This is a genomic window from Tsukamurella sp. 1534, from assembly GCF_000312385.1.
Classification (GTDB): domain Bacteria; phylum Actinomycetota; class Actinomycetes; order Mycobacteriales; family Mycobacteriaceae; genus Tsukamurella.
The window spans coordinates 947282-1060891 of sequence record NZ_HE997627.1 but is presented as its reverse complement, the minus strand read 5'-3'; the positions used below and the strand labels follow the sequence as shown (position 1 = coordinate 1060891).

Sequence of the window (113610 nt, the reverse complement as noted above, 5' to 3'; positions counted from 1 at the left end):
ACAGGCCCGCGTCCGAGAGGAACTCGACCTCCGCGTGCGGCAGCCGGCGGTCGCGGTCCCGGTCGGCGGCGGAGGCGGCGAAACGCTCCGCGAGGTCCCGCGCCGCCGCGAATGCCGATTCGGCGGTGTCGATTCCGGCGGCCAGGGTCACACCAGTGCCCCCGCCTTCGACGCCTCGATCTCGCGGACCAGCGGCAGCACCTTCTCGCCGAAGTACTCGATCTCCTCCTGGAAGTGCAGGAAGCCGCCGAGGATCAGGTCCACGCCCAGCTGCTTGTAGGCGACGATCCGCTCCGCCACCTGTTCGGGCGTGCCGATCAGCTGGGTGCGGAAGCCGTCGTTGTACTGCACCAGGTCCTCGAAGCCGGAGTCCGCCCACATGCCGCGTCCATCCGAGGTGGACTTGCCGGCCTGCTGCACGGCGTCGCGGAAGCCCTCCACAGCGGGCTTGTTGGCCTTCTCGACGATCTCGCGCAGGGTGTCCTGCGCCTCCTTCTCGGTGTCGCGGGCGATGATGAAGCCGTTGAGCCCGAACTTCACCTCCCGCTGCGCCTCCCTGGCCACGCGGCGCAGATCGTCGAGCTGGTCGGTGACGCCGTCGAAGTCCTTGCCGTTGGAGAAGTACCAGTCGGCGTACTTGCCGCCGTTGATCCGGGCGGCCGACGAGTTGCCGCCCTGGAACAGCTCGGGGTTCGGGCGTTCGGGGGTGTTGAGCGGCTTGGGCTTGAGCGTGAAATCGCGGATGCGGTAGAAGTCGCCGCCGAAGTCCACGTTGTCCTCGGTCCAGATCTTGCGGATCACTTCGAGGAACTCCGCACTGCGGCGGTACCGCTCGTCGTGCTCGAGCCACGGCTCGCCGAGCGCCTTGAACTCGCCGGCGAACCAGCCGGAGACCACGTTGATGGCGAACCGTCCGTTCGAGAGGTGGTCCGCGGTGGCGCCGAACTTGGCCAGCACGGCCGGGTGCCACAGGCCGGGATGGACCGCGGCGATCACCTTGAGCTTCTCCGTGGCGCCGAGCAGCGCGAGGCTGAACGACGTGGACTCGTGCTGGTATTCGGCGCCGTAGCTCGCCATGTACCGCACCTGGGACAGCGCGTACTCGAAGCCCGCGCGCTCGGCGGTCTGCGCCAGCTTCTTGTTGTACTCGAAGTCCCAGCTGGTGCGCTGTTCGATGTCGCTGGTCACCAGGCCACCCGACACGTTGGGCACCCAGTAGGCGAACTTGATCTCGTCGGCGATCTTCTCAGTGGTCATCGCTGTGTCCTTCGGGTCGGAGAACCGGGGCTAGGAGGTGGGGCTGGGGGAGAGGTCGGGCAGGAAGGCGCCGCGGACGGGCTCCGACGGTGCCGCACCGTCGTTCAGCAGGCCGCGGGCGGCGAGGCGGGGCCGGACGCCCTCTCCGAAGTGGTACGCCTCCTCCAGGTGCGGGTACCCGGAGAGGATGAAGTGGTCCAGGCCGAGGTCGGCGTACTCGGCGATGAGGTCCGCCACCTCGTCGTGGGAGCCGACGAGCGCCGTGCCGGCACCGCCGCGGACGAGGCCGACCCCCGTCCACAAGCCGGGGTACACCTGCAGGCTGCGGGCGTCCGCGGCCTCGTCGAACGCCGCGCCGCCGCCGTGCAGGTCGCGCATGAGGCGCTGCCCCTCGGATTCGCTGCGCGCGAGGCTGGCCTGCGCGTTCCGGACGGTCTGCGGGTCCAGGTTGTTCAGGAGGCGGTTCGCCTCGGCCCACGCCTCCTCGGAGGTGTCGCGGGAGATCACGTGCAGCCGGATGCCGTAGCTGAGCTCGCGGCCGCGGTCGGCTGCCAGGCCGCGGATCCAGTCCAGCTTCTTCTTCACCTGCGCGGGCGGTTCGCCCCAGGTGAGGTACGTGTCGGCGTGCGCGGCCGCCACGTCGCCTGCGGCGGGGGAGCTGCCGCCGAAGAAGATCGGCGGCGCCGGATCCGGTCGGCGGGCCAGCACGGCGCCCTCGGCCGTGAGGTGCTTGCCGGCCACCGTGACCGGCTGGTCGGAGGTCCACAGCCGCCGGGTGATGTCGAGGAACTCACCGCAGCGCTCGTACCGCTCCTCCTTGGAGAGGGTGTCGCCGAACGCGCGCTGCTCCGAGGACTCGCCGCCGGTCACCACGTTGAGTAGGACGCGCCCGCCCGACTGCCACTGCAGGGTGCTCGCCATCTGCGCGGACAACAGCGGGCTCACCAGTCCGGGGCGCAGCGCCACCAGGAACTTCAGGGAGTCGGTGGCGTCGGCGAGCAGCGCCGCGGTGAGCCACGCGTCCTCGCACCACAGGCCCGCCGGAATCAGGACCGCTTCGAACCGGTTCGCCTCGGCGGCGAGCGCCAGCTGCTTGAGGTAGTGCAGGCTCGCCGGGCGATCGCCGCTCATGGAGCTTCCGTGGCCGCCCGCCATCAGGTTCCGGGAATCGCCGTACGTGGGCAGGAACCAGTGCAGATGCAGGGGGTTGCGCGAGGTCACGGCAGCCTTTCGGTCGTGTCGACGGGTGACGGGGAGCCAGTCCATCACCGCCGGCCGGGGTGGGAAAGGTTTGCGATCGGTCTGCGCCGAACGTGCGCGGTTACCGATCGGTAGCTACGCTATGCATTATTAGGTTACTTAGAGTCCCGTAGTGAAATGAGGTGTTCAGTTTGTCTATCGAGGCCGTCCAGAACTCTCCCCAGGTGGTCCGCGTCGATGCCGAGGGGGCCGACGGCCCGCCCGAGCGCCTCCCCGAGGTGATCTCGCGGGTCTTCGCCGAGTTCGCGGACCGTCCGGCGTTCGCCACTCGCCGCGGCGGCCCGCACGGCCCGTACGAGACGCTGACGTACGCGCAGGTGTGGGAGCGGGTCACCGCGCTCCGCGCCGCGTGGGCACGGGAGGTCCGGCCGGGCGACTTCGTGGCGATCCTCGGCTTCACGAGCCCCGACTTCGCCGCCGTCGACCTGGCGTCCACTCTCCTCGGCGCGCCCACCGTGCCGCTGCAGGCGGGCGCGCCGGCCTCCCGCATCGCCGCGATCCTCGACGAGACCGCGCCGGTGCTGCTCGCCGTCAGCGCCGCCCAGCTCGACTTCGCGCGGGAGGCGGTCGGCCTGTCGGGCGCCGACCCGCGGATCGTCGTGTTCGACAGTGCCGTGCCCGGCGGCACGGCACCGTCGAGGGGCGTCGCCGACCTCGACGAGGAGGTCGAGCGCGGGCGGGCGCTCCCCGTGCCCGCGCCGTTCGCGCCCGGGCCCGGCACCGATCCGCTCGTCACCCTGATCTACACCTCCGGCAGCACCGGAACCCCCAAGGGGGCCATGTACACCGAGCGCATCGTCCGCGACGCGTGGCTCAAGGTGGACAGCATCGTCGACGACGACCTGCCGACCGGCGCGTTGCTGCACTTCCTGCCGATGAGCCACATGTACGGACGGAACTGGCTCATCGCGGGACTGGCGTCCGGCGGCACCGGCTACTTCGCCGCCGCCGCCGACATGTCGAGCCTGTTCGACGACCTCGCGGACGCGCGTCCCACCGCCGTCGCGCTGGTGCCCCGTGTGTGCGAGCTCGTGCACCAGCGGTTCCTGGCGCTGGAGGCCGAGTCCGACGCGGAGTCCGCTCGGGTGTACCTCCGGGACGAGGTGCTCGGCGGCCGCATCGAGGCGGCCATGTGCGGCAGCGCCGCCCTCTCCGCCGACCTCCAAGCCTTTATGGAGTGGATGCTGGGAGTGAGCATCCGGATCGGCTACGGCTCCACCGAGGCCGGCGGCGTGATCGTCGACGGCGTGGTCGCGCGGCCGCCGGTGACCGAGTACAAGCTGATCGACGTTCCGGAACTCGGCTACCTCACCACCGATCTCCCGCACCCCCGCGGCGAGCTGTTGGTGAAGTCCACCCAGTTGATCCCCGGCTACTACCGGGCGCCGCAGCCGCTGCTCGACGACGACGGCTTCTACCGCACCGGCGATGTCATGGCGGAGCTCGGACCGGATCGCCTCGAGTACGTCGACCGGCGAAGCAACGTCATCAAACTGGCGCAGGGCGAGTTCGTTCCGGTCGCGCAGCTCGAGGCCGCGTACGCGGCGAGCCCCGCTGTGCACCAGGCGTTCCTGTACGGCACCAGCGAGCGCTCCTACCTGCTCGCCGTCGTCGTACCCGCACCCGGCCCCGACGGGGAGACCGACATCGAGGCCCGCGCGCGGGTGCTCGACGCGCTGGCGCAGGTGGCCCGGGAGAACGGGCTCGCCTCGTACGAGGTGCCCCGGGACGTGATCATCGAGCACGAGCCCTTCTCCCAGGAGAACGGGTTGCGTTCGGGTATCGGGAAACTCGTGCGCCCGGCGCTCACCGCCCAGTACGGCGACCGGTTGGCGGCGTTGTACGACGCGGCGGAGGAGCGGCGCCGCGACGGCCTGCGCGGGCTCGACACCGACGGCCCCACCGTCGACGTGGTGATCCGCGCGGCCGCGCTCACGTTGGGCGTCGGAACGGAGAGCCTCGGCGCCGAGACGCGGTTCGCCGACTTCGGCGGCGACTCGCTCTCCGCGCTGTCGCTCGCCACCACCCTCGAGGGCCTGTACGACGTGCCGGTCCCGGTGCAGACCATCGTGGGCCCCACCGCCACGCTGGGCGGCCTGGCCGCACACATCGACGGCGCGTTGTCCGGCGTCGGCGCCGCCCCCACCGCCGCGTCCGTGCACGGCGAGGGCGCGCTGATCGCCCGCGCCGCGGATCTCACCCTGGAGAAGTTCATCGATCCGGAGCTGCTCGCCGCGGCTCCGGCGCTTCCCGCGGCGACCGGCGAGCCGCACGTCGTACTGCTCACCGGCGCCACGGGGTACCTCGGCCGGTTCCTGCTGCTCGAATGGCTGCGGCGCGTCTCCCGGTACGGCGGCACCGTGGTCGCCCTCGTGCGCGGTGAGGACGCCTCGGACGCGCGCCGCCGCGTGGGGGCGGCCATCGGCGACGCCGATCCGGCGCTCGCCCAAGAGTTCTCGCGGCTCGCCGCGGACCACCTCGACGTGGTGGCCGGCGATTTCGGCAGCCCGTCGCTGGGACTGGACGAGGCCACCTGGGACCGGCTGGCCCGCCACGTGGACCACGTGGTGCACTGCGGTGCCCTGGTGAACCACGTGCTGCCGTACGACCAGCTGTTCGGCCCGAACGTGGCGGCCACCGCGGAGGTCGTGCGACTCGCCGTGACCGCGAAGCGCAAGTCGATCGACTACGTCTCGACGGTGGCGGTGGTGCCGCAGGACGACGGCCGTCTCCTGGTGGAGGACGACGACGTCCGAGTCGAGGGCGCCGAACGGCGCATCGGGGCGGACGCCTACGCCAACGGCTACGCCGTGAGCAAGTGGGCGGGAGAGGTGCTGCTACGCGAGGCGTCCGACCTCGCGGCGCTGCCCGTGCGGGTGTTCCGCTCGGACATGATCCTGGCGCACAGCAGGTTCCGCGGCCAGTTCAACGACGCCGACCAGTTCACTCGGATCCTGTTCAGCGTGGCCGAGACCGGTCTCGCGCCGCGGTCCTTCTACCTGCCGGACGATGCCGGGCGCCGCCCGCACTACGACGGACTGCCGGTCGACTTCACCGCGGAGGCCATCGCCACTCTCGGCTCCGCGGGGCGTGAGGGCTTCCGGACGTTCCACGTGCTCAACGTGAACGACGACGGCGTGAGCCTCGACAGCTTCGTCGACTGGATCGGGGAGCGGCGGGAGATCGAGCGGGTCGCGGACTACGACGAGTGGTTCTCCCGGTTCGAGGCCGCGCTGCGGGCTCTGCCCGACGGTGCGCGCAGGCGGTCCGTTCTGCCCCTGCTGCATTCGCTGGAGCACCCCGCTCCGGCGGGCGGCACGCAGGCCCTCACCGCCGACCGGTTCCGGGCCGCCGTGCGGGACGCGGGCGTCGGCCCGGGCGACATCCCGCACCTCGACCGCGCGCTCATCGAGAAGTACCTGCACGATTTCGAGGCCGCCGGGTGGCTCGCACGGTGAGCGAGTCCGCCCGTCAGCGACCGCCGCTGGCGAAGTAGTCCCGGACCTCCTTGACGGACGCGAGTACCGGGTACGGCACGCCCAGCCGCTCGGCGAGCACTCCGATCGGGTTGACGAACCGTGTAGATCGCGCGGCGGCGTGCGCCCACTCGAGGGCGTCGACGAGGTCGCGGAACCCGGCTTGTTGGGACGCCCGGTCCCACCTCGGCGACGTCCGGGCGAGAAAGCGTTCGTCGAGGACGTCGCTGGGGCGGATCCCCTGTTGGCGTGGTCGCCCGCGGACGGCGCTGCGAGGGGCGGTGGGTGTGTGCACGTTGATCACGTCGGCCTCATCAAAATGGGATTCACGGGCAATGGCGCTCGTTCGCCGGGGCCGCGGTACGCATCGGACGCGGCTTCGGGTGGGCATCATCAGTGTCGTTCACCTGGAACTTCCACGGAAGTGCATAGTTTCGATCTAGTCTATGCATGTGGTGAATGTCGCGACCATGGACCTGAACCTCCTCCGCGTACTGGGGGAGCTCCTCCGCGAACGCAATGTCACCAGGGCGGCCGCCCAGCTCGGACTCAGTCAAGCCGCGACGAGTCACGCCCTCGCCAGGTTGCGCAAGAGCTTCGGGGATCCGCTCCTGGTGCGCTCGGGGCAATCCCTGCAGCTCACACCGGAGGCGGAACGGCTGGTGCCGATCGTGGAGGACATCCTGCGGCTGGTCAACACGAGTCTTTCGGCGCCGGAATTCGATCCGAGTACGGCCACGACGACGTTCACCGTGGCGATGCCGGACTTCCTCAACTCGATGATCGCTCCCGAATTGGCGGTCGTCGTGCGAGAACAGGCTCCCAAGGTCGTCCTGCACGTCTTGGGCACCCCGGTGCGTTCCGACGCGAGGCGCGACGGAACCCTCGACGCGATCGCGATGCCGGCACAGCGGGTGGCGCCCGGCCATCCGTCGCTACGACTCGGTTCTGTCAGTTGGACCGGTATCGCCGCGGTCGGTAGGCCGGGACTCGACGAGGGGATCACGCCGGCCGACTACGCCGCCATGCCGCACATCTCGTTCCCCAGAGCCCTCGTCGAAGTTCTCATCGATGAGAAGTTGGCGGACGCCGGACTGCGGCGGACCATTGCGGTCACCGTCAACAACAGTGATCTGGTCCCGTCCATGATCCCCGGCTCCGAGCTGGTGTCGGTCGGGTGGGACGGCTTCGACAAACCCGGCGTCAGAACCTTCGATCTCCCGGTGGACATCCCGGACTTCGACTACCACATCGCGTGGTCAAGGCGGCTCGCCAACGACCCCGCGAGTGTGTGGCTCCGGCGGCAGATCGTCGACATCGCCTCTCGCCGCCTGGCCCAATAGTCGACGCCACACTGCAGACCGTGGGCGGAACCGCCTCAGTCGATCCGCTGCATCGACGGCGGCATCCACGTACCGGCCACCGCTTCGGGTGCGGGGAGGTACAGCCGCACGTTCATGCTGAACGGACCCTCCGGAGCTGGAAGCCAGTTCGTCGTGTCACGATTCCCGGGATCATCGTGCTGGACGAGGATTTCGAGTGAACCGTCGTCGCCGAAGGCCAGATCGTCGCGATCGCCGATCGCGAACCTGTCGATGGGGTTGGTCACGAGGAACTGGTGCTCGCCGTACATCGTCAGGGACCAGAATGCCCGCGCAGGCGGGAGCGCGTCCGCGGCGAAGTGCAAGCGGTACCGGTGCGCGCCCGACAGCGCACGGCCCTCGCTGTCGACGTTCACGCGCGGGTACACCGCCTCCTGCGGCGGCAACGCGCCGAGGCCCGCGAACGCGACCGTCGCACGCGTGCCGTAGTCGATCCCGTAGTTCCCGGTGCCGGGGCGCATGGTCCAGCCGTTGAGATTCCACGAGTGGCGCGAGTCGACGTTGCGAATCCGGGAGACGGCCTCCGACACCGCCTCCTCCAGCGCGTGACGCACGCGCGGTTCGGTCTCCGCGAAGGAGAAGGGCGTGTCCGACCCGAGACCGAGCGGCGCCAGCCTCGCGAGCTGGGCCTGGTCCGTGAGATGCGGCTGCGCGACGGCGAGTAGTGCGGAGAACCTGTCGAAGAACTCCTGCGCATTCATGGCATCGACGGCGACCACCGGCGGCATGTCCGTCCAGGGGCCGGCGGCCACCGCCGGTACCGGCGGTGTCGTGCCGACATTCGCCTGCTCCGCGGAGAAGCCGTGCTGGAAGGCGTGCACTGCGGGATAGTCGGCGGCCCCGTTCGTCTGGGTGCGTCCGATGATCCAGCCCCACGTCGTGGGGCTGGCGATCACGGTTGCGCCCTCCGGGGGAGAGCCCGTCCACCCCGGTCCCACCAGCAGGAAGTCACCGGAATCCGCACCGGTCGTCCGTGGTCCCACGGAGGCGAAGACGTCCGTCCACATGTCCATGAACGGGAGGACGTAGTAGCGATCGCCGGCGTCGGGGACGCGGATCAACAAGGGGCCGTCGGAGAGGTCGAACCAGATCTGGGAGTACAGCGTGTCCACGTTGGCACGCACCACCTCGGTGAACGTGTCGTCCGGAAAGGTGGCTCGGTGATGGAAGGCGTTGTGGAACGGATAGCCCTCCCGTTCCGCGCGACGCCGGGCCGCGTCACGCGTGGCATCCATCAGGACCACGGGGTAGGCGTAGATGTAGGCCTCAACGGCACGCTCGTACAGTTCACGGTCGTCGATCATGAGTCGTCCTTCTTCTCGGGTCGGTTGTTCGGTTCGTCGGGGGAGATCCGGAGGGTCCGCACCCATACCTCCGTCGAGATCTTCACCAGGTCGTCCACTCCGGTCGTCGCGGAGCGCAGACCGAAGTGGAAGTGCGCGAGTCGGCTGACCATCGCGCTGAGGGCCCGGGAGGTCAAGGTCGGATCGAGGTCGGGGTCCGCGACCCCGTCGCCTTGCAGTCGGGCGATCCACTGGGCGTTCCGCTCCACGAACGCCTCGGCCCGCCGCAACCGTAGTTCGCGGAACGCCGGATACACGAGTGCCGCCTGTTCGAGGAGCACCATCAGCCGGGCGTTCCGCGCGTACGAGTCGAGGTAGGCGCGGTGACGGGAGGCGATCTGCTCGCGGACCCCGGGCGGGCGGTGGTCGTTGCGCGGGTGCAGCATCTCCTCGCGGGTCGCGTCGAGGACCGCGGTGAAGGCCTCGGACGTATCCGCGAAGTGGTCGTGAAAGGTCCGCAGCGGCAGTCCCGCCCGCCTCGCGATGTCCTCCGCACGGGCGTCGGCGAATCCCGTCCGCAGGAAGACCGAGCGCGCCTCGTCGATGAGGCGCGCGCGAACGGGATCCGGCGGCGGATGCAGGGTCACCCCCGCCGGCTCGAGCGAGTCCCGCACGACCGCGTGGAGGATCTCCTCGAGGTCGGCGAAGTACGTGTAGAACGTGGCACGCGACACCCCGGCGGCGAGGGCGATACTCGCCGGGCTCACGTCGACCAGGCCGTCCCGCTCGAAGATCTCGCGTGCCGCCCGGACGAGCGCCGCCCGGCTCCGCGCTCCGCGGACGGTCAGTACCTCGCCGCGCCCCGGCGCACCGTCGTCCGCCCGCCCGGGAGCGGGCGGACGACGTGGTCCGGGGGCCGTCATTGCCGGACGCGCGCCGTGTCGACCGTCGGCGCAGGATCCGCCGGCTCGAGGACGATGGTGACGGACCGCAGCCCCCCGGCGAATCGGAACGGGGAGCGGTAGTCGGCGGAGACGGGAGAGACGCTGTCGCCACCGACCTGCAGCCCGGACCCGATCGACCAGATGATCGGATTGGTCCGCACCACGGGCAGTCGGGCGACCACCGTGGAGCCGTCCAGTACGGTGACCGATCCCGTGGCGGGGCCCGTGCGACTCATGCGCAGGGTGACGTGGTGCGCCCCGCCCGCCATCGGGGCCTCCGCCGTGGCGTGGAAGTGCTCCCGCCCGAGGTACGCGAAGTCCACGGCGATCCGTCCGTCGAGCACGTACAGGCTGAATCCGCCGGCAGCCGTCCCGTAACTCACCAGCACGCCGTCCGCGCCGTCGGTGTACTCGAGGTCCACGTCCACGGCGAACGCCCGATCGAGCAGATCGGGAGAGGTGCTGGTGCTGAGCATGATCGGAGCACTGTAGTGGAACTCCGAGCGATCGCGCCGAGCGGACGGGCGCGGGTCCTGCGCGCGCACTCCGCCCCGGTCGTCGAGCGGCAGCACCTGGTACCGGCCTGCCTCCGCCCACCACAGGTCGATCAGCTCCGCGAGCAACTCCGGGTGATCGGCGCTCCTGTCGTGCACCTCGGAGAAGTCGGCAGCGAGGTCGTAGAGCTCCCACACATCGCCGGCGTAGTCGCCGTCCCGCGCGAGATCGAGCGGCATGCGCACCCGGTGGGCGTGCATCGTCGAGGGATGGATCGCGACGGCCTTCCACCCGTCCTTCCACATCGCGCGGTGTCCGAAGCACTCGAAGTGCTGGGCGGTGCGTGATGCGCGCCCGTTCGGATCGGTGAGCACGTCCCGAATCGTCGCACCGTCGAGCGGCCGCTGCGCGGTCCGCCGGATGGTCTCGGGAGGTTCGATGCCGATCAGGTCGAGGATCGTCGGAGCGAGATCGATCACGTGGGTGTACTCGGAGCGGACGGCGCCGGGATCGGGGATGCCGGCGGGCCAGTGCGCGATCAGCGGAACCCGGGTGCCACCCTCGTGGCACGTGGTCTTATACCACCGGGTCGGAGTGTTCCCGGCCTCCGCCCACCCGGAGGCGTAATGGGGATGACTCGTGGGAGTGCCCCACTCGTCCAGGCGTTCCGACATCTGCTCGAAGGTCTCGGGACTGCGGTTGAAGTAGCTGAGCTCGTGGAACAGCCCGTGTTCGCCGCCCTCGGCACTCGCGCCGTTGTCGCTGAGGAACAGGATGACGGTGTCGTCGAGGCGGCCGGAATCATCGAGATGGTCCAGCAGCCGGCCGATCTGGTGGTCCGTGTGCGAGAGGAACCCCGCGAAGACCTCCATCTGGCGGCACAGTACGCGCCGGTGGTCGTCGGGAAGGTCCGCCCAGGCCGCGACATCGGGATTGTGGGGCGGCACGTCGGCGTTGTCCGGCACGACGCCGAGTTCACGTTGCCGAGCGAGGGTCTCCTCCCGGATCACGTCCCATCCCGCGTCGAAGACCCCGTGGTAGCGCTCGATCCATTCCTCGGGGGCGTGGTGCGGGGCGTGCATCGCGCCGAACGCCAAATACAGGTAGAAGGGCCGGTCGGGAGTGACCGCCGCGAGTTCGCCCGTCCAGGCGATCGCCCGGTCGACCAGATCGACCGAGAGGTGGTAGTCGTCGGGGCGATCGGATCCGTCGATCCGGTGATTGTCCTGCCACAGGTCCGGCGCCCACTGGGAGGTCTCGCCCGGCATGAAGCCGTAGAACCGGTCGAACCCCTTGGCCAGCGGCCAGCGGTCGAACGGGCCCCACGGGCCGTTCTCCCAGTCCGGGGTCAGGTGCCACTTGCCGAGTGCCATCGTCGAGTAGCCGGCCTCCCGGAGGACCGCGGGGGTCATCGCCGCATCGTCGGGGATCACGGTGTCGTACCCGGGGTAGCCGGTCGCGTACTCCATGATCGTGCCGACGCCCACGGAGTGCGCGTTGCGCCCGGTGAGCAGGGCCGCGCGCGTGGGCGAGCACAGGGGTGTCACGTGGAAGTCCCGGAACCGCAGGCCGTTCGAGGCCAAGCGGTCGATGTTCGGGGTCGAGATCCGCCCGCCCAGGCCGCCGAAGCATCCCAACTGGGCGAAGCCCATGTCGTCGAGGACGATGGTGAGGGCGTTCGGCGCGCCGGGAGGGGAACTGGGAGTGGCCGGCCAGGCCGGCGTCGAATCGGGTGCGGTGGCCCGGAGGACCCCGGTGAAGCCCTCCGTCGGCGAGTACGTCCGTAGGTCGTTCGGCACGTGGCCTCCTTCGTGTCGGGCGGGATCAGTTCTGGCCGCAGGTGTTGACCACCTTGTCGAAGGACACCGGCTTGCCTCCCGCGAACTTCACGTTGGCGTCCCACCGCGCCTGGTCGAGCGTGGTGAACCACGACTTGTGCTCGGACTCCCAGACGACCTCGGCGTTCTTCTTCGGCAGCCCGACCCATGTCGCGATGTATCCGACGACCTTCTCCTTGTTCGCGGGGTCCGCGATGAACGTAGCGGCCTTGATCATGGCCTTGCACAAGGAGTTCACCGTCTTCGGATGGCTCTCGAAGTACGCCGCTGTGGTCGTGTTGAACCCGGAGAGACCCGCCCTGCCGCGTTCTCCCGCGGTGTTGTCCTGCGGAGCGGCGATCACCTTGACGTCCGCCCCCTTGGACCGCATGAGTTCGGCGCTGGAGACCGTGCCGATCGCCCCGTCGACCTCGCCGTTCATCACGGCGGCGGCGATCGCCGGTGGCCCGCCGGCGGCGACGTACGTGATCGTGCTGGGATCGGCGCCGCCCTCGCGGATCACCTCGTTCGCATAGGTCTCGGCGTCGCCGCCGCGGACCGGAATCGCGAGACGTTTGCCCGCCAGTCCGGCCAGCGAGGTCACGCCGGACTTCCCGGTGACCATGATGACCTTGGTCTCGCCCTGGAAGACGGGGAGGACTCGGAGGTCCTGCCCCTGCCCGAGGGCGGGGATGACGGTGCCGGTCGACCCTCCGGCGATCTGGGTGGTACCGCCGATGAGGGCGGCGACGATCTCCGGGCCGGTCTTGGCGTCGACGCGGGTGACCTTGAGTCCCTCGGCCTCGAAGAGCTTCTCGCCCTCGGCGACGGCGGTGGGGAGCGAAAGGATGCTGTTCGGGTACGTGCCCAGGGAGAAGGTGCCGTCGTCGGCACCGGTGTCCGAGCCGCCGCAGGCGGTGAGGCCCGACGCCGCGAGCACGCCGGCCGCGGCGCACGTGACGATCCGCTTGCTGAGATTCATGGGGTTCTCCTTGCAGTGATGTCCGGTCGGGATTCGACTCGGGCGGTGAGTGAGTCGGTTCAGATCGCCGAGCGAAGCCGGTGATGGATCTCCTGGTAGCGGGGGTCGGCGGCGATGTCCTGGAGATTCCGCGGGCGTTCGATCCCGACCTCGACGTCGTACTGCACCTCGCCCCCGTTGAGCAGGACGATGCGGTCTGCGAGCGCGATCGCCTCGCCGAGATCGTGGGTCACGAACACGACGGTCTTGCGGCGCTCGCTCTGCCACAATCGCAGGAACTCCTCTTGTACCGCCACGCGCGTGGTCACGTCGAGTGCGGCGAAGGGCTCATCCATGAGGAGCACATCGGGATCGAGGGCCCAGGTCCGTGCCAGCGCGACGCGCTGCCGCATGCCCTGGGAGAGTTGCCACGGCCAGAGGGATTCGGAGCCCTTGAGGTGCACCGCGTTCAGCCATCGCGCCGCGGTCTCGCGTCGCTCCTTCTTCCCGACGCCGCGCAGTTCGAGGCCGTACTCGACGTTGCCGAGCGCGGATCGCCAGGGCAGCAGGGCATCCCGGGCGGGCATGAAGCCGAGGTGTGCACGCGCCTCCCGTGGCTGCTGGCCGTGCACGGTGAGGGAACCCGATGTGGGCTGGACGAGCGCTGCGATCGTGTTGAGCAGCGTCGTCTTACCGCAACCGCTCTTGCCCACGAGAGCGATGAACTGGCCGGTCGGAACGGAGAGGGAGATGTCGTGCAGTACTCGCTTCGTGTCCCCGTCGGGGCTGGTGAACTCGACGACGAGGTCCTTGAGTTCGATATCGGCGTCGGTGCGGTTCTCGACCGGCGTGGATGAGGTCATGTCGGGTCTCCTGGTCGTGGCAGTGGTGAGGGGTCGGACTAGACGTCCGACGGCGCCTGCCAGCGGAGGAGCCAACGCTCCGCGGCGAGCATGATCTGGTTGAGCAGCACGGCGACGACGGCGAGGAGGATCAGCATCGCGTAGACGGCTTCCATCTGAAACAGCGAGGAGTACTTCGAGATGAGCTGACCGAGTCCGTCTTTCGCCGAGATGAGCTCGGAGCCGATGACCGCGAGCAGGGAGAAGATCAGGCCCAGGCGCAGCGCTGCGAAGATCGCGGGCGTTGCGACCGGGAACAGGATCTTGATGAAGACCTGGATCTTGCTCGCGCCCATCACCGCGGACATGCGCAACCACTCCTGATCGACGGTGCGCACGCCGGCGCGGGCGCCGGAGAGGACGATGAAGAAGACGACGGTCACACCGAGCGCGACCTTGGCCGTCATGCCGATGCCGAAGGCGACGATGAACAGCGGTGCGAGGGCGATGCGCGGCATGGCGTTCAGCGCGTCGAGGAACGGAGCGACGATCCGTTCGAGAGTGGGCAGAAGGCCGAGTCCGAGGCCGCAGATCGTACCGACGACACTGGCGAGGACCCACGAGATGATGACCGCGGTCATCGTGGCTACCGTATTCGACCACAGCTCACCGGATTCCGACGCCGTGACCAGGTAGTCCCAGGCCTGTAGGGGCGACCTGTTCAGCACCGGGTCGAGCAGTTTCAGGTCGGCCGTCAGTTGCCAGAGGGCGAGCCACGCGATGAGGATCATGACCTGGATGATGCGGACCTTGAGGGTGAGTCGGCTTTCCGCGCGGCTCTTCTTGCCTTTCGGTGCTCGCGCTGTGGCCGTCCGGTCCTCGGTGGCGGCCGTGGCGACCATTCCATCGTCGGTCATGGTGAACTCTCCCTGCGAAAGATACTTGGGGGGCGTGTGATTGGTTTCACACGCTATATCCGGCTCGACAGGTCGCCAAGGAGAATTGACAGGTGGTCAGAAAGTAGGATGCGCCGTACTGAAACGCTTGTTGTTGATCACGCCCGAGAGTGGTTCTGCGAATCCTGAAGTCCCTCGGTTGATCACGACTCTCGGGCGTCGTTCGCGCACCGGAAGCCGATGTTCGCCGACGCGGAGTCCGCGGTGTTGCCGGACCGTGCGGCGACCCGGTATCTGTTGCAGTAGGAGTCGTGGCAGAGGTATGAGCCACCACGCATGACTCGGCGCTCGCCCTCGGAGGGTTCGCTGGGCCCGGAAGGATCGGCGACCGGGGAGTGGGCGTAGTAGTCCGCGCCGAAGCGGTCCGCGCACCACTCCCAGACGTTCCCCGCCATCTGCCAGAATCCGTAGCCGTTCGGGGCGTACGACTTCACGGGTGCTGTGGTGAGATGCCCGTCGTCGAGGGTGTTGCGCGTGGGGAACTCGCCCTGCCAGATGTTGCACCGCCACCGTCCGCGCGGCAGCAATTCGTTCCCCCACGGATACCGCGCGCCGACCAGCCCGCCCCGCGCTGCGTACTCCCACTCGGCCTCGGTGGGCAGGCGTTTGCCGGCCCATGCGCAGTAGGCCAGGGCGTCGTGCCACGAGACGTGCACGACGGGGTGGTTCTGCCGATCCGTCACGGTCGATCCGGGACCCTCGGGGTGACGCCAGTCGGCTCCGTCGACCACCAGCCACCACGGGGCCTCCTCGACCCTCCCGGCGGCGGCACGCACAGCCGGTTCGGCGGCGAGGTGGAAGACGGCGGACAGTCCCAAGTCCTCCGCGCTGGTCACGTGACCGGTCTCCTTGACGAACGTGGCGAACTGCGCGTTGGTCACGGAGGTGGCATCGAGGTGGAATGGGCTGAGTTCCACGTGGTGGACGGGAGTCTCGCCGTCCGCGGGATGGCCCTCGTCGAACGGGTCGCCCATGCGGAAGCGTCCGCCGGTCACCAGGATCTGCCCGCGAGTGTTGCGCCGGTCCGGTCGAGGGGTGCTCCCTGCTCGGGACACCGCCGCCGGGCCGGCCGGCGCGCAGCACGAGGTGTTGGGGGCGGTGATTCGTGGCTCGCTCATGCGCGTCCTCCTGGTGCGGGGTGCGAATCATGTTGTCGTCCGATGGGTTCGGCTCGGTCGCGGTGTCATCCTAGAGGTCGTTCTCCGTGATCGGTCCGCCTCGGCTATTCGCGGCATGCATGACTGGCATGAAGACTATGCACTTCCCATGTGGTGAGATGCGGCTCACACTGAACGGAAGAGAGTCGCCGGCAGTAACGGAGAAGCAGAATAATGGTCGCTATCGAACCCGTAGGTGCAGAACGGGTGTCGGCTTCGCCTCGGCGTGCGTGGGCGGTCACGCTCATGATCGTCGTGCTGATGATGATCAACTTCGGCGACAAGGCCGTCCTCGGGCTCGCGGCGAAGCCGATCATGGCCGAGCTCGGTCTCAGTGCGACGCAGTTCGGCGGCATCTCGTCCAGCTTCTACCTGTTGTTCAGCCTTGCCGCGGTGATCGTCGGATTCGTCTCGAACCGCGTCTCGACGACCACGATCCTCGGCGTCATCGCGGTCCTGTGGTCGCTCGCGACACTGCCGGTACTCCTCGCCGCGTCCGTCCCCATGCTCTACGCCAGCCGCATCGCGCTCGGCGGTGCCGAGGGGCCGACCGCGCCGATGGCGGCCCACGCCGTGCAGAAGTGGTTCCCCGAGAACGCCCGGGCGATTCCCACCGCCTTGACGACGATGGGCGGAGCGCTCGGACTCGCGGTCACGGCGCCGACTCTCGCCTACTTCATCGCCAATCACGGCTGGCGGTCGGGATTCGCGGCGCTCGCGATCGTCGGAATCGTGTGGGCTGCAGCATGGTACGTCATCGGCAAGGAGGGTCCGTACCGCGAGTACTCGTCGACCGCCGAGGCGAGGGCGACGAGCACGTCCGAGGAGCGCACCGTCGGGTACGCGAGGTTGTTCACCTCCCGGACCTGGCTGGGCACGATCGTTGCGGGTGCCGGCGCGTACTGGGCCCTCGCCGTGTCGACGGCCTGGCTGCCGACCTTGCTCGAGCGCGGTCGCGGGTACTCCGCGCAGACCACGGCGGTGTTGGTGTCCAGCCCGCACATCGTGAGCGCGGTCGCGATCCTGGTCATCCCCCTGGTCTCCGAGCGGCTCGTCCGTGCGGGTGTGAGCGCACGTTGGTCGCTCGGGGTGCTCGCCGGAGCGATGGTCGTCCTCGCCGGCGTGTGCGCGGTGTTCGTCGGGCACACCTCCGGCACGGTGCTGCTCGTCCTGGTCGCCGTCGCCTTCGGCATCCCCAGTGCCTTCTACCCCCTGTCCTTCCTCATGGCCGGCAGGATCAGTCCGGTCAAGCAACGCGGCGCCGTGATGGCCACGGCCACGGCGATCGTGACCATGACCGGCGTGATCGCGCCGACCGTGACCGGCCGGATCATCGACGCCGCAGGCGGACCAGCGGCCGCGTTCGACGAGGTCTTCCTCGTGTCCGGGGCGATTCTGCTGGTCTGCCGAATCGTGGGTGCATTCGCGATGCATCCCGACGCCGACGCGCGCCGCTTCGGCCTCCGCTCCTGACCAGCGGTCCGCGACGGACCGCGCCATGACTCCCATCCCTACGACCGATCCCTCGAGGTGACCTGTGACTCCAATCGACCGTTCCCACCTACCGATTCGCGACGTGGAACCGCCCACCAGCGACCGTCTCGACGCACGCGGCACCTCGTACGAGAAGTTGACGCCGTTGCGTCCGCCGGAGGGCGCCCCGAATGTGGTCGTCGTCCTCCTCGACGACATGGGGTTCGGAACATCGTCGGCGTACGGCGGCTCGTGCTCGATGCCGACCGCCGAACGCCTCGGGGACACCGGCGTCAAGTTCAGCCGGTTCCACACCACCGCGCTCTGTTCGCCCACGCGCGCAGCGCTGCTGACCGGACGTAATCACCACGCCGTGAACATGGGGACGATCACGAACCTCGCGACCTCTGTTCCGGGGTACACCTCGGTGCGGCCCAACACCGCTGCGACCCTCGCCGAGGTGCTGCGGATGAACGGCTACAACACGGCGGCCTTCGGCAAGATGCACCAGACCCCGGAGTGGGAGGTCAGCGCCGCGGGCCCGTTCGACCGGTGGCCCACGGGCGAGGGCTTCGAGAAGTTCTACGGCCTCATGGGCGGCGAGACCGACCAGTGGTCCCCGTCGCTGCACGAGGGCACCACTCCGGTCGACGTGCCGGACGACCCCGACTACCACTTCAGTGTGGACATCACCGATCGCGCGATCGAGTGGACCCGGAACCAGCGGGTGCTGGCGCCGGACAAGCCCTTCTTCGTCTACCTCTCCTTCGGAGCGACCCACGCTCCGCACCACGTGCCGCAGGAGTGGATCGAGAAGTACCGCGGGCACTTCGACCACGGTTGGGACGTCGAGCGCGAGCGGATGCTCGAGCGGCAGAAGGCGCTCGGCGTGGTTCCGCAGGACTGTGAGCTGACCCGCCGCCACGACGAACTCCCGGCCTGGGACAGCCTGTCCGATGACGAGCGGACGGTCGCGTGTCGGCTGATGGAGGCCTTCGCGGGCTTCGCGGAGCACACCGACCACCAGGTGGGGCGTCTGGTCGATGCGATCGAGACGGCCGGCGAACTCGACAACACGGTCATCCTGTACATCCTCGGCGACAACGGCGCGTCCGGGGAGGGTGGGCTGGCCGGGAACTTCAACGAGATCGCCGCTCTCAACGGCGTTCACGACACCACGGAGAACATCCTCGCGAGGCTGGACGAGATCGGCGGGCCGACCGCGTACAACCACTACCCGGCCGCGTGGGCACACGCGATGGATGCCCCGTACCAGTGGACCAAGCAGGTCGCCTCGCACTGGGGCGGAACCCGCGTGGGCATGGTCGCGCACTGGCCGGAGGGGATCGACGGAGCCGGCACCGTCCGGGACCACTGGCAGCATGTCATCGACGTCTATCCGACGATCCTCGAGCTCGCAGGTCTGCCCGTCCCCGAATCCGTCAACGGCGTACCGCAGCAGCGGATCGACGGGCACAGCTTCGCGGAGGCGTTGCGCACGCCGGACGCCCCCGAGCGGGTGGTGACCCAGTATTTCGAGATGTTCGGCAATCGCGGTGTGTACCACGACGGCTGGTCGGCCTGCACCAAGCACGGGACTCCGTGGGACCTGACCAACGTCCCGCCCCTCGAGGACGACGACTGGGAGCTGTACGCGCCGGACGACTGGAGTCAGGCGCGGAATCTGGCGGCGGAGATGCCCGAGAAGCTCGCCGAGCTACAGCAGCTCTTCCTCGACGAGGCGGAGCGCAATCACGTTCTCCCGCTGGACGACCGCCGCTCGGAACGGTTCAATTCCGATGTGGCCGGGCGACCCGACCTGCTGCGCGGCCGCACCTCGATGCGGCTCTACCCCGGGATGGTCCGTCTCGCGCGCGAGGCGGTGCCGAACGTGAAGAACAAGTCGCACCGCGTCACGGCGTCGATCACGGTTCCCGACGGCGCCGCGGGCGTGATTTTCGCCCAGGGCAGCAGGTTCTCGGGATGGTGCCTGCGGATGGAGGCAGGGCGCCTGGTCTACACGCACAACTACCTCGCGATGGAGTCCACGGACGTCGTGAGCGTCGACGCGGTCGAGCCGGGCGCGCACGAGGTCGCCTTCGCCTTCGAGGTGGACGAGCAGCCCGGCTTCGGCCGGGGAGGGGGTGTCACACTCACGGTCGACGGGGCTGTGGCCGGCTCCGGCCGGATCGCGCGGACGGTCCCGTTCCTGTACTCCGGAAGCACCGACGTCGGCTGCGACATCGGTAGCGGCGTCGTACCGTCCGGATACGACACGCTCCGAGGCGAATTCACCGGGTCGATCGAATGGGTCGATATCGATATCGACGAGCAGGCGGGCGTACCCGAGACTCCTGCAAAGGTGCTGCACGACATCGAGGTCACGATTCAGTGAATCGTTCCGCCGGTGGCGCGCAGGAGGATCGACGGTGGCCGCGCCGGCTATACGGCGAGGGATGCGAGCCCGACCCGAGATTCAGTCTGGCCAATGAACGGACCTTCTTGGCGTGGATCCGCACGGCGCTGGCCCTCATCGCGCTCGGAGCTGCACTGCACACGATCGGTCCGGCTCTCGACAGCGGGGGACTGGGGCGGGTCTACGCCGTGGGCGCGGCCGCCTTGGGCCTGGCGTGTGCGGCCGAATCCTTCCGGCGCTGGTACGTCAACGAGCGGTCGCTGCGGGAGCAGCGGCCGCTCGGCGGCGCCCGTGCGTACCTCGTGCTCACGGTGATCCTCATGGTGGTCGGGGTGACCGTGGTGGGAGCGGTCGCGCTGTGGTGAGCAGGTGACGTACTCGGGCGGTCGGCGCGACGCGTCGCGAGTTCCGGACAAGGGCGTTCAGGCGGAGCGGACGGCGCTCGCCTGGCAGCGGACAGCGCTGGTCCTCGCCGCCACGTCCGCAGCCGTCCTTCGGCTCGTGGCCTATCGCGCCGGTGCGGGGGCGATGCTCGCGTGCGGCCTGGTGGTGATCGTGGCGATCGTGATCATGAGACTCATCCACCGGCGGTATCGCCGGAGCACCAGTGCGGTCCGCCGGGATGTCGAGCGGCGGGGGAGTGTGGGATCCGCGATGCCCGGCGCTCGGCTGCCCGCAGTCGTGGCGGCGAGCACGATCGTGTTGGGTTCGGTGGAGATCCTCGCCGTTCTTCTCGGAAACCCGGCGTGAACCCCCTTCTGTCATCTGCATTTCGCCTGTTCGACCGTGAACGCGAACCTCATGGGAATCGCACGCACGGGTCCGTCCATATGGGTAGCTTCGGGCATGAGGCGGACGGGAATCTCGACGAAAGACACCGAGTGCGTTGTGTACCACGCACGTGCGTGATATAGTTTGCATGCGCGGGTTCGACGGTTGAATCGGCGGATGCGCCTGGCGCGGAGAGGGTTTGATGAACAATCCGTTCAGTGACGACGCGATCGACGACCTCGGTCGCTACATCAAGGCGCAACGGGAGATCGCTCAGCTCTCCGTTCGCCACCTCGCACGGGTGGCGGAGGTCTCCGATTCCTATCTCAGTCAGATCGAACGAGGGCGGCATCAGCCGTCCGCGCAGGTCCTCACCAGCATCGCCAAGGGGCTGAGCCTGTCGCCGGATGTCCTCTTCCGGCTGGCGGGGTGGCTGCCACCCGAGGGGAGCCCGGACAAGAACGCCGTGATCACGGCGATCGAGGCGGACCCCCGACTCAACGGGCGGCAGCGATCCGCGCTCGTGCAGACCTACAAATCCATGGTGGGCGACGAATGACGTCCACCGTGTCCATCCCAGCAAGGAGAAACGAATGTCCACGTACACCGAGATCACCGAGAAGCTGACCGACCAGTGGGTCGCCGCCGTCGAGAAGGCCACCGACTCGCTTCCCGCCGGCATCGACCGCGCCGCGAAGGCGCCGTCGTTCGATCTGCCGGACCTGTCCTCGCTGCTGCCCGGCTCCGTCGTGGCCGGCCTGCCGGATGCGAAGGAGGTCATCGAGACCAATTACCGTGTGGCCGAGCGCCTTCTGGCGGCCCACCGCGACTTCACACTCGCGGTGATCGAGAAGTCCGTCCCGAAGGCCGCGGACGCCTGACGATCGGGGTCCGCAAGGGCCGCATCATCTTGTGAGGGGGCTGCCACCCCCTCTGTGATGCCCCCGCCGCCGCTGCCACGGCGACGGGGGCGTTGAAACCATCCCAGCAAGGAAAGCAACAACATGCCCAGTCTAGTGGCCTCGGTGGCGAAGCACGCCGCCGCCGCCCCCGAGTCCGCTGCGCTGCGCGGTCCCGGCGGCATCATCACCTACCGTGACCTCGCCCGACGGGCCCTCGAATACGGTGCCATGCTGCGAGCGTGGGGCATCGCACCCGGCGACCGCATCGTCTTCATCGCTCCGTCGGTCGACGAGTTCGTCATCGCCTACCTCGGCATCCAGGCCGTGGGTGCGACCGTGGTTCCGGTCAATCCGCTCTGCACCGCGAGCGAGCTCCAGTACTTCATCGAGGACTCCGAGTCGCGGTTGATCATCGCCTGGGAGGGGCTCGACGCGGCTGCCCGTGTCGCCGCGGGCGAGACCGGTATCGACTTCCTCGCCCTTGGTCCGGGCGCGCCCACGGAGGGCGTGGAGCCGCTCGAGGGGCCCGAGGACCGCGCGGACGACGATGTCGCGGCGATCCTGTACACCTCGGGAACGACGGGCCGGCCCAAGGGCGCCGAGCTGACCGTCGGCAATCTCGATGCCGCGGCGCGGATCGCCGGGCAGCTCTCGCAGTCCACCGCGCAGGACAGGCTGGGCACGGCGCTGCCGCTGTTCCACGTCTTCGGTCAGGCCTCCGTGATGCTCGCCGCGCTGCGCTCGGGCTGCTCGCTCACCCTGGTCACGCCGTTCACCGCGACCGGTCTGATCGACGCGGTGGTCCGTGAGGAACTCACGATTCTCAGTGGCGTGCCGACCATGTGGAACGCGATGCTGCACGCGGCACCGGACACTCCTGCGGAGGCCTTCGCCCGCCTGCGATTGGCGGTCTCCGGCGGAGCCTCGCTCGCCCCGGAGATCAACGAGGCGTTCCAGAGGCGCTTCGGCTGCCTGATCAGTGAGGGCTACGGGCTCACCGAGACCACCGCCATCGCCACCTTCTCCATGCCCGGAGTCCCCGCCCCTACGGGCACTGTCGGGCCCGCCGCCCCCGAGATGGAGATCCGGCTCGGTGCCCCGGACACCCCGGAGGTCCCGGTGGGTGAACGCGGCGAGGTGTACGTGCGCGGACCCGTGGTGATGCGCGGCTATCGCGGCCGCCCGGAGGCGACCGCGGAGACCGTGATCGATGGCTGGTTGCGCACGGGCGACATCGGCGAGATCGACGCGGAGGGGAACCTCCGGATCGTGGACCGGGCCAAGGAACTCATCATCCGTGGTGGGTACAACGTGTACCCGAGCGAGGTCGAGCACGTACTGTACGCACACCCCGATGTCGTCGAGGTCGCCGTGCTCGGCATTCCCGACGAGCACCTGGGGGAGGAGATCGCCGCCGTGATCGCGCTCCGTCCCGGTGCCGTCGCGGACTCCGCCGCGATCCGCGCCTACGGGGCGGAGCGGTTGGCCGCGTACAAGCACCCCCGAGTCGTGCACTTCGTGGACGCGCTGCCCAAGGGCGCCTCGGGCAAGATCCTCAAGCGCGCGATCGAGAAGGATCCGCTCGTCGCCGCCCTCGCCGACTATCGCGCGTCCCGTCGCGGTTGACCACCTCGCTCACGAAAAGAGTTCCACCATGCAGCAATTGACCGGGCTCGACGCCTCCTTTCTCAATATGGAGTCCGGCCCCGTGTACGGGCACGTGAGCAGTCTGTGCATCTACGATTCGCCGAACGCCGCCGAACCGCTCACCGTGGAACGGGTCCGGGACCGTGTGGCCGCGCGGCTGCACCGGATCCCGATCTTCCGCCGCAAGCTGCTCGAGGTGCCGATGAACGTCGACCACCCGTACTGGATCGACGCCGAGACCTTCGACATCGACGATCACGTCTACGGAGTCGGGTTGCCGGCCCCGGGCAGTCGGGCGCAGCTCATGGACATCGTCACCCGCCTGGTCGCCAAGCCGCTCGATCGGTCGCGCCCGCTGTGGGAGCTAGCGGTGATCAACGGGCTGGAGGACGGGAAGGTCGCGGTCCTGACGATGGTGCACCACGCGCTGATCGACGGCGCGTCGGGCACCGATCTGATGGGGACGCTCCTGGACACGGACCCCGGCATCGACACCGTCACGCCCGAGCCCGCGCCGTGGCGGCCCCGCCCCGCTCCTGACCCCATGACGCTGCTGTCGTCGGCCATGGCCGCCAACGCCATGCGGCCCTTCAAGGCCGCGCAGATGCAGTGGGAGATGTTCAGCCACTTCGCGAAATGGCCGCCGGGCGGTGCCCTGGCGCAGATGATGTCCCGCCCGATCAGCAATCCGAGCGGGCCCCGGACCCCGTTCAACACCCGTCCCACGAGCCGCCGCACCTTCGCCGCGTTCCAGGTCCCGCTCGCCGAGGTCAAGGCGATCAAGCGAGAGTTCGGGGCCACGGTGAACGACGTGGTCATGGCGATCTGCGCCGGTGGTATCCGACGGTGGCTCGCGGACCGGGATGCGCTTCCGGACGGCCCGCTCAAGGCTGCGGTCCCCGTGTCGATCCGGACCGAGAACGACAAAGACTCGCTGGGGAACAAGGTCTCGATGATCATGGCGGACCTGCCGACCCATCTCAGCGACCCCGTCGAGCGGCTGGTCGCGGTCAACCAGGCGATGGAGACAGCGAAGACGGAGCACGGCGCACTGCCGGTGCAGACAATCATCGGGTTCAGTGACTTCGCGGTGCCCGCGATCGCCGCGACGGCGGCCCGGGAGTTGCAGCGCACCAACCTCACCGGGCACGTGATGCCCGCGAACGTGGTGATCTCCAACGTGCCAGGTCCGCAGCAGCCGATCTATCTGGCGGGCTCGGAACTCCTCGAGTTCTATCCCGTCTCGATGATCGCCGACGGGCAGGCGCTCAACATCACGCTGCACAGCTACAACGGCAGCCTCGACTTCGGCCTGATCGGGTGCCCGCGGGCAGTCCCCGAGATCGATCGGCTGGCCGAGTACATCCTCGACGAGCACCAGCTCCTCCTGGAACGCATGACCCCGGATCAGCCGGAAGGCCCGGCACCGTCCACATCGGAGGATTCATGAGCACTGCCACCGTCCGCCGCCCGAGCCTGATCGACTACCTCAGCGAGGGGCACAGGGCCGGCATCGACTACGCGGGCTTCGTCGCCGGCCGCGACATGGTCGCCCTCGGCCGGCTCGGCGCGGGCCGTCACGTCCTCGTCATTCCCGGACTGATGGCGGACGATCGCTCCACGGCGCCGCTGCGCCGGCTGCTCGCGGACGTTGGGTACCGCCCGCACGCCTGGCGGTTGGGACGCAATGTGGGGCCGACCGGTCCCGTGATCGACGGAATCCTGCGCCGCACGGAGGAACTCGCTGAGCGGAACGGCGAGAAGATCAGCGTGATCGGATGGAGCCTCGGCGGCCTGTTCGCCCGCGAGGTCGCCAACCTACGGCCCGAGGTCGTCGACCGCGTGATCACCCTCGGTAGTCCGCTCAGCATCACCGACAGGATGCAGTCGCGCGCGAGTGCCGTCTACGACCTCTTCGCGCACCGCCACCTGGCGGACTACGGCTTCGACGAGTGGGCAGCCCGCAGACGGATGCCCGACGTACCCTTCACGTCGGTCTACACCCGCACCGACGGGATAGTCCATCACCGATCGTGCCTCGTCCCGGACGGCCCGACCAGTGAGAATGTCGAGGTGTACGGCAGTCACTGCGGACTGGGGGCGAACCTGGCGGCCGCGTACGTCGTGCTCGACCGCCTTGAGGAACCGGTCGACGCCTGGCGGCCGTTCCGGGCGCCCGCATACCTGAGGGGAGCCTTTCCGCGGAACCGAGGCGCGCGCGACGCCGCATGACCCCTCGTCACAGGATGCGCGGCACGGTGTCGCAGACCGCGCTAAGAGGCGCATCCTCCACAACTGAGCGTATGTAACGTCTTTTCTCCACAGGCCCCACCGCGAGCGCCCTTCGCGGTGGGGTCGTGGCGTGACACTCGTCCTCGACGGCCGGGATCGGCCCGGTTCCGTCGGACGACGAGGAGGGGCGCCATGCCCGGAGTGATGATCTTCGCAGCGGGGTTCGTGACGAACGAGCTGTTCTACCGGGAATCCGAGCGCGATCCGCGCCACGACTTCCTCAGCTTCACGATGGCCCACAACAACGGCTACGTGGACGAGAACGGCACGTGGCAGCAGACCAGCACGCTGTGGCTCAATGTGAAGGCGTTCGGCGCCCTGGCACGCAACGCGCGCGGCGCCATCGCCAAGGGGCGGCCCGTCATGGTGCACGGTGAGCTCAAGCACGAGACCTTCGACGGGACCGACGGCCACAAGCACAGCTCGCTCGACCTCAAGGCCGACGCGATCGGCCTCAACCTGCGGCTCTGCTCGAGCCACTACGCCGGCGCGGGGGAGCGCACCCGCGCGATGCCGGGTGCCCCGGACCAGGCCGGGGGTTCCCTCGACGGTGCGCCGGCCGCCGAGCGAGGGGAGGCGATCGAATCCGACGGAGACCGCGTGGGCGAGGCCTCGGACGACCTGTCCGGCGCGGTGCTACTGCGACCGGTTCCGGCGCGTCCGGCCCCGGACTTCTGATTCCGCGGAGGGCTCACAGTGCGATGTGTGCGGCTGTGAGAACGAGTTCACCGCCGGGACACGCGGGGCAGTGGCCGCGCAACATCGTCTCCCTAACGTTGCCGGTCAACAGGTCGCCGACGGTTCCGGGAGGTCAACCATGCCGCGCACACACACGATCACCGAATGGGATCCTGAGAACAGGGAGCAGTGGGAATCGGGAGGCGAGAAGATCGCCAAGCGCAACCTGCTGTGGTCCGTGATCGCCGAACACGTCGGCTTCTCGGTCTGGTCCCTGTGGTCGGTGATGGTGCTGTTCATGCCGCAGGACGTGTACGGGCTGAGCACGGCCGACAAGTTCTTGATCGGCGCAACCGCCACGCTGGTCGGATCCTGCCTGCGCATCCCGTACACCCTGGCCACCGCGCGCTTCGGCGGCCGGAACTGGACGATCTTCAGCGCGTTCGTGCTGGCGATCCCCGTGATCGCGACGATCCTCATCCTCGCGAATCCGGGGCAGCCCCTGTGGGTGTACCTCGCGTGCGCCGCGCTGACCGGCTTCGGTGGCGGCAACTTCGCGTCGTCGATGACCAACATCAACGCGTTCTTCCCGCAGCGGCTCAAGGGCTGGGCCCTGGGCCTCAACGCGGGCGGCGGCAACATCGGCGTCCCCGCGGTGCAGCTGGTGGGGCTGTTGGTGATCGCCACCGTGGGCAACCGGCAGCCGTACTGGGTGTGCGCGATCTACCTGGTGCTGCTCGCCGTGGCGGGCATCGGCGCGGCGCTGTTCATGGACAACCTGCAGGTCCCGACCGTCGACACGGCCGCCATGCGCAAGGCCGTCAAGGACCGTGACACCTGGATCGTGTCCCTGCTCTACATCGGCACGTTCGGTTCCTTCATCGGGTTCTCCTTCGCCTTCGGGCAGGTCCTGCAGGCCACGTTCAAGGCGGGCGGGGAGTCCGTCGCGCAGGCGTCCCTGCACGCCGCGCAGATCGCGTTCATCGGGCCGCTACTGGGGTCGATCTCCCGCGTCTACGGCGGCAAGCTGGCCGACCGCATCGGCGGCGGCCGGGTCACCCTCTACGTGTTCGGCGGCATGATCGCGGGCGCGGGCGTCCTCATCGCCGCGGCCACCTCGGCGGGCGCCGGCGCCCCCTCCGGCACGGCGATGGCCGCCTACGTGCTCGGCTTCATCGCCCTGTTCCTGCTCAGCGGTCTCGGCAACGGCTCCGTGTACAAGATCATCCCCAGCCTGTTCGAGGCCAAGTCGCGCTCGATCGAGGGCGACGAGGCCGCCCGGACGCACTACTCGCGGGCCATGTCGGGCGCTGTGATCGGAATCGCCGGCGCCGTCGGCGGCCTCGGCGGCGTGGGCATCAACCTGGTACTGCGGGCCTCCTACCAGGCATCCGGCACCGCGACCACGGCCTTCTGGGTGTTCGGCGCCTTCTACGTGGTGGCCGCCCTGGTGACCTGGCGGGTGTACGTGCGCACTCCCGCACCCCGCGGGCGTGGGACCCTTGCAGATACGCGTCGTGCCGAGACCCTCGGCACCTCCGTGGACACCTGACCGTGCCGAACCCTCCCGCGAGAGGAGCCCGATGACCGTGGCCCAGGCCGCACCCCTGACGGGGTTCACCGTGGCCGTGACGGCCGCGCGCCGCGCCGACGAGCTCACCACGATGCTCGAACGGCGCGGCGCCGCCGTGACCGCCGCGCCCGCCATCTCGATGGTGCCGCTGGCCGACGACGAGCGGCTCCGTGCCGCCACCGACGAGCTCCTCGCCGAGCCCCCCGATCTGCTGGTGGCCACCACCGGTATCGGTTTCCGCGGCTGGCTCGAGGCGGCGGAGGGCTGGGGCGTCGCCGAGCAGTTGCTCGCCGCGCTCGGCGCGGGCCGTGTGATCTCCCGCGGCCCCAAGGCCACGGGGGCGCTCCGAGCAGCCGGTCTGCGCGAGGAATGGTCACCCCCGTCGGAGTCCTCGGCCGAGGTGCTCTCGCACCTCTCGGGAAGCGACCTCACGGGGCAGCGGGTGGCCGTGCAGCTGCACGGCGCCACCGACGAGTGGGACCCGAATCCGGGCCTGCTCGACGGGCTGCGCGACCTCGGCGCCGAGATCGTGTCGGTCCCCGTCTACCGCTGGGAGCAGCCCGCCGACCGAACCGGGTTGAACCGGATCGTCGAGGGGATCTCCGTGGCCGAGGTCGACGCCGTCACGTTCACCTCCGCGCCGGCCGCCGCATCGCTGCTGGAACGCGCGGCCGAGCTCGGCCTCGACGGCGCGGTCGCCGCCGCGCTGCGCGGCCCCGTCGTCCCGTACTGCGTCGGCCCCGTCACCGCCACCCCGCTCGACCGCGTGGGCATCACGTCGGTGACACCGGAGCGGATGCGGCTGGGCGCCCTCGCGCGGCTCGTGGAACAGGACCTCCCCACCCGGCGACCCGATCTGGCGGTCGCCGGGCACCGGCTCGGGATCCGCGCCCGCGGCGCCGTCGTCGACGGCGATTGGCGCGAACTGACCCCCACGTCGATCACGCTGCTGCGCCTGCTGACCAAGGAGCCAGGCACCGTCGTCTCCCGGGACGACCTGCTCACGGCCCTGGGCGGGGACGACCCGCACGCCGTCGAGGCCGCCGTCGCGCGGCTGCGGTCGGGGCTGGGGCACAAGGAGATCGTCGCCACCGTCGTCAAGCGCGGGTACCGCCTCGCGCTCGACGAGCACTGAAGGAGCATCCATGGGAACCCTGCTCGTGGCTCACGGCACCCGGAGCGAACACGGCGTCGCGATGATCGGCGACCTCGCCGCCGCGATGTCCGCCCGCCTCGGTGAGACGGTCCGGGTGGCGTTCGTCGACGTCCTCGGGCCCACACCCGCCGAGGTCCTGGCGAGTCTCGGCGACGAACCGACGGTCGCGGTCCCGGCCTTCCTGTCCAGCGGTTTCCACGTGCGGCACGACCTGCCGCGCGAGGTCGAGGAGTCCGGACACGCCGCGGTCACCGTGACCGACGCACTCGGTCCGTCGCCCGAACTGGCGCGCGCCATGCTGTGCCGGCTCCAGGAGGCCGGGTGGCGGCACGGCGACGCCGTGGTGATGGCCGCCGCGGGTACCCGCGACGTGCACGCGCAGGGCGAGTTGCGGCGCACCGCCGCAGCGCTGTCCGCCCTCGTCGGTGTACGGGTCTCGATCGCGTTCGCCGCTCCCAGTCAGCAGAGCGAGGGCTATCCCTCGGTCCCGGAAGTCGTCGCGCGGGTCCGGGCCGACGGTGCGCCCACCGTCGCCGTGGCCTCGTATCTCTTGGCGGAGGGCCTGTTCCAGCAGCGGCTGCGGGACTCCGGCGCCGATGTGGTGGCCGAGCCGCTGGGCCTGCACCCTTCGGTGGTGCGGCTGGCGTGCCTGCGGCGCGCGCACGCCGGCCTCGAGCCCGCCGCCCCGTCGGCGATCGCCCGCGGCCGGGCACGCTCGGTCAGCCGGGGAGGATGAGGGCGAAGAAGCCCCAGGCCGCGAGCACCACGAGCACGAGGAAGATCCACGGCAGCGCCGCATCGGGAATGAACTGCTTGACCTCGCGGGGCCGCGTGGCCGCTGCGCCGGCGGCCGAGGCAGCGGACCGCACCGGCTCCGCCGGAGTGTGATCCCCGGGCGCGATCGGTACGGCAGGAGAATCGAGCGCCCAGCCGAGGGCGTCGGAGAACGCCACGGCGGACGGGAACCGGAACTCGGGGCCGCGCGCCGTGGCCTGCGCGATCACGCCGTCCACCTCGGGGCCCAGATCCGGCCGGGCCCGCCGGACCGTCGCGAAGCCGTACGGGTTCGGCGGGTGGCCGGTGAGGAGCGTGTAGGTCGTGCTCGCCAGCGAGAACACCTCGGACCGGATGGTCGACGGTGCGCCGGCCAGGATCTCGGGCGCCGCGTGCGCCTCCGCCTCGGCGACGCTCGGCGTGCCGGTCAGCCGGGCCCGGCCGTCCGCCTCGATCCTCAGTGCCTCGGGGCTGATCCGCCCGTGCGGTGCGCCCGCGGCGGCCCACGCGTCCACGTCGGGCGCGACGGAGTTCATCAGGAACACCACCTGCCCCGCCGTGAGTGGGCCGCTCTCGCGTTCCCGGGCCACACCGTCCCTGCGCCCGTCCTGCTGCGCTGCCATCGCGTGTCTCCTTCGTCAGCCAGAGGAGACAGTAATGCGGCGCGCCCGGGCGCGGGGAACGGACCTCCCCGTCAGGCGGAGACGGGACGGGGACGGAACCCGAACCGGACCTCCGGGGAATTGGCAACGAACACCGTGCCGTCCAGTGCGATCCGCACGTCGTACACGGGGATCGAGACATCGGGTGCGTCCAGGCAGCGGCCGTCGAGCAGGCTGAACGCCTGTTTCTTCAGCGGCGACTGCACGACGGGGAAGCCGCCGCGGTCGCCCACGATGCCGCGGGACATCACCGCGGCCCGGCCGATCGGGTCGATGTTGCCGATGGCGCGAATGCTGTCGTCGGCCAGCCGGAACAGCGCCACCTGCGCCCCGTCGGGGAGCAGCACTGCCACGCCGCGCAGCGGCTCGAGCCGGCTGACGGGGCAGGCGGCGGTCCAGTCCCGGGTCCAGCGGTGCAGGTCGAAGGGAACGGCGGTCATGGTCAGTCCTTCCGGGACGGGATGGCGGGCGTGCCCATGAGCACGGGCACCTTGCGGCCGTTCTTCTCGCCGAAGTCGACGGTGGGATCCGGTGCGCCGGGCGCGTTGACGAACGAGACGAAACGGGCGAGCTTGTCGGGATCGTCGAGCACGCCCTTCCACTCGCAGCCGTAACCGTCCACGTGCCGCTCCACCGTGGCCTCGAAATCGGCGTTGAGGCCGAGCGCGTCGTCGATCACGACCTCACGCAGGCGGTCCATGCCGCCGTCCAGCGCCTCGACCCACGGGGCGGTGCGCTGCAGCCGGTCCGCGGTGCGGATGTAGTACATGAGGAACCGGTCGACGTACTGGATCAGCGTCTCCCGGTCGAGATCGCCCGCCAGCAGCTGCGCGTGCTTCGGCGTCATGCCGCCGTTGCCGCCCACGTACAGGTTCCACCCGGACTCGGTGGCGATCACGCCCACGTCCTTGCCGCGGGCCTCCGCGCACTCGCGTGCGCACCCGGAAACGCCCATCTTGATCTTGTGCGGCGAGCGCAGGCCGCGGTAGCGCAGCTCCAGGTCGATCGCCATCTGCACGGAATCCTGTTGGCCGTAGCGGCACCAGTCGCTGCCCACGCAGCTCTTCACGGTGCGGAGCGATTTGCCGTACGCCTGGCCGGATTCCATGCCGGCGTCCACCAGGCGGCGCCAGATGAGCGGCAGCTGGTCGACGGTGGCACCGAACATGTCGATCCGCTGACCGCCGGTGATCTTGGTGTACAGGCCGAAGTCGCGGGCGATCTCGCCGATCACGATCAGCTGCTCGGCGGTGACGTCACCGCCGGGCATCCGCGGCACCACGGAGTAGGTGCCGTTGCGCTGGATGTTGGCCAGGAAGTGGTCGTTCGAGTCCTGCAGCGAGGCCTGCTCGCCGGAGAGGATGTGATCGGAACTGGTGGACGCGAGGATCGAGGCCACCGTCGGCTTGCAGATGTCGCAGCCGGTTCCGGAGCCGAAGCGCTCGATGAGACCCGAGAAGGTGCGGATACCGCTCGCCTGCACCAGCTCGAACAGCTCCGCGCGGGACTGGGCGAAGTGCTCGCACAGCGACTTCGAGACCGTCACGCCCTCGGCCTCGAGGAGCTGCGAGAGCAGCGGCACACAGGAGCCGCAGGAGGTGCCCGCGCCGGTGCAGCCCTTGAGCTCCGCCACCGTGCACGAGCCGTCGGCGATCGCGCTGCACAGCGTTCCCTTGGAAACGTCGTTGCAGGAACAGATCTGGGCGGACTCCGGCAGCGCGCCCACGCCGATTCCGGGGGAGTCGCCGGTGGCCGGGGAGATCAGGGAGACGGGGTCGCCGGGCAGCGACGAGCCCACCAGCGGCCGCAGCACGCCGTACTGCGAGGCGTCGCCCACCAGCACGCCGCCGAGCAGCGTGGACGCGTCGTCGGAGAGCACCAGCTTGGCGTAGGTGCCGCCGATCGGATCGCTGACCACCACGTCGAGCGCGCCCGGCGTGGTGCCGAGGGCGTCGCCGAAACTCGCCACGTCGACGCCGAGCAGCTTGAGCTTGGTGGACATGTCCGCGCCGGGGAACTGCGCGTCGCCACCGAGCAGCCGGTCCGCCACGACCTCCGCCGTCGCGTAGCCGGGGCCGACCAGGCCGTAGCAGCGACCCTCGATCGCGGCCACCTCACCGATGGCGTAGACGTCGGGATCCGAGGTGGCGCAACCGAGGTCGGTGATGACGCCGCCGCGCTCACCCACCGTGATGCCCGCCTCGCGGGCCAGCTCGTCCCGAGGGCGCACGCCCGCCGCGAACACCACGACCGCGGCGTTCACGACGCTCTCGTCCTTGAGTGTCACGGCGAGACCGTGTTCGGCGGGCGCGATGTCGGTCGTGCCGGAGGAGAGGGTGATGTCGATACCCAGTTCGCCGATCATCCGCGCCAGGTGCTCGCCGCCGCCGCCGTCCACCTGCTGCGGCATCAGTCTCGGGTTCACCTCGACGACGTGCGGACGCAGGCCCAACGTGCGCAGCGCGTTCGCTGCCTCCAGACCGAGAAGGCCGCCGCCGACCACCATGCCGACCGCGCCCTCGTCGCGGGCGAGCGCGGCCTCGGCGTCGGCGCGGATCGCGTCGAGGTCGTCGAGGGTGCGGTACACGTGGCAACCCGGCAGGTCGTGGCCCGGGACGGGCGGCACGAACGCGTACGAACCGGTCGCCAGGACCAGGGCGTCGTAGGCGATGACGTCGCCGGAGGTGGTGACGGTCTTCGCGGCGGTGTCGATCCCGGTGACCCTGCCGCCGAGCCGCACGTCCACCAGATCGTCGCCGGCGTAGTCGTTTCCGGCCAGCGCGAGCTCCCCCCGGTCCCAGGTGCCGACGTAGGACGAGAGCCCCACCCGGTCGTAGGCCGCGTCGGCCTCCTCGCCCAGCACGACGATGCGCCATTCCCCGGCCTCGTCGCGGGCGCGGAGCGCCTCGACGAACCGGTGGCCGACCATGCCGTGACCCACGACGACGACGGTGCGCGCGGCAACCATTGAAGACTCCTCTCGGCGGAACTCGTTGGAACCCAAGGTAGGGAGGCGGTGTTGCGGCCTCGTGCCCCCGTGTTGCCGGTCGATCACGGCTTCCTCACGCGCTTCCCGCGGCGGGTGTGAGGAGCCGGGGAGGTGTTCAGGCGAGGCGTTCGACCAGGTCGCCGGGGCGGGCGAGCGGCGGCAGCAGGGCCACGGCGCGGCGGCCGACCGCGTCGCGCAGGTGCGGGGTCGCGATGGTGGCGGGCACACGCCAGCGCCCGGCGCCGTCGGGTTCGACGGGGATCATCCGCCACCGGTCGTCGGGGTTGGGGTCCGCGAGCGTGATCAGTTCCGACGTCCGTGGTCGCTCGGCGAGGAGCGCCGCGCAGAGCGGGCGGGCGAGCAGCGCGGTGCCGAGCAGCGCGGCCATCGGGTTGCCACCGAGCCCCAGCACGACGGGGCCGTCCGGCACCGTCGCCACCAGGACCGAACCGCCGGGACGGACGTCGACGCCGTCCACGAGAAGCGCCGCACCGGCGTCCCCGAGCGCGCCCCGCAGCTGGTCGGCGGCGCCGCGGCCGGTGGCGCCGATGACGACCACCAGATCCGCGTCGCCCGGGAGCAACGCCGCCCGGAAGGGGGCGGGCGCGTCCCGCAGGTGCGGTCCGCGCACGACCTCCGCGCCGATGGCCTCGAGGGTGGCGGCGACGGGGCCGGACGCGGTCTCCGGCAGGCCGGTGCCGTCCGAGGCCCCGACCTCGTCGCCCGAGGTGTGCAATCGGATCCGAACCGGCCCGCGGGCGACGGCGGTGCGCACGCCCGCGGCGGCCGCCAGCGACAGCAGCGCGGAGTCCACCCGCGTGCCGGCGGGGGCCAACAGCGCACCGTCGGTCCATGCCGATCCCGCCGGCCGCACGTCGTTGCGGTCCGGAACGGAACAGTCCAGCTCGCCCGCGCCGTGGACGATCTCCTCGTCCCGGATCACCCGGTGCGCGCCGTTCGGGAGGCGGGCCCCGGTCGCGATCCGCACCGCGGCCCCGGCCCGCAGGCGGGGGTGCGTCGTGACCGGCCAGCGCGGTGCCGCCGACGGGGTCCACGGTGGGGGCCCGGCGACCGCCCAGCCGTCCATGGCGGACTGATCGAACGGCGGGAACGGCGCGGCCGCGACGAGCGGTTCGGCCAGGACGGCACCGGGCACGAGCGGCCCGCGCGCGGCGGGCAGCGGGGAGAACGCGGCGCGGAGCGCCCGTCTGACGGCGGCGGGGGCCGACCGCGCGCGCCCCAGGTCCTCGGGGGTGTCCACGTCGGCCAGGGGGAGCCGCAGCCGCGGGGCGTCCGGCGGGAGGAGGGCGCGGACGGGCGCGCCTTCGGGGCCGTCGAGGGACGCGACGGCGCTGCGCAGGGCGCCCGCGTCCCAGACGGCGAGGAGGTACTGGGGCCGGCCGCGGAAGTCCTCGGCGAGCGCCACGGGCGCCCCGGACGCCGCACGCAGGGCCGCGAGCCGCGCGATGTCCGACGGTGCGACCTCGGGCAGGTCCGCGGCGAGCACCGCGATGGTCGCCGCCTCGCGCGGAACCGCTTCCAGCGCCGCGGCGATCGCGGCGACCGGCCCGCCGCGCGGCGGGGTCTCGCGGACCACGGCGACGTGGTCCGGCACCGATCGCGGCGGCCCCACCACGACGGTGCGCGCGCCCGCGACGGCGTCGATCGCCGCATCGAGCAACCGCCTACCGCCGACCTCCAGCTCGGGCTTGTCGGCGCCCAGCCGGTGCGCGCCGCCGCCTGCCACGATGACGGCCGCGTCACAGGGTGCGGCCGGGTCGTCGTGGTCAGTAGACGTCACGCACATATCTCCGTTCGGCGGACAGCGCCGCCACGTAGGCGTCCGCGCTGCGCGGCGCCATGTGGCCGTGTTCGGCGACGATACCGCGCAGCGCCTCGTCCACGTCGCGGGCCATGCGCGCCGCGTCGCCGCAGACGTACACGTGTGCGCCGTCCCGGATCCAGCGCCACAGCTCGGCGGCGTTCTCCCGCATCCGGTCCTGGACGTACACCTTGTGGTCGGTGTCGCGGGAGAACGCGGTGTCGAGACGCGTCAGCACCCCCTCCGCGGCGAGGGCGTCGAGCTCGTCGCGGTAGTAGAAGTCCGTCGCCGCGTGCTGCTCGCCGAAGAACAGCCAGTTCGGCCCCGTCGCGCCCGAGCGGGCACGATCGTGCAGGAAGCCCCGGAACGGGGCGATGCCCGTGCCCGGGCCGATCATGATCGCGGGCGTCCCGGGATCCTCCGGCGGCACGAAGGCGCGGGTCGGCTGCACGAACACGTCCACCTCGCCACCCTCGGGGAGCGCCGACAGATGCGAGGAGCACACCCCGGCCCGGCGGGTGCCGCGGTGCTCGAAACCGACGACGGACACCGTGACCGAGACGCGGTCGGGGTGCTCCCGCGGGCTCGACGAGATGGAGTACAGGCGCGGAGTCAACGGGCGCAGCAGCGCCTCCCACTCCTCGGGTGCGGCGTGCACGGGGTGCGCGGCGAGGAGGTCGGGGAGCTGGCGCCCCCACGACCAGTCGGCGAACCCGGTCGGATCGTCGATCACCGCGCGTAGTTCGTCGTCGTGCTCGCACCGCTCGGCCACGAATCGCAGGAGCTCGGGCGTGATCCGGGTGAGGTCCTTGCGGTCGAGGTCCGCGGCGTCGCGATCCACGCCGGTCCGCGCGCAGAACTCCTCGATCACGGCACCGGAGTTCACCGGCCACACGCCGAGGGCGTCGCCGGCGCGGTACGGCAGCGCGGTGGCGGGGAGCTCGAAGGTGAAGCGGCGCACGTCCTTCGACGATCCGTCGCCGGAGAGTCGTTCGGATTCCAGGAGGCGGGTGCGGAGTGGGTTGGCCCGGGAGTGCCCCGACGGTTCCGGCGCCGCCTGCGGTGCGGGCGCCGCCGCCGGGGCGAGCGCCGAGACCACGGAGCCGAGCCAGGCGGCTGCGGTCTCGGCGTAGTCCGGCTCGCACGACGCGCGTGCGGCGAGCCTGGTGGCGCCCAGGTGTTCCAGGCGTGCATCGAGTTTGCGGGCGAAGCCGCAGAAGTCCGCGTACGAGGGGTCCCCGAAGCCCAGGACCGAGAATCGCAGCCGGTCCAGATCGCCCGGCTCCGCGCCGGCCAGCGCGTCCCACAGTGCGACGCCGTTGTCCGGGGCGTCGCCGTCGCCCGTGGTCGCCATGAGGAACAGCACGGTGCCGGTGAGGTGTGCGGGCGCCACCTGCTCGGCGCCGATCACCGTCGCCGTCATCCCGGAACTGCGCAGGGCGGCGGCGCAATCGGCGGCGTAGCCCTCCGCGGTGCCGGTCTGCGAGGCCCACACGACGGTCACGGTGGACGAGGAGGACGGATCCGCGCCCGTCGTCGCGGCGCCGTACACGCCGGCCAGCACGCCCTCGAGCCAGGCTCGGGCGATCGGCGCGAGGGGGGCGTCCCCGGGCACCGCCGGCACCCCGGACGGTGGCGCGGCGCTGAGGCCCGTGAGCAGTCCGCCCAGGTAGCCGGACGCCTCCGCGGAGAGCTCGCCGGGCCCCGACACGTACGGCGCGAGCGCCGCGGCGAGCGGGGACGCCGGTGCGCCGGCGGGCGGCGCCGGGTCCGCCGGGACCGGCGTGAGCGCCACGGCGCTCACCTTGAACTCCGGCTGCAGGGACTCGGGATCCACGGCGTCGTTGGTCACCGCGTTCACGGCCACCTCCTCTCCGAAGGCGTCGGCGAAATGCATGGGGGCGAAGCAGACTCCGGGGCGCACGGCCTCGTCCACGGCCACCGGCAGGGTGGCCCCGCCGCGCCGGCTCGACACCCGCACCCGCGCTCCTCCGCGCAGGCCCAGCCGGTCCGCGTCCTCCGGATGCAGCTGCAGGAAGGGCTCCGGGTTGAGCTTGGTGAGCTTCGCGACCCGGCCGGTCTTGGTCATGGTGTGCCACTGGTGCGCGAGCCGGCCGGTCGTCAGCAGCATCGGGTACTCGTCGTCGGGCAGCTCGGCCGGCGGGAGGTAGGGGCGGGGCAGGAAACGGGCGCGGCCCGACGGCGTCGGGAAGCGGGGGCCGCGCTCGGGGCGCCCCGCGTCGACGTAGCGGATCGGGTTGCGCTCGGCGGCGCCGGGCGGGGCGGGCCATTGCACGGGGCCCCGTTCGAGCCGCGCGTGGTCCACGCCTCGCAGGTCCCAGCCCGTGCGTGGGTTGTGAAACCCCTTGAGCTCGTCGAAGACCGCCGCGGAGTCCGGATAATCGAAGTGGTCGCCGTAGCCGAGCTCCGCGGCGATCAGGCAGATCAGCTTCCAATCGGGGAGCGCGTCACCGGGCGGCGGCACGGCCGCCGCGGTCCGGGTGAGATTCCGTTCGGAGTTGATCATCACCCCGTCCGTCTCCGCCCAGAGTGCCGCGGGCAGCACCACGTCCGCGTACGCCGACGTCTCGGTAGCGGTGTACGCGTCCTGCACCACCACCAGCTCGGCGGCCTGGAGCGCATCGATCACCGTGGACCGATTCGCCATGGAGGCGGCGGGATTGGTGCAGATGATCCACGCCGCCTTGACGTCACCTGCGGCCATCGCCCGGTACATCTCGACGGTGCCGGGCCCGGCCTCCGCGCGGATCGTGCCCTCCGGCAGGCCCCAGAGGCGCTCGACGTGCGCCCGGTCACCGTCGTCGCCCGCGGTCCGCTGCCCGGGCAGGCCCGGGCCCATGTAGCCCATCTCGCGGCCGCCCATCGCGTTCGGCTGCCCCGTGAGGGAGAACGGCCCGGAGCCCGTGCGGCAGATCGCGCCGGTGGCGAGGTGCAGGTTGCACAGCGCCACCGTGTTCCAGGTGCCGTGCGTGGACTGGTTGAGCCCCATGGTCCAGAGGCTGGTCCAGTTCGCGGCGCCGCCGATGAGCTCGGCCGCGCGCGCGATGTCCGCGGCGTCGAGGCCCGTGATCTCCGCGACCCCGTCCAGCGGATACTCGTCGAGCAGCGGGCCCATCGCGTCCCAGCCCTCGGTGTGCGCCGCGATGAACTCCTCGTCGATCGCGCCGCTCCCCGCGAGGAGGGCGAGAAGCCCGTTGAGCAGCGCCAGGTCGGTGCCCGGCCGGATCGGCAGGTGCAGGTCGGCCTTCGCGGCGGTGGCGGTGCGGCGCGGGTCCACCACGATGAGCTTCGCCCCCGCCTTGACCCGGTCCATCATCCGCAGGAACAGGATGGGGTGGCAGTCCGCCATGTTCGCGCCCATCACGAGGAACACGTCCGCGTGATCGAGGTCGTCGTAGCTGCCGGGTGGGCCGTCGGCGCCGAGCGACTGCTTGTAGCCGGTGCCCGCGCTGGCCATGCACAGCCGCGAGTTGGACTCGATCCACTTGGTCCGCAGGAACCCCTTCGCCAGCTTGGTCGCGAGGTACTGCGCCTCGAGCGTCATCTGTCCGCTCACGTACAGGGCGATCGCGTCCGGCCCGTGCTCGTCGCGGATGGCCCGCAGCCGTCGCCCGGTGGCCGCGATCGCGTCCCCCAGATCGACGGTGCTGCGGGCCGCGTCGCGCTGTTCCCGCAGTTCGGCGCGGCTCTGCCGGCCGCCCGCCGTCAGCAGGTCGACGGTGGTCCGCCCCTTCGTGCACAGCCGTCCCCGGTTCGCGGGGTGCGCCGGATCGCCGACCGAGTCGGCGACCGCGCCGTCGCGTACGCGCAGGGTGAGGCCGCAGCCCACGCCGCAGTACCCGCACACCGTGTCGATGTCCATGCAGCCACGGTGCCCGCGCGGTGTTTCCGGGTTCGGGCCCGATTGTTACGGCGGTGTCACCAGCTTCGCGCCGGTCCTCGCGTCCGCGCGTGAGACGCGGCGAATCGGCCTGTGCGATGCCATCCGGAGGCCTACTGTGCAGTCATGAAGACGGTGCAGATCACGACGCTCGGCGGACCCACGTCCCTGGAACTGCTCGACGCCCCGAATCCGGACGCCGGGTCCTCGACAGTGCTCATCGACGTCCACGCCGCGGGGATCGCCTTCCCCGAGGTGCTCCAGTCCCGGGGCCAGTACCAGGTGAAACCGGACCTCCCGTTCATCCCGGGGGCCGAGGTGGCGGGCACGGTCGTATCGGCGCCGGAGGATTCGGGGCTCGCGGTGGGGCAGCGCGTCGCGGCGCTGCCGTTCCTCGGTGCCTTCGCCGAGCAGGTGGCCTGCTCACCCGAGGCGGTGTTCCCGATCCCGGACTCCCTGTCCTTCGAGGCCGCCGCGGCGATCCCGTTCAACTACCTCACGGCGCACTTCGCGCTGCTCCGTCGCGGCCGGCTGGCGGCGGGGGAGTCGGTGCTCGTGCACGGCGCCGCGGGCGGTGTCGGATCCGCCGCGATCCAGGTGGCGAAGGCCTTCGGCGCCGGGCGCGTGATCTCCGTGACCTCCACCCCGGAGAAGGGGGCGGCCGCCGTCGCGGCCGGAAGCGACGAGTACGTCCTCGCCGACGGGTTCCGGGACGCGGTGAAGGAGCTCACGGGTGGCAAGGGCGTCGACGTGGTGGTGGACACGGTGGGCGGCGACCGGTTCACCGACTCCCTGCGCTCGCTGGCCGCCAACGGCCGCATCCTCGTGATCGGCTTCACCGGAGGTTCGATCCCCGAGGTGAAGGTCAACCGGCTCCTGCTCAACAACCTCGACGTGGTCGGCGTGGCCTGGGGCGCGTACGCGACGGTGCGGCCCGGCTACCTGCAGGGCCAGTGGGCGGAACTGCTGCCGAAGATCGAGGCGGGCGGGATCGTGCCGCTGATGGGGGACGTCTACCCGATGGAGAAGGTGAGCGACGCGCTCATCGCCATCGACGAGCGCCGTGCCGTGGGCAAACTGATCCTCGGGGTCCGCGGCTCCGGGTAGGCGGCCGGATGCCGTGCTCCGGCCCCGCGGCGGGGCTACGAGTGCGGGCGCCCGTCCGTGTAGTCGGGGCTCAGCGGGAGCGGCGGCTCCGGGAATCGGCGAGCGCTGGACAGCGTGTAGTGCACGCGCCACGTCGTGGTCCCGGTGTCTGCGTCGTCGTCGGCGTCGCTGAGCCGGACCCGGAGGTCGACGCCGCGGGGGATGTTCTCGCGCCGGTGGATGATGTCCGTCACGTGCTCCAGCACCTGCTCGCGCGTCCACTCGGTCTGCGCGGTGACGTACGCGGTGTACTCGACCTGAGACATGCCGCCCAGGATATGTGCGCGGGCGGTGCGGCGCCGGGACGCGGCGGGCTGGGACTCGTCGCCGCGGGGTACGTGGCCCGGCGGGCGAGTCGGTAGGCTGGAGACGTTTTGCCCCCGGCACACCGGTGGGCGGGTACGCGTGACGACAGGGCAGGGACTGTGGCTGAGTTCATCTACACCATGAAGAAGGTGCGTAAGGCGCACGGCGAGAAGGTCATTCTCGACGACGTGACGATGTCGTTCTACCCGGGGGCCAAGATCGGCGTCGTGGGGCCGAACGGCGCCGGCAAGTCCTCGATCCTCAAGATCATGGCCGGGCTGGACCAGCCGTCCAACGGCGAGGCCTTCCTGGACCCGGAGGCCACGGTCGGCATCCTGATGCAGGAGCCGCAGCTCGACGAGACGAAGACGGTCAAGGAGAACGTCGAAGACGGCCTCGGGCAGACGATGGTCAACCTCCGGCGCTACAACGAGGTGGCCGAGCTCATGGCCACCGACTACACCGACGAGCTCATGGAGGAGATGGGCAAGCTGCAGGAGCAGCTGGACGCCGTCGACGCCTGGGAGGTCGACTCCCAGATCGAGCAGGCGATGGACGCGCTGCGCTGCCCGCCGGGAGACTCGCCTGTCACCACCCTCTCCGGTGGTGAGAAGCGTCGCGTCGCGCTGTGCAAGCTGCTGCTGAGCAAGCCCGACCTGCTGCTGCTCGACGAGCCCACCAACCACCTGGACGCCGAATCGGTGCTGTGGCTCGAGCAGCACCTCGCGAACTACCCGGGCGCCGTCCTCGCCGTCACTCACGACCGGTACTTCCTTGACCACGTCGCGCAGTGGATCTGCGAGGTCGAGCGCGGCAAGCTGCACGGCTACGAGGGCAACTACTCCACCTACCTGGAGAAGAAGGCCGAGCGCCTCGAGGTGCAGGGCAAGAAGGACCAGAAGCTGCAGAAGCGCCTCAAGGAGGAGCTCGCCTGGGTCCGGTCCGGCGCCAAGGCCCGGCAGACCAAGAACAAGGCCCGCCTCGAGCGGTACGACGAGATGGCGGCCGAGGCCGAGAAGCACCGGAAGCTCGACTTCGAGGAGATCCAGATCCCCACGCCGCCCCGCCTGGGCAACGTCGTGGTCGACGTCTCCCACCTGGACAAGGGTTTCGACGGCCGGGTGCTGATCAAGGACCTGAGCTTCACCCTGCCGCGCAACGGCATCGTGGGCGTGATCGGCCCCAACGGCGTCGGCAAGACCACGCTGTTCAAGACCATCGTCGGCCTGGAGGACGCGGATTCGGGCGAGGTGAAGGTCGGCGAGACGGTCAAGCTCAGCTACGTCGACCAGAACCGCGCCAACATCGACCCGAAGAAGACCGTGTTCGAGGTGGTCTCCGACGGCCTGGACTTCATCACCGTCGGCCAGAACGAGATGCCCTCGCGCGCCTACGTCAGCGCGTTCGGCTTCAAGGGCCCGGACCAGCAGAAGCCCTCGGAGGTGCTCTCCGGTGGTGAACGCAACCGGCTGAACCTGGCGCTGACGCTCAAGGAGGGCGGCAACCTGATCCTCCTCGACGAGCCGACCAACGACCTGGACGTGGAGACGCTGTCCAGCCTGGAGAACGCCCTGCAGGAGTTCCCCGGCTGCGCCGTGGTGATCTCCCACGACCGGTGGTTCCTCGACCGCACGTGCACCCACATCCTCGCGTGGGAGGGCAACGTCGAAGAGGGCCAGTGGTTCTGGTTCGAGGGCAACTTCGAGGCCTACGAGGCGAACAAGATCGAGCGCCTCGGCGCGGAGGCCGCGCGGCCGCACGCCGTGACGCACCGCAAGCTCACGCGCGACTGACGCCGGCTCCACGAGCCGCGGTGACGACGGCGCCCGGGACACCCGTCCCGGGCGCCGTCGTCCGTCATTACTGGCACGTAGCCCCCTCCTCGGTCGTAGTGTGGTGCGCGGAGCTCACAGGCTCCGTCACACCAGGCAACGGCGCCGCGTGCTGACCGTGTATTCGGCGTGCCCGCTTGCCTCGACCCGCAGGAGGAGCACGCCCGTGGCGCAGCCCGGAACAGACCCGTCCGTCTTCAACCGAACCGCGGCCGCCGTGTCGACGCAGCCGCCGGGGCGCTCCCCGTCGGATCTGATGAACTGGCTGTCGGACGGCAACGCCCGCGTCCTGGGCTCCTGGAGCGGCGGCACCGGGACGGGTGTCCTGGAGGACCTCGACGAGAACGTGCGCGCGGTCATCGATGCGCTGCCCACGCCAGAGCCCGGCGGCATCGCCGTGGTGGAGCTCGCGCGGCCCCTGGGCGATGCGGCCGGTTCGCCCTTCCTGCTGGCCGCGCGTCCCGCAGACGGCGGCGCGTCCGAGGTGTTCGCGATGGCCCTCACCGTGCTGGGCCTGCACCACAACGTGTTCGGCATCCCGATGGTCGGCAACAAGATCGAGCGGGTGCTCACCCGGATCGGCGTGGACCCGTCGGGCGACGCCGATCAGCGGCTCCTCGAGTACATCCAGACCTACCCGCGCCTGCGGCTGCTGGTCGCCGACGAGGACGAGCTCGCCCGCGTGTTCGGCGGCCTGCGCGAGCTGGGTGACGGCGATCTGGCACTGTTCTTGCGCACCGACAAGCTCGCCAGGTTCGCGCGGGCGCTGGTCTACCTCCCGCGCGATCGGTACACCTCGCGCGCCCGCGGCGTGCTGATCGACGTGCTGGAGGACGAGACCGGGATGAAGGTGGACCGGTTCACCGCCCGCGTGACCGAGTCCGCCATCGCCCGAATCCAATTCATCCTGCTGCCGCGGGACGGTACGACGGTGCCGGTGCTCCGCGCCGAGGACGAGGCGCGGATACGGGCGCGGCTGGGCGACGTGAGCCGCACCTGGGACGAGGACGTGGTGAGCGCCGCCGCGGCGGCCGGCGCCGACGCGGCGACGGTGCGCGAGTACCTCCCCGGCGTCTCGCCGAACTACAAGGAGGACACCACCCCCGAGCAGGCCATCGCGGACGTCCAGCGCATCGCGGCGCTGCCGCCGGAGGGGCTCGACCTGGTCTTCTACGATCCGAAGACGGACGAGGAGGCGGGCCTGAGGTTCGCCATGTACGTCACCGGGGGCAAGGTCACCCTGTCCCAAGCGCTTCCGGTCCTGCAGTCGCTGGGCGTCGACGTCCTGGATGAGCGGCCGTACACGGTGCGCCGGCCCGACGGTGTGCTGTGCTCGCTCTACGACTTCGGCCTGCGGGTTCCGAAGGCGCTGCGCGACAACGCCTCCGATGGGGTGGCCGAAGCGGACCTGCCGGAGCACCTGGCGGGACTGCGCCGCCTCGCCAGCGACGGCGCGGCGGCGGTGTGGCGCGGCGACGCCGAGGTGGACCGGTTCAACGAGCTGATCTTCGCGTTCGGCCTGGACTGGCGCCGGGTCGCGCTACTGCGCGCCATCGGCCAGTACCTGCGGCAGTGCGGCTTCGCCTACAGCCCGGGACACATGGCCCAGGTCCTGCTCGAGCATCGCGACGCGGTGCTCGCCCTGCAGCGGCTGTGGACCGCCACGTTCGACCCGATCGAGGCGGACCCCGACGCGGCGGAGCAGGCCGAGGCCGACGTCGAGGCGGCCCTCGCCGCGGTCACGAGCCTGGACGCCGACCGCATCCTGCGCGCGTACCTGCACGTGGTCCAGGCGACGGTGCGCACCAACTACTACGCCGACAAGCCGGTGCTCTCGCTCAAGCTGGAACCGGGCCGGATCCCCGAGACGCCCAAGCCGCGTCCGCGTTTCGAGATCTTCGTGTACTCGCCGCAGGTCGAGGGCGTGCACCTGCGGTTCGGGATGGTGGCCCGCGGCGGCCTGCGCTGGTCGGACCGCCGGGAGGACTTCCGCACGGAGATCCTCGGCCTGGTGAAGGCGCAGGCCGTGAAGAACGCCGTGATCGTGCCCGTGGGCGCCAAGGGCGGCTTCGTGGTCAAACAGCCGCCGGAGGCCACGGGCGATCCTGCCGCCGACCGCGAGGCCCAGCGCGAGGCGGGCGTGGCCTGCTACCGCAGGTTCATCTCGGGCCTGCTCGACGTGACCGACAACCTCGGGCCCGACGGCGAGGTGCTGCCGCCCGAACGGGTTGTGCGCCGCGACGCCGACGACACCTATCTCGTGGTGGCGGCGGACAAGGGCACCGCGTCGTTCTCGGACATCGCGAACGACGTGGCCGCGGGCTACACGTTCTGGCTCGGCGACGCGTTCGCCTCCGGCGGATCCGAGGGCTACGACCACAAGGGCATGGGCATCACCGCCCGCGGCGCGTGGGAATCGGTGAAGATGCACTTCCGCGAGATGGGGGTGGACACCCAGAGCGAGGACTTCACTGCCGCCGGCGTCGGCGATATGAGCGGCGACGTGTTCGGCAACGGCATGCTGCTCTCCGAGCACATCCGGCTCGTGGCGGCGTTCGACCACCGGGACATCTTCCTCGACCCGAATCCCGATGCGGCGGCCGGTTTCGCGGAGCGGCAGAGGCTGTTCGACCTGCCGCGGTCGTCCTGGCAGGACTACGACCGCTCGAAGCTCAGCGAGGGCGGCGGTGTGTACAGCCGCGACCAGAAGTCGGTGCCCATCAGCCCGCAGGTCCGGGCCGCGCTGGGGCTGCCCGACGGGGTGACCGAACTGACGCCGCCCGAGCTCATGCGCGCGGTGCTGGTGGCGCCCGTCGACCTCCTGTGGAACGGCGGCATCGGCACCTACGTCAAGGCGTCCACGGAGACCAACCTGGAAGTGGGCGACCGCGCCAACGACGCGATCCGTGTGGACGGAAACGAGGTGCGCGCCAAGGTGATCGGCGAGGGCGGCAACCTGGGCGTCACACCGCTCGGCCGCATCGAGTTCGACCGCAGCGGCGGCCGGGTCAACACCGACGCGATGGACAACAGCGCCGGCGTCGACTGCTCCGACCACGAGGTGAACATCAAGATCCTGCTCGACCGCCGGATCGAGGCGGGCGACATCCCGGCCTCCGAGCGGCACGATCTGCTGGTGTCGATGACCGACGACGTGTCGCGGCTGGTGCTGGCGGACAACGTCTCCCAGAACACCGCGCTCTCGGTGGAGCGTTCGCTCGCGCCGAAGATGGTGGACGTGCACGCGCGGATCCTCGCGGATCTGTCCCGCAACCGCGGAGTGGACCTGCGCCTCGAGGCGTTGCCCACCCGCAAGGACACCGACAAGCTGCAGGCCGCGGGCCTGGGCCTGAGCTCGCCGGAGCTGGCCAACCTCATGGCGCACGTGAAGCTCGCCGTCAAGGACGACGTGCTCTCCAGCGACCTTCCGGACAACGACGTGATCACCTCGCGGCTGCCCGAGTACTTCCCGGACCGGATCCGGGAGCGGGCCGGCGAGGCGGTGTTCGCGCACCCGCTGCGCCGCGAGATCGTCACCACCCAGGTGGTGAACGAGCTGGTCGACAACGCGGGCGTGAGCTTCGTGTACCGGCTCGCGGAGGAGGCGGGTGCGTCCGCGGGCGACGCCGTCCGGACCTTCGTGGCGGTGAGCCGCGTGTTCGACCTGCCCGCGACGTGGGAGGCCATCAGGGAGCTCCCGGTGTCGGCGGACGAATCCGCGGCGCTGCTGGCCGAGAGCCGCCGCATCCTCGACCGCGCCTCCCGGTGGATGCTCACCAACCGGCCGCAGCCGCTGGCGATCGGTGCCGAGGTCAACCGGTACGCCGATCGGGTGGCCGCCCTGTCCGCGCAGATGGGGGGCTGGGGGATCGAGTACGACTCCCAGGCCCGCACGTCCGCGGAGCGCGCGATCGCGGGCGGCGTGCCCGAGGAGTTGGCGCGCCAGGTGGCGCGCGCCCTGTACCGGTTCAGCCTGCTGGACGTGGTGGACATCGCGGACATCAGTGAGCGTGAGGACGAGGAGGTCGGCCGGCTCTACTTCGCGCTCATGCAGCACCTGCGTGTGGACCGGATGCTGGGCGCGGTGGCGGAGCTGCCGCGCGGCGACCGGTGGAGCGAGATGGCGCGGCTCGCGCTGCGCGACGACCTGTACGGCGCGTTGCGGGCCCTCACCATCGAGGTGCTCAACTTCACCGACCCGGACCAGGCGCCCGAGCAGAAGATCGCCGACTGGGCCTCGCACAACGCGCAGCGCCTCAACCGCGTCGGCTCCCTGCTCGGCGAGATCCTGGACCCCGCGGACGGCAGCGGCGCGCTGGCGAACAAGGAGTCCAGCCTCTCGGTGGCCACCCGCGCGTTGCGGTCGCTGCTGCGGCACGTGGGGTAGGTCGGGCCGGCGACCGTCGGCTAGCGTTGGACGGGTGACCGAGTACAGCTTCACCGCGGCGGGCGTCACGGGCGTGCGCACCACCTTCGACGGCGGCGCATCGGGCCTGACCGTGCCCGTCGACGTGCGCTGGTCCGATATGGACGTGTACCAGCACATCAACAACGCGCGCATGGTGACGCTGCTCGAGGAGGCGCGGATCCCGTTGTTGTTCGCACCGGACGCGCCGACGCGGGACCTGCTGGACGGGCTGCTGCTCGCCAAGCTGGAGGTCGAGTACCGCGGCCAGCTCCGGCACCAGGATTCGCCGTTGCAGGTGACGCTGTGGACCTCCGCCGTGCGGGCCGCGGACTTCGTGGTGCACCACGAGGTACGGCCCGCTGCGGCCGACCCGGACTCGGCGGCGGCGGTGGTGGCGCAGGTGCGGCTGGCGGCGTTCGACGTGGGGGAGCAGCGCGTGCGGCGGCTGTCCGGCGAGCAGCGCGACTACCTGAAGTCGTTCTCGCGGTGAGCGACCGGAGGCTGACCGTGGCCGGGGAGGCGCCCCGGTCGAACTTCGCGGCATTCGCGACCCGCCTGCTGCGCACCGATGATTCGGCCGTGCTGCGGCTGCGCCGGCGCGACGAGGAGCGCGTGGAGGTGTGGGGGCGTACGGGTTTCGGGGTGCTCGCGATGCGCGTGCTGACCGGCACCGTCGCCCCGGAGTCCGTGGTGTGCAGCGCCCTGACCGCGCTGGATTCGATCCGCTCCGCCCCGTCGGATCCCACGGGCTACGTGGACGTGGGCTTCGCCCTGGACTCGGCGTGGCGCGGTGCGCTGCCGCCCCGGGCGGGGTTCTCGCCGGTGGATTCGGTGCCCGCGCAGGCGCTGCGCGAGGTGGCCGCCCGCGGCGTCGAGGTGGGGCGGGAGACCGGCGGGCCCGCGGGGCCGCCACCGTCGCTCCTGGACTCGGAGGTCGCGAGCGTGACCGGAGGCGGTGCGACGGTGCCGCTCACGCTGCGCACCGCCTTCGCACTGGAGGCCATGGGGTTCGCCGCCGACGGGCCGGAGGAGCCGGTGCGGGTCTCCACGACCGCGACCTGGGTGCGCATCGACGCCCGGTACGGCTCGCTCTATCAGCGGCGCGAGGCGGGGCCCGGGCTGCTCGTCTGATCGGCATCGCCGAACACGCGTGCGCTGCGGTCCTGCTGCGCCAGCCGGCGCAGGGTGGCGAGCACCCTGTCCGAGAGCACGGTGCCCACCACGACGGTCCGCAGGTCGTCCGCGGCGTCGCCGGTGAGGGTGTCGACGTCGGCCTCGGCGATCCGCTCGACGGCGTCGGCCCACCGGTCGAGCGTTTCGAGGCCGCTCACGCGGCAGGTGTCCGCCACGGCCTTGAGCTGCGCTCCGAGCTGGGGGATCAGGGCGTCCCCGGCCTGGACGCGCCATCCGCGATCAGCGACGTAAGAGGCGGCCAGGGCCGTCCACTCCGCGTCCGCCTCGACGTCGGTGGTCTCAGCGAGCGCCTCCTGCGCGACGCCGTACAGGTCGTGTCGCGCGACCGACGGATTGTCGAGCGCGTCGAGCACCCGGCGCACCTGAGCGAGGGAGAGTCCGCCGGACTCGACCAGCGCGCGGATCAGCCGGACCCGCTCGACGTGGTCGGGGCCGTACTGCGCCTGGGTCTTGCTGATCGCGGTCCCCGGCGCGAGCAGTGATTCGCGCAGGTAGTACTTCAGCGAGGCCTTGCTGACGCCGGTCTCCGCGGAGAGTTCGGACAATCTCATGCCTAGATCTTGACATGGGATAGGTCCGCTCTCCAATATGGGTAGTGTCACTATCCAATGTTGTCCAGGAGGAACCGTGAAGCACGACATCCAGACCGACACCCACGACGGCGACGTGGTGGTGTTCCTGCTCGGCATGCAGCCCAAGCGGGCCTGGCGCCTCGACCAGACGCTGTTCGTGGCCCGGTCCATGCGGCGCATGCAGGCGGAGATCGAGCGCGACCGCGCCGCGGGCGGGGCGCTCGGCTACCTCGGCGGCTTCAACGCGCTCGCCCCGTCGGGCCCGCTCGTGGTGCAGTACTGGCGCAGCTTCGACGACCTTGAGAAGTACTCGCACTCCACCGATTTCGAGCACCGCCCGGCCTGGCTCAAGTTCTACTCGATGACCCACGACGCGGGCCGCGCGCGGGTGGGGATCTGGCACGAGACCTACCGGGTCCCGGCCGGTGCGCACGAGACGATCTACGGGGACCTGTCGGCGCCGGTAGGGCTGGCTGCGGCGGTCGGTGCGCAGCCCGTCGAGCGACGGGGCCGCACCTCCCGCGAGCGCATCGGCGCCGTCGCGGCTCAGACCTCCAGCTGATTGATCCGCACCATGTTCCCGGCGGGATCCCGGAACGCGCAGTCCCGGACTCCGTAGGGCTGGTCCATCGGCTCCTGCGCGACCTCGGCGCCCGTCGCCGCCACCTTGTCGAAGGCGGCCTGCAGATCGGTGGTGGAGAGCACCAGGAAGCCGTAGCTGCCCTTGGCGATCATCTCGTCGATGGTGCGCTTCTCGTCGTCCGTCAGGCCCGGATCCGCGGCGGGCGGCTGCAGCACCAGCGTGGTGTGCTCGCCCGTGGGCTGCCCCAGGGTGATCCACCGCATGTCGCCGTAGCCCACGTCCTTGCGGACCTCGAAACCCAGTGCGTCGCGGTAGAACGCGAGGGAGGCCTCGAAATCGACGGCCGGGAGGAAAGCGTGCTGAATGTAGATGTCCATGCGGACAACGTTAGGACGGCGGCGAATACGGCGCTTCTCGATTCCTGACCGGTCTCGTGACGTGCTTCGCCAAGCACGAGGGGATGCCGTCGGTGTCGCCGGCCGCCGTCCGCCGGTACTCGCTCGGGGACAGGCCCACGAGTTCGCTGAACCGCGTGGAGAACGTCCCCAGCGACGAGCAGCCGACCGCGAAACACACCTCGGTGACCGAGAGGTCGCCGCGGCGCAGCAGCGTCATCGCCCGCTCGATCCGGCGGGTCATCAAGTAGCTGTACGGCGACTCCCCGTACACGGACCGGAAGCGCCGGCTCAGGTGCCCCGAGGACATGTGCGCTCCCCGCGCGAGCGCCTCCACGTCGAGGGGCTGCGCGTACTCGCGGTCGATGCGGTCGCGCACCCTGCGCAGCAGCGCGAGCTCCTGCAGCTTCGGGTCGGAGCGGGGGTCGGGCACCGTCGGACCCGATCAGGCGAGCCAGCAGGCGGCGTCGGCCGGGAGCAGACCGTCGACCAGCGGGGCGCTCGACAGGATGACCTCGCCGTCCGGCAACTCGACCGGGGCGCCGGACGCGTTGAGGACGCACGTGAGCCGGCCGTCGATCCGGCGGAAGGCCAGCAGGCCGGGCCCCGGCGCGCCGTACCACTCGATCGCGTCGCCCCGGAACTCCGGCCGCATCCTGCGCAGTTCGAGCGCGGTGCGGTAGAGCGTGAGCGTGGAGTCCAGGTCCTCGAGCTCCGCCTCCGCTGTGAGGTCCTGCCAATCGGCGGGCATCGGGAGCCAGGTGCTCTCGTTCGACGAGAAGCCGTAGGGCGGAGCCGAACCCTGCCACGGCAGCGGGACCCGGCAACCGTCCCGGCCGCGCTCGGTGTGCCCGGAGCGCTCCCAGGTCGGATCCTGCAGGGCCTCGTCGGGCAGGTCGACGTTCGGCAGGCCGAGCTCGGAACCGTTGTACAGGAACACCGTTCCGGGCAGCGCCAGTTCCACGAGGATCATCGCCCGCGCCCGCGCGGTGCCGAGAGCACCCCCGCCGTACCGGGTGACCTCCCGCTCCACGTCGTGATTGGACAGCGTCCAGGTGGGGATCCCGGTCACGCCCTCCACCGCGATCAGGGAGTTGTCGATCGCCTCGCGGATCTCCGCGGCGTCCCACTCCGCCTCCGCCAGGCGGAAATTGAAGCCCAAGTGCAGCTCGTCCGGGCGGATGTACTCGGCGAACCTGTCGTTGTCCTTGCACCAGATCTCGCCGACGGTGACCCGCCCGGGGTACTCGTCCATCACGGCGCGGATCCGGCGGTGGATCGCGTGCACGCCGGGATTGTTGAACCGGAGATCGTTCTCGTCGTTGTCCATGATCCGGTTGGTGATCATGTCCATGTCCGGAAGCCCGTCGGGCTTCGCCATGCCGTGCGCGACGTCGATCCGGAAGCCGTCGACGCCGCGGTCGAGCCAGAACCGGAGCGTGGTCGCCAGGTCCTGGAAGACCTCCTCGTCGAGCCAGTTCAGGTCGGGCTGTTCGGGGGCGAAGATGTGCAGGTACCACTGGCCCGGACGGCCGTCGGCCTCCGTGACGCGGTGCCATGCGGGGCCGCCGAACACGCTCGGCCAGTTGTTCGGCGGCTCGTCGCCGTTCGGCCCGCGGCCGTCGCGGAACACGTACCGCTCGCGCTCGCGGCTGCCCGGGCCGGCACGCAGCGCTGCCTGGAACCACGGGTGCTGATCCGACGTGTGGTTCGGGACCAGGTCCATCGTGACGCGGATGTGCCGCGCGTGCGCCTCGCGGATCAGGTCGTCGAGGTCCGCGACCGACCCGAACAACGGATCGATGTCGCGCGGGTCCGAGACGTCGTAACCGTGATCCGCCATGGGGGAGCGCATCACCGGCGAGAGCCACAGCGCGTCGATCCCCAGCAGCTCCAGATAACCCAGGCGGTCGATCACGCCGCGCAGGTCGCCCACGCCGTCGCCGTTCGAGTCCGAGAACGAGCGCGGGTAGATCTGGTGGAAGACGGCGTCCTTCCACCAGGGCGCGTCGTAAGCGGTGCGGGGTGCCGCGGGCTGCGTCATCGCTTCCTTCTCTCGCGGGGGCTGTCGCGGGGCGTCTACGCCGTCAGGCGCCCATCGGAGTGTTGACGAGCATCTGCGCGGCCATCACACAGTAGGACCGCAGCTCCTCTTTGCGATCCGCCGGCATCCGGTCGTCGTCGATCGACGCGATCGCGGTGTCCATGCAGCGCAGCCACGCGTCGCGTTCGATCTCGGTGATCCGGAACGGCACGTGCCGCATCCGCAGCCGCGGATGGCCCCGCTGCTCGGAGTAGGTCCGGGGGCCGCCCCAGTACTGCTCGAAGAACATCCGGAGGCGGTCCTCGGCGGGGCCCAGATCCTCCTCGGGGTACAGCGGCCGCAGCAGTTCGTCCCGGGCCACCTCCTGGTAGAAGCGGTGGATCAGGTCGCGGAAGGTCTCGGCGCCCCCGACGGCGTCGTAGAAGTTCGGTTGGTCGCGGCTGCTCACCTTCCCAGTCTTGCACGCGGCGCCGACGCGCCCGAGCGGCCCGGGGGACGCGGAAGCGGACCGTCGTCGCCCCGGGGTGACGACGGCGGCCCGAGCCGGGGCACGGCTCACCGCGTCACCTCGCGTTCACCGGCCGTCCCTCGATTCGCCCCTCGAAATGCGCCGAAATCAGCGTGCGAAACCGCCTTCGACGTGGTGCACTGGCTGGGGCGAGTCCGCCGCGTCGGTGGACCCGCACGATCGACGAGGAGTGGTATGAAGCGAACGCACGGCGCGGGACGATCCGCGGCCACCGCGGTAGCCGACGACTCCCGAACCGATCGCGACGCCTGGGGCAAGCGGCGGGTGCTCCTCCTCAACGCGACCTACGAGCCGCTCACCGCGATCTCCATGAGGCGCGCGATAGTCCTCATGCTCAGGGACAGGGCCGATGTGGTCCACGACGACCCGAACGGTCCGCTGGTTCATTCAGCGGACCGTTCTCTGTCTGTGCCGTCGGTGATCCGGTTGCGCACCTACGTCCGCGTCCCGTACCGGGCGAGCGTCCCCATGACCCGGGCGGCGCTGATGCACCGGGACCGGTTCCGGTGCGGGTACTGCGGTGCGAAGGCCGACACGATCGACCACGTCCAGCCCCGTTCCCGGGGCGGTGGGCACAGCTGGGAGAACTGCGTCGCCTGCTGCGCACAGTGCAATCACCGCAAGGCGGACAGGCTGCTGTCCGAAATCGGTTGGAGCCTGCGTTTCGAGCCGCGGGCGCCGAAGGGGCGGCACTGGCGCCTGCTCTCCACGCTCAAGGAGGTCGACCCGATGTGGAGTCGGTATCTCGACCTCGAAGCGGCATAGGCTAAATTGATCGCGAGAAGACCGCACGCCGCCGGGTGCTCCCGGCCGCAGGAAAGGGGCTGAGGTGAGCATCCTCAACATCGTCGGCGCTGTCACCGTGATCGCCACCGTCGTGATCGTCGTTCTCACGGTGATCTCGATGGCCACCGGTCGCAACGAGAAGTACCAGCAGCCGGGTGAGTACAAGCTGGGCGAGCCGTGGACGCGCGAGCCCATGCTGTTCAGCGCCGTGGACGAGGCCCAGGTGGGCCCGCACGGCGCCCATCACGGCGACCATGACAACGAGGACCTGATCGGGGGTGCCGCAAGTGGCAAGTGGTGATCACGGACAGACCGTCGCCGTCCCGGCGGGCGATCTGCCCATCGGTACGGCCATCACCTCCAGCGGCCGGATCTCCGCGGCCCGGCAGGCCAGCGATCCGCCGGCCAACCCGCCGTTCACGCGCGAGGAGCTCATCGGCCTCGACGAGGCGCTGATCCGCGCGACCCGCGACGCCAGGGCCCGTTTCTCGATCTACATCGGGGACCTGGGTGACGACGTGCACGCGGGAGCCGAGGCCGTACTGCGGCAGGCGCCGGAGCCCGAGTACGCCGCGCTCATCGCGGTCTCGCCGAACACCAGGGACATCGTCGTGCTCACGGGCAGCGCGGTCCAGGACCGGCTGGGCGACAAGGTCGCGCAGCTCGGCGTCACCGCAGCCATCCCGCCGTTCCAGCAGGGCGACCTGGTCGACGGCCTCATCGCCGCACTGCGCGTCATGGCCTCGGCTGTGAAGCCGCCCACGGCGTAGTACGACGCATCGACGACTCGGCCCCGGACCTCACGGTCCGGGGCCGTTCGTCATTCGTCGACCCATGCGGGGCCATGTCCACCCGCATGGCGGGTCCTCGGATTCAATCCCCGGGGAAGTCGCCGTCGACGTAGAACCACCGGCCGCCCTCGCGGACGAATCGGGAGCGCTCGTGCAGCACGCCGTGACCGTCCGGCCCGATGTACGTGGCGCGGAACTCGACGATGCCGGCCTCGTCGCCCTCGGCACCGTCGACCGTGTCCACGATCTGCAGGCCACGCCAGCGCAGCCCCTCGTCGAGCGTCAGTTCCGCGGGCCGGGTCGACGGGTGCCAGGACGTGAGCAGCCACGCGGCGTCGCCGTCGCGGAAGGCGGCGAACCGGGAGCGCATCAGCGCCTCCGCGGTCGTGGTGTCGCGGTCGTCGGGCACGGGTGAGCCTCCGGTCCTCGGCGGCGGTCAGCTCGCGTCGAACGCGCGCGCCTGCAGGGAGCGGACGATGCCCGCGCGTCCCTCCAGGACCAGTCGGCGGAGCGCCGAGGGCCGGTCGCCCTCGAGCCAGCGGTCGGCCGCGGCCACCGCCGCCTCGGAGATGTCCCACGACGGGTACAGCCCCACCACCACGGTCTGCGCGACCTCCGAGGAGCGGCGCGCCCAGACCTCGTCGATCGCCGCGAAGTAGCGCTCCGTGAAGGGCGCCAGCAGCGCGCCCTGGCCCGGCGCGGCGATGCCGGCCGCGACGGCGCGGGTCATGGTGTTGGAGATCGAATCGTCGCCGAACACCTTCTCCCACGCCTCCTCCTTGACCCGCAGGTCCGGCCGCGCCGCGAGGGCGGTGGCGCCCGAGCGCTCGCCCGCGGCCGTGGGATCGCGCAGCACCTCGGCCTCGATGGCGTCCGCGCTCAGGGCGCCCGCCCGGGCGAGGGCGTTGACGGTGCGCCACCGCAGATCGGTGTCCACCGTGAGCCCGGGGAGCCCGACCGTGGCGGGGTCGGCGCCGTCGAACAGCGCCTGCAGCACCCCGGCCTCCTCGCCGCCCGGGGTGAGCGCCGAGCCGGCGAGCGCGTTGAAGAACGCGAGCTGGAAGTCGGAGCCGGCCTCGGCCTCCCGGGCCAGGCGCAGCAGCCCCGCGGCCAGCTGCGCGCGGCCCTCCGCGGCGGCCCATTCCGGATCGGCGTAGGACTCCACCGCCGTCTGCGCCTGCAGCAGCACGCGCTGCACGACACCGACCTCCGTCTCGGCTCCGATGCCGCCCAGCACGAGCGCCGCGAAGTCGCGGGCCCGCATCTCGGCCTGCCGGGTCATCTCCCACGCCGCGGACCAGCCGAGCGTGCGGGGCAGGGAGTCGGCGATGTCGGCGATCCGGTCGGTCACCGTCTGCAGGGACTGCGGGTCCAGCCGCACCGAGCAATACGTCAGGTCGTCGTCGTTGGCGAGCACGAGCTGCCCGCGGTGCACGCCCACCAACTCGGCGACATCCGTCCGCTCGCCGGCCACGTCGAGCTCCACCCGCTGCGTGCGCACCAGCCTGCCGTCGGCGTCGTCGTACACGCCCACCGCCAGCCGGTGGGTGCGCAGTTCACCGGCGCCGGGCTGCGCGCCCTCCTGGAGGATGGTGAACCGGGTGAACCGGCCCTCGTCGTCCACCTCGAAGTCGGGGCGCAGGATGTTGATGCCCGTGGTCTTGAGCCACTGCGAGCCCCAGTCCGACAGGTCGCGGCCCGACGACGCCTCGAGCGAGCGCAGCAGGTCGTCGAACGTGGCGTTGCCGAACTTGTGCTCCACGAAGTACGTCCGCAGGCCCGCCAGGAACGGCTCGAGCCCGACGTACGCGACGAGCTGCTTGAGCACCGACGCTCCCTTGGCGTAGGTGATGCCGTCGAAGTTGACCTCCACCGCCTGCAGGTCCGGGATGTCGGCGGCCACGGGGTGCGTCGACGGAAGCTGGTCCTGCCGGTACGCCCACGACTTCTCGACGTTCGCGAACGTGGTCCACGCCGAGGTGTACTCGGTGGCCGCCGCCTGCGACAGCACCGAGGCGAACGTCGCGAAGGACTCGTTGAGCCACAGGTCGTCCCACCAGCGCATGGTCACCAGGTCGCCGAACCACATGTGCGCCATCTCGTGCAGCACGGTCTCGCAGCGCCGCTCGTAGAGATAGCGGGTGACCTTGGAGCGGAACACGTAGTCCTCGAGGAAAGTGACCGCGCCGGCGTTCTCCATCGCGCCCGCGTTGAACTCGGGGACGAACAGCTGGTCGTACTTCCCGAAGGCGTAGGGGATGCCGAAGTTCTTGTGGTAGAAGCCGAATCCCTGCTTGGTCTCGGTGAACAGACGCTCGGCGTCCATGTGCTCGGCGAGGCTGCCGCGGCAGAACAGCCGTAGGTCGATGGTGCCGTGCTCGTCCGTGTAGGCATCGCTCCACACGGCGTACGGGCCGGCGATGAGCGCCACCAGGTAGGTGGACATCGGCTCGGTGGTGGCGAACGTCCAGCGGTGCGCGCCGGTCGGGAGCGGATCGCGGCCCGCCTCGGCGCCGTTGCTCACGACGGTCCAGTCCGACGGGGCGGTCACGGTCACGTCGTACACGGCCTTGAGGTCGGGCTGGTCGAAGCACGCGAACATGCGCTTGGCGTCGGCTGTCTCGAACTGCGAGTACAGGTACACCGCGTCGTCCGTCGGATCGACGAACCGGTGCAGGCCCTCGCCGGTGTTGGAGTAGAAGAACCGGCCCGCGATCACCAGCTCGTTCTCCGCGGCGAGGCCCGTGAGCGCGAGGCCCTGCTCCTCGGTGTACCCGGCGGTGTCCACCGGGCGGCCGTTGAGCGTGGCGGTCAGTCCGGTGGCGATGAGATCGATGAACGTCTCGGCGCCCGGCTGCGCGGTGAAGGTGACCGTCGTGGTGGAGCCGAACGTCTTCTCGCCCGGCGCGTTCGCGCCGTCGGTGAGGTCCAGCTCGACGGCGTAGCGCGTGACGTCGACGACGCCCGCGCGTTCGGCGGCCTGGACCCGGGTGAGATTGGGGGCGGACAAGGGCGACGCTCCTTCGTGACTCGGCTGGTGGGGCTCCCGCGGGAGCCCGATGACTCGACCGGACCCACAATGCCACCCGGCGCGGACCCGCGTGCGGCGGGGAAGGGGATCGGGGTCTGCGGTGTTGGCTCTGAAGGAGAACAATCGTCATCGTCAGCGCACGCTCACCCAAGGAGATCCCGTGACCGAAACCGCCCCGACCGCATCCGCCCGGGACCGCGTCGACTTCTGGTTCGACCCGCTGTGCCCGTGGTGCTGGATCACCTCCCGGTGGATCCTCGAGGTCGAGAAGGTCCGCGACATCGACGTGAGTTTCCACGTCATGAGCCTCGCGGTGCTCAACGAGGGCAAGGAGGACCTGCCCGAGATCTACCAGGAGCTCATGAAGACCGCATGGGGGCCCGTTCGCGTGGCCGTCGCCGCGGCGCAGCGCCACGGCGACGAGATCCTGCCGTCGCTGTACACGGCGATGGGCACCCGCATCCACAACGGTGGCGAGAAGGACTTCGGCACGGTCATCGCCGAATCCCTGGCCGAGCTGGGCCTCGAGGCCGACCTCGCGCAGGCCGCGGACAGCACCGATTACGACGAGGCGCTCCGCGCCAGCCACCACGCCGGCATGGACAAGGTGGGCCCCGACGTGGGAACCCCCACCATCCACGTCAACGGAGTCGCCTTCTTCGGCCCCGTGCTCTCGCGGATCCCGCGCGGTGAGGACGCCGGAAGGGTGTGGGACGGCACGGTGCTGCTGGCCGGGTATCCGCACTTCTTCGAACTCAAGCGCACCCGACACGAGGAGCCCGCGTTCGACTGACCGCGGACGCCGGGCGGCGGTCCCGCACAATGGTGGGACCATGATCGACGACGACGCCCGCGTGAGCCCGCGGAGACTGCGCTCCCGACCGCTGGTTCCCCGCGACGCCGCGGTGGCACTGACGGCCGGCGGCGTACCGATTCCCGAGCGCGATTTCTTCATCGACGAGTTCCGCGGTGTCACCATCGTGGTCGCGCTACCGACGGTCACCGAGGAGGCGATCGCGGTGGTGGCCCGCACCGTCGCCGAGTTCGGGCACGGGGACACCCGGTTCGTGTTCCTCGCCGCCCACGAGGACGCGGAGCCGGTCGCCCGCGCGGTCACCGGCCCGGTGGTCGACGGTGACGCGGAGTGGGACGACCGCGTCACCGCCGCGCTGTGGCTCGCGATCGCCGACTCGCGGTGCGTCGTGGTCGCCGCGCCCCGCGGGGCCGTCGTCCGCACGGCGGGCACCATCTCGGCGAGCGTGCGCGCGTCGAAGATGGTGCTCACCGATCCGGGTGGGGGCTGGGGTTCGCCGCCGCGCAGCTTCGCCGATATGGACGTCCATCGCGAACGGCTCGCCGCCCACCTCGACGAGCGCGGGCTGGGCGATTTCATCCCCGCCGCCGAGGCGGCGCTCGCGGGCGGCGCGTACAGCGTGAACCTCTGCCGTGCAGAAGATCTCGAGTTCGAGCTGTTCACCTTCGACGGCCGGGGGACGGTGCTCACGCAGGGGCGCTATCTGCACCTGGCGCAGCTGCAGGTGGACGACTTCCCGGCGATCGAGGCGCTCGTCGCGCAGGGCGTCCACGAGGGCGTGCTCAAGCCGCGCAGCCGGATCGAGATCGCCCGGATGGCGGTCGGCGGGCTCGGGGCGCGTGTGCTCCGGACGGGGCACCTCGCCGGGATCGTGGGGCTCGAAACGGATCTCTACGCGGGCACGGGCTGCGGGGAGGTGTCCGGCCTGATCACGGTGTCCGAGTTCTCCGGTCTCGGGGCGGGCGGACTCCTCATGGACGGATTGCTCGACCGGTGCCGCGATCTCGGCCTGCACACCCTGTTCGCGGTCACCGTGAGCACCGACGCGGCCGAGTTCTTCGCCCGGCGTGGTTTCGCCGAGGTGGCGCAGGACGACGTGCCCGCCGCCAAGTGGGACGGGTACGACGAGGACCGCCTGGGCGCGGCCCGGTGCTTCCTGCGCGCGGTCGACTGACGCGGGCGCCCGGGCCGGGCATCGACGGGCCAGGGGCCGGGAATGACCGCGGCGGCGGAGTCGTTGCAGCGGTCATGGCGGATGCGGCGTACGACCCTCGTGACCTGATCGAAGCGACGCGGCTGGCGGTCCTGGCGACCATCCGGGCCAGCGGCGTGCCCCAACTGTCGCCCGTCACCGCCGTGTACGACCGGGGCGCGGACGCGATCCTGGTGTCCATGACCGACGGCCGGGCGAAGACCGCGAACCTCCGTCGTGACCCGCGCGCGGCCCTCGAGTTCACGAGCGCGGACGGACGCTCGTGGGCCACCGCGGAGGGTGCGGTCACCCTCGCGGGGCCCGCGGACTCGCCCTCCGACGCAGCGGTCGACGCCCTCGTCGACTACTACCGCGCCGGCGCGGGAGAACACCCGGACTGGGACGAGTACCGCAGCGTCATGGTCGCGGACAGGCGCGTCCTCATGCGCCTGCGAATCGACCGTGTGTACGGCGAGAAGCTGAACTGACCCGGCGACGATCCGCCGGATCCGGTCAGCCTCCGGCCGACGGTCCCTGGGGGCCGAACGGGCCCGGGTGCGGGCCGGGGGCCGCGAGCGCCTGGTCCGGCGGCGGGGCCAGTGTCTCCTGGGTGTCGAACGAGGGGACGGGACCCGACGGGACCACCGCGCCGCCGCCGATGCCGCGCACCGTCTGGCCCGGGGCGAAGAACAGCGATCCGGACTTGGTCCGGTTGCGCAGCGCGGCCGCGCGCCAGGTGAGCACGGGGTGCGAGGACAGCAGGTTCACCAGCCAGGTGAAGAAACCGCGGTCGGTGGTGGCGCGGTCGGCCAGCTGATCGAAGTCGACGCCCTTGCCGAGGTACTTGCCGGCGCCGAGCAGGCCCATGCCGCCGGGGGCGCCGGACGGCTGATTGAAGTAGCCGTAGTTGTCGGCGGTGTACTCCTGCGAGCGGGACAGCGCGGAGCCGATCACCGGCAGGTAGCTCATGGCGAACGAGCCGATCTGCCGCCAGTAGGACACGTGACCGGCGGCGATGTGTCCCACCTCGTGGCCGACGATGTACGCCAGCGCCTCCGGATCGCGGGCCTTACCGCCGACCTCGAACAGGTCGCTGTAGACCACCACGAACCGTCGGAAACCGTGGCCCGAGGCGAACGCGTTGATCTGCCCGTTGCCCAGCACGACGAACGCGTCGGGCACCTCGCGCAGGCCGTACCGGGCGGCCGCCTCGCGGACGATCCGATAGCCCTCGGGGAACTGGGTGGGCGTCATCTGGATGCCCTGGACGCGCGGTGTCGCCCAGTTCAGGCCGCGGGCGAAGAACACGAGGATCGGCACCAGAAGGATGAACAGCACGTAGGTGTCGATGAGCCCGACGAGCGAGAGCACGAGCGCGCCGCCGTAGATGACGGCGGTGGTCAGGATCACCAGCACCAGCAGCGGGATCTCCCACGGGTGACGCCGCGGCGCGCCGGCGTAGGCCGGCGGCTGATAGGCGGGCACGGGACCGCCCGGGTACTGCGGTCCGCCCCCGAGCCCCTGGTACATCGCCGGATCGTGCGCGCCGAGCTGCGGCATGCCGGCGGCCTGCGCCGCGCGGTGCTGCTCGGTGGGGAAATCGCCGGCCGGGATGGCGGGGATCGTCCCGGTCGCGGCCTCGGACGCGTCGTCCGACGGCGTCCCGGTTCCGGCGTCGGGCCGCGCGTAGTCACCGGGCTGGACCACGGGGAAGACCCCCGTCGCCGGCATCGTCGACTCGTTCGGCTCGTCGCTGAACGCCCCGCCGCGCGCGGCCTCGGGCGAGGAGGCGGCGGGGGAGTCGGTGGAGTCGGACCCGTCGTTCGGATCCTTGCCCGGGTTCTGCTCGGTGCGTTCATCCATGCCATCGAATGTAGGCTGTGCCGCCTTCGAGCGCTCGTGCGACTCGTGACAGACTTGGGCCATGCGCGTTTACCTCGGAGGCGACCACGCCGGTTTCGAACTGAAGTCCCAGATCGCACGGCACCTGACGGACGCCGGCCACGAGGTGGTCGACTGCGGTGCCCACGCCTACGACGCCCTCGACGACTACCCCGCGTTCTGCATCGACGCCGCCGCGCGCGTCGTCGCCGACCCGGGCAGCCTGGGCATCGTGCTCGGCGGCAGCGGCAACGGCGAGCAGATCGCCGCGAACAAGGTGCCCGGCGCGCGCTGCGCCCTCGCCTGGAGCGTGGAGACGGCCCAGCTTGCCCGTCAGCACAACAACGCCCAGCTCATCGGCATCGGCGGCCGCATGCACTCGGTCGACGAGGCGCTGGCCATCGTGGACGCCTTCCTCTCGACCCCGTGGTCGGACGAGGAGCGCCACCAGCGCCGCATCGACATCCTGGCGGAGTACGAGCGCACGGGCGTCGCCCCCGCCGTTCCCGCCGCCCCCGAGGCGTAGGGGCCCGTGCCCGAGGGGCACACGCTGCACCGGCTCGCCCTCGATCACGACCGGCTGTTCGCCGGTTCGACGGTGCGGGTGTCCAGCCCGCAGGGCAGGTTCGCGCCCGAGGCCGAGCGCCTGGACGGCCGGGAGTTCCTCGGCGCGGACGCCTGGGGCAAACACCTGTGGCACCGCTACGCCGGCGGGGCGATCGTGCACGTCCACCTGGGCCTCTACGGCGCCTTCACCGGCTTCGACCTGCTCGACGGTGCGCCGCCCGCCCCCGTCGGGCAGGTGCGGATGCGCATCGTCGGACCGCGCGGCGGCACCGACCTGCGTGGGCCCACGGCGTGCCGGCTGGTGACCGAGGACGAGGTGGACGCGGTGCTCGCCCGGCTCGGCCCCGACCCACTGCAGCCCGGCTCCGACCCCGAGGAGGCGCGGCGGCGCATCGAACGCTCGCGCCGCCCGATCGGGGCGCTGCTGATGGACCAGAAGGTGATGGCGGGCGTCGGCAACGTCTACCGCGCCGAGGTGCTGTTCCGGGCCGGCATCGACCCGCACCGCGAGGGCCGCTCCCTCGGTCCCGCCGAATTCGACGGGATCTGGGCCGATCTCGTGGCCCTCATGCCGATCGGCGTCGAACGCGGCCGCATGCACGTGGTGCGCGCCGAACACGACCTCGGCGCACCGTCGTACGCCCCGGACCGCCCGCGGACCTACGTCTACCGCCGCACGGGCGAACCGTGCCGCGTGTGCGGCGCCCCCGTCCGTACCGAGGTCATGGAGGCGCGGAACCTGTACTGGTGCCCCGTGTGTCAGACGTAGGGCTGTGACCTGCGATGTTAGCTCGACCACATCCCGGATTTCTTAACGACCCCTTCAGCTGGAGTTCAGGTGCTCCGGCAAGAGTGAAGCCATGAACGCGATCACCGTCACCAGCAGGGAGCCCCGCCGGCAGGCGGACCCCGACCGGGCCCGGGTCACCGTTCTCGCCGTCGGCGGAACGGGGGAGTCGTGGATCGACGACGCCCGCACCGAGGTCACCGGAATGCTGAGCCACGTGGTGGCCGAGCTCGACGACCGGTTCGCGGCCCGCTGGGTGGGCTACCCGGCGTCGTACGGACCCGTGCCCGCCCGCGACGGCGTCTCCTTCACCGAGTCGGTCGAGATCGGCGTGGAGCGGCTCCGGGCCGCGATCGCGGAGACCCGCGGCCTCATCGCCCTCATCGGCTACTCCCAGGGCTGCACCGTCGTGCGACGCGTGCTCGGCGACATCGCGGAGGGCGACGCCGTCGAGCCGCGGATCATCGCCGCCGGCCTCGTGTCCGATCCGGAGCGGCCGCGCGGCAGCGACCCCGCGCTCGCGGGTTCGGGCGTTGCCGGCGACGGCCCGCCGATCCCCGGCGGGCTGCCGGTGCAGTGGATCTCGCATCCGCACGACGTGATCTGCAATGCCAGCGAGGACTCGTTCGTGCGTGACATCGCCGATGCCACAGCATATTTCACCCTGCGTGACCTCGCGACGTGGGCGCCGCGGGCGGCGGGCGAGTACCTGGGTGACAAGTTCCAGAACGCCACCCGAACCGCCTTCGGATCGCGCCAGTGGCGGCGCGACGTGGAGCGCCTGAAGACGGCCGGCCGGGAGATCCTGGGCTACCTGCCGCGGGTGCGGTACCGCGGCCGCGAGTACAACCTGCGCGGCGACCGGCACGTGGCCTACGCGAGCGAGCCGCTCGCCCGGTTGCGGTACGAGGACTACGAACTCACGGGCTGTCAGGTGCTGGCCCAGTGGCTCCAGGTGCAGGCGACATTCGCCGCGACGGCCCCGCCGGACGGTGACTCCGGCCCGGCTGGTCTATTGTCGGGGAAGTATCTGCAAGCTGGTTGACCCGGAGGTTGGAACCCGTGGCACGTGACACCGAGAGCATCGAACGCGACATCGAGCGCGCCCGGGAGCAGCTGGCGGCGACGCTGGATCAGCTCGGGGAGCGCGCGAATCCGCAGAAGCTCGCCGAGCAGGCCAAGACGTCCGTCGTGGCCACGCTGACGAAGCCGCCGGTGCTCGCCGCCGGCGCAGCGGTCGCCGCGCTCGGCGTCTGGTTCGTGGGTTCGCGGTTCGCCCGCGCCCGCCGCGAGCGCAAGATCATCCGCGGCATCGCCGAGGGCAAGATCTCGATCTAAGGGCTCATGAGAAGCACGATCAGGGGCGGCGCCGGTATCGGCGCCGCCCTCGTCGTTTCCCCGCTCCTGGCGGCGTGCGGAGGCACGGCGCCGGAACCCGTCGCGCTGCCTGGCGACTATCCGTCGCAGCAGGTGCCCGTCGTGGGGGAGGTGCGCAAGGCCGAGGTGATCGAGGTCGGGCACCGGATGTGGCGGATCACCGTCGACGGGGAGAACACCGTGGCCGCGACCCGCGCCCTGCTGGCCGCGGGCCTGCTCCCCGTCGCTCCGGACGTGCCGCAGAACGCGGGCGAGGTGGGCGCGGTGTACCGCGGGCACGGTTTCACCGTCGGGATCTCCTCGGACGAGGAATCCGTGACGTACGTCGTGAGCCCCACGCCGGGCGTCTAGATCTCCGGGCTTTCACGGATCCGCCGCGCGCGGTGCGGCGCTACCCTGGAGGTATGGAGATACCGAAGGTGCTGGCCGGTCCCGCGAAATTGGGACTGGCGGCGGCGGGCCTGGGGCTCGCGGCGGCCGAGAGCACGGCCGCGATCGCGCGGGAGGCCGTCGGCATGGCGGCCGACGCGATCGATCCCGAGTCCGCGGGCGGCGCGCGCCACGAGAACCTGGTGACCGCGGTCGGCCGGGTGCCGTTCATCGTGCACCGCGTCTCGGACCTGCTCGGGGACGGCAGCGCGATCGACCGCCTGTTCGGCGACGACGGCGCCGCGGACAAGCTGGCCGACCTGTTCGACGAGGGTGGGTCCGTGGAGCGCGTGATCAAGCCCGACGGTCCGCTCGACCGCGCCACCCGCGAGGGCGGCATCGTGGAGACGCTGACCGCGGAGGACGGCGTCGTGCAGCGGCTGGCAGAGATGACCGACGCCCTGAACCGGCTCACCCCCACGCTGTCGGCGATGAACAATCGGATCGGCAACCTCGAGGACGTGATGGGGGCGGCGAACACCGTCGCCGAGCCCGTCACAGACCTGCTCTCGACGTTGCCCAAGTTCGCGCTCCGCACCGCCAACGAGGTGGCGAGGGCCGCGCAGCCCCCGCGCCGGCCCCGGCCCACGCAGATCGTGGACGCCGAGGTCGACGAGCTCGGTCAGGGCTGACCGAGCGCGCCCGGCGCTGCTAGTTGTACTCCTTGGCGCACACGGTGGCCACGGGCTCGTCGAAGAAGTAGGTGCGGTCGAACTCGCCCGTGCACTTGCCGACGTCCTTGAGCCCCGGCACCACGGACACCACGGTGATGGTTCCCGGCGAACCGCATTTCGTGGCGGCCTTGATCCAGGAGCCGGGCGCGGGCGTGCTGTAGCAGTAGTTCACGTTGAGATTCGGTGTCAGGCAGTACCAGCGGCCCTTGGCGATCGAGGTCTGCTCGGGCCGGCACTTCTGACCCGGTTCCATCACCTGGGTCACCTTGTACGGGGAGCCGCCGTCGTCGCAGTTGCCCACCTTGGGGGACGCGGGCACGTCGTAGAGGCAGTCCTCGGCCCGGAACTGCGAAGCGGTCTCGTCCGCGCTCGCGGTGGTGGCGTCGCCGGGATCGGCGCCGTTGGACCCGCTGAGCAGCGCCGCCACGACGATCGCGGCGGTGAGCGCGACCACGGCCGCCACCGCCACCAGCGCCACCACCACGTTGCGGCCCGATTTGGGCGGCGGTGGCGGAGGGGGCGGCGGAGCACCGGTCACGGGGCCGGGCCCGACGGGGCCGCGCGGCGGATTCGGCAGGGGGATGGCCTGCGAGTACGCCTGGTCCGCGTTGTAGGGCTCGGGTCTTCCGTCCTGTCCGGGTCCGGTCATGCCCCCGCCTTCTTCATGGCCGCTTTCTTCTCCTTCTTGTACGCGCGCACCTTCTGCAGCGAGTCCTCGTCCACCACGTCGGCCACCGACCGGAATCCCACCTTGCCGTAGTCGCCGACGGCGGTCGCCCAGCCGCGCGGCTTCACGCCGAGCTGCTTGCCGACCAGCGCCGCGAAGATCTTCGCCTTCTGCGCACCGAAGCCGGGGAGGGCCTCGATCCGCTTCACGAGATCGGCGCCGGACGCAGCCTCGGTCCAGATCCGTTCGGCGTGTCCGTCGTACTCGTCCACCACGATCTGCGCCAGCGTCTGCAGCCGGGCGGCCATCGCGCGGCCGTACCGGTGGATGGCCGGCGGCGTGGTGCAGAGTTCCTCGAACCGCGCCGGATCCGCGACGGCGATGTCCCGCGGGTCGATGCTGCCGAACCGGTCCAGCACCTTCCACGGGCCGGCGAAGGCCCGCTCCATCGGGAACTGCTGGTCGAGAAGCATGCCCGCGAGCAGCGCGAACGGGTGTTCCGAGAGCACTGCGTCCGACTTGGGCTCGCCGGTGATGTGCAACGTGACCGCCATGTGCGTGAGTTTACGTCAGCCGTGCCTTCCCCTACGGGGACCAACGCGGCGGATAGGCTGCATTCATACCGGTGATGAGACGAGGATCGAGGAGATAACGAATGTCGGACATCGATTACGAGGTGCGCGACGAGGTCGCCTACGTGCGGCTGAACCGGCCGGACAAGCACAACGGTCTCACCCTGGACATGATCGACGATCTGGCGCGGGCCGCGGATCGCGCGAAGAACGACCGTTCGCTGCGCGCCGTGCTGCTGCTCGGCGAGGGCAGCTCGTTCTCGGCTGGGCTCGACTTCGCGTCCGCGGGGAAGGAGCAGCGCCGGCTGCTGATGAACTTCGTGCCGAAGCGCTTCTCCGCCGCCAACAACTTCCAGGCCGCCGGCTGGGCGTGGCGCAGCGTGCCGGCGCCGGTGATCGCCGTGGTCCAGGGCCACTGTTACGGCGGCGGCCTGCAGATCGCGCTCGGCGCGGATTTCCGGTTCGCCTCCAGCGAGGCGGATTTCTCGATCCTCGAGGCCAAATGGGGCCTGATCCCGGACATGTCGCTGTCCGCGTCGATCGCGCAGCTCACCACCATCGACCTGGCCAAGCGGCTCACCATGACCGGCGAATTCTTCTCCGCCAAACAGGCTCACGAATGGGGCCTGGTGACCGGCGTGTCGGCGGATCCGATGAAGGACGCGCTCTCGCTCATCGAGAAGCTCAAGGAGCGCTCGCCCGACGCCGTCGCCGCGTCGAAGGCGTTGTTCGAGAACACCTGGTACAGCGGTTCGCGGCTGTCGTTCCCGGTGGAGCAGGCGCTGCAGCTGGGCCTGCTGCGCGGCAAGAACCACACGATCGCCCGCACCGCCGCGATGAACAAGGAGACCCCGGAGTTCATTGAGCGCCAGTGAGCCCGTCGCTCCGCCCCGTCGCTCCGCCCCGTCGCTCCGCTCCGGGCGCTCCCTAGATGTGATGTCTAGGGAGAGCGGGCGTCACGCGCGGGGGCTGACGATGCCGTGGACGGGGGCGTGGACCGGACCACCACTCGGCGTCAGGTGCGGGGGCTGACGATGCCGTGATCGAACGCGAAAACAATCGCCTCGGCGCGGTTGCGGACACCGAGTTTGGTGAAGATCGAGCCGATGTGGCTCTTCACCGTCACGATCGAGATCACGAGTTCGGCGGCGATGTCGTCGTTCGACATCCCACGCCCGACGAGCGCGAGCACGTCCACCTCACGCGACGTCAGGCGCTCCGCGTCGCGGGCGGGGCCGGCCGACGGTGCGCTCGCGTCGCGATAGGTCTGCAGCACGCGGCCGGTGACGGCGGGGTCGAGCACCGCCTCACCACCGGCCACGAGGCGGACGGCGCGGATCAGCTCCTCGGCGGGGGAGTCCTTGAGCACGAACCCGGAGGTCCCGGCGCGGAGCGCGGCGGACAGCAGATCGTCATCGCGGAACGTGGTGAGCACGAGAACCGGTGGCGCGTCGCCGTTCTCGGTGAGCAGCCGGGTGGCGTCCATGCCGCTCATCCGCTTCATCCGCAGGTCCATGAGCACCACGTCGGGCCGGGCCTCGGCGACGGCCGCGAGCACCTCGTCGCCGTCGGTGCACTCGCCGACCACCTCGAAGCCGTCGCGGCGGCGGAGGATGCGGCGCAGGCCCACCCGCACCAGGTCCTGATCGTCCACCAGTAGCAGGCGGATCGGGTCTGCGCTCATGCGCGGGCTTCTCCTTCGTGATGGGGGAACACGGCGTCCACGAGCCACATCCCGTCGGCGGGGCCGGCTTCCAGCGTGCCCCCGGAACTCTCGACGCGGGCCCGCATGCCGGCGAGGCCGGAGCCCCCGGGGGCGCGCCGCGCACCGTCGGGCACGGGGCAGCTGACCCGGACCCCGTGACCGCGCCGGGCGCGCGGCCCGACGGTGACGTCCACCCGCGCGCCCGGAGCGTGCTTGACCGCGTTGGCGAGGGACTCCTGCACCACGCGGAAGGCGGCGAGGTCCGCGCTACCGCCGAGCGGGACGGCGGGCGGCGCGTAGTCGAGCGCCACGGCGAGCCCGGCGCGCTCGAACGACGCGACCAGCTCGGGGATCTCGTCGATCCCGGGCTGCGCGTCGACGGGGCCTTCTGCGCGCAGCAGCTCGATGGTGCGACGGATGTCGTTCATCGCGGTGCGGCCCTGCGTCTCGGCATCGCGGAGGGCGTCCACGGCCTCGTCGCGATCGTCGTCGGACTCCAGTGCCCGACGGGCCGCGGTCACGTTGAGCAGGACGACGGCGAGCGAATGGGCCACTACGTCGTGCACCTCGCCCGCGATGGTGGCCCGGTCCAGCGCCAGTCGGTCGGTCTGCGCCCGTCGCTCGGCACGCAACAGCAGCAACTGGTTCTGCAGCAGCTGCCCGACGGCGGCGCCGAAGCACAGGGTGAGCGCGATGAGCCAGGCCTGGTGGATCGCGCCGGCGAACCCGGCGACGATCACCACCGCCTCGTAGACCACCAGGTGCGCCGCGGTCACCCGCTTGGTGCTCACGGCGGCCACCTGCGTGATGCCGAGGATCACGATGAGCGGCACCACGTCGATCGCCGTGGGGACGGTCCAGAACATCGCCGCGGCGGCGAGGGTCGCGGCGGAGTGGGCGGTGAGCGAGGCGCCGCTCTTGCGGATGAGGCTGACCACGATGTGCCCCAGCGAGAGCGCCGTGGCGGCGATGAGGAATCCCAGCTGCGTTCCCTGCGGCCGCTCCAGGAAACGGGGGACCGCCGCCTCGATGACCAGGGCGAGCATCGCCGCCTCGGTGATCGTCATGTAGTACGGCGGGTACTCGTAACCGAGGAGCTCGAAGTCCCTCCGGTACCGCGCCTCCAACCACCGCAGCCAGCGCATGCGATGCATCCTAGCGCCGACCGGGGGCCCGGTCGTCCGTCCCAGGGCGGATTTCCCCTCCACCCGGGGGCGGACGCGAAGTTCCGCCCTGGGCACGCTGACCTGCGAATACGGCTCCCATAGCGTCGAAGTCGACCCCGGAACCACCCGGCGGCACGACGAAGGAGCACACCATGCTCACCGTATTGATCCTCGGCGCGTTCGTTCTCGGCCTCCTCTGGCTCACCCACGACAGCGACGGCCTGGACTACCGCGCCCGCGACCTGCACCGCGCCCAGGCGGACCGCGACTCCCGGCCCCAGGGCGCGCTCGGCGTCCTGGTCTGATCCGGGCGACGGGCAGCGGACCGTCGCCGACAGCAGCACAATCGAGGTAGGAGGACGACGATGGCAACGATGACACCGGTGCTGACCCGCACCATGACACGGTCACTGGGGATCCCCGAGCCCGCGTGGCACCTGCGGTCGGCGGACGCCGAGAGCGGGATCCGGTCCACCGGCGCATCCGGCGACGAGGCGGGGCCCGTCGACGACGGTGCCGGCCTGCCGGCGCCGCCGGAACTCGCCCTGCACCCGTTGCGGGCGTCTCTGGGCTTCACCTTTCGCGAGGGCGATCTCGCCTTCCGCAGCGCGCGCCGGCACGGCGAGGTGTTCCGCTCCGAATTCCTCGGCGGCCCCGGCAAGGTGGTGATGATCTCCAACCCGGCGCACATCGCCTCGATCATGGGGAAGCCCGATCTGGCGCCGTCGGCCACCCGGTTCTCGCCGCTGCGGCCCATCGTCGGGCCGGATTCCGTGCTCACGTCGGTGGGGCCGCGGCACAAGCAGCAGCGGGGCCTGCTGCTGCCGCAGTTCCACGGTCGCGCGGTGACGGCCTATCAGGAGCGGATCGACGAGGCCACCGCCCGCCGGATCGACGAGTGGCGGCCGGGGGAGACGGTGGCGCTGGCGGACATCGGGCAGGCCATCACGCTGGACGTCATCATGTCCGCGGTGTTCGGCATCGAGGACGCCGTGCGCGCGACGCCCTCCGAGTCTGCGGTGCGGTCCTCGATGATCCGGCTGCTCCAGCTCTCCACGCACTCCCTGGCCACCGTTGTGCAGCTGATCAATTCGCGCAGCCGTGAGCCCAGGGGCGTCCTGAAGATGGTGCTCAACCCGCTGGACCGCGCCATCTACGGGGTCATCGCCGAACGTCGCCGGGAGGGCGCCGACGGGCCCGACGGGGCCGGGCGCACCGACATCCTCACGGTGCTCATGGCCGCCCGCGGCGACGACGGCGAGCCCCTCGGCGACGGCGAGATCCGGGACGAGCTGCTCACGCTCGTGCTGGCCGGGCACGAGACCACGTCGAACACGGTGGCCTGGACGTTCGAGCGGCTCACCCGTACCCCGGACGTGTATGCCCGCGCGATGGAGGCGGCGCGTTCCGGCGACGACGCCTACGTCGAGGCGCTGATCAACGAATCCATGCGGAGCCGCCCCGTCGTGCCCGTCGTGGCGCGGGAGCTGCTGGCGCCCTGGCGGTTCGGGGAGTACGCGGTCGAGCGCGGCCGGATCACGCTGGTGTCCATCCTGTTGCTGCACCACCGCGACGACCTGTACCCCCGGCCGTTCGCCTTCGAGCCCGAGCGGTTCCTCGGCGTCAAACCCTCGCCGCAGCGGCTCATGCCCTTCGGCGGTGGCACTCGGCGCTGCCTCGGGGCGGGGCTCGCTCTCGCGGAGCTGCGGGTGGTGATCAGTGAGATCCTCAGGCGTACGGACCTCGCGATCACCGACGCGCCGCCCGAACGGCCGCAGCACCGCAACGTCACCATGATCCCCGCCGACGGCGGTCTGGTCCGGGCGACGGTGCGGCGCTAGGCCGCCCGCTCTCAGGCGCGGGTGCCGCGCTCGTCGCCGAGCCGGACCGGCGCGATCTCGTCGAACACGTCGCCCGGGCCGGGGTTCGTCGCCGGCGTCGCTCCGCCCAGGTGGTGCACCACGCCCCACACCGCGTTGAGCGCGGTCTGCAGGGCGCCCTCCGCCCAGCCGGCGGTCCACGAGATGTCGTCGCCGGCGAGGAAGAAGCCCCGGTGTCGCGGGTCCAGCTCGTCCTGCTTGAAGTGTGTGAAGAGCCGTTCCTGGTAGCGGTAGTGGCCCGGGAGGTTGGCCTTGAACGCGCCCATGAAGTAACGCTCCGTCTCCCAGGAGACGGTCTTCGGGGTGGCGATGATGTGGCTGCGGATGTCCACGCCGGGGTAGATCTCGCCGAGCGATTTGAGCATCAGTTCCACGCGGGCGTTCGCGTCGAGGGGCAGGATCTTCAGCGAATCGTCGGACCAGGTGTAGCTCAGGCAGATCACCGCCGGCCGGTCCGGGCCGTGATCCAGAAGGTAGGTGCCCCGGCTCATCCGGTCGGTCAGCGTCATGGACATGGTGTCGCGTCCCGTCTCCGGATCGGGGTCCAGCCAGAACGGGCGGTCGACGAGCACGAACACCTTGGAGCTGCCCATGTAGTGGGTGCGCTCCACGGCCGTCCAGTGGTCGATTGGCAGCAGGTCGTCGTCGCAGTCGATGGTGTTGAGCAGCATCCACGCCTGGCCGGTGAAGATCGCTGCCGGGTAGGTGCGGGTCTCGCCAGCCGCGTCCACCAGGGTGTACCGGGGCGCGCCGCCGGGCCCCACGGTGCGCCGGATCTCCGTCACGGCCGGGCGGTGCGCGCCGCCGTTGAGGTCCCGCACGGACGTCCCGGAACCGTCGAACGGCGTCTCCCACAGTCGGATCGGCAGCTGATCGCAACCGCCCACTACGCCGCGGTGATGGTCGTCGGCCGCGGTGCAGGTGACGCGCAGGATCTCGAGCATCGAATTGGGGTAGTCGGTGTCCCAGCCGCCGGTGCCGAATCCGACCTGCCCGAACAGCTCCCGGTGCCGGAAGGAGCGGAAGTGGTCGGAGGCGGTGAGGAACCCGTAGAAGGTCTGGTCGTCGAGGGTCTCCACGAGGCGGCTCCACACCGCTCGGATCCGCGCCGTGTCGCGCGCGCGGATCGCGTCCTGCAGCTCGGTGCCGTCCGCGTGGTCGGCCAGCGTGGCGTCCCAGGCCCGCGCCACGTCCCTGTACTCCTGCGGGAGGTCGTCGAGGGTCCGGGCGTAGTGCGCGGTTCCCTTGAGGTCGACGACGGTGCTCGGCGTGGCCTCCGCCAGCGGGTTCGGGAAGTCCTCGGTCCGCAGCCCGGCCTCGTCGAGGTAGTGCTGCAGCGTGGTCGACGAGGGCGGGAATCGCATCGCGCCCATCTCGGCGACGATGTCGTCGTCGTAGCCCTCGAAGCGCTCGCTGCGCATCCGGCCGCCGATCCGGTCCGCCTCGTACACCACGGGTTTCAGGCCGATCCGGGCGAGCTCGCGGGCGGCGGCGAGCCCGGACAGGCCGCCTCCGATGATGGCGACCTCGGTGCCGCGCACCTCGTCGGGGACGGAGCCGAGCCCGTCGGGGTGCTGCACCCAGTCGTCGTACGCGAAGGGGAAGTCGGGCCCGAACATGGTGAGCGGGCGGGCGCCGTCGTCGTGGTGCGCGGCGGTTGCCGGCTGGGTCATGAGTCGTTTCCTCTCTGCCGGTACAGGTCACGGCGGCGGTCGGTCAGGTGGGTGTTGACGGTGCGCGACGCCGCGAGCGCGGCCCCGTCGGCGGTGAACAGTTCGAGGGCCTCCGCGCGGCCCGCCCGGGCGAGCACGGCACCGTCGGGCGCTGCGGCGGTGCTGAGTCCGCAGTACTCCAGTGTCTTCTCGCGCCCGCAGTGGTTGACGTACGCGATGTACAGCTGGCTCTCGTACGCCCGCGAGGGCACGAGCAGTTCGGCGACGAGCCCGAACGGCTCCATCAGGCCGGTGGGGACGAGGAGCAGGTCCACGCCGGCGTCGGCGTGCTCGCGCACCGCCTCGGGGAACTCCACGTCGTAGCAGACCAGCAGCCCGCAGGTGAGCCCGCCGAACGGGAAGGTCACGGGCAGTTCGTCGCCGGGTGCGAACTGCGCGCGGTCGAGGTCACCGAACAGGTGCGTCTTGCGGTAGTGCGCGAGCTCGGCACCGTCGGGCGCGACGACGGCGGCGGCGTTGAACACCGTGCCCCCGTCGCGCTCGGGGTAGCCGAACAGGATCGCGACACCGTGCCTGGCGGCGATCGCCGCGACCGCGGCGTGATACTCGCCGCCGCGCGGCCGCGCCAGTTCCGCTGCGGCGTCGCCGATGTCGTAGCCCGTCACGGACAGCTCGGGCGTCACCACGATGTGCGCGCCGCGCGCCGCCGCGCGGCCCGCAGCATCGTCGATCGCCGCGAGGTTGCCCGCCACGTCGGCCTCAGGGCCGGTGCCCGTGGGTCCCTGGAACAGCGCGACGGTGACACTCACGCGTCGGTCCGGAGCCGGGAGTTGCGGTAGCCGTAGGCGAAGTAGACCGCGAGGCCCACCACCGTCCAGAGGCCGAACGCGATCCACGTCGGGGCCTTCATCTGGAACATGAGCAGCACGCAGAACAGCACGCCGAGCGCGGGGATGAGGGGGAACAGCGGGGTTTTGAACGTGCGTTCCAGGTCCGGGCGGGTGTTGCGCAGCACGATCACGCCCACGTTGACGAGCGCGAAGGCGAACAGGGAGCCGATCGACGTGGCGTTGGCGAGCTCGCCGAGGGGCACGAGTCCGGCCAGGAGGGCGACGATCGCGCCCACGATGAGGATGTTGCGCACCGGCACCCGGGTCCGCGGGCTCACCGTGGCGAACACGCGCGGCACCAGGCCGTCCTTGCCCATCGTGTAGAGGATGCGCGTCTGGCCGTACATCACCGCGAGCACCACGCTGGCGATGGCGATCACCGCTCCGATCGAGAGCACCACGGCGGGCCAGGTGCTCCGGGTGACGTCGGTGAGCACCTTCGCGAGCGACGCCTCGGTGCCGCCGAACTGCTGCCAGGGCATCGCGCCCACGGCGGCGAGCGCCACGAGGCAGTACAGGACGGTGATGATGCCGAGCGACAGGATGATCGCGCGGGGCAGGTCGCGGCGCGGGTTCTTCGCCTCGTTGCCGGCGGTCGACGCGGCGTCGAAGCCGATGTAGGAGAAGAACACCAGCGCCGCCGCGGTCGTCACGCCGCTGACGCCGAACGGCATGAACGGGCTCAGGTTGCCGGCCTTGAAAGCGGTGAAGGCGATGGCGCAGAAGAACACCAGGACGCACACCTTGAGGATCACCATCGCGGTGTTGAGCCGCGCGCTCTCCTTCGCGCCGCCCATCAGGATCACGCACGCGAGCGCGACGATCACCATGGCGGGCACGTTGATCACGCCGCCCTCGCCGGGCGGGGCCGCGATCGCCGCGGGCAGCTGGTAGTCGAAGAGCGTGCTCAGCAGCTCGTTGATGTACTCGCCCCAGCCCACGGCCACGGCCGCGATGGAGACGCCGTACTCCAGCAGCAGGCACCAGCCGCAGACCCAGGCGAAGAACTCGCCGATGGTCGCGTAGGCGTAGGAGTACGAGCTACCGGAAACCGGGATGGTGCCCGCCATCTCCGCGTACGAGAGGGCCGAGAACAGGGCGGTGACGGCCGCCAGGACGAACGCGACGATGACCGCCGGCCCGGCATCGGGCGTCGCCTCGCCGAGGATCACGAAGATGCCCGTGCCGAGGGAGGCGCCGATCGAGAGGGCCGTGAGGTGGCCGAGGCCCATGGACCGCTTGAGCGGCGGACCGTCGCCGTGTTCGGCGGCGCTGTCTACCAGGATCCGGTCGACGGGCTTGCGCGCGAGCAGCGCGTCGCTCATCGTCATCGAGCGGCCGCCTCGTTGCGGGCGAGCACCGAGAGCAGCTCGTAGGCGACGTGGGCCGCGGCGATGCCGGTGAGCTCCGCGTGGTCGTACGGCGGCGCCACCTCGACCACGTCGGCGCCGACCACGTCGACGCCCACCAGGGCGCGCAGGGTGTTGAGCAGTTCCCGGGAGGTCATGCCGCCGGCCTCCGGCGTGCCGGTGCCGGGGGCGTGGGCGGGGTCGAGCACGTCGATGTCGACGGAGACGTACACGGGGCCGTCACCGAGCCGGCGGCGCATCCGCTCGATCACCGCGTCGAGCCCGTCGTTCTCGTAGTCGTCGGAGCGGATCACCTGGAAGCCCAGCACGCCGTCGTCGGTGAGGTCCTTCTCGCTGTACAGCGGGCCGCGGATGCCGATGTGCATCGAGCGGTGCAGGTCGATCAGGCCCTCCTCGCTGGCGCGGCGGAACGGCGTGCCGTGCGTGTACGGGGCGCCGAAGTAGGTGTCCCAGGTGTCGAGGTGCGCGTCGAAGTGGAGCACCGCGACGGGGCCGTGGTCCTTGGCGACGGCCCGCAGGATCGGCAGTGCCAGCGTGTGATCGCCGCCCAGCGTGAGCACCTTGGAACCGGCGCCGCGCAGGCGGGAGACCTCGGCCTCGACGGTGCGCAGCGCGTCCTCGATGTCGAACGGGTTCACCGCCAGGTCGCCGGCGTCGGCCACCTGCTGCACCGCGAACGGCGACACGTCGAGGGCGGGGTTGTAGGGCCGCAGCAGCTTCGACGAGGCCCGCACGTGCCCGGGACCGAACCGCGCGCCCGGGCGGTAGCTCACGCCGGAGTCGAACGGGATGCCCAGCACCGCGACGGCGGCGGACTGGACCTCGTCGAGACGGGGGAGGCGGGCGAAGGTCTCGGGACCGCAGTAGCGGGGGATGCGGCTGGCATCCACCGGACCACGGGGCGAAGAGTCGTCGGTCACGGGTCGATCCTCTCGCAGGGGCTGCATTTGTGGGGTGGATCACATAGTGTGGGACGTCGACCGACTTGTCAGCTCGAGTTTCATGAGAGGAATCGCTGGTGGAGGACTCCGGTGCGGCGGCGGATGGTGCTCGGGGAGCACCGGATCGGGTGGGCGCCGCGCTCAACGCCGCGCGCAGATCCCGCCGCATGACCCTCGCCGAGGTGGCCGCCGCCGTGGGCGTCACCAAGGGGTACCTGTCGAAGGTCGAACGGGGGCTCGCGGCCCCGTCGGTCGCCACGCTGGTGCGGCTGTGCGAGGTGCTCGACGTGCCCGTCGGCTCGCTGTTCGACGGCGGGCAGGCCGGCGAGGTGGTGCGCGAGGGCGCGTATCCGCCGGTCCGGTTCGGCGGCGCGGGCCTCGACGAGTTCCTGCTCACGCCCTCGGGGGAACGCCGGATTCAAGTGTTGCTCAGCGATATCCGCCCGGGCGGCGGGAGCGGCGACGAGGCCTACGCCCTGCCCTCGGAGGTGTCCTTCGTGATGATCCAGGGCGGAACCCTGCGGCTCGGCTTCCCGCCGGACGGCACCGTCGAACTCGCAGCGGGCGACGCGATGACCTTCGACCCGTCCCGGCCGCACACGTTCGTCGCCGGGCCCGACGGTGCCCGGGTGCTGTGGGTCATGACGCCGGCTCTGCCGGGCGCCGAGCGCCCTACCGCCCCGTGAACTCCGGGGGCCGCTTGTCCAGCATTGCCGCGACGGCCTCCTGGTGATCGGCGGTGGTGTGGGCGATCGACTGCATCGCCGCGGACAGTTCGAGGAGTGCGTCCAGGCTCTGGTGCTGCCCCTCACGCAGGAGCTTCTTCGTCATCCGGAGGGCGTGCGGCGGGTTCTTCGCCACCCGATCCGCGAGTTCTCTTGCCGCGGTGAGCAGCTCGTCCGGCTCGACCACGCTCGAGACCATGCCCCACTCCAGGGCGGTCCGGGCGTCCACCGCGTCGCCGGTGAGCGCCATCTCCGTCGCGCGGGCCATGCCCACGATCTTGGGCAGCAACCAGGCGCCGCCGTCGCCGGGGATGAGTCCCACTTTGACGAAGCTCTCCGCGAACACGGCGCGCGTGGAGGCGACCCGCAGGTCGCACATCATGGTGAGGTCGCAACCGGCGCCGATCGCCGGCCCGTTGACGGCCGCGATCGTCGGTGCCTCGCAGTGGAACAGCGCGCGGGGGATCCGCTGGATGCCGTGCCGGTAGCCCTGCCGCTGCTGCGTGGGGGTGCCGCCGAACATGCCCTCCTTGTCGCGCATGTGCTTGACGTTGCCACCCGAGCTGAACGCCGATCCCGCGCCGGTGAGGATCACGGCGCGCACGGAGTCGTCGCGGTTCACCTCCGCCACGGCGCGTTCGATGGCGTCGATCATCGCGTCGTCGGACACGGGGTTGCGGGCGGCCGGGTCGTTCAGCGTCCAGGTGACCACGGCACCGTCGCGCTCGATGAGGAGGGGTTCGGTCATGGGGTCGACTCTAGATTCCGTGCGTCGCCGCCGGGGCGGGCGAACCGATCGCGGGCGATGCAGTACTATTGCCAGCGCACGTTCACGTGCACGCGGGCGTAGCTCAATGGTAGAGCCCTAGTCTTCCAAACTAGCTACGCGGGTTCGATTCCCGTCGCCCGCTCCGCCCGCTGAGCCGGGGCATCGCGAGACGATGCCCCGGCTCAGCGCTTTCTCCGGTGCCGCACGGGTCGGAGCGTCCGGTATGCGGTTGTCTGAAGTGAAGTGAACCGGCACCATGGTTACGTGAACAGTGACGGTACGAACCCGCCCTCGCAGGACCCGGCCGGGCAGAACGGTGGCGCGCCGCAGGGTGCCTACCCGCCTGCCTATCCGGAGGGACCGGTGTACCCGCAAGGCGGCAATCCGTACGCGGGGAGCCCCTACGGTGGGAATCCGTACGCGCAGGTTCCCCCGGCGCAGGGACCGGCGGGCGGACCGTACTACGGGGCCCCGCAGGGCTATCCGCCGCCGGGCTACCCGCAGCCCGCGTACGGCTGGGGTCCCCCTCAGGCGCCCAAGCCCGGCATCGTCCCGCTCCGCCCGCTCGACCTGGGCGAGCTGTACAACGGGGCGTTCGCGGCGATCCGGATGAACCCGGGCGTCATGGTCGGGCTGACCGCGGTGGTCGTCGTCCTCACGCAGGTGCTCACGTTCCTCGCGCAGCTCCCGCTGACCCGGTTCGCCGTCGGCGACATGGACGGCGACGATGCGTCCGAGATCGCCGCCGCCGCGTTCGCGAACGTCGGGGCCGGCATCGCGACGTCGCTCATCGCCGTCGTCGCCACCTGGGCGCTCACGGGCATCCTGACGATCGTGGTCGCGCGCTCGATGTTCGGGAATCGGGTCTCCGCGGGTAGTGCGTGGCAGGCGGTCGCGCCGCGGCTCCTGCCGCTCATCGGCCTGGTCCTGCTGCAGGCGCTGATCTTCGTGGTCCCCGCACTGCTCCTGGTCGGCGTCGTCGTCGCGGTGGGGGTCGCGGGCGGCGCAGGAGCCGCCGTCGCGGTGGGGCTCGTGGTGTTCCTCGTGCTGTTCATCGCCTCGCTGGCGGCCATCCCGACGTTCTCGCTCGCCACACCCGTGCTGGTCCTCGAGCGACGGGGCCCGATCGATGCGCTCAAGCACGCCTTCGAACTGCAGAAGCAGGGCTTCTGGCGGCTCCTCGGCATCCTGTTCCTCACCTACCTGCTCACGGGGATCGTCGCGGGGATGGTTTCGGTGCCGTTCGGCATGGGCACCGTCCCCAGTGCCGGGGCCGCCGCCGACAACGTCGTGGGCATGTCGGTCGTGGGCCTGGCGGTCGCGACGGTCGGAGTGGCGATCGGGCAGATCCTCACCATGCCGTTCTCCGCGGCCGTGCAGACGCTCGTTTATGCAGATCAGCGGATGCGTCGCGAGACGTTCGTCAGTGCGTTGCAGGGGGAGGCGGCCCGTCGGGCGCAGTGGGGCACCCCGCCCGCCGGGCAGGACGACATTTGGCTCCCGCTCTCCAGCGCGCCCCCCGTGACGAGCTGGGACGCCGCTTACTGACCCCCGGGGGCGGCCTCGCCCGGCTTCGCCGGTGCGACCGCGTCGTCCCTGCGGGACTTGCGCTTGATCTGGTCCCGGGCCACGACCCACTTGCTGACGGGGGTCCGCAGCACGATGTCGATGAACAGCAGCGACAGAGTGAGCACCACGATCACGAGCGTTGTGGTCCGCAGTATCGCGGACGCGGGGAACCACTGGGCCAGAAGGCCGAAGAAGCCGAACTTCCCGAGGATGTCGAGGATCAGCGGGTGCACCGCGAACACGCCGAACGCCCGCAGCGTCGCGTAGGAGACGGCGCGCTCGCCCACGGGCCGGCCCGATTGGCGCAGGTCGTCCCACAGCATCGTCGACAGCCAGAGCAGCACCATGCCGCCCACGAGCCAGGGGAGCAGCGACGGGGCCCATGCGGCCGAGGCGGTCTCGGGCACGTTGCCCGGCTCGGTGCCGCGCAGGTACGCGACCATGCTGAACGCGCTCGCCAGGACCGACACGAGCACGACGGGCAACAGGTGAGCACGGAGCCAATCGGAGACCGCGGCGTAGTGCTGGGCGAACACCAGGCCGAGCGCGATGAACAGCGCGTACATGGGGAGCAGCTTCCACATGTGGTTGAACAGCGTCTGCCACGGCTGGCCCGGCGGCCGCGGGGTGTACTGGTAGAACACGAACACGCCCAGCTGGATCGCCGCGGCGATCGACAGGGTCCACCACGGGTGGCGGGACGTCCACGGCGCGGCCTTCATCAGCAACGGGAACACCAGGTAGATCTGCATCGAGATCAGCAGGAAGTACAGCTGATACTTCGCGTCACCGGTGACCGACGTGCGCGCCAGGTCCCCGAGGGACCGCCCGAACGACGGGAACGGATCGTTCGGGAGCAGCAGGTGGTCGGTGATCGAGTAGACGAGGGTCCACACCAGGAACGGCCACAGGACGAGGCCGATCCGTTTACGCCAGAAAGCGGTGGCGGTCATCGTCTTCCCGCGCATGCTCAACGCCAGCACGAACACCGTCACCGCGACGAAGCCGTACCGCGTGATGTGCAGCAACGTGGTGAGGAAGGTCGACTCACGGATCACATCAGGGGTGAAGTTGATGGTGGAGATGCAATGGGAGATCACGACCCCGAGGAACAGCAGAACCCGCGCCAGATCGGCGGTCAAGGCTCGTTTCGATGTCCCTTGAGCAGCCACGACGCTCCGCGCTGTCGGTTTCCGTCCGGTTCCGATGGTCTGCACACCCACGCCCCGTATGTTTTCAGGGCAACGCGTTTTCACCCCAAGTGCCGATTATTGTCCGATATTTTACGCGTCGGCTTACGGACAGTGACTGAGGGGGCACGGCGCGTCGGCGATCGGCACGTCCCGGCCCGGAGTGCGCAGGTCATGGCGCCGCACCGGGCGTGGTCCGCCGGGAGGCCGGCCGCCGGACGGCGAGGACGACGATGCTCAGGCCGAGCGCGGGCAGCGCCCAGAGGGCTGCGGTGAGGTAGCCGGCCTCGTCGGGCCACAGGGCTCCCGCCGGCGTCGCGGAGGCCAGGAGGAGTCCCGCGAGCGCGCTGCCCCCACTGAATCCGATGCTGCGGACGATCTGATTGATCGACAACACGCTCGCCGTCTCGCTCTGGGGCGCCCCGGCCAGGACGAGGCGCGGCATCACGGTGGCCACGCCGCCCACGCCGAACCCGAGCAGTGCAGTCGCCGCCAGCACGGCCGGTAGCGAACCGTCGGCCCCGACGAACAGCAGCGCCGCGGCGGCCGCGGCCCCGACAGACAGCGCGTACGCGAGGCCGGCCCCGAAGCGCTCCACGCACCGCGGCAGCCACCGTCCCGCGATGAACCCGAGCGCCGAGAACGGGATCAGGGCCGCGCCCGCCGCGACGCCCGGCAGTGCGAACCCGTAGGGCGCCCCGGCCGGGGTTTGGACGAACCGGGTGAACGCGCTGAACAACAGGTACAGCCCGCACCCCACGACGAGCATCGCGATGTTCGCGCGGAGCACCGGCCCCCGGCTCAGGAGGCGCAGGTCGACCAAGGGCGACGGTGCGCGGAGCTCGACCGCCGCCCACGCCGTCAGCACGACCGCCGCGCCGGCGAGCACGGCGAGCGCCGGCCAGACCCGCGACCACAGCGCCGGCTCCGCCACGACGAGGAGGACGCCCAGTGTCCCGGCTGCCAGGAGCGCCGCCCCCGCGACGTCGATCCGCGGGCGCGCGCCGGGTGCTTCGGCGGGCAGCGACCGCCATGCGATGACGAGCGCGACGACGGAGAGGGCGAGCCCGAGCCCGTACGCGGCGCGCAGGCCGGCGAGCTGGTCCACGAGGCTCACCACGGGGTAGCCCACACCGATGCCGACGGTCGATGCGACCGAGAGCGCCCCGATGGTCCGCGCGGAGCGCTCCGCGGGCAGGTGAGCCCGAGCGACGCTCATCAGAAGGGGGACCACCGCCACGCCGATGCCCTGCAGGCCCCTTCCCACCAGTAGCGCGGCGAAGGAGAGGGGGAGCACAGTCAGGACACCGCCCAGGGTGACGACGGCGATGGCGCCGCGGATCGTCGCCCTGCGGTACGCGCCGCTGCCGAGCCGGCCCAGCACCGGCCCGGCGACCGCTCCCGTGAACAGAACGATCGTGAGCGTCCACTGCGCCGCCGAGAGGGACACGTGCATGCCCCTCGCCACGGGCGTGATGAGTGGTGCGCCGACGCTGCCGACCACCGCCGCGGACAGGGCCGTGCACAACAACGCGGCGCTGAGCCCGCCCGCCTCCGGTGCCGCAGCGACTGGGGAGGCGGTCATCGGTTCGTCTCGGCGGTGATGTGCCGGAACAGTCCGGGGCGGATGAGGGTGCGGATGCCGTCGGCCCAGTCCGCATCGACGTGCTCGACGTCGAGCGCCGCACCCACGTTGAGCAGCATCCCGTAGGCCAGGAACGTCTTCACGGTGACGGGCTCCAGCCCCGTCCCGCTGTCGGCGGTGTCCCACAGCCGGGCGAAGCAGCCGCGCACGGCGTCGCGCACGTCGGGATCGCCGCACGCGGCGAATCCCTGGAGCTGCAGGAGCAATCCGGTCTCGTCCGCCAGGAGGTCGTAATACTGCCGGCCCATCGCCGACAGGGCGTCGAGCCCGTCCGACTCGCCCACGGCGTCGCGCATGCCGTCGACGAGCCGGTCGAACGCGGCCCGCACCAGCTCGAGGAAGAGTGCCTTCTTGGTGCCGAAGATCCGGAACACGTACGCCTGCGTGATCCCGGCCTCGCGTGCGATCTCGTCCGTCGAGGCGCCGTGCAGCCCGTGCTGCGCGAACTCCTTCGCCGCGACGGCCAGCACCTGCGCGCGCCGGTCCGATCCGCTCATCCGCTTCGCCATGCCAGTAAGTTACTAGTTACTAACTACTGATTTCAAGGGTTCTCCGGAACGGATCCGCGCGGTGGAGTAACGCCGCGGAGATCGTGACCGACAGAAAGAACAGTGGTGAAGACCGAGCCGCATCCCACAGCGCAGCAAGGAAGTCCACGAATCTCGGGCCTTCGGCTGCGGCGAGCGATACGACGAGGAGAGCACTCATGCGACGAACGATCAGCACGATCGGCAAGACGATCACCGTGGGGGCGCTCGCCGCGGGAGGCCTGGTGGCCGGCGGCGGCGCAGCCCACGCCGACGGTTTCCCCGGCGGCCCGTGGTGCAACACGGACATCGTCCTCAAGGCCGAGTCCCAGCTGTCCCAGGTGGTCGTCTGCACCCAGCCCGGTGACACCCGGTACCAGTACCAGGGCAAGGCGAAGACGAACGGCAACTACGTCACGATCCCCAACGCCGCCTACGCGAGCGGCGGCTACCACGCGCACAACAACGGGTACGCCTATCACGCACGCCCGGACGGCCTCGAGATCCTCGGGCCCGACGGCGCGGTGGTCTCGTTCGAGCCCTGGATCTCGTTCGTGACCTACTGAGTCCACCCCTTCGGCGCCGGCGCCCGGGGCCGGGCGCCCACCGACCTCACCCGGTAGGGTGGCGGGCTGACCCAGACGTCGGCGACCGAAGGGTGTGATTCCCGTCGTGCGTGACCGCCCCTCCGCGGGAGGCTACCGGGCGGATCTCGAAGGCCTGCGCGGCATCGCGATCGCGCTGGTCGCGTGCTTCCACGTGTGGTTCGGCCGGGTTTCCGGCGGCGTCGACGTGTTCCTCACCCTCTCCGGGTACTTCTTCGTCGGTTCCCTGCTGCGGCACGCGCTCGCCGCGCGCGATCCCGCGGTCACGCTCGGCGCGGCCGTGAATCCCGTTCCCCGCCTGGGCCGTCTCGCGCGCCGGTTGTTTCCGGCCTTGGTCCTGGTGCTCACCGCGGTGTCGGCGCTCACCCCGCTGGTACTGCCCGCGACCCGGTGGTCGGAGATCGGCTCCCAGGTGATTGCGAGCCTGACGTATCAACAGAATTCGCACCTCGCGGACCGATCGCTGGCGTACGCCGCGGCCGATGCGGCGGGCAGTCCGCTGCAGCACCTGTGGTCGATGTCCGTGCAGGGGCAGTTCTTCGTCGGGTCGCTCGCCCTCGGCGTCGTGTTCGCCGGAGCGGTGAACATCGTGGCGCGGGCCCGGAACGGGCCGCTCCGGGCGCGGACGGTCCGCGCGTCGGCGGGCGTCGGCGTGCTCCTGCTCGCCGCGGGCTCCTTCGCCTGGGCGGCGACGCACACCGGGGTCACGCAGCCGCAGAACTACTACGACACCCTCGCCCGGGCGTGGGAACCGCTCGCGGGAGGCGTACTGGCGGTGTGGCTTCCGGCGGTCCGCGTTCCCGCCGCGGTGCGCACCGCCGTCGCCGCACTCGCCGTGGGCGTCATCGCCACGTGCGGCTGGTGGATCGACGGAGCGGCCGCGTACCCGGGGCCGTGGGCGTTGGTACCGGTGCTCGCGACCCTCGCGATCATCTGGGCCGGCGCCGTTCCTCAAGGGGCGCCGTGCCCCGCGGCGACCTCTGTGCTCGCGCACCCGGTACCGGTGCGGCTCGGCGCCACGGCCTACTCGCTCTACCTGTGGCACTGGCCGGTGCTGATCTTCTCTCTCGCGGCGCGCGAGGAGAGGGCGGTGTCGTTCGCCGAGGGCTGCGGCGTCCTCGCCGTCTCCCTCGTCCTCGCGATGCTCACGGTCCGGTTCGTCGAGGATCCGCTGCGGGGGCCACGTCCCGACGGTGCGCCGACGCCGCGGCGAGGACGTGCCCGGCACGCGCGGTCCAGGCGGATCACGGTGCCCCACATGCCGTCTCCGCGCTCGGCCCGGTACGGCGCGGCCGTGACCGCGATCCTGGTGATCTGCGCCGCGGCCATGCCCCTCGGTGCCCACGCCTGGCAGGCCAGGGTGGACCGGATCGCCGTGGACCCCGCCGGACTCGACGCCGCCCGCTATCCAGGCGCGGCGGCGATGCTCGACGCCCTCCCGGCGCCGCCGGCGGAATTCCGGCCGTCACCGCTGGAGGCCTCCCACGACGTCCCGGTGACCACCCGGGACGGCCGGATCGCCGATTTCGCGGACTCCGACATCCGGGTCGGCAGCTACGGGGATCCTCGGGGGAGCCGCACCATCGCGCTCGCCGGGGGATCGCACTCCGAGTTCTGGATCACCGCGCTCGATCGGATCGGGCGGGAGAACGGGATCAGGATCACGACGTATCTCAAGCTCGGCTGCCCGCTCGCCACCGAGCCCCCGCCCTTCGTGTTCGGCAGCCTCTACCCGGAGTGCCGCGGTTGGGTGGACCGCGCGGTCGGGCGGATCCTCGCGGACCGTCCGGACGCGGTGTTCACCACGTCGACGCGGCCGAGGTCCGGTTTCGGACTGGGCGACTGGACGCCGGAGAGCTACGTCGACGTGTTCCGCCGGTTCGACCGTGCAGGGATCCCGGTGCTCGGGGTTCGGGACACCCCGTGGCCCATCACGTTCGGCGATCGCGGCGCCCTCGACTGCCTTGCCGACAAGCCGCCGGTGCAGTGCATGACGCCGCGCGATTTCAGCCTGGCGCGGGTGAATCCCGCGGACCGGGCCGCCGCCGAGGTCCCCCTGCTGAGCTCGCTGGATCTGAGCCGGGGGATGTGTGACGAGGAGGTCTGCCACCCGGTCGTGGGCAACGTCGTCGTGTACCGCGACCTGCACCACCTGACGAGTACCTTCGTGCACTCGCTGATCCCCGAACTGCGGAGGCAGATGCACGTGGCCGTGCCGCACCTGGTGTCGTGACGTGGAGTGACGGCGATCAGCAGGCGCGTGGTGCGATGAGTGGGATCGCCTGCTCGTCCACCGTCCACGCGCCGTGGTGGCCCAGCATGCGGGACTCCATCGGCTCCTGCGCCGGGCTCACGAGCACCGTGTTGCCCTGTGCCACGGCCAGCACGTGGCCGATCCGGTGCGCGATCACCGACGACGGGGGCGTGGGCCCGAACCAGTGCTCGTCGAGCGCCTGCTCGCGGGTGACCACCCGGGCGAAGCCGTCGAGCCCCTCCGCCCAGCGCCGCGCGACGTCCTCCACGTGGTGGCCCCGGTCGAGGTACACGTGCCGCACCCGGGCCTCGCCGCCGATCAGGCGGACGCCGTGGTGCAGTTCCTTGAGGGAGTCGATGTCCACCAGGGACTCGGCCTGGATCATGCCGTGGTCCGCGGTGACCACGAGCGAGCAGGTGCCGGGCAGGCCCGCCAACAGATCCGCGTACATCCGCTCCACGTCCCGCAGCACCCGCAGCCATTCGGGCGAGCCGGGGCCGTGGATGTGGCCCGCGGTGTCGAGGGAACTGAAGTAGGCGTAGGCGAACCGCCGGGCGGGGGAGTCGTGACGGGCCACCTCGAGCACACCGTCGCGGACCTCCTCCCACGACGACGCGGGGTGGAGCGAGCCCGGTGCCCGGAACGCGGCCCGGGTCAATCCCGAGCGCTCCTGGTACCCGGGTAGCACGTAGTGGATCTCCGCCCCGCCGTGCGCGAGGGCCTCCAGGCGGCTGTGGTGCCGCTGCAGTTCCTCGGGAGGGTGCGAATCCCGCGCGTCCGGCCCGCTCGCGCCGTCGATCGTCCAGCGCAGGGAGTTGAACAGCCGGCGGCCCCGCTCGTCGGGTACGCCGAAGCTGTACCCGACGATGCCGTGCGACGCGCAGGGCGCGCCGATCGCGAGACTGGTCAGGCTGGTCGCCGTGGTCGACGGGAAGCCCGCGTCGAGGCGGACCAGTGCGTGCGCCGCGAGCGTCGGCGCGTGCTCGGCGTGCCGCGCCAGCAATTCGGCACCGAGACCGTCCACGAGGAGCAGCACGACGTCGCGTTCCACCTGCAATCCGAGCGGATTCGGGCCCGGCAGGCCGAACGCGGCGCACACCGAGGGCATCACGTCGGACAGCGAACCGGGCATCCTCCCGATGCTAGAGGAGGCCGGACGGGCACGGGTGCGATCGCAGTGCCGGGTGATCCGATCGACGGTGGCACCGGTGCGGTCAGGTGATCGGGGAGGAGACGATGGTGGCCACCCCGTCTTCGACGAGGAGCGCCTGGTCGTCGTTCACCCGGGTCAGTGGGAAGCGGCCGCCGTAGGTGCGCACGATCTCGTCGATCATCGACGACGGGTACGGCGGCAACCTGCCGTCCGCGTGCGGGATGACGACGGTGTCCGCCAGCCCCAACCCCGTGAAGTCGGTGACGCCGGGCGCCTCGGCGGGATCGTCGAGCGGCGCGACGGGCTCCACGGTCGGTCCGGCGACCACGGCGCCGGCGCTGAGCCCGATGTAGGGGAGTCCCGCCCGCACCCGCGCCTTGAGGACCTCCCCGGCGCCGCTCCGCTGCAGCGCGCCCAGCAGCACGAACGTGTGCCCGCCGCACAGGTACACGGCGTCAACGCCGCGGAGGTCGGACTCGAAATCCGCGGCGTCCGTGTATTTCCCGACGGTCATCCGGGTGAGACGGAAGCCCAGGTCCGTGAGCTGCGTCCACTCGAACGAGGTGTACGGCTGGTCCACGTAAGGGAGGTGGGCGTCGTCGATGAACCCGATCCGCAGGGCGCTGGGCGCCCGCCCGGTGTGCCGTAGCAGGAACCCCGGCAGTGCCCCCGCGTTGAGCGACAACAACAAGAGGTTCATGTCGGCAGCGTACGTCGTTTGCGAGACTGGTGGTCGACCGACGACGAGGAGGGCGACGATGATGCGCCGAGCAGGCAGCGTGTTCGCGACCGTCGTCGCCATCGCGGTGGTCTCGGCGTGCGGCGGTTCCACCGGGGCCGGCGACGACCGGCGAGGGAGCGTCACCGTCGACGCCGGGAACGGGTCGGTCCCGGTCCCGAAGGATCCGCGGCGCATCGTGTCCCTGGCCCCGACGCACACCGAGACGCTGTTCGCGATCGGCGCCGGGCAGCAGGTGGTGGCCGTCGACGACCAGTCCTCCTACCCGGCGGAGGCGCCGCGGACGAAGCTCTCCGGATTCACGCCCAACGCGGAGGCGATCATCGGGTACGAACCGGACCTCGTGGTGGTCTCGGGAGACCGGGGCGGCATCGTCGAGGCGCTCCGCAGGGTCGGCGTGCCGGTGCTCGTCGAGCCCGCCGCGACGACGCTGGACGAGGCGTACGAACAGATCCGCGATCTCGGGCTCGCCACCGGCCGCGGAGCCGACGCGACGCGGGTCGTGGCCGGGATGCGAGCCGCGATCGACGACGCCGTGCGCGCCGCTCCTCGGTTCGCCCGCCCGCCCACGTACTTCCACGAACTGGACCCGCAGTTGAGCACCGTGACGTCCACGACGTTCATAGGCCGGGTCTACGCCGCGTTCGGACTGCGGAACATCGCCGATGCCGCCGACCCCCGGGGCAGCGGCTACCCGCAGCTCGCCGGAGAGGCTCTGCTGCAGGCGGATCCCGATCTCGTGTTCCTGGCGGACGCGCAATGCTGCGGGCAGAGCCCGGCGACGGTCGCGCAACGGCCTGGCTGGCGTGATCTGCGCGCCGTCCGCGACGGGCGGATCGTCTCGCTCGACGCCGACGTGACCTCGCGCTGGGGCCCGCGGCTGCCGGAGTTCTACCGGGCGGTCGGCAGCGCCCTCTCCGTGGCGCCGGGCAAGGTCCCGGCGGGCGGGTGAACGCGCCCGCCCGGGAGGCGGGCGCCGCCCCGCCGCGTGCGCGCGGGCTGCGACCCCTTCCACTCGTCGTCGCGATCGCGGCGCTCCTCGCCGCCGTGGTCGCGGGGCTACTCGTGGGCGCGGCGGACCTTCCGCTGCGCGGGGTCGTGCTGGAGCTGGCCGATCGGCTGCCTCTGGTGACCGCCGACTCCGGGCTGTCGAGGCTGGAGAGGAACCTGCTCCTGGAGATCCGCCTCCCGAGGGTGCTGGCCGCAGGCCTGGTGGGCGGGCTCCTCGCCGTCGCCGGTGCGGGGTACCAGGGCGTGTTCCGCAACCCGCTCGCCGACCCGTACCTGCTCGGCGCTGCGGCGGGCGCAGGCCTCGGCGCCACGGCCGTGATCGTGCTCGCCCCAGGGGACCCCTCCGTTCTCATCCCGATCGCGGCGTTCGTGGGGGCGCTGGCCGGGGTGGCGCTCGCGTTCGTGCTCGGCAACGCCGCGGGCGGCGGAGGAACGGCGACGCTGCTCCTGGCCGGTGTGGCGGTCACCGCGTTCCTGGGCGCGGTGCAGACGTTCCTCATGCAGAGCAATGCGCAGGAGCTGCAACGGATCTACTCGTGGGTGCTGGGCGGCGTCGGTGCCGCGGACGGGCCGCACCTGCTGTCGGTCGCGCCGTACGCCGCGGTGTCCGCGGTGGCGCTGCTGCTGCACGGGCGGCTCCTCGACGTGCTCGGCGTGGGCGACGAGGAGGCCTCCGCGCTGGGCCTCGACGCGCGGCGGGTGCGGGTGCTCGTGCTCCTCGCGGCATCGCTGGCCACGGCCACCGCGGTGGCCGTGGGCGGGCTGATCGGCTTCGTCGGGATCGTGGTGCCGCACGTCGTGCGGCGGCTGGCCGGAACCTCGTACCGCGCCGTACTGCCCCTGTCGTTGCTCGGCGGGGCGGCGTTCCTGGTGCTGGCCGACGTGGTGGCGCGCACCGTCGTCGCGCCCGGGGAGTTGCCGCTCGGGGTGGTCACCGCGTTCGTCGGCGGCCCGTTCTTCGTGTTGGTGCTACGCGCCGCCCGCGGAGGTGGGCGATGAGTATCGAGATCGCCGGTGTCGACGTCGATCTGGACCGCCGACCGGTGCTGCGGGACGTCGGGGCCACGGTGCCGTCCGGCTCCTGGACCGCCGTGATCGGTCCCAACGGGGCGGGCAAGTCGACCCTGCTGCGTGCCATGCTCGGCCTGGTACCGAGCGGCGGGGAGGTCACGGTCGACGGTGCCGACCCCCGACGGGCGCCGGCGCGGGACCGGGCGCGGCTGCTGGCCTACGCTCCGCAGACCCCCACCGTCCCGGCGGGGATGGCCGTGTTCGACTACGTCCTGCTGGGGCGCGCCCCCTACATCCCGTATCTCGGCCGTGAGAGCGAGAGCGACCGGCGGATCGTGCGGGATCTGTTGCCCCGCCTCGGCCTCGACGGGTTCGCGGCCCGGCCCGTCGACCATCTGTCCGGCGGTGAGAAGCAGCGTGTGGTGCTGGCCCGCGCGCTCGCGCAGCAGGCACCCGTCCTCCTGCTCGACGAACCGACCACCGCCCTCGACATCGGGCACCAGCAGCAGGTGCTGGACCTGATCGACGGGCTGTGCCGGGACGACGGCCTCACCGTGATCACCACCCTGCACGACCTTTCGCTGGCGGGGCAGTACGCGGACCGCTTGGTGCTCTTGGCCGCCGGACGCGTGGCGGCGAGCGGGCCGCCGCGGGAGGTTCTGACGGCGGAGCTGATCGGTACGCACTTCGGCGCGCGAGTCCGCGTGGAGACCGGGCCGGACGGCAGGCCCGTGCTGCATCTCCTGCGGTGAACCGGCGTTGCGTCCGCCGGATCGGGCGCGGGAACTCCTAGTGTGGGGAACCGGCGTTGACGACGATGTGGAGGTTGCAGGTGCGTGCACGGGACGGCTCGATCACGGCGCTGACGGCCTTCGCGGCGCTGGCCCTCGCCGGATGTTCGTCGACGGTGTCCGGTGTCGCGGTTCCGGAGAACGTGGCGATCCCGGGCGGCCCGGCGACGGTGGTACCCGCGCCCGGGGGAGCCGCCGCGCCGTCGTCGTCGGCGTCGGCGTCGCCGAGCGCACCGTCGAGCTCCGCACAGAGCGCTCCGATCGTCCTGCCCGACAACGGGAACGGCTACACGTTCATGGCGACGAAGAGCGGAAGGACGCACTGCCGGGTGAGCGCCGGCGGCGCGGGATGCCAGCTGACGTTCGCCACGCCGGGCCCGAGAACGGAGAACGGCGATGCCGCGAACGGCGTCAACGTGGGTCGGGACGGCGAACTCACCTACGTGCTGGGCGATATCGGCGTCGCGAACCCCGTGACGCTGGAGTACCGGACGTACACGGCGCGGGGCTGGACGATCGTCGCTTCGTACGAGGGCACGCGTTTCACCAATGACACCACCGGCCACGGCATGGTGGTCAACACGTCGGGCGCGCAGGCGTTCTGACGCCGGTCAGCGCGGTGTGGTGATCACGAGCACGGCCTCGGCGGGGCCGTCCACGGCGGCGTACCGGTGCTCCGACGCGACGGACCAGCTGTGCGAATCGCCCTCGCGGACCACGGTTTCCCGGCCCGGTTCGCCGACGAGGAGCGCACCGTCGACCACCGTGAGGTGCTCGCGGACCGCCGCGCCGTGCCCGGGCGACGTGTGATCGGCGCCCTCCGGGAATTCGAGGCGGAACACCTCCACCGTGACGTGCGGCAGGTGACGGACGGAGAGCAGGTGGGTGCGCATGCCGCCCGTCGCCGTGCCGTCGGTGCCCGGGGCCTCGCCGAGGAGGGCCGTGAGCGGCACGTCGAGCCGGCCGCAGAGGGCGTACAGCGTCTCGATCGTGGGGTTGCGGCCCCCCGCCTCGATCTCGGAGAGCGAGCCCTTGCCGATGCCCGCGCGCCTCGCGAGCTCGGACAGGCTGAGGCCGCGCTCGGTGCGCAGATCGCGGAGTCGGCTTCCGATGTCGGGGGGCGGCATGCGTCCATGCTACGTTCTGTTCATGGAACGTTCTGCATACGGAACGATAGGAAGCGAGTCGGTATCCGTGCCCGCCGGGGCCGGGGTCGTGTGCGCCCTGGTGGGCTTCACCTCGGCGTTCGCGGTGGTGCTGGCGGGTCTCCGGGCGATGGGCGCCGACCCGGGACAGGCCGCGTCCGGCCTGCTCGCGGTGTCGGTGACGATGGGCGCGGCGTCCGTCGTGCTGTCGTGGAGGTACCGGATGCCGATCACGAGTGCGTGGTCCACGCCCGGTGCCGCGCTGCTGATCAGCACGGGCGCGGTGGCGGGCGGGTGGCCCGCGGCGGTGGGCGCGTTCGCGGTGTGCGGGGTGTTCCTGGTGCTGACGGGGCTGTGGCCGGGGCTCGCCGCGCTGGTCCGGCGGATCCCGGCGCCGATCGCGCAGGCGATGCTGGCGGGTGTTCTTCTGCCCCTGTGCGTGGCGCCGGTGACCGCGCTCGGGGCGCATCCAGCGGCGGTCGCGCCGGTGCTGGTGGTGTGGCTTGTGCTGCTGAAACTGCGGCCGCGGTGGGCGGTTCCCGCCGCCTTCGTGGTGGCGATGGCGGTGATCGCGGTGTCGCTCGGGCGGTCCGGCGACGCGCCGGCCGCGTCGTCGCTGATCCCGCACCTGGAGTGGACCACCCCGTCGATCACCCTGCAGGCCCTGACCGGCGTGGCGCTGCCGTTGTACATCGTGACGATGGCCTCGCAGAACATCCCGGGCGTCGCGGTGATGTCCACGTACGGATACGAGGTTCCGTGGCGGCCGGCGCTCATGGTGACCGGCGCGGGATCCGTGCTCGGGGCGCCGTTCGGCGGGCACGCGATCAACCTGGCCGCGATCAGCGCGGCACTCGCCGCCGGGCCTGACGCGGGGGAGGACACGTCGCGGCGGTGGATCGCCGGGGTGACGACCGGCGTCTCGTACATCGTGCTCGGCGTGCTCAGCACGGGCCTGACCGCCGTGGTCCTCGCCGCGCCCGACGGGGTGGTGCAGGCCGTGGCGGGCGTCGCTCTGGTCGGTGCGTTCGCGTCCGCCTGTGCCGGTGCGATGGCCGACGAGGCGGCCCGCGTCCCTGCCGCGGTGACGTTCGTGGTTGCCGCGTCCGGGGCGACGGTGGCCGGTGTCGGCTCCGCGTTCTGGGCCCTGGTCGTCGGCATCGTCGTGTATCTGATGCTGGGGGTTCGGCGGTCAACGGGTACTGTCTAGGCTGGTCGCGCTAGCGATCGCGGGATGTGGCGCAGCTTGGTAGCGCATCTGCTTTGGGAGCAGAGGGTCGCAGGTTCAAATCCTGTCATCCCGACAAAAACAGGTCAGGCCCGGTTTTCCAGTAGGAGAGCCGGGTCTTTCACTGTCTCGCCCATCCGAAACCCATCCGCAACGATTCACTCGTCGTGCATCGCGCGTTTCGCCAACACGGCGAACCCAAAGTAGAGGTGAGCGAGCGAAGCCATCGACATCTGCAGCGCGTACAGATACAGATCGCGGATCTCTGGGGTCCGTGTGAACTCGGCGTAAGCCTCCTCGTACTTGGTCTCCTGGTGGATGAAGTCACCGTAGAGGAAAGTGTTGATCAGTTTCTCAGGGTTGACGAACCCGAAATTTCGGTGGGCATCGGGATCGGCGCTGGGCACCACCATTCTATGCAGAATTGTCTGGATGGTCTCATTCATGAGACGCGCCCGAGTCTCCTGCCATCGCCCGACCACTTTTCCATCGGGTGAGTCCCCGAGGTGTTTGTTGATCGCCGTGCAGGCGTTAAGAAAGCATCCATCTTCCTTTCGTGCGTGAACTTGCCGAAATGTTGTGGCCGCCGCCACGAGGCTCTGTCGAGTCGCAGAATCGGTCCGGAACCTTACGACGCCAGGATCGTGTGCGTATTCCACGAACTCCATTGTTGCAACAAACGAAAAAGCCGAGTAGGTGGCCAACGCCTCGCATGTGTCCACATAACGGCGCAGCAGTGCCCGATCGGAGTTGCTGAGGGACGGTACCGCCGGAAATTTTTTCGGATCTGGAAGGCTGAAGGCGTGGTGTAACTTCTGCCAGTTCCAGGTGAAAGGGTTCCCTTTCTTGTCTGGCGTTCCAGCGAATTCAATCAGCGGAGGCTTGAATGGGATAGGTTGCGGGTGGATAAGGTTCTCGATCATCAGGGTTCTGTAGTGCAGATGGTCATTGTGTTTGTAGAAATCGTAGGTTATCGACTCGAAACACAATTCTGGGGCGTCGGCGAGGCCGTGAAACCGGGTGTCGCCGGGGCGCCGGGCGGCGGACTTCGGCCACTCAGCGCGGCGGATCCGATTCCGGTACTGAGGCGCCAGCCGTGCCACCCCCGGGGGCAGGTCCACCGTCTGAGCACGGCGTATACGGATCCTTCTCCCTCGACTGCTCATGAACCAATCCTGTCATCCCGACTTGGTGCCGGTGCTCGGCCGGCTGTGCGGCGGCGGCATCCCCGCAGGTCGTCAGTACGGTGGGAAGCATGAGCGCCGACGTCATCATTCTGGCCGGACCCGCGGGGACGGGGAAGTCGACAACGGCCAGGGCACTCGCCGCGACGTATCCGAAGTCGGTGCACCTGCACACGGACGACTTCTGGCACAACATCGTCTCCGGCGCGATCGCGCCGTACCTACCGGAGTCCGACCCGCAGAACCAGACCGTGCTGCGCGTGATCGAGGGCGCGGCACGGACCTACGCCTCGGGCGGGTATCTCACCGTGGTCGACGGATTCATCGGTCCGTGGATGCTGCACCACTTCCTCGGGCCGGGCGGGATCGCCGCCGGTACCCGCCTGCACTACGTGGTGCTGCGCACCGGCCTGGAGGAGACGCTGCGACGCGCGCAGGGGCGCTCGGGGCCCGACGACCTCGTCGACGAGGGGCCGATCGTGGCGCTGTGGAAGCAGTTCTCCGACCTCGGCGGTCTGGAGAAGCACGTCATCGACACGACGGGCCATGCCGCCGAGGACTCGCTACACGCCGTGCAGCGCGCGATCGCGGGCGGTGACTTCCTCTTGGCCGCCCCCTGATTCAGTTCCTCAGCCTGTCACCTGAGGTGGCTCGAGGGGCGGAAGAATCGAAGTCCTTCACTCGCAAGCGATTCCGTCGTTATCGCGGTCGAGCTTCGGATTCCATCCGGGACTGCCCGGAGAGAGCGGGGCGGCGCCGGCCCGCCGGGCTTCGGCACAACTCTCGTAGCCGCCCAGCGACGGCGCCGGGGCGGCCGGCGTCGTGTATTCGGTCGTCGGTGCCATCCGTGGGGGAGTCGGAACAGGGGTTCGCGTATCCGTCTCCGCCACTCGCGGTGGGGGATTCACGGTCGTCGTCGTGGGCGGCACGGTGGTCACCCGTGTCGTCGTGGTCGTCGCGGGCGTACTCGTACTGGTGGTACTGCTCGACGCCGGGGTGCTACTCATCGTTGAGGTCACCGTGACCGTCGAGGTCGACACAGTGGAACTCGCGGGCGAGACGACAGGGGCGGTTTCAGGCTCGTCGGGACTGACCGCGCCGCCGAGGAACAGTGCGACGACTGCCGCGGGCACGCCGACCTTCCAGTTGATCGGCCATACGAGGAGCGCCCCGAGTCCGGCGATCGCGAGCCCGATGAGGAACCCGCCCACCTTTCCGCCGGCACCGTCGCCGGACACGAGTGCCCCCAGGGCTCCCAAGACCCCGAAGGCGATGAGCACCCAGCCGACGACCCGTAGCGCGATGTGCCGCGGGGCCCTACGCGGTGTGGTCGGGGGCGGCGGGTACGGGCCTGGCTGATCGGGATTCCCTGAAGGTTGCATGATCGATCACCTCTCGCAGGCGACGCCGTCGCCGTCTCGGTCGAGTTTGGCGCTGTAGCCCGGCTGGCCGCGGTACAGAGGTGCGGCGCCCGCCGCGCGCGCCTGCGCACAGTTCGCGTACGTCGACGTCCGCGGCGGTGCTGTCGTCGTGGGCACGGCCTGCCGGGGTGCCGGCGTGGCCGGCCGCGTCGTCGGAGCGGTCGGTGCCGATGGGGCGGTCGTCCCGGGCGTCGCGCACGACGAGAGGATCCGCGTCATCGCGTCCTTCTCCGCCTGCGTGACCCACAGTCCGTAGGTCCGTTTGACCGAGACCTGTTTCGACACGTAATCGCAGCGGAAGCTCTTGTTCGGCGGGAGCCAGGTTGCGGCGTCGCCGTCGCCCTTCCGCTGATTCGATGTGCCGTCCACCGCCAGGAGATTGCGTGGATCGTTGGCGAAGTCCGCGCGCCTCTGCCCGTCCCACTGCTGGGCACCCTTCTGCCATGCGTCCGACAGGGCTACGACGTGGTCGATCTGCACTCTCGAACTGGTCGATGCTCCTCGCCGGAACTCGATCGACATACCGGTATAGGGATCGGCGAGAGTTCCCGCGAGCACCACGCAGTTCCGGGTGCCGGGCTTCACCACGACCGCAGTCAGGTCGCGACGAAGGATGTCGTTCCGCGTGTCGCAGCCGTTGTGCCCGCCGGCGACCGTCACGTCGTCGGACCACGCCTGTCCGAACGCCGAGCGCTCGTATCCCGTCTTGGGCGCGCGACCCTTCACCGGCAACTCGTCGAGCTGCGCGAGAACGGTGTCGCCGGTGGGCGGCCGAGTCGGTGGGGTGGCGTGAGTGAGGGGAGTCCCGGTCACGGCCAGACCGAGTGTGATGCCAGTCACAAACAGCTTCTTCATGGGGCGGGAGGTTACGCCCAAAACAGACATGCACCAAGCCAACCGGAGGATGGTTGTCGTACATGTGCAAAAACCGTGTGACCTGCGATTACTTTGCGGTATCCGGGCTGGTTCGCAGCCGCCCGATCGGCCTCTCGTCGTGTAGTGCGCATGCTGTGCCGACGGCCGGCTTGGGGGACGATCGGCGGTCGGTCGAGGGGTTTCGGGCGGTCCGCGATCAGGTACCCGGAAGGGCCGCGCGCGTGCGCTGTCGATGAACTGTATTCAGCTGAGGCAGGTTGGGTTTGGGGAGTTCCGCGACGAACGACGCCCTTCGCGAGGCCGCATGCGGTCTACTCGACTCGTGACCTACCCGGACCCTCCGCCGCCCGCCGTCGCCGACGGCGGGCCGATGGACGGTGCGATCCTCGGCGTCGCAGGACCGGAGTCGTTCGACGTGACGATGGCCGACGGTGCGCGGTGGCGCTACGAGGCGACAGGCGAGATGCGAGTACAGCCGGACGGAGTGCCCGCGCGCATGTATCGGTGCGCCGGGCGGCAATGACCTCTGCGGACCTATCGACCTGTCGGCTCAGGGGCGCGGCCGGTATTCTGGCGCTTGGTCGTGACTGGCGCTGAGCAGGAGCACCTGCGGGGAGCGGCCCACCGGAGTATCCGAGCCGCGCGCCTGGGCAGTCGTCCCAGGAGGCACGCATGTCACCGATATCGTTGTCCGGAACCGACCTCGCCGCCGAAATCAACCGGCAGACCGCCGCGCGGGCCGCGGTCCTCTCCATGACCCCGACGCTCGCCACCGTCCTCGTCGGAGACGATCCCGGTTCCGCCAAGTACGTTCAGATGAAGCAACGACGCTGCGCACAATACGGATTGGCGTCGCGTCACGTGCACCTGTCGGCCGAGACGGGGACCGACGAACTCGTCGCCGTCCTGGGCGAACTCGGTGCGGACCCCCGGGTTCACGGCATCCTGCTCCAGCATCCGCTGCCCCCACAGATCGACGAACGACGCGCGTTCGACGCGGTGCCGATTCAGAAGGACGTCGACGGAACGAGCGCGGCTTCCTTCGCCGCGGCCGCCCTGGGACGGCCCGGTCACCGCAGCTGCACGCCGGCCGGGATCGTGCGGCTCATCGATCATTACGCGATCGCCATGGCGGGCGCCGACGTGGCTGTCGTCGGCCGTTCCTCGATCCTCGGCAAACCACTCGCAGCGATGCTGACGCAGCGCGATGCGACGGTCACGGTCTGCCACTCCCGAACGGTCGACCTCGGCGCGCACACACGTCGAGCCGACATCGTGATCGCCGCCGCGGGGAGGCCCGGGCTGATCACCGGAGACATGATCAAGCCAGGCGCCACCGTGGTCGACGCGGGATTCACGCCGGGGGATGTTGCGCCCGAAGTCCATGACGTCGCGGGCGCATTCACCCCGGTGCCCGGTGGCGTGGGTCCGATGACGATCGCGGTGTTGCTGTCCCAGACCGTGGACGCGGCCGAGACTTCGTCCTAGCCGAGGATCTCGACCGTGCCGTCGGTGCCGTCGATGCGGATGGTCCACCCATCCTCGATCACGCGGGTGGCGTCGGCGACCCCGACAACGGCGGGGAGGCCGTACTCACGGGCGATCACGGCTCCGTGCGTCATCTGGCCGCCCACCTCGGTGACCAATCCGCCGATGGCGACGAACAAGGGAGACCAACTGGGGTCGGTGTACGCGGTCACCAGGATGTCGCCGGGGTCCAGCTCGGCGTCCGCGACGTCCAGGATCACGCGCGCCCGGCCCTCGACGACGCCGGGGGAGACGGGCAGGCCCACGAGGGCACCGTCGGGCACGTCGTCGCGACGATAGCTGCCGGAGAGGGCCTCGCCGTCGGAGGTGAGGACCCGCGGCGGGGTCAGCCTCTGGAACCCGGCGAACTCCTCGCGCCGCCGGCGGATCAGTTCACGATCGGCCACCCCGGTGCGGGCGACTTCCTGCAGCTCCTGGATCCGCAGGAAGTAGGCGTCCTCGACCGCATCGATCGCGCCGTCTCGTACCAGGCGTTCCGCCTCCGCCAGCAGCGCCTTCTTGTACACCCAGTACCGGCTGATCATCCCGAACTTGGGGAACTCGCGATACCCGGCGAAGGTCCTGAGGCGCTCGATCATCCGCGCCGTCTCCGTCGCCCGCTGTTCGCCGTCCGGCTGGGATCGGAGGCGCCGCAGTATGTCCTGTTCCTTCTCCTCCGCCTCGCGCCGGCCCTCCTCGAACCGCCGCGCGCCGGCGCCGTGCTCGAAGTTCCGCACGTTCGAGAGGATCATCGGCAGCACGGCGGTGGGGTGCTCGGCCCACCGCGGCCGGGTGATGTCGATCTCGCCCACGCACCGCATCCCGTAACGATCCAGGTACCCGACGATCGCGTCGCGCGCTTCCGTACCGCCGGGGAGGGAGGACAATTCGTCGAGGAATCCGTCGCCGGTGGCGCGGTCGAGGTGGGCGATCACCTCGGGATGCGGCCGGACGGCGTCCGCGACGTCGAGCAGCGCCAGCCCCATCTCGGCGGTCACGTTGTTGGGCACGGAGAGCGAGAGAGTATCCGCCGGATTCCGCTCGCCCAGCCACTCCTGCAGGTTGTCGTTGAGCCACCACGCCGCCTGCATTCCGGCCATGATCGCCGGCGTGCTCTCCGGGTCGAACAGCCGCGCCCGGCACTCCACGACATCCGCGAGGAGGAACTCGAACAGCTCCGGCCCGGATTTCCCGGCGATCGCGGACTCCGCTGCGGCGATGGACTTCTCGACCCGTTCGATGAGCGCGGCCGGTATCGCGGGATCGGTCTCGATCGTGACCGGAGAACCGCCCGGTACCGGCGGGACGTCGTCGTCCTCGCGCGGTGCGGGCAGGAAGCCGTCGCGCCCGAGCACGGTGTTCAGCGCGTCCGCCGTGAGCGGGTCCTGCGTGGCAGACAACGTGAGGAACTGAGCGCGGGTCTCCGCCTTCGCGAGCATCGGCGTCGCGTCCACGAACAGCCGCCCGCCCGCCTCGCGCATCGGCTTGAACGTGGTCAGTTGCCAGAACGAGATGCCGAGCGGAGTCATCGCGTCGGTCATCATCTGCTGGTGCCCCACGGACAGGAACACGTGGTTGTCGCCGTCGTCGGTCTCCGGCACGGGGAACAGCGTGGTGATCGGCCGGCTCTGGACGATCTGGAACGCGCCTGCGCTGAGGCACCATTCGACGTCCTGCGGCCGGCCGAAATGCTCCTCGATGCGCCGCGCCAGCGCGACCAGGCGCACCGCCTCGTCGTCGGTGAGAACCGCGCGCCGCTGCTCGTCCGGGCGGACCGCCCGCTCGCGCGTGCCGCCCCCCGGGGCCGCGTCCAATGCGACCGTCTTGTCCGCGATCGACGACGCGACGACCTCCCCGTCGCGCACGGCGTAGCGGTCCGTGTTCACCAGACCCGACACTAGCGCCTCGCCGAGGCCGTAGGTCGCCTCCACCGATGCGACCCGCCGGTTCGACGTGACCGGATCGGCCGTGAAGACCACGCCGGAGGCGTCCGGAAACACCATGCGCTGCACCACGACGGCCATGCGGACACGATCGTGGCGGAAGCCGTTCCGTTCCCGGTACGCCACCGCGCGGTCGCTGAACATCGAGGCCCAGCACCGTCGGATGTGGGCGAGCACCGCGTCCGCGCCGGTGACGTTGAGGTACGTGTCCTGCTGGCCGGCGAACGACGCGCCCGGGAGATCCTCGGCCGTCGCGCTCGAGCGCACCGCGCAGGCGGTGCCCGTCCCCAGGCCGGCGAGCGCGTCCGCTATTTCCGCGGCCACCTCGTCCGGCACCGGCGCGGCCTCGACGGCCCGGCGCAGCTCCGCGCTCCATGCGCGGACCGCGTCCCGATTTCCGGGGCCGAGCCCTTCCTGCTCCCTCAGGAGGTCGGCGACCGACGGTGCTCCACTCACCGCCCGCTCGAAGGCTCCGGTGGTCACGCAGAATCCGGCAGGCACGTCTACGCCCTCGATCCGCGACAGCTCGCCCAGGTGCGCGCCCTTGCCGCCGACTTCTCCGATCCGTGTCCGATCGACCTCGTCGAAGCCGAGTACGTAGTCGCCCATCCATCCGCCTTTCGCCGCTCCGAGCCCGACCGGCTGCGCGAATGCGCAGGTCCCCGGCTCAGGCGAAGGATTCTGCCGCACACCCCGGGCCTTGCGGCAAGCCCCGGGGTGAGCTGTAGATTGAGAGGGGGAAGGGCACGACCGCGTCAGTCGCCGCGATCCCCGTTCCGCGCCGCGCTCGCCATCAGGGACCTCACCAGTGCTTGATTGCGCTGAATCCGCTTCTCGAACACCAACTCCAGCAGGAACGCCACGGTGGCGGCGCCGAACAACTCGATGGAGATCGAGAACATCACTCCGGTCAGCAGATCGTTCGCCACCCGGTGCCCTTCGAGGACGCCGGTGTACTCGACGGTCTTCGAGGCGACCGCCATGACGACGTCGATCGCGAAGAGCGCGTACAGGAATCGCTTCCTCACCTTCAGGGGAAGCCGGTCACCCGGCGGATCCACGCCGTCGCCGCCAGGGAGATCAGAGCCGTCGCGACCAGGTACGCGGCCGCGGTCCACGGCGCACCGTCGGCCCCGTGGATGAGCGCGGTGAGGATGAGGGGAGTGAGTCCCGAGGCGTAGATGCCCGAGAACTGGTAGACCACCGACAGTCCGGTGTACCGCACCTCGGTGGGGAACAGACTCGCGAAGAACGTGCCCTGCGCCGCGTAGAAGACCCCGTGGATCAGGCCGAACACCACGATGAGACCTACCGTGAACCACACGATCGACGCCGTTCCGAACAACGCGAACACGGGGAACACCGCCAGGCCGTAGAGGCTGACGCCGATCCCGTAGATCAGCCCCGCTCCGTACCGGTCCACCAGGGCACCGGCGAACGGGATCACCACCGCCATCACCAGGGCGGCCGCCGTGACCGCCAGCAGCACGTCCACCTTGTTCATGGCGAGTGTCGCCGTTGCGTAGGTGATCGCGAAGACGCCCCACGTGTTGAACGCGCTGCCCTCGGCCCACCGCGCGAGGCATCCCGCGATCGTGTTGCGGCGCAACGTGGCATCCGACAGGAGCTGGCGCAGGGGAGCACGGGTGGTGTCGAGCGTGCGCCGCGCCGCGACGAACGCCGGCGTCTCGTCCACCGCGAGGCGCACCACCACACCGATGATCACCAGCACGATCGAGACCGCGAACGCGATCCGCCAGCCGAACCGGAGGAACTGGTCATCGTCGAAAACCGTTTGCAGGAGCGCGAACACGGCCGTTCCGAGCCCCAGGCCGAGCGCGAGCCCCACCTGCGGGACGGCCCCGAACCGGCCCTTGCGCCCCTCCGGCGCGTGTTCGACCGCGAGCAGTACGGCGCCCGCCCACTCGCCGCCGAGGGCGAACCCCTGCAGGATTCGCAGGAGCAGCAGCAGGATCGGGGCCAGCAGTCCCACCTGCGCCGCCGTCGGCAGCGCACCCATCAGTGCCGTCGCCACGCCCATGAGGACCATCGTCAGCGCCAGGGTCCGGCGGCGGCCGATCCGGTCACCGATGTGGCCGAACACCAACCCGCCGACGGGCCGCATCACGAATCCAACGGCGAACGTCACGAAGCTCAGCATGGTGCCCACGAACGAGCTGGTGTCGGGGAAGAACAGCTTGTTGAACACCAGTGACGCAGCGGTGGAGTAGAGGAAGAAGTCGTACCACTCCACCGTGGTACCCAGCAGGGACGCAGCGATCACCCGGCGCAGCTGCGTGCGGTCCGGGCCGTGGGCGGCGGGAACGGGTTCGACGGTGGCGGTACTCACCGATCGGAAGGTAGGCGCCGCCGGGCGGCGCGTCACCCGTTGCGCTCGCCGTGAATCCTGCGTCCGCTCTCAGCGCTCCGCCGACCGGATCGCGGTCACAGCCGGGCGTAGGTCTCGATGTCCTCGGAGAACTCGGAGGCCACGTCGGCGGAGACCGTCGCCCGCGTCGCGGCGAGCGCGGTCAGATAATCGTCGGTACCGAGGTCGCCGCCGTCCTCCGTCCCGGCGTCGAGCGCGCGGGCGAGGGCGTCCTGCGATGCCCGGCGCGCGGCGTACTCGATATCCGCCGGCGTCATCCCGTCGCTGGCCTCGGCGAGCTCCGCCAGGTCCACCGAGCCGATCACCGTGTCCGGGATGTAGCGCCGCCAGATGGCCGCGCGTGCTTCGCCGTCCGGCAGCCCGATCGGCATCACGTAGTCGAACCGTCCGTGCCGCAGGAACGCCTCGTCCAGCGCGCGCACGAAGTTCGTGGCGCACACCAGGAGTCGGCCCTCCTGATCGCGGAACTCGGCGACCTGCTTGAGCAGCTCGTTGGTCACGCCCTGCGTGGGCGACGGGGGATCACCGCGGCGATGCGAGGCGATCTCCTCCACCTCGTCGATGAACACGACCGCGTGCTCCAGGGCCGCGATGGATTCGAACGCCGACCGCAGTGCGCCCGCCAGTCCGCCGGGCGAGTCCGCGAGCCGGGACGGGAACAGCTCCACGAACGGCCAGTCGAGTCGGGACGCGACGGCCTTCGCGAACGTGGTCTTCCCGGTGCCGGGCGGGCCGAACAGCATCACCGCGTGCGGCGGCATGACGCCGAACCGTTCTGCCATCGCCGGCTTCGCCAGCGGCGTCACGAGGCGTTGTTCGAGCATCTCCTTCTCCCGGCGCATCCCGCTCACCCGGTCCCACAGGTGCCGGGGGAGCAGGCGCCCGCCGACCTCCTTGAGCAGATCCAACTCCCGGCGCTGCACCGGCATCGGCCGCTCCAGGTAGCGGACGGGGTCCCGGATCTCGAAACCGTTCTCCGACAACGCGGACGACGCATCGTCGTCCCCCGCGGTGAGGACGGACAGCTTGCCGAGGCCGAGCGGGGCCATCCGCCGTTCGAGCGCGTCGAGCAGCATTCCGGCCACTCGGCCGTCGGTATCCGGCGCCACGTCGAAGAACACGATCCAGCCTTGCGCGTGCGCCGCCCGTGCCACCGCGACCGCGACCACCCTGTCGGCCTCCGTCGCCACCATCGCGTGATCCTGCTGGCACGACGCGATCACCTCCGCCATCGAGTACACCGGGGGAGTGCCGCGGTGGTACGCGGCCTCCCACATGCGCACGATCGTGTCCAGGTCGTCGTCGTGGAAATCTCGGATGTGCGGCCTCATGACCGGAGTGTGTCACCGGTCACACCGTTGCGCTCGGTGGTTTTGCGCGCGCATCGCCGGATCGCGGGGCGGGAGCGGCCGTCGCCGGAGGTCAGTCCGCGGTGAACACGTCGGACGCCAGGAAGTCCTTCTGGAAGATCGCCATCAGGCGCGCGTCCCGGTAGCCGCCGTTGGAGAAGAACTCGTCCCGGAGCAGCCCCTCCTGGATGAACCCCAACTTCTCGTAGACGTGCCCGGCCCGCTCGTTCGCGACGTCCACGAACAGGTACACCTTGTGCAGGTTGAGGATGCGGAACGCGTAGTCGAGCGCCTTGCGTGTGGCCGTGCCCGCGTACCCGCGGCCCTGCGCCGACGGTGCCACGATGATCTGGAACTCGCAGTTCCGGTGCACGAAGTTGATCTCGACCAGCTCCACCAGGCCCACCGGAAAGCCCTCGAACTCGATGATGAACCTGCGCTCGCGCTCGTCGTGAATGTGCCGCTCGTAGATGTTCTCCATCTCGGCCAGTGCCTCGAAGGGCTCCTCGAACCAGTACGACATCACCGCGCGATCGTTGAAGAGTCCGTGCACGAAGCGGAGGTCGGTGCGTTCCATCGCGCGCAGCTGGACGGTCATGGATCGAGCCTAGGACGCCACACCGATCGCGAGGAAGAGCACGGCCAGGAGCGGTGCGGAGCCCTGGACCGTCGCGGCGCGGGCCTTCGATCGGTCCGAGAGCAGCAGAACCAGCGCCGCCGCCAGCATCGATCCGGCGCCCGTGAACACCAGCGTCGCGCCCACCGCGCGGCAGCAGCCGAAGACCGCCACGCCCGCGAACACCGCGATCGCCAGGAACAGGTTGTAGAACCCCTGGTTGAACGCGAGGGAGCGGGTGATCTCCGCCGTGTCCTCGGTGGTGCCGAACGTCGTGCGCGCCCGCGGCGAGGTCCACGCGATCGACTCCAGATAGAAGATGAAGCAGTGCACGAGCGCTGCCACGACGGCGCAGACGAGACCGATGACGACCATGCCTGTGATCATCGCCGATCGCGGCGTCCTCCGCCGCCCCACCCGTCGAGGTGGGGGCGGCGCACCGTCGGTTACGCTGGTCCGAGTGCCGAAGGCCCGACGGGGTCTCGTGCTGCCCGCAGGTCGCCGCGACATCGAGCGGCTCCACCTGCCGATCACAACCACGAGGAGAACGAGTGAAGAGCACCGTCGAGCAGCTGAGCCCGACTCGCGTCCGCCTGAGCGTCGAGGTTCCCTTCGACGAGCTCGCGCCCGATTTCGATCGCGCCTACGAGACGCTCGCGCAGCAGGTGAACATCCCCGGCTTCCGCAAGGGCAAGGCCCCCGCGAAGCTGATCGAGGCGCGCGTCGGCCGCGACGCGGTCCTGTCGCAGGTGATCAACGATGCTCTGCCCGGCAAGTACAGCCAGGCCGTGCTCGACTCCGAGATCAAGGCGCTCGGCCAGCCGGAGATCGACATCGACAAGCTCGAGTACGGCGAGACCTTCTCCTTCAAGGCCGAGGTCGACGTGCGCCCCGAGATCACGCTGCCCGCGTACTCGGACATCGAGGTCGAGGTCCCGAGCCTCGAGGTGACCGACGCCGACGTCGACGAGCAGGTCGAGGGCCTCCGCGCCCGCTTCGGCACTCTCAAGGGTGTCGAGCGCGCCGTCCAGGAGGGCGACTTCATCACCATCGACCTGTCGGCCACCGTCGACGGCGAGGACGTCGAGGACGCCAAGACCTCCGGCCTCTCGCACGAGGTCGGTTCCGGCAACCTCATCGACGGACTCGACGAGGCCGTCGTGGGTCTCGAGGCCGGCGGGTCCAAGACCTTCCCGACCACCCTCGTCGCCGGTGAGCACGCCGGCAAGGAGGCCGAGGTCACCGTCACCGTCGGTTCCGTCAAGGAGCGCGAGCTGCCCGAGCTCGACGACGACTTCGCCCAGCTGGCCAGCGAGTTCGACACCGTCGACGAGCTCCGCGAGGACCTGCGCGGCAACGTCGAGCAGAACAAGCGCCTGGGCCAGGCCGCGGACATCCGCGACGCCGTCCTGGAGAAGCTGCTCGAGAGCGTCGAGGTCCCGCTGCCCGAGGCCGTGGTCAAGGAGCAGGCCGATTCCAACGTGCACGACGTGCTGCACCAGGTGGGCCACAACGAGGAACTCCTCGAGACGGCCCTCAAGGCGCAGGGCACCACCCGCGAGGAGTTCGAGACCCAGGCCCGCGAGTCGGCCGAGAAGCAGGTCAAGGTCCAGCTGCTGCTGGACGCCATCGCCGACGCGCAGGACGTCCAGGTCGACCAGCAGGAGCTGCAGGAGCACATCCTGTTCCAGTCGCAGCGCTACGGCATGCAGCCGCAGGAGTTCATCCAGCAGGTCCAGCAGGCCGGTCAGCTGCCCGCCCTGTTCCAGGAGGTCCGACGGGGCAAGGGCCTCGCGGACGTCGTCCAGGAGGTCAAGGTCGTGGACACCGACGGCAACACCGTCGACACCAAGGCCCTGTTCGACCGCGAGGACGAGGACGAGGCCGACGAGGCCCCGGCGGAGGCCGCCGCCGACGCGTCGACCGACGAGGCCGACGAGAAGTAAGCCCGCGCGAAGACCCCGCAGTCGTGATCGGCTGCGGGGTTTTCTGCCCTCAGCGGAGCCGGGCGTGCCGGGGGACGGTTCGCCCGATCCTGTTCGTTAGTGTCGATGACAGCAAAGAAAGGCAGGGAGCAGCGGATGACCTCCAACCCCACGATGCGGACCGGGATCGCCGGTCTGAACCTCAATGATTCGGTGTACAACCGCCTCCTCGAGTCGCGGATCATCTTCCTCGGCAGTGAGGTCGACGACGACATCGCGAACCAGCTCTGCGCGCAGATGCTCCTGCTCTCCGCGGAGGACCCGAACAAGGACATCAGCCTCTACATCAACTCGCCCGGCGGTAGCATCTCGGCCGGCATGGCGATCTTCGACACCATGCAGTTCGTCAACTGCGACGTCGCGACGTACGCGATGGGCATGGCCGCGTCGATGGGGCAGTTCCTCCTCGCGGCGGGAACGAGCGGCAAGCGCTACGCGCTTCCGCACGCGCGGATCATGATGCACCAGCCCTCGGCGGGCATCGGCGGCACCGCGGCGGACATCGCCATCCAGGCGGAGCTGTTCTCCAAGACCAAGAAGGAGATGAACCGGCTCAACGCCGAGTTCACCGGCCAGCCGATCGAGCGCATCGAGGCCGACGCCGACCGCGACAACTGGTTCACCGCCGACGAGGCCAAGGAATACGGCTTCGTCGACCACGTCGTCAGCCGCGCGAGCGCGGTCTAGTAGCGAGAGGGATAGAACGAGAATGTACGAATACCCCACCTACGGCTACTCCGGCGGCTTCGGCTACTCCGATCAGCCCCGCCCGATCGCGCGGCACATCCCGCAGTACATCGAGCGCACGGCCAACGGCGAGCGCGTGCAGAGCCCGATCACCAAGCTGTTCGAGGAGCGCATCATCTTCCTCGACACGGAGATCAACGAGGCCACCGCGAACAACGTGATGTCGCAGATCCTCGTGCTCGAGTCGATGGACCCGGACCGCGACATCACGATGTACATCAACTCGCCCGGCGGCAGCCTGTACGACGCCCTGGGCGTCTACGACACGATGCGCTACGTGCACTGCGACGTGGCGACCGTGGTCCTGGGCACCGCGGCGTCCGCCGCGGCGGTCCTGCTGGCGGGCGGCACCAAGGGCAAGCGCGCCGCGCTGCCCAACTCGACGGTGCTGATCCACCAGCCGCGCACCGGCGGCGCGTTCCGCGGCCAGGTCTCCGATCTGGAGATCCAGGCCAAGGAGATGGAGCGAGTGCGCAACCGGCTCGACGAGATCCTCGCCGAGCACACCGGGCAGTCCGTCGAGACCATCCGCAAGGACACCGACCGCGACAACATCCTCACGGCCGAGCAGGCCAAGGAGTACGGGATCATCGACACCGTTTTCCCGTACCGCAAGGCGTCCGAGCAGTAGATCGTCCGCGCAGCAGGCATTCCGGGGGTCGCGACACGCCGCGTGAGCGGGTTCCGTGGCCCCCGGAGCCACCTGCAGCAAGCTATTCATATCGGTCGCCGCGACACCGCATCGCGGGTACCGTCGTAAACAGGAAACGCCCGCACTCTCTGGTTCAGCGGACGGGCCCACGGCAACGGAAGTAGGACACAAGGCATGGCACGGATCGGGGACGGCGCAGACCTGCTGAAGTGCTCTTTCTGCGGGAAGAGCCAGAAGCAGGTTAAGAAGCTGATCGCAGGCCCCGGTGTGTACATCTGCGACGAGTGCATCGATCTCTGCAACGAGATCATCGAAGAGGAACTCGCCGAGTCCAGCGATGTGAAGCTCGACGAGCTGCCCAAGCCCGTGGAGATCCGCGACTTCCTGGACAACTACGTGATCGGCCAGGACTCCGCGAAGCGCAACCTCGCGGTGGCCGTCTACAACCACTACAAGCGCATCCAGGCCGGCGAGCGCAAGGACGCCCGCGGCGAGAGCGTGGAGCTGGCCAAGTCCAACATCCTCATGCTGGGCCCCACCGGCTGCGGCAAGACGTACCTCGCGCAGACGCTGGCGAAGATGCTCAACGTGCCGTTCGCCATCGCCGACGCCACGGCCCTCACCGAGGCCGGCTACGTGGGCGAGGACGTGGAGAACATCCTCCTCAAGCTGATCCAGGCCGCCGACTACGACGTCAAGCGCGCCGAGACCGGCATCATCTACATCGACGAGGTCGACAAGATCGCCCGCAAGAGCGAGAACCCGTCGATCACGCGGGACGTGTCCGGTGAGGGCGTGCAGCAGGCGCTGCTGAAGATCCTCGAGGGCACCCAGGCCTCCGTGCCCCCGCAGGGCGGCCGCAAGCACCCGCACCAGGAGTTCATCCAGATCGACACGACGAACGTGCTGTTCATCGTGGCAGGTGCCTTCGCGGGCCTGGAGAAGGTCGTGGGCGAGCGGGTCGGCAAGCGCGGCCTGGGCTTCGGCAACGAGGTGCGCTCCAAGGCGGAGGTGGACACCACCGACCACTTCGCGGACGTGCTGCCCGAGGACCTCATCAAGTTCGGCCTGATCCCCGAGTTCATCGGTCGCCTGCCCGTCATCGCCTCCGTGTCCAACCTGGACAAGGAGTCCCTCGTCTCGATCCTCTCCGAGCCGAAGAACGCCCTGGTCAAGCAGTACCAGCGCCTGTTCGACATGGACGGCGTGGAGCTGGAGTTCGACGACGACGCCCTGGGCGCGATCGCGGACCAGGCCATCCTCCGCGGCACCGGTGCTCGCGGCCTCCGCGCCATCATGGAGGAGGTCCTCAACCCGGTGATGTTCGACATCCCGTCGCGGGACGACGTGGAGAAGGTCGTCGTCACGGGGGAGACGGTGCGCGACAACGTGCTGCCCACCATCGTTCCCCGCAAGCGCTCCCGCGACGAGCGCCGCGAGAAGAGCGCGTAACCCACAGGTTCTGCCGAAACCCCGGACCGTCGGTCCGGGGTTTCGTGCTGTCGGGAGGAGCGGTCAGGCCGGCCGCGGACCGCGTCCGTCGTCCTGCTCAGGCCGGGGACCGGTCGAGACCGGGGCGCCGGGCCTCACGTCGAACGCGAGTGCGCGGGTGGACATCGTGGCGTGGTAGGTGCGCTCGTAGCCCGTCTCGGCGATCCGCCATCCCTCGGGCGTGCGCAGGTATCGGTCGGTGTAGAACGCACTGCCGATGAGCATGAAGTCCGCGGCGGCGCAGATCACCCGGTCCTGGAGGTACCAACTGCCCGTCGCCGTGTCGCCGTCGACGTCGATGACGGGGTGGGTCACCCGGTGTTCCGTGATGATCTCGTCGGTCAGCGAGCCGCGGAGGTACTCGATGATCGAGTCGCGCGAGGAGAGCACTATCGGCTCGCCCGTGGCGAGGTCGTGCCCGTACCTGCCGATCGCATCGTCGGCCAGTGTCGCGGTCAGGAGCGGCCAGTTCTTCGTGTCCACGGCACGCAGGTACGCGTACTTCAGGCGGTGGATCGCCTCGACGGCGTCGCGGGTCTCGGTGGTCAATGCCGGTCCTCTCTCACATGTGTGTTCCGCCGTCGACGCGGATCTCGGTGCCGGTGATGAACCGTGCGTCGCTACTGCCGAGGAACGCGACGACTGCGGCGGCCGCGGACGGGTCGGCGAATCCACCGCCTCCCTCCTGCACCAGCGCGGGGGTGAGCTTGGTGAACAGCGTGACGTCGCTGTCGGCGGGAAGGCCCGGGCCCCTGTTGCTTCCGGCGACGCCACTCCCGTCAGTCATCCCCGAGGCGATGGAACCGGGTTGTACCGAGTTGAACCGGATCCCGTCCTTGCTGTACTCCAGCGCGAGCGCGTGGGTCATGGCTTGGATGCCGCCCTTCGACGCGGCGTAGGCGGCCATGTAGGGGTGCGCGAACGCAGCGGACGTGGAGCTGAAGTTGACGACGGCCGGCTGTACCCCACGCCGCAGGGCCGGGAGACATTCCCGTGTCACGAGGAACGTTCCACGCAGGTTGGTGCGCACGACGTGGTCGAACTCGTCGACGGAGAACGATTCGGTGTGTCCCGAACGGAGGATGCCCGCCGCGTTGACGAGATTGTCGAGGCGGTCGCTCTCGCGGAGTACGGATGCGATCGCCTCGGCGACCGAGGCCTCGTCGCCCACGTCGAGTCTGAGCGTCTGCAACCTCTGCGCGCCCGGATCCCCGGCGGCGGATTCGGTTGCTCCGAGTCCGTTCTCGCTGACGTCGGCGGCGATCACCGTGCCTCCCTCGGCGAGAATCCGTAGTGTCGTGGCCTGTCCGATTCCTGAGCCCGCACCGGTCACCAGCACCCGGCGGCCGGCGTATCGGTCGGTATCGCGTGTCGAGTTCACTGTTCCGTCCCTCCGGAGTACGCCAGGTCGGGCAAGGGGATCTCCAGGTTCGGGGCGACCAGGCCGCCGTCGACTTCGATGACCTTGCCGGTGATGTAGGAGCCGGCCCTCGACGCGAGAAACACGGCCGCGGCCGCCACGTCCTCGGGAGCACCGATTCGACGGAGCGGCGTCGCGGATTCGAGCTGGTGACGCAGGCCCTCGTCGGATGCGACGAGTTCGAGGGCCGATGTGAGGATCGCTCCCGGAGCGATGGCGTTCACGCGGATCGCGGGGCACAGGTCCGCGGCTGCGAGGCGCGTGTAGTGCGCGAGCGCCGCTTTGGCCGTTCCGTATGCGGCGAACGCGCGGCCCGGCAGTCGCCCCATGGCGGACGAGATGTTGACGATCGAGGAGCCCGGCTGCTTCAGGAGGTGGGGCACTGCGGCCACGGTCAGTCGGTGCGCTGTTCCCACGTTGAACGCGAAGGCCTCGTTCATCTCGTCGGCAGTGGTGTCGAGCAGCGGTTTCGGCAGCGCGCCGCCGACGTTGTTGACGACGACGTCGAGTCGGCCGAACGAGTCCACCGCGTGCTGTACGAGGTCGGCCGGATCCGCTTCGGAGAGATCGACATCGACCGTCGCCGCCCGCCCGCCCGCGGCGCGGACGTCCGCGGCGACCGCGTCGAGGTCGGACCGGGTCCGGGCCGCGATCAGGACGTCGGCGCCGGCTTCGGCGAGGGCGCGGGCTACCGCGGCGCCCAGGCCGCGCCCGGCACCGGTCACGATCGCGACCGATCCGTCGAGTCGAAATCTGTCGAGGATCATCTGCGTCTCCTGAACGTCGAATACTCGATGACTACCCGTCGAATAGTCGCGCTACGATAACGGCGGTGCCGCACCGCCGCAAGGGGGTCGCGCCGAGCCCTCGTTCAATCGTCGGAACGGAAGAGACGATGACCCCCTCCCCGCCGACGCGACGCGTCGTCCAGGTCGTGACCCGGCTCGTGGAGTCCGACCGGCCGCGGACCACTGCGCAGCTGGCGCGCGAACTGGGACTGCCGCGCGCCACGCTCACCGCGATCCTCGCCGAGCTGGACGCGGCGGGGTGGGTCACCCGCGATGCGGAGCGGCGGTACCGTGCCGGCGCCGGCATACCCGTCCCGCGCACGGTGGATCACGACGGCTTCGCGGTGCCCCTGCAGGATCTGGTGGCGGCCACCGGGTGTGGAGCCACGGTCAGCCGGGTCGGCACGGCGACCTTCACGGTGGTGGCCAAGCGTCACGCCGTTGAACGTCCGCTGCCCGGTTTCGAGATCGGTTCGGTGATTCCGATCAGGTACCCCGCGGGAGCAGCGGTGATGCCGTGGAGGACCGTCGATGAACAGGAGGCCTGGCTCGCAGCGCGACCGAGACCGGCGCGATCGCTGTTGCGCTCCGTCCGGGTGCACGGCTATGCGGCCTTCCGCCCGCACATCGAGCACGCCGACCGGATGGAGGTGCTCATCGACCTCTTGGGTGCCATCGAACCGGATCGGCTCATGCCGGAGCTGCGAGCTCAGACGGTGCGCCAGATCGGAGACCTGACCTCGGGGGTCTACACGGACGACGAACTCGAAGCCCGCGATTCGGGCCCGATCAGCTACGCGACCGCACCCGTATTCCGCGATGGTCGCGCGGAGTACGAACTCCAGCTGGGAGTTCTTCGTGCCGAGGTCTCCGCTGAGGACCGGAAGGGATACGCCGACGAACTCGTCCGGGCGGCGCGGTCGATGTCGACCTGACGGCGATCCGACGGCACTCCCATTAGTCCGGCAGGACGATCCGGCCCGGATGGGTGTAGACGTTCATCCGCCCGCCGCGGACGAATCCCGTGATAGTGAGGCCCGCCTCGACGGCGAGGGAGACGGCGAGCGACGACGGCGCGGACACCGCGGCCACCACCGGCACCCCCGCCATGATCGCCTTCTGCGCCAGCTCGAACGAGACGCGGCCCGACAGCACCAGGACCGTGTTCCGCAGCGGCACGTGCCCAGCCATGAGGGCCCAGCCCAGCAGCTTGTCCACGGCGTTGTGCCGCCCGATGTCCTCGCGCGCGGCCAGGAACGTCCCGTCGGCGCGGAACAGGCCCGCCGCGTGCACCCCGCCCGTGCGGTCGAACAGCTTCTGCCGCTTCCGCAGCGCGTCCGGCAGTTCGGCGACGGTCGCCGCGGACACCTGCACCCCGTCGTCGGGGGAGAGCGGGAACCTGGTCGTCGAGCGCACCGCGTCCGCCGATTCCTTGCCGCACACCCCGCACGACGAGGTCGCGGCCAGGTTGCGGCGCAACGCGATCGGCGCCGTCCCGTCACGCAGCGTGACGTCGAGGGTGTTGTACTGATTCTCCGGATCGGGGGAGCAGAAGCGGGCGGCCAGCACGCCGTCGGCGGCGCCGATCATGCCCTCCGCCAGCAGGAGCCCGTGCGCCAGCTCCACGTCGTGGCCCGGGGTGCGCATCGTGACCGTGAACGTCTCGCCGCCGATGCGCAGCTCCAGCGGCTCCTCGACGATGAGCTCGTCCTCGCGACGCACTGCGGATCCGTCCGCGGCGATCGCCAGCACTCGGCGCCGGTCGGTGAGCCGCCCCATGGTCAGTCCCGCTCGTCCGCGCGTTCCGAGGCCGCGGCCTGCGCGGCGATGCCGTCGAGGAGCGCACTGAGCGTCGCGAGACCGGATACCGGACCGTGCGCCGATCGGTACCAGTCCAGGGGAGCTGTGGCGGTGCCGCCCCAGGTGCCCAGCCACGCGCGCAGGTCGCCGAACGCGTGCGCGTACGGAATGGCGCGCTCGAACAGGATGCTGCGCTCCGTGGCTTGCCGGCTCGCGACGTTCTCCGAGATCAGATACGCGCGCATGCCCCCGACGCCGGCCGCGAGCCTGCTACCCGCCACCGTGCGGCCAGGAAGCGCCAACAGCGCCGCGGCCAGGCCGAGCGCGAGTACCAGCACGGCGAGCGCGTACAGCACGCCGGAGCCCATGAACGCGCACACCAGGGCAGCGGCCGCGCCGACTCCTGCGAGAGCGAAAGCCCACGGCGCCCACGACTTCCCGCGGACCCAGCCGCGCTCGGCGACCTCGGCGCGGATCGCGGCTCGGGCGGCGGCGAACTCCACCCGACGGGCGCCGCCCGCCAGCTCCGAGGTCGTGGTGGTCTCCGCGCCGCCCGGCAGCACGGCGTCGACCACCGCGCGCTCCGCGGCGGTCACCGCACCGTCGAGCGGTGCGCGGCGCGAGATCTGGAAATCCCCGCCCGGCAGTTCGGCGATCCAGAGGTAGCCGCGGACCGCGAGGTCGAGCACCGTCGCGCCGATGTCCGACGGCGCCACGCGCGCGTCGAGCAGCGCGCCGACCTGCCCGGGCAGCACGCCGTCGGGGGAGGCGAATACGGTGCCGGAACCGCTGGGCACCACCGGATCCGCGGTCGGGCCCGCGGACCCGGCGGCCGCGGCGTCGGCGCGGCGCCGCAGCACCGCGTACCCGATCGCGGCGAGTGCCAGCACCGTCGCGATCGAGAGCACGACGAGGCCACCCGTGCTGCGCTGCGAGCCCGCGGTGGCCTCCGTGGTGCTGAACCGCGCGTCCGCCGTGACCGTCCCGGCGGGGAGCAGTGTGGTGAAAACGGCGATCTTCCCCTGCGGAAGTCCGTTCTGCTGCATGCTGACCCGGCCACTCGCGTCGGTCTGGGTGAGGGTGCACATCCGGCGTTCGCCGACCTGCCCCACGCCGCACAGCGGGGAGTCGGGCTGCGGGGTGGGCGCGGTGAAGGAGGCCGTCATCGTCGCGATGTCGGCGGTGTACCCCGCTGCCACCGGCCAGGTGAACTGCTGCAGGTCCGGGCCGTCCGACACCGTGCCGCGCACGACGTAGGTGACCGTCGTCCGGCCTCCCGGCGCCGACACCTGCAGGGCACCGTCGGCGGCGGTGGCGGTGCCGTTCTCGGCCTTGGTGTCCGAGACGGTGAAGTGCTGCGTGCGGTTGTTCTCCACCGGCACGGACAGCGGCAGCCGCTGCGCCACCGCGCGCCCCGCCGGCGCGGTGATCACGGTGGTCACCGCGAGCGATCCGTCCTCGCGCAGCTCCAGGGTGTTGTCCACCGTCACGTCGTTCGGGTCGGCGGCCGCCGGTGCGGCCCCGAGCAGCGTCGCCAGCAGTGCGATCAGCGTCGCTGCGGCTGCCGCGAAGGCCGTCCGCCGCTCGTTCCCCGTGTCCTCCCACATGCCTCGGTACAGTAACCGAAGGCACGGGGTGAACGAGGGGGAGTGGCTGTGGGGAATCCGCAGGATCCGCGGGGTGGCTACGGGCTGCAGCGGCCCGTCCGCCCGCCGCAGCCGAACGCTCCCCGGCCCGGCGGGTGGATGCCCGTGCCGCCCCCTCCGTCCGCGCCGCGACCCGCGCCCGTCCGCGGCACCACGGGGCAGTACCGCATCGCCTCGGGCGTCCGCCGCCCGACGGTGCCCCCGCGGCCGCCCGTGCAGCCCTACCGTCCGTCCTACGGTGCGGCGCAGCAGGCGCCGCCGCAGCAGGCGCGACCCGCCCCGCAGGTGCGCGCGTACCCCGCACCGCCCGCGCCGCCGCAGTACCG

107 protein-coding genes, 2 tRNA genes and 1 pseudogene (1 of these 110 running past the window's edge) are annotated in these 113610 nt (G+C 70.6%); 56 read left to right on the top strand and 54 right to left on the bottom strand.

The annotated features are described in order from the left end of the window. The 3 genes in view from BN39_RS17455 to BN39_RS17445 are tightly spaced (at most 30 nt apart) and all read right to left on the bottom strand, a layout consistent with a single transcriptional unit that may run on beyond the window. Nucleotides 1-151 carry the beginning of an SfnB family sulfur acquisition oxidoreductase gene (locus BN39_RS17455; protein WP_019203737.1) on the bottom strand. Its footprint begins 1037 nt before the window's first position, so the window shows 151 of its 1188 coding nt (coding positions 1-151); its start codon is at nt 149-151; its stop codon lies off the left edge, out of view. Then, nucleotides 148-1257 (bottom strand): dimethylsulfone monooxygenase SfnG, encoded by a 1110-nt coding sequence (gene sfnG, locus BN39_RS17450; protein ID WP_019203736.1) that lies wholly within the window; start codon nt 1255-1257, stop codon nt 148-150. The genes BN39_RS17455 and sfnG overlap by 4 nt, the downstream gene beginning before the upstream one ends. 30 nt (nt 1258-1287) lie before the next feature. After that, nucleotides 1288-2412, bottom strand: coding sequence for an LLM class flavin-dependent oxidoreductase (locus BN39_RS17445; protein ID WP_051159076.1), 1125 nt, complete (start codon nt 2410-2412; stop codon nt 1288-1290). A 269-nt stretch (nt 2413-2681) separates the two neighbouring features. Between BN39_RS17445 and car the strand changes: the two genes are divergently transcribed. Then, nucleotides 2682-5975, top strand: coding sequence for a carboxylic acid reductase (gene car / locus BN39_RS17440; RefSeq protein WP_019203734.1), 3294 nt, complete (start codon nt 2682-2684; stop codon nt 5973-5975). Between the two features lie 13 nt (nt 5976-5988). Here car and BN39_RS17435 read toward each other — a convergent pair whose 3' ends face one another. Continuing rightward, nucleotides 5989-6297, bottom strand: a complete 309-nt coding sequence (locus BN39_RS17435; protein ID WP_019203733.1) for a hypothetical protein — start codon at nt 6295-6297, stop codon at nt 5989-5991. 148 nt (nt 6298-6445) lie between these two features. Between BN39_RS17435 and BN39_RS17430 the strand changes: the two genes are divergently transcribed. Then, the gene (locus BN39_RS17430) at nt 6446-7336 is read left to right on the top strand and encodes a LysR family transcriptional regulator (RefSeq protein WP_159103261.1); all 891 of its coding nucleotides are present in this window, start codon (nt 6446-6448) and stop codon (nt 7334-7336) included. Between the two features lie 35 nt (nt 7337-7371). On the opposite strand, the gene BN39_RS17425 is transcribed toward BN39_RS17430, so the two are convergent. From BN39_RS17425 to BN39_RS17395, 7 genes are all read right to left on the bottom strand, one after another. Further along, complete coding sequence (locus tag BN39_RS17425; RefSeq protein WP_019203731.1) at nt 7372-8679, bottom strand: DUF1254 domain-containing protein; 1308 nt, start codon at nt 8677-8679, stop codon at nt 7372-7374. Then, nucleotides 8676-9581: a TetR/AcrR family transcriptional regulator gene (locus BN39_RS22390; protein WP_019203730.1), complete on the bottom strand. Its 906-nt coding sequence runs from the start codon at nt 9579-9581 to the stop codon at nt 8676-8678. The genes BN39_RS17425 and BN39_RS22390 overlap by 4 nt, the downstream gene beginning before the upstream one ends. Then, a complete protein-coding gene (locus BN39_RS17415) occupies nt 9578-11896 on the bottom strand; it encodes an arylsulfatase (RefSeq protein ID WP_019203729.1) in 2319 nt (772 codons plus the stop codon). The genes BN39_RS22390 and BN39_RS17415 overlap by 4 nt, the downstream gene beginning before the upstream one ends. 25 nt (nt 11897-11921) lie before the next feature. Continuing rightward, nucleotides 11922-12896 carry an ABC transporter substrate-binding protein gene (locus tag BN39_RS17410; protein ID WP_019203728.1) on the bottom strand — a complete coding sequence of 325 codons (975 nt, stop codon included), beginning with the start codon at nt 12894-12896 and terminating at the stop codon, nt 11922-11924. Nucleotides 12897-12955: 59 nt separating this feature from the next. After that, entirely contained in the window at nt 12956-13738 is a 783-nt protein-coding gene (locus BN39_RS17405) for an ABC transporter ATP-binding protein (protein WP_019203727.1), read from the bottom strand. 38 nt (nt 13739-13776) lie between these two features. After that, entirely contained in the window at nt 13777-14634 is an 858-nt protein-coding gene (locus BN39_RS17400; RefSeq protein WP_040768182.1) for an ABC transporter permease, read from the bottom strand. A 182-nt stretch (nt 14635-14816) separates the two neighbouring features. Then, entirely contained in the window at nt 14817-15791 is a 975-nt protein-coding gene (locus BN39_RS17395) for a formylglycine-generating enzyme family protein (RefSeq protein WP_051159038.1), read from the bottom strand. Between the two features lie 246 nt (nt 15792-16037). On the opposite strand from BN39_RS17395, the gene BN39_RS17390 reads away from it, so the two are divergent. The 13 genes from BN39_RS17390 (at nt 16038) to BN39_RS17330 (ending at nt 29474) form a co-directional block, all read left to right on the top strand. Beyond that, entirely contained in the window at nt 16038-17303 is a 1266-nt protein-coding gene (locus BN39_RS17390; RefSeq protein WP_019203724.1) for an MFS transporter, read from the top strand. Nucleotides 17304-17406: 103 nt separating this feature from the next. Further along, nucleotides 17407-19698 (top strand): arylsulfatase, encoded by a 2292-nt coding sequence (locus BN39_RS17385; RefSeq protein WP_019203723.1) that lies wholly within the window; start codon nt 17407-17409, stop codon nt 19696-19698. After that, nucleotides 19611-20084 (top strand): YidH family protein, encoded by a 474-nt coding sequence (locus tag BN39_RS23980; RefSeq protein ID WP_081586140.1) that lies wholly within the window; start codon nt 19611-19613, stop codon nt 20082-20084. Before BN39_RS17385 ends, BN39_RS23980 begins: the two co-directional genes overlap by 88 nt. 4 nt (nt 20085-20088) lie before the next feature. Beyond that, nucleotides 20089-20469, top strand: a complete 381-nt coding sequence (locus tag BN39_RS17375; protein WP_019203721.1) for a DUF202 domain-containing protein — start codon at nt 20089-20091, stop codon at nt 20467-20469. Nucleotides 20470-20692: 223 nt separating this feature from the next. Further along, the gene (locus BN39_RS17370) at nt 20693-21049 is read left to right on the top strand and encodes a helix-turn-helix domain-containing protein (RefSeq protein ID WP_019203720.1); all 357 of its coding nucleotides are present in this window, start codon (nt 20693-20695) and stop codon (nt 21047-21049) included. 34 nt (nt 21050-21083) lie between these two features. Beyond that, nucleotides 21084-21371, top strand: coding sequence for a hypothetical protein (locus tag BN39_RS17365; RefSeq protein WP_019203719.1), 288 nt, complete (start codon nt 21084-21086; stop codon nt 21369-21371). 123 nt (nt 21372-21494) lie between these two features. After that, entirely contained in the window at nt 21495-23018 is a 1524-nt protein-coding gene (locus tag BN39_RS17360; RefSeq protein WP_040768180.1) for an AMP-binding protein, read from the top strand. A 28-nt stretch (nt 23019-23046) separates the two neighbouring features. Further along, nucleotides 23047-24489 (top strand): wax ester/triacylglycerol synthase family O-acyltransferase, encoded by a 1443-nt coding sequence (locus BN39_RS17355; protein WP_040768179.1) that lies wholly within the window; start codon nt 23047-23049, stop codon nt 24487-24489. Next, nucleotides 24486-25271, top strand: coding sequence for a triacylglycerol lipase (locus BN39_RS17350; protein WP_019203716.1), 786 nt, complete (start codon nt 24486-24488; stop codon nt 25269-25271). Before BN39_RS17355 ends, BN39_RS17350 begins: the two co-directional genes overlap by 4 nt. A gap of 192 nt (nt 25272-25463) precedes the next feature. Beyond that, entirely contained in the window at nt 25464-26009 is a 546-nt protein-coding gene (locus BN39_RS17345; protein ID WP_019203715.1) for a single-stranded DNA-binding protein, read from the top strand. A 139-nt stretch (nt 26010-26148) separates the two neighbouring features. Further along, nucleotides 26149-27561 (top strand): NarK/NasA family nitrate transporter, encoded by a 1413-nt coding sequence (locus BN39_RS17340; RefSeq protein WP_019203714.1) that lies wholly within the window; start codon nt 26149-26151, stop codon nt 27559-27561. Nucleotides 27562-27592: 31 nt separating this feature from the next. Beyond that, nucleotides 27593-28717 (top strand): uroporphyrinogen-III synthase, encoded by a 1125-nt coding sequence (locus BN39_RS17335; protein WP_019203713.1) that lies wholly within the window; start codon nt 27593-27595, stop codon nt 28715-28717. A gap of 10 nt (nt 28718-28727) precedes the next feature. Next, nucleotides 28728-29474 (top strand): sirohydrochlorin chelatase, encoded by a 747-nt coding sequence (locus BN39_RS17330; RefSeq protein WP_019203712.1) that lies wholly within the window; start codon nt 28728-28730, stop codon nt 29472-29474. Here BN39_RS17330 and BN39_RS17325 read toward each other — a convergent pair. The 5 genes from BN39_RS17325 to BN39_RS17305 all read right to left on the bottom strand — a co-directional run bounded on the left by BN39_RS17325 (nt 29458) and on the right by BN39_RS17305 (nt 38868). Then, nucleotides 29458-30135 carry a hypothetical protein gene (locus BN39_RS17325; protein ID WP_040768177.1) on the bottom strand — a complete coding sequence of 226 codons (678 nt, stop codon included), beginning with the start codon at nt 30133-30135 and terminating at the stop codon, nt 29458-29460. The two genes, BN39_RS17330 and BN39_RS17325, sit on opposite strands and share 17 nt — an antisense overlap. Before the next feature lie 71 nt (nt 30136-30206). Then, nucleotides 30207-30614, bottom strand: coding sequence for a nitrite reductase small subunit NirD (nirD, locus tag BN39_RS17320; RefSeq protein WP_019203711.1), 408 nt, complete (start codon nt 30612-30614; stop codon nt 30207-30209). Nucleotides 30615-30616: 2 nt separating this feature from the next. Continuing rightward, nucleotides 30617-33142 (bottom strand): nitrite reductase large subunit NirB, encoded by a 2526-nt coding sequence (gene nirB, locus BN39_RS17315; protein ID WP_019203710.1) that lies wholly within the window; start codon nt 33140-33142, stop codon nt 30617-30619. A gap of 136 nt (nt 33143-33278) precedes the next feature. Next, nucleotides 33279-34964 (bottom strand): NTP transferase domain-containing protein, encoded by a 1686-nt coding sequence (locus BN39_RS23290; protein ID WP_159103260.1) that lies wholly within the window; start codon nt 34962-34964, stop codon nt 33279-33281. Beyond that, nucleotides 34951-38868, bottom strand: a complete 3918-nt coding sequence (locus BN39_RS17305; RefSeq protein ID WP_019203708.1) for a bifunctional nitrate reductase/sulfite reductase flavoprotein subunit alpha — start codon at nt 38866-38868, stop codon at nt 34951-34953. The genes BN39_RS23290 and BN39_RS17305 overlap by 14 nt, the downstream gene beginning before the upstream one ends. A 144-nt stretch (nt 38869-39012) precedes the next feature. Here BN39_RS17305 and BN39_RS17300 point away from each other — a divergent pair, with 144 nt between their 5' ends. Continuing rightward, on the top strand, nt 39013-39993 hold the full coding sequence (locus tag BN39_RS17300) for an NADPH:quinone oxidoreductase family protein (RefSeq protein ID WP_019203707.1): 981 nt from the start codon (nt 39013-39015) through the stop codon (nt 39991-39993). 35 nt (nt 39994-40028) lie between these two features. Here BN39_RS17300 and BN39_RS17295 read toward each other — a convergent pair whose 3' ends face one another. Further along, nucleotides 40029-40298 (bottom strand): hypothetical protein, encoded by a 270-nt coding sequence (locus BN39_RS17295; RefSeq protein WP_019203706.1) that lies wholly within the window; start codon nt 40296-40298, stop codon nt 40029-40031. A 159-nt stretch (nt 40299-40457) separates the two neighbouring features. Here BN39_RS17295 and ettA point away from each other — a divergent pair, with 159 nt between their 5' ends. The 4 genes from ettA to BN39_RS17275 all read left to right on the top strand — a co-directional run bounded on the left by ettA (nt 40458) and on the right by BN39_RS17275 (nt 47709). Then, on the top strand, nt 40458-42131 hold the full coding sequence (gene ettA / locus BN39_RS17290; protein WP_019203705.1) for an energy-dependent translational throttle protein EttA: 1674 nt from the start codon (nt 40458-40460) through the stop codon (nt 42129-42131). A gap of 205 nt (nt 42132-42336) precedes the next feature. Beyond that, entirely contained in the window at nt 42337-46557 is a 4221-nt protein-coding gene (locus tag BN39_RS17285) for an NAD-glutamate dehydrogenase domain-containing protein (RefSeq protein ID WP_019203704.1), read from the top strand. Between the two features lie 73 nt (nt 46558-46630). Beyond that, a complete protein-coding gene (locus BN39_RS17280) occupies nt 46631-47068 on the top strand; it encodes a thioesterase family protein (RefSeq protein WP_256378510.1) in 438 nt (145 codons plus the stop codon). After that, the gene (locus BN39_RS17275) at nt 47065-47709 is read left to right on the top strand and encodes a hypothetical protein (protein ID WP_019203702.1); all 645 of its coding nucleotides are present in this window, start codon (nt 47065-47067) and stop codon (nt 47707-47709) included. Before BN39_RS17280 ends, BN39_RS17275 begins: the two co-directional genes overlap by 4 nt. Here BN39_RS17275 and BN39_RS17270 read toward each other — a convergent pair. After that, nucleotides 47673-48323, bottom strand: coding sequence for a MerR family transcriptional regulator (locus tag BN39_RS17270; protein WP_019203701.1), 651 nt, complete (start codon nt 48321-48323; stop codon nt 47673-47675). The two genes, BN39_RS17275 and BN39_RS17270, sit on opposite strands and share 37 nt — an antisense overlap. Nucleotides 48324-48399: 76 nt before the next feature. Here BN39_RS17270 and BN39_RS17265 point away from each other — a divergent pair, with 76 nt between their 5' ends. Beyond that, on the top strand, nt 48400-48906 hold the full coding sequence (locus BN39_RS17265) for a DUF4188 domain-containing protein (RefSeq protein ID WP_019203700.1): 507 nt from the start codon (nt 48400-48402) through the stop codon (nt 48904-48906). On the opposite strand, the gene BN39_RS17260 is transcribed toward BN39_RS17265, so the two are convergent. Genes BN39_RS17260 through BN39_RS17245 form a run of 4 tightly spaced genes read right to left on the bottom strand, consistent with a single transcriptional unit; the run spans nt 48891 to nt 51814 of the window. Beyond that, nucleotides 48891-49304: a VOC family protein gene (locus BN39_RS17260; protein ID WP_019203699.1), complete on the bottom strand. Its 414-nt coding sequence runs from the start codon at nt 49302-49304 to the stop codon at nt 48891-48893. The two genes, BN39_RS17265 and BN39_RS17260, sit on opposite strands and share 16 nt — an antisense overlap. 10 nt (nt 49305-49314) lie before the next feature. Then, nucleotides 49315-49755, bottom strand: a complete 441-nt coding sequence (locus BN39_RS17255; RefSeq protein ID WP_019203698.1) for a helix-turn-helix transcriptional regulator — start codon at nt 49753-49755, stop codon at nt 49315-49317. A gap of 12 nt (nt 49756-49767) precedes the next feature. Next, nucleotides 49768-51366, bottom strand: a complete 1599-nt coding sequence (locus BN39_RS17250; RefSeq protein WP_019203697.1) for a glycoside hydrolase family 13 protein — start codon at nt 51364-51366, stop codon at nt 49768-49770. A gap of 43 nt (nt 51367-51409) precedes the next feature. Then, a complete protein-coding gene (locus BN39_RS17245; RefSeq protein WP_019203696.1) occupies nt 51410-51814 on the bottom strand; it encodes a globin in 405 nt (134 codons plus the stop codon). A 255-nt stretch (nt 51815-52069) separates the two neighbouring features. On the opposite strand from BN39_RS17245, the gene BN39_RS17240 reads away from it, so the two are divergent. The 3 genes from BN39_RS17240 (at nt 52070) to BN39_RS17230 (ending at nt 53451) form a co-directional block, all read left to right on the top strand. Further along, entirely contained in the window at nt 52070-52660 is a 591-nt protein-coding gene (locus BN39_RS17240; protein WP_081586138.1) for an HNH endonuclease, read from the top strand. 64 nt (nt 52661-52724) lie between these two features. Beyond that, nucleotides 52725-52982, top strand: coding sequence for a hypothetical protein (locus BN39_RS17235; RefSeq protein ID WP_019203694.1), 258 nt, complete (start codon nt 52725-52727; stop codon nt 52980-52982). Continuing rightward, a complete protein-coding gene (locus BN39_RS17230; RefSeq protein ID WP_019203693.1) occupies nt 52969-53451 on the top strand; it encodes a DUF5130 domain-containing protein in 483 nt (160 codons plus the stop codon). Before BN39_RS17235 ends, BN39_RS17230 begins: the two co-directional genes overlap by 14 nt. A gap of 103 nt (nt 53452-53554) precedes the next feature. Here BN39_RS17230 and BN39_RS17225 read toward each other — a convergent pair whose 3' ends face one another. Together BN39_RS17225 and pepN are read right to left on the bottom strand one after the other, a co-directional pair. Further along, nucleotides 53555-53881 (bottom strand): YchJ family protein, encoded by a 327-nt coding sequence (locus tag BN39_RS17225; RefSeq protein WP_019203692.1) that lies wholly within the window; start codon nt 53879-53881, stop codon nt 53555-53557. Between the two features lie 27 nt (nt 53882-53908). Beyond that, nucleotides 53909-56482 (bottom strand): aminopeptidase N, encoded by a 2574-nt coding sequence (gene pepN, locus BN39_RS17220; protein ID WP_019203691.1) that lies wholly within the window; start codon nt 56480-56482, stop codon nt 53909-53911. Between the two features lie 181 nt (nt 56483-56663). Here pepN and BN39_RS17215 point away from each other — a divergent pair, with 181 nt between their 5' ends. The 3 genes from BN39_RS17215 to BN39_RS17205 all read left to right on the top strand — a co-directional run bounded on the left by BN39_RS17215 (nt 56664) and on the right by BN39_RS17205 (nt 58997). Next, nucleotides 56664-57296, top strand: coding sequence for a DsbA family protein (locus BN39_RS17215; RefSeq protein ID WP_019203690.1), 633 nt, complete (start codon nt 56664-56666; stop codon nt 57294-57296). Between the two features lie 40 nt (nt 57297-57336). After that, the gene (locus BN39_RS17210; RefSeq protein WP_019203689.1) at nt 57337-58491 is read left to right on the top strand and encodes a GNAT family N-acetyltransferase; all 1155 of its coding nucleotides are present in this window, start codon (nt 57337-57339) and stop codon (nt 58489-58491) included. Between the two features lie 74 nt (nt 58492-58565). Next, complete coding sequence (locus BN39_RS17205; RefSeq protein WP_019203688.1) at nt 58566-58997, top strand: PPOX class F420-dependent oxidoreductase; 432 nt, start codon at nt 58566-58568, stop codon at nt 58995-58997. 25 nt (nt 58998-59022) lie between these two features. Here the strand turns inward: BN39_RS17205 and BN39_RS22385 are convergent, their stop codons facing one another. After that, entirely contained in the window at nt 59023-60039 is a 1017-nt protein-coding gene (locus tag BN39_RS22385; protein WP_237741726.1) for a M48 family metallopeptidase, read from the bottom strand. A gap of 394 nt (nt 60040-60433) precedes the next feature. Between BN39_RS22385 and BN39_RS17195 the strand changes: the two genes are divergently transcribed. The 6 genes from BN39_RS17195 (at nt 60434) to BN39_RS17170 (ending at nt 64182) form a co-directional block, all read left to right on the top strand. Continuing rightward, nucleotides 60434-60916 carry a ribose-5-phosphate isomerase gene (locus tag BN39_RS17195; protein WP_019203686.1) on the top strand — a complete coding sequence of 161 codons (483 nt, stop codon included), beginning with the start codon at nt 60434-60436 and terminating at the stop codon, nt 60914-60916. A 6-nt stretch (nt 60917-60922) separates the two neighbouring features. Then, nucleotides 60923-61726, top strand: coding sequence for an Fpg/Nei family DNA glycosylase (locus tag BN39_RS17190; RefSeq protein WP_019203685.1), 804 nt, complete (start codon nt 60923-60925; stop codon nt 61724-61726). 91 nt (nt 61727-61817) lie between these two features. Continuing rightward, complete coding sequence (locus BN39_RS17185) at nt 61818-62789, top strand: PE-PPE domain-containing protein (RefSeq protein ID WP_019203684.1); 972 nt, start codon at nt 61818-61820, stop codon at nt 62787-62789. A gap of 17 nt (nt 62790-62806) precedes the next feature. Next, nucleotides 62807-63082 carry a DUF3618 domain-containing protein gene (locus tag BN39_RS17180; protein WP_019203683.1) on the top strand — a complete coding sequence of 92 codons (276 nt, stop codon included), beginning with the start codon at nt 62807-62809 and terminating at the stop codon, nt 63080-63082. Nucleotides 63083-63088: 6 nt separating this feature from the next. Continuing rightward, nucleotides 63089-63472, top strand: coding sequence for a hypothetical protein (locus BN39_RS17175; RefSeq protein WP_019203682.1), 384 nt, complete (start codon nt 63089-63091; stop codon nt 63470-63472). 53 nt (nt 63473-63525) lie between these two features. After that, nucleotides 63526-64182, top strand: coding sequence for a hypothetical protein (locus BN39_RS17170; RefSeq protein WP_019203681.1), 657 nt, complete (start codon nt 63526-63528; stop codon nt 64180-64182). Between the two features lie 19 nt (nt 64183-64201). On the opposite strand, the gene BN39_RS17165 is transcribed toward BN39_RS17170, so the two are convergent. Beyond that, complete coding sequence (locus BN39_RS17165; protein ID WP_019203680.1) at nt 64202-64873, bottom strand: hypothetical protein; 672 nt, start codon at nt 64871-64873, stop codon at nt 64202-64204. Beyond that, a complete protein-coding gene (locus tag BN39_RS17160; protein WP_019203679.1) occupies nt 64870-65445 on the bottom strand; it encodes an HhH-GPD-type base excision DNA repair protein in 576 nt (191 codons plus the stop codon). The genes BN39_RS17165 and BN39_RS17160 overlap by 4 nt, the downstream gene beginning before the upstream one ends. Nucleotides 65446-65546: 101 nt before the next feature. Here BN39_RS17160 and BN39_RS17155 point away from each other — a divergent pair, with 101 nt between their 5' ends. Next, nucleotides 65547-66338, top strand: a complete 792-nt coding sequence (locus BN39_RS17155) for a crotonase/enoyl-CoA hydratase family protein (protein ID WP_019203678.1) — start codon at nt 65547-65549, stop codon at nt 66336-66338. Between the two features lie 140 nt (nt 66339-66478). Here the strand turns inward: BN39_RS17155 and BN39_RS17150 are convergent, their stop codons facing one another. Together BN39_RS17150 and BN39_RS17145 are read right to left on the bottom strand one after the other, a co-directional pair. Beyond that, on the bottom strand, nt 66479-67147 hold the full coding sequence (locus tag BN39_RS17150; RefSeq protein WP_019203677.1) for a response regulator transcription factor: 669 nt from the start codon (nt 67145-67147) through the stop codon (nt 66479-66481). After that, nucleotides 67144-68313, bottom strand: a complete 1170-nt coding sequence (locus BN39_RS17145) for a sensor histidine kinase (RefSeq protein ID WP_019203676.1) — start codon at nt 68311-68313, stop codon at nt 67144-67146. The genes BN39_RS17150 and BN39_RS17145 overlap by 4 nt, the downstream gene beginning before the upstream one ends. A gap of 173 nt (nt 68314-68486) precedes the next feature. Here BN39_RS17145 and BN39_RS23560 point away from each other — a divergent pair, with 173 nt between their 5' ends. Continuing rightward, nucleotides 68487-68639: a hypothetical protein gene (locus BN39_RS23560; RefSeq protein ID WP_019203675.1), complete on the top strand. Its 153-nt coding sequence runs from the start codon at nt 68487-68489 to the stop codon at nt 68637-68639. Between the two features lie 69 nt (nt 68640-68708). After that, on the top strand, nt 68709-70175 hold the full coding sequence (locus BN39_RS17140; protein ID WP_019203674.1) for a cytochrome P450: 1467 nt from the start codon (nt 68709-68711) through the stop codon (nt 70173-70175). An 11-nt stretch (nt 70176-70186) separates the two neighbouring features. On the opposite strand, the gene BN39_RS17135 is transcribed toward BN39_RS17140, so the two are convergent. From BN39_RS17135 to speB, 4 genes are read right to left on the bottom strand one after another with little or no spacing between them, the layout of a single operon-like run. Beyond that, a complete protein-coding gene (locus tag BN39_RS17135) occupies nt 70187-71887 on the bottom strand; it encodes an NAD(P)/FAD-dependent oxidoreductase (protein ID WP_019203673.1) in 1701 nt (566 codons plus the stop codon). After that, on the bottom strand, nt 71884-72696 hold the full coding sequence (locus BN39_RS17130; protein WP_019203672.1) for a carbon-nitrogen hydrolase family protein: 813 nt from the start codon (nt 72694-72696) through the stop codon (nt 71884-71886). Before BN39_RS17130 ends, BN39_RS17135 begins: the two co-directional genes overlap by 4 nt. Further along, nucleotides 72693-74108: an amino acid permease gene (locus BN39_RS17125; RefSeq protein ID WP_019203671.1), complete on the bottom strand. Its 1416-nt coding sequence runs from the start codon at nt 74106-74108 to the stop codon at nt 72693-72695. Before BN39_RS17125 ends, BN39_RS17130 begins: the two co-directional genes overlap by 4 nt. Further along, the gene (speB, locus tag BN39_RS17120; RefSeq protein WP_051159036.1) at nt 74105-75094 is read right to left on the bottom strand and encodes an agmatinase; all 990 of its coding nucleotides are present in this window, start codon (nt 75092-75094) and stop codon (nt 74105-74107) included. The genes BN39_RS17125 and speB overlap by 4 nt, the downstream gene beginning before the upstream one ends. 71 nt (nt 75095-75165) lie before the next feature. Here speB and BN39_RS17115 point away from each other — a divergent pair, with 71 nt between their 5' ends. After that, a complete protein-coding gene (locus tag BN39_RS17115) occupies nt 75166-75774 on the top strand; it encodes a helix-turn-helix domain-containing protein (protein ID WP_040768172.1) in 609 nt (202 codons plus the stop codon). Here BN39_RS17115 and BN39_RS17110 read toward each other — a convergent pair. Further along, complete coding sequence (locus BN39_RS17110) at nt 75761-76561, bottom strand: crotonase/enoyl-CoA hydratase family protein (protein WP_019203668.1); 801 nt, start codon at nt 76559-76561, stop codon at nt 75761-75763. The two genes, BN39_RS17115 and BN39_RS17110, sit on opposite strands and share 14 nt — an antisense overlap. 92 nt (nt 76562-76653) lie before the next feature. Between BN39_RS17110 and BN39_RS17105 the strand changes: the two genes are divergently transcribed. Then, nucleotides 76654-76724 (top strand) — tRNA-Gly (locus tag BN39_RS17105). Nucleotides 76725-76846: 122 nt separating this feature from the next. Continuing rightward, nucleotides 76847-78130, top strand: a complete 1284-nt coding sequence (locus BN39_RS17100; RefSeq protein ID WP_019203667.1) for a hypothetical protein — start codon at nt 76847-76849, stop codon at nt 78128-78130. Here BN39_RS17100 and BN39_RS17095 read toward each other — a convergent pair. The 3 genes from BN39_RS17095 to BN39_RS17085 all read right to left on the bottom strand — a co-directional run bounded on the left by BN39_RS17095 (nt 78124) and on the right by BN39_RS17085 (nt 81495). Further along, entirely contained in the window at nt 78124-79293 is a 1170-nt protein-coding gene (locus tag BN39_RS17095; RefSeq protein ID WP_019203666.1) for an acyltransferase, read from the bottom strand. The two genes, BN39_RS17100 and BN39_RS17095, sit on opposite strands and share 7 nt — an antisense overlap. A gap of 220 nt (nt 79294-79513) precedes the next feature. Then, nucleotides 79514-80926 carry an MFS transporter gene (locus BN39_RS17090; protein WP_019203665.1) on the bottom strand — a complete coding sequence of 471 codons (1413 nt, stop codon included), beginning with the start codon at nt 80924-80926 and terminating at the stop codon, nt 79514-79516. Further along, nucleotides 80923-81495: a TetR/AcrR family transcriptional regulator gene (locus BN39_RS17085; protein ID WP_019203664.1), complete on the bottom strand. Its 573-nt coding sequence runs from the start codon at nt 81493-81495 to the stop codon at nt 80923-80925. The genes BN39_RS17090 and BN39_RS17085 overlap by 4 nt, the downstream gene beginning before the upstream one ends. Before the next feature lie 197 nt (nt 81496-81692). Here BN39_RS17085 and BN39_RS17080 point away from each other — a divergent pair, with 197 nt between their 5' ends. Then, complete coding sequence (locus BN39_RS17080) at nt 81693-82079, top strand: hypothetical protein (protein ID WP_019203663.1); 387 nt, start codon at nt 81693-81695, stop codon at nt 82077-82079. A 106-nt stretch (nt 82080-82185) separates the two neighbouring features. Then, nucleotides 82186-84351: an acyltransferase family protein gene (locus BN39_RS17075; protein ID WP_237741711.1), complete on the top strand. Its 2166-nt coding sequence runs from the start codon at nt 82186-82188 to the stop codon at nt 84349-84351. A gap of 16 nt (nt 84352-84367) precedes the next feature. On the opposite strand, the gene BN39_RS17070 is transcribed toward BN39_RS17075, so the two are convergent. Then, the gene (locus tag BN39_RS17070) at nt 84368-85504 is read right to left on the bottom strand and encodes an alkaline phosphatase family protein (RefSeq protein WP_019203661.1); all 1137 of its coding nucleotides are present in this window, start codon (nt 85502-85504) and stop codon (nt 84368-84370) included. Nucleotides 85505-85586: 82 nt separating this feature from the next. Continuing rightward, complete coding sequence (locus BN39_RS17065; RefSeq protein WP_019203660.1) at nt 85587-86225, bottom strand: Type 1 glutamine amidotransferase-like domain-containing protein; 639 nt, start codon at nt 86223-86225, stop codon at nt 85587-85589. Between the two features lie 58 nt (nt 86226-86283). On the opposite strand from BN39_RS17065, the gene BN39_RS17060 reads away from it, so the two are divergent. The 4 genes from BN39_RS17060 to BN39_RS23285 all read left to right on the top strand — a co-directional run bounded on the left by BN39_RS17060 (nt 86284) and on the right by BN39_RS23285 (nt 89682). Further along, the gene (locus BN39_RS17060) at nt 86284-87216 is read left to right on the top strand and encodes an ABC transporter substrate-binding protein (protein WP_202803307.1); all 933 of its coding nucleotides are present in this window, start codon (nt 86284-86286) and stop codon (nt 87214-87216) included. Continuing rightward, complete coding sequence (locus BN39_RS17055; RefSeq protein ID WP_019203658.1) at nt 87213-88274, top strand: iron ABC transporter permease; 1062 nt, start codon at nt 87213-87215, stop codon at nt 88272-88274. The genes BN39_RS17060 and BN39_RS17055 overlap by 4 nt, the downstream gene beginning before the upstream one ends. Beyond that, nucleotides 88271-89038: an ABC transporter ATP-binding protein gene (locus BN39_RS17050; RefSeq protein ID WP_019203657.1), complete on the top strand. Its 768-nt coding sequence runs from the start codon at nt 88271-88273 to the stop codon at nt 89036-89038. Before BN39_RS17055 ends, BN39_RS17050 begins: the two co-directional genes overlap by 4 nt. Before the next feature lie 74 nt (nt 89039-89112). Further along, nucleotides 89113-89682 (top strand): hypothetical protein, encoded by a 570-nt coding sequence (locus BN39_RS23285; protein WP_148281521.1) that lies wholly within the window; start codon nt 89113-89115, stop codon nt 89680-89682. Nucleotides 89683-89688: 6 nt separating this feature from the next. Here BN39_RS23285 and BN39_RS17040 read toward each other — a convergent pair whose 3' ends face one another. Next, on the bottom strand, nt 89689-90204 hold the full coding sequence (locus tag BN39_RS17040; protein ID WP_019203654.1) for a helix-turn-helix domain-containing protein: 516 nt from the start codon (nt 90202-90204) through the stop codon (nt 89689-89691). A gap of 22 nt (nt 90205-90226) precedes the next feature. Here BN39_RS17040 and BN39_RS17035 point away from each other — a divergent pair, with 22 nt between their 5' ends. Then, nucleotides 90227-91432 carry a benzoate/H(+) symporter BenE family transporter gene (locus tag BN39_RS17035; RefSeq protein WP_040768168.1) on the top strand — a complete coding sequence of 402 codons (1206 nt, stop codon included), beginning with the start codon at nt 90227-90229 and terminating at the stop codon, nt 91430-91432. 20 nt (nt 91433-91452) lie between these two features. Beyond that, nucleotides 91453-91526, top strand: a tRNA-Pro gene (locus BN39_RS17030). Between the two features lie 82 nt (nt 91527-91608). Here the strand turns inward: BN39_RS17030 and BN39_RS23280 are convergent. After that, nucleotides 91609-92571, bottom strand: coding sequence for a hypothetical protein (locus BN39_RS23280; protein ID WP_148281520.1), 963 nt, complete (start codon nt 92569-92571; stop codon nt 91609-91611). Nucleotides 92572-92705: 134 nt separating this feature from the next. Here BN39_RS23280 and BN39_RS17020 point away from each other — a divergent pair, with 134 nt between their 5' ends. Beyond that, nucleotides 92706-93254, top strand: coding sequence for an AAA family ATPase (locus BN39_RS17020; protein WP_019203651.1), 549 nt, complete (start codon nt 92706-92708; stop codon nt 93252-93254). 57 nt (nt 93255-93311) lie between these two features. Here the strand turns inward: BN39_RS17020 and BN39_RS23915 are convergent, their stop codons facing one another. Together BN39_RS23915 and BN39_RS17010 are read right to left on the bottom strand one after the other, a co-directional pair. Then, nucleotides 93312-93914, bottom strand: coding sequence for an excalibur calcium-binding domain-containing protein (locus tag BN39_RS23915; RefSeq protein ID WP_237741710.1), 603 nt, complete (start codon nt 93912-93914; stop codon nt 93312-93314). A 108-nt stretch (nt 93915-94022) separates the two neighbouring features. Continuing rightward, the gene (locus tag BN39_RS17010) at nt 94023-94910 is read right to left on the bottom strand and encodes a DUF1524 domain-containing protein (protein WP_019203649.1); all 888 of its coding nucleotides are present in this window, start codon (nt 94908-94910) and stop codon (nt 94023-94025) included. 343 nt (nt 94911-95253) lie between these two features. Here BN39_RS17010 and BN39_RS17005 point away from each other — a divergent pair, with 343 nt between their 5' ends. Together BN39_RS17005 and BN39_RS17000 are read left to right on the top strand one after the other, a co-directional pair. Beyond that, nucleotides 95254-95454 (top strand): hypothetical protein, encoded by a 201-nt coding sequence (locus tag BN39_RS17005; RefSeq protein ID WP_019203648.1) that lies wholly within the window; start codon nt 95254-95256, stop codon nt 95452-95454. Between the two features lie 164 nt (nt 95455-95618). Next, nucleotides 95619-96419, top strand: a complete 801-nt coding sequence (locus BN39_RS17000) for a bifunctional 5,10-methylenetetrahydrofolate dehydrogenase/5,10-methenyltetrahydrofolate cyclohydrolase (protein WP_019203647.1) — start codon at nt 95619-95621, stop codon at nt 96417-96419. On the opposite strand, the gene rph is transcribed toward BN39_RS17000, so the two are convergent. From rph to BN39_RS16970, 6 genes are all read right to left on the bottom strand, one after another. Further along, complete coding sequence (rph, locus tag BN39_RS16995) at nt 96416-99010, bottom strand: rifamycin-inactivating phosphotransferase (RefSeq protein WP_019203646.1); 2595 nt, start codon at nt 99008-99010, stop codon at nt 96416-96418. The genes BN39_RS17000 and rph overlap by 4 nt on opposite strands. Before the next feature lie 146 nt (nt 99011-99156). Continuing rightward, nucleotides 99157-99429, bottom strand: a complete 273-nt coding sequence (locus BN39_RS16990) for a hypothetical protein (protein ID WP_148281519.1) — start codon at nt 99427-99429, stop codon at nt 99157-99159. Between the two features lie 2 nt (nt 99430-99431). Then, nucleotides 99432-100751: an MFS transporter gene (locus tag BN39_RS16985; protein WP_019203644.1), complete on the bottom strand. Its 1320-nt coding sequence runs from the start codon at nt 100749-100751 to the stop codon at nt 99432-99434. Between the two features lie 95 nt (nt 100752-100846). Then, the gene (locus tag BN39_RS16980) at nt 100847-102121 is read right to left on the bottom strand and encodes an ATP-binding protein (protein WP_019203643.1); all 1275 of its coding nucleotides are present in this window, start codon (nt 102119-102121) and stop codon (nt 100847-100849) included. 91 nt (nt 102122-102212) lie between these two features. After that, a complete protein-coding gene (gene speG / locus BN39_RS16975) occupies nt 102213-102737 on the bottom strand; it encodes a spermidine N1-acetyltransferase (protein WP_019203642.1) in 525 nt (174 codons plus the stop codon). A 9-nt stretch (nt 102738-102746) separates the two neighbouring features. Beyond that, entirely contained in the window at nt 102747-103130 is a 384-nt protein-coding gene (locus BN39_RS16970) for a DUF1304 domain-containing protein (RefSeq protein WP_019203641.1), read from the bottom strand. Between the two features lie 176 nt (nt 103131-103306). Here BN39_RS16970 and tig point away from each other — a divergent pair, with 176 nt between their 5' ends. From tig to clpX, 4 genes are all read left to right on the top strand, one after another. Further along, nucleotides 103307-104701: a trigger factor gene (gene tig, locus BN39_RS16965; RefSeq protein WP_019203640.1), complete on the top strand. Its 1395-nt coding sequence runs from the start codon at nt 103307-103309 to the stop codon at nt 104699-104701. Nucleotides 104702-104806: 105 nt separating this feature from the next. Next, nucleotides 104807-105427 (top strand): ATP-dependent Clp protease proteolytic subunit, encoded by a 621-nt coding sequence (locus tag BN39_RS16960; RefSeq protein ID WP_305808013.1) that lies wholly within the window; start codon nt 104807-104809, stop codon nt 105425-105427. 22 nt (nt 105428-105449) lie between these two features. Next, the gene (locus BN39_RS16955; RefSeq protein WP_019203638.1) at nt 105450-106118 is read left to right on the top strand and encodes an ATP-dependent Clp protease proteolytic subunit; all 669 of its coding nucleotides are present in this window, start codon (nt 105450-105452) and stop codon (nt 106116-106118) included. Nucleotides 106119-106313: 195 nt separating this feature from the next. Then, complete coding sequence (gene clpX, locus BN39_RS16950) at nt 106314-107591, top strand: ATP-dependent Clp protease ATP-binding subunit ClpX (protein WP_019203637.1); 1278 nt, start codon at nt 106314-106316, stop codon at nt 107589-107591. 63 nt (nt 107592-107654) lie between these two features. Here clpX and BN39_RS16945 read toward each other — a convergent pair whose 3' ends face one another. Genes BN39_RS16945 through BN39_RS16935 form a run of 3 tightly spaced genes read right to left on the bottom strand, consistent with a single transcriptional unit; the run spans nt 107655 to nt 109817 of the window. Further along, nucleotides 107655-108179: a nuclear transport factor 2 family protein gene (locus tag BN39_RS16945; RefSeq protein ID WP_019203636.1), complete on the bottom strand. Its 525-nt coding sequence runs from the start codon at nt 108177-108179 to the stop codon at nt 107655-107657. A 13-nt stretch (nt 108180-108192) separates the two neighbouring features. Beyond that, a complete protein-coding gene (locus BN39_RS16940; RefSeq protein ID WP_019203635.1) occupies nt 108193-109011 on the bottom strand; it encodes an SDR family NAD(P)-dependent oxidoreductase in 819 nt (272 codons plus the stop codon). Continuing rightward, nucleotides 109008-109817: an SDR family oxidoreductase gene (locus BN39_RS16935; protein ID WP_019203634.1), complete on the bottom strand. Its 810-nt coding sequence runs from the start codon at nt 109815-109817 to the stop codon at nt 109008-109010. The genes BN39_RS16940 and BN39_RS16935 overlap by 4 nt, the downstream gene beginning before the upstream one ends. 128 nt (nt 109818-109945) lie before the next feature. Between BN39_RS16935 and BN39_RS16930 the strand changes: the two genes are divergently transcribed. Next, nucleotides 109946-110773 (top strand): MarR family transcriptional regulator, encoded by an 828-nt coding sequence (locus BN39_RS16930; RefSeq protein ID WP_019203633.1) that lies wholly within the window; start codon nt 109946-109948, stop codon nt 110771-110773. Between the two features lie 22 nt (nt 110774-110795). Here BN39_RS16930 and fdhD read toward each other — a convergent pair whose 3' ends face one another. Together fdhD and BN39_RS16920 are read right to left on the bottom strand one after the other, a co-directional pair. Further along, a complete protein-coding gene (gene fdhD / locus BN39_RS16925; protein WP_019203632.1) occupies nt 110796-111617 on the bottom strand; it encodes a formate dehydrogenase accessory sulfurtransferase FdhD in 822 nt (273 codons plus the stop codon). 2 nt (nt 111618-111619) lie between these two features. After that, the gene (locus BN39_RS16920) at nt 111620-113245 is read right to left on the bottom strand and encodes a DUF2207 domain-containing protein (protein WP_019203631.1); all 1626 of its coding nucleotides are present in this window, start codon (nt 113243-113245) and stop codon (nt 111620-111622) included. A 48-nt stretch (nt 113246-113293) separates the two neighbouring features. Between BN39_RS16920 and BN39_RS23555 the strand changes: the two are divergent. Further along, nucleotides 113294-113610, top strand: a pseudogene (locus BN39_RS23555) (hypothetical protein); the annotation flags it as partial.

What these genes read in the sequence shown, in the direction of transcription:
- BN39_RS17250 (WP_019203697.1), bottom strand. Translation starts at nt 51,366, where the DNA reads ATGACGCAGCCCGCGGCACCCCGCACCGCTTACGACGCGCCCTGGTGG.
- BN39_RS17395 (WP_051159038.1), bottom strand. Translation starts at nt 15,791, where the DNA reads ATGAGCGAGCCACGAATCACCGCCCCCAACACCTCGTGCTGCGCGCCG.
- BN39_RS17060 (WP_202803307.1), top strand. Translation starts at nt 86,284, where the DNA reads ATGATGCGCCGAGCAGGCAGCGTGTTCGCGACCGTCGTCGCCATCGCG.
- BN39_RS17135 (WP_019203673.1), bottom strand. Translation starts at nt 71,887, where the DNA reads ATGACCCAGCCGGCAACCGCCGCGCACCACGACGACGGCGCCCGCCCG.
- BN39_RS16920 (WP_019203631.1), bottom strand. Translation starts at nt 113,245, where the DNA reads ATGTGGGAGGACACGGGGAACGAGCGGCGGACGGCCTTCGCGGCAGCC.
- BN39_RS17240 (WP_081586138.1), top strand. Translation starts at nt 52,070, where the DNA reads ATGAAGCGAACGCACGGCGCGGGACGATCCGCGGCCACCGCGGTAGCC.
- BN39_RS17410 (WP_019203728.1), bottom strand. Translation starts at nt 12,896, where the DNA reads ATGAATCTCAGCAAGCGGATCGTCACGTGCGCCGCGGCCGGCGTGCTC.
- BN39_RS16980 (WP_019203643.1), bottom strand. Translation starts at nt 102,121, where the DNA reads ATGAGGCCGCACATCCGAGATTTCCACGACGACGACCTGGACACGATC.
- BN39_RS17065 (WP_019203660.1), bottom strand. Translation starts at nt 86,225, where the DNA reads ATGAACCTCTTGTTGTTGTCGCTCAACGCGGGGGCACTGCCGGGGTTC.
- BN39_RS17295 (WP_019203706.1), bottom strand. Translation starts at nt 40,298, where the DNA reads ATGTCTCAGGTCGAGTACACCGCGTACGTCACCGCGCAGACCGAGTGG.
- BN39_RS17070 (WP_019203661.1), bottom strand. Translation starts at nt 85,504, where the DNA reads ATGCCCGGTTCGCTGTCCGACGTGATGCCCTCGGTGTGCGCCGCGTTC.
- BN39_RS17050 (WP_019203657.1), top strand. Translation starts at nt 88,271, where the DNA reads ATGAGTATCGAGATCGCCGGTGTCGACGTCGATCTGGACCGCCGACCG.
- BN39_RS17175 (WP_019203682.1), top strand. Translation starts at nt 63,089, where the DNA reads ATGAGAAGCACGATCAGGGGCGGCGCCGGTATCGGCGCCGCCCTCGTC.
- BN39_RS23980 (WP_081586140.1), top strand. Translation starts at nt 19,611, where the DNA reads ATGGGTCGATATCGATATCGACGAGCAGGCGGGCGTACCCGAGACTCC.
- BN39_RS17355 (WP_040768179.1), top strand. Translation starts at nt 23,047, where the DNA reads ATGCAGCAATTGACCGGGCTCGACGCCTCCTTTCTCAATATGGAGTCC.
- BN39_RS17300 (WP_019203707.1), top strand. Translation starts at nt 39,013, where the DNA reads ATGAAGACGGTGCAGATCACGACGCTCGGCGGACCCACGTCCCTGGAA.
- speG (WP_019203642.1), bottom strand. Translation starts at nt 102,737, where the DNA reads ATGACCGTCCAGCTGCGCGCGATGGAACGCACCGACCTCCGCTTCGTG.
- BN39_RS17185 (WP_019203684.1), top strand. Translation starts at nt 61,818, where the DNA reads ATGAACGCGATCACCGTCACCAGCAGGGAGCCCCGCCGGCAGGCGGAC.
- BN39_RS17270 (WP_019203701.1), bottom strand. Translation starts at nt 48,323, where the DNA reads ATGAGATTGTCCGAACTCTCCGCGGAGACCGGCGTCAGCAAGGCCTCG.
- BN39_RS17080 (WP_019203663.1), top strand. Translation starts at nt 81,693, where the DNA reads ATGCGACGAACGATCAGCACGATCGGCAAGACGATCACCGTGGGGGCG.
- BN39_RS17210 (WP_019203689.1), top strand. Translation starts at nt 57,337, where the DNA reads ATGATCGACGACGACGCCCGCGTGAGCCCGCGGAGACTGCGCTCCCGA.
- BN39_RS17350 (WP_019203716.1), top strand. Translation starts at nt 24,486, where the DNA reads ATGAGCACTGCCACCGTCCGCCGCCCGAGCCTGATCGACTACCTCAGC.
- BN39_RS17305 (WP_019203708.1), bottom strand. Translation starts at nt 38,868, where the DNA reads ATGGACATCGACACGGTGTGCGGGTACTGCGGCGTGGGCTGCGGCCTC.
- BN39_RS17020 (WP_019203651.1), top strand. Translation starts at nt 92,706, where the DNA reads ATGAGCGCCGACGTCATCATTCTGGCCGGACCCGCGGGGACGGGGAAG.
- sfnG (WP_019203736.1), bottom strand. Translation starts at nt 1,257, where the DNA reads ATGACCACTGAGAAGATCGCCGACGAGATCAAGTTCGCCTACTGGGTG.
- BN39_RS17445 (WP_051159076.1), bottom strand. Translation starts at nt 2,412, where the DNA reads ATGGCGGGCGGCCACGGAAGCTCCATGAGCGGCGATCGCCCGGCGAGC.
- BN39_RS22390 (WP_019203730.1), bottom strand. Translation starts at nt 9,581, where the DNA reads ATGACGGCCCCCGGACCACGTCGTCCGCCCGCTCCCGGGCGGGCGGAC.
- BN39_RS17155 (WP_019203678.1), top strand. Translation starts at nt 65,547, where the DNA reads ATGTCGGACATCGATTACGAGGTGCGCGACGAGGTCGCCTACGTGCGG.
- BN39_RS17405 (WP_019203727.1), bottom strand. Translation starts at nt 13,738, where the DNA reads ATGACCTCATCCACGCCGGTCGAGAACCGCACCGACGCCGATATCGAA.
- BN39_RS17090 (WP_019203665.1), bottom strand. Translation starts at nt 80,926, where the DNA reads ATGACCGCCTCCCCAGTCGCTGCGGCACCGGAGGCGGGCGGGCTCAGC.
- rph (WP_019203646.1), bottom strand. Translation starts at nt 99,010, where the DNA reads ATGGGCGACTACGTACTCGGCTTCGACGAGGTCGATCGGACACGGATC.
- BN39_RS17165 (WP_019203680.1), bottom strand. Translation starts at nt 64,873, where the DNA reads ATGACCGGACCCGGACAGGACGGAAGACCCGAGCCCTACAACGCGGAC.
- BN39_RS23560 (WP_019203675.1), top strand. Translation starts at nt 68,487, where the DNA reads ATGCTCACCGTATTGATCCTCGGCGCGTTCGTTCTCGGCCTCCTCTGG.
- BN39_RS17170 (WP_019203681.1), top strand. Translation starts at nt 63,526, where the DNA reads ATGGAGATACCGAAGGTGCTGGCCGGTCCCGCGAAATTGGGACTGGCG.
- BN39_RS17110 (WP_019203668.1), bottom strand. Translation starts at nt 76,561, where the DNA reads ATGACCGAACCCCTCCTCATCGAGCGCGACGGTGCCGTGGTCACCTGG.
- BN39_RS17365 (WP_019203719.1), top strand. Translation starts at nt 21,084, where the DNA reads ATGTCCACGTACACCGAGATCACCGAGAAGCTGACCGACCAGTGGGTC.
- BN39_RS17260 (WP_019203699.1), bottom strand. Translation starts at nt 49,304, where the DNA reads ATGGACATCTACATTCAGCACGCTTTCCTCCCGGCCGTCGATTTCGAG.
- BN39_RS17195 (WP_019203686.1), top strand. Translation starts at nt 60,434, where the DNA reads ATGCGCGTTTACCTCGGAGGCGACCACGCCGGTTTCGAACTGAAGTCC.
- BN39_RS16970 (WP_019203641.1), bottom strand. Translation starts at nt 103,130, where the DNA reads ATGGTCGTCATCGGTCTCGTCTGCGCCGTCGTGGCAGCGCTCGTGCAC.
- BN39_RS17150 (WP_019203677.1), bottom strand. Translation starts at nt 67,147, where the DNA reads ATGAGCGCAGACCCGATCCGCCTGCTACTGGTGGACGATCAGGACCTG.
- BN39_RS17205 (WP_019203688.1), top strand. Translation starts at nt 58,566, where the DNA reads ATGGCGGATGCGGCGTACGACCCTCGTGACCTGATCGAAGCGACGCGG.
- BN39_RS17370 (WP_019203720.1), top strand. Translation starts at nt 20,693, where the DNA reads ATGAACAATCCGTTCAGTGACGACGCGATCGACGACCTCGGTCGCTAC.
- BN39_RS17010 (WP_019203649.1), bottom strand. Translation starts at nt 94,910, where the DNA reads ATGAAGAAGCTGTTTGTGACTGGCATCACACTCGGTCTGGCCGTGACC.
- BN39_RS22385 (WP_237741726.1), bottom strand. Translation starts at nt 60,039, where the DNA reads ATGTACCAGGGGCTCGGGGGCGGACCGCAGTACCCGGGCGGTCCCGTG.
- BN39_RS17035 (WP_040768168.1), top strand. Translation starts at nt 90,227, where the DNA reads ATGGAACGTTCTGCATACGGAACGATAGGAAGCGAGTCGGTATCCGTG.
- BN39_RS17360 (WP_040768180.1), top strand. Translation starts at nt 21,495, where the DNA reads ATGCCCAGTCTAGTGGCCTCGGTGGCGAAGCACGCCGCCGCCGCCCCC.
- BN39_RS17085 (WP_019203664.1), bottom strand. Translation starts at nt 81,495, where the DNA reads ATGGCGAAGCGGATGAGCGGATCGGACCGGCGCGCGCAGGTGCTGGCC.
- nirD (WP_019203711.1), bottom strand. Translation starts at nt 30,614, where the DNA reads ATGACCGCCGTTCCCTTCGACCTGCACCGCTGGACCCGGGACTGGACC.
- BN39_RS17425 (WP_019203731.1), bottom strand. Translation starts at nt 8,679, where the DNA reads ATGATCGACGACCGTGAACTGTACGAGCGTGCCGTTGAGGCCTACATC.
- BN39_RS17340 (WP_019203714.1), top strand. Translation starts at nt 26,149, where the DNA reads ATGCCGCGCACACACACGATCACCGAATGGGATCCTGAGAACAGGGAG.
- BN39_RS17160 (WP_019203679.1), bottom strand. Translation starts at nt 65,445, where the DNA reads ATGGCGGTCACGTTGCACATCACCGGCGAGCCCAAGTCGGACGCAGTG.
- clpX (WP_019203637.1), top strand. Translation starts at nt 106,314, where the DNA reads ATGGCACGGATCGGGGACGGCGCAGACCTGCTGAAGTGCTCTTTCTGC.
- BN39_RS17400 (WP_040768182.1), bottom strand. Translation starts at nt 14,634, where the DNA reads ATGACCGACGATGGAATGGTCGCCACGGCCGCCACCGAGGACCGGACG.
- BN39_RS17325 (WP_040768177.1), bottom strand. Translation starts at nt 30,135, where the DNA reads ATGGCAGCGCAGCAGGACGGGCGCAGGGACGGTGTGGCCCGGGAACGC.
- BN39_RS16930 (WP_019203633.1), top strand. Translation starts at nt 109,946, where the DNA reads ATGACCCCCTCCCCGCCGACGCGACGCGTCGTCCAGGTCGTGACCCGG.
- nirB (WP_019203710.1), bottom strand. Translation starts at nt 33,142, where the DNA reads ATGGTTGCCGCGCGCACCGTCGTCGTCGTGGGTCACGGCATGGTCGGC.
- BN39_RS16960 (WP_305808013.1), top strand. Translation starts at nt 104,807, where the DNA reads ATGACAGCAAAGAAAGGCAGGGAGCAGCGGATGACCTCCAACCCCACG.
- speB (WP_051159036.1), bottom strand. Translation starts at nt 75,094, where the DNA reads ATGCAGCCCCTGCGAGAGGATCGACCCGTGACCGACGACTCTTCGCCC.
- BN39_RS17040 (WP_019203654.1), bottom strand. Translation starts at nt 90,204, where the DNA reads ATGCCGCCCCCCGACATCGGAAGCCGACTCCGCGATCTGCGCACCGAG.
- BN39_RS17345 (WP_019203715.1), top strand. Translation starts at nt 25,464, where the DNA reads ATGCCCGGAGTGATGATCTTCGCAGCGGGGTTCGTGACGAACGAGCTG.
- BN39_RS16935 (WP_019203634.1), bottom strand. Translation starts at nt 109,817, where the DNA reads ATGATCCTCGACAGATTTCGACTCGACGGATCGGTCGCGATCGTGACC.
- BN39_RS17125 (WP_019203671.1), bottom strand. Translation starts at nt 74,108, where the DNA reads ATGACGATGAGCGACGCGCTGCTCGCGCGCAAGCCCGTCGACCGGATC.
- BN39_RS17335 (WP_019203713.1), top strand. Translation starts at nt 27,593, where the DNA reads ATGACCGTGGCCCAGGCCGCACCCCTGACGGGGTTCACCGTGGCCGTG.
- BN39_RS17330 (WP_019203712.1), top strand. Translation starts at nt 28,728, where the DNA reads ATGGGAACCCTGCTCGTGGCTCACGGCACCCGGAGCGAACACGGCGTC.
- BN39_RS17140 (WP_019203674.1), top strand. Translation starts at nt 68,709, where the DNA reads ATGACACCGGTGCTGACCCGCACCATGACACGGTCACTGGGGATCCCC.
- fdhD (WP_019203632.1), bottom strand. Translation starts at nt 111,617, where the DNA reads ATGGGGCGGCTCACCGACCGGCGCCGAGTGCTGGCGATCGCCGCGGAC.
- BN39_RS17145 (WP_019203676.1), bottom strand. Translation starts at nt 68,313, where the DNA reads ATGCGCTGGCTGCGGTGGTTGGAGGCGCGGTACCGGAGGGACTTCGAG.
- BN39_RS16955 (WP_019203638.1), top strand. Translation starts at nt 105,450, where the DNA reads ATGTACGAATACCCCACCTACGGCTACTCCGGCGGCTTCGGCTACTCC.